Source organism: Paenarthrobacter sp. NPDC057981, from assembly GCF_042886835.1.
Taxonomy (GTDB): domain Bacteria; phylum Actinomycetota; class Actinomycetes; order Actinomycetales; family Micrococcaceae; genus Arthrobacter.
The window spans coordinates 167,846-277,772 of sequence record NZ_JBHVQI010000003.1 but is presented as its reverse complement, the minus strand read 5'-3'; the positions used below and the strand labels follow the sequence as shown (position 1 = coordinate 277,772).

Sequence of the window (109,927 nt, the reverse complement as noted above, 5' to 3'; positions counted from 1 at the left end):
GTGTGGAACATCGCCAAGTGGCCGGTCCTCATCGTGATCGTGGTGGCCATCATTGCCGTCCTCTACTACTTCACTCCCAACGTCAAACAGCCCAAGTTCCGTTGGATGAGCATGGGTTCGCTGATCGCACTCGTCATTTTCGCGCTGGCTTCCCTTGGCTTCGGCTTCTACGTGGCCAACTTCAGCAACTACAACAAGACTTACGGTGCGCTGGCGGGCGTCATCATCATGTTGCTGTGGCTGTGGATCCTGAACATGTCCTTGCTGTTCGGTGCCGAGTTCGACGCCGAGATGGAACGCGGCCGGCAGCTCCAAGGCGGCATTGAAGCTGAGGAAAGCCTTCAGCTGCCTCCCCGGGACACCAAGCGCAGCGAGAAGCAGCAGAAAAAGGAAGAAGAACTGGTCAGCCGCGGCGAGGAACTCCGCGAAACCCACGGCGAAGACTCCAAGAAAGACAAGTAGCAGGAATCATGCACGCGAGCAAGGATACAAAGCTCAAAACGGTCCGGCATGGCGACCGGTTGAGGATCGGCGGGGAAGTCTTCCAAGTCAGCGCAGTTGAACCACAGACGGACACGCACAACATAAGGCTCGAACTGCAAGGGCACGACGGCGGACTGGTCACCTTGATCGGGCTGCCGAAGGCTCGGGTGGAGCTGGCAGCGAAGGCTTGACAGGGTGTGCGGGGTTTGCGTTTTGCCCTTCACGCCGTGAGTCGACCATGTCATGGTGTTCACCATGCAGACGTTGTACGAGGCGGCCGGGGGTACCGGCTTTTTTCTGAGGCTGGCCGCGGCATGGCATGCCAGGGTTGTGGCGGACGAAGTAGTGGGCCACGCGTTCCGCCACGGAGTACATCCTGAACATGTCCAGCGACTGGCCGCCTACTGGTGCGAGGCCTTGGGTGGTCCCCGGCTCTATTCCGGGGTGTACGGAGATGAGTCGTCCGTAGTGAGGATGCACGGCGGGAACGGGCCCCACTCGGAGATGGATCGCCGGGCCATCGAGTGTTTTGATCAAGCACTCGCGGACGTCGGACTTGTGGATGCCCGTCTCCGTAGCGTCCTGCACGACTACTTTGCCTGGACTACCACCAACACCATGGCCCGCTACGAACACTCAGCCAAGGATGTTCCGGCCGGACTGCCACTTCCCACGTGGTCCTGGGACGGGCGGGTGATGGGCTGATACTTGCAGCGAAAGCAAAGCCGAGCGTGCGGTCACCACCCTCTATGAAACTCAAAACCCTAGGACACGCCCACAACCCGGCGCGTCCGGTCAGCTCCGAAATCAAAGTAGGTGGTGGCCGCACGCCCTTCGGACGCAAAGCGGGCCCCTGCCGTGACCGTGGCAGGGGCCCGCTGGATTTTGGAGCGGTCCTCCCGCGGAGCTTAGGGCATCGGCGGGAGGACCACGCTTTTACACGAACGGGAGGACGAGCTCCGCGTAGCGCTGCTTCATGGTTTCCAGGACAGAGTCGCCGTCCGCGTCCCAGATGTCCTGGTTGAAGATTTCGACCTCGATGTCGCCCGTGTATCCGGCGTCCCTGACCCAGGTGCCGATGGTGGCGAAGTCGATGACGCCGTCGCCCATCATGCCGCGCGAGAGCAGCGCGTCGGCGGCGATCGGCAGGTTGAAGTCGCATACCTGATAGGAAGCGAGGCGTTTTTCGCGTCCGGCGCGATCAATCTGCGCCTTCAGTTCCGGATCCCACCAGACATGGAAGGTGTCGACGGCGACGCCCACTGCCTTCGCGTCGTACGGCGCGGCGAGATCCAGGGCCTGGCCCAGGGTGGAGATCAACGCCCGGTCAGCTGCATACATCGGGTGCAGCGGCTCAAGGACCAGGCGAACGCCGTTCTCCGAGGCGAACGGGACCAGTTCCTCGAGGCGATCGGCTACACGCTGGCGGGCAGCGACGACGTCCCTCTCTCCGGGAGCGAGGCCGCCGACCACCAGGAACAATTCCTGCGTGTCCAGGGCCACCGCTTCACGGACGGCCTCGAAGTTGTCGGCCAGCGCGGCGGCCTGTCCCTCGGCGTCGGCCGCGGTCAGGAACCCGCCACGGCACAAGGACGAGACACGAAGACCGGCGTCCTTGATCAGCTTGGCGGCCTTGTCCAGGCCGGCTTCGGCCACCCGGTCACGCCACGGTCCAATCGCCGGAATGCCTGCCCGGGCGCAACCATCCACGGCCTCGGCGAGGGTCCACTTCTTGGTGGTGGCGCTGTTCAGGGAAAGCCTGGAGAAGTCGCTCATGCGCCCACCCCGTTGATGCGCAGGTAATCGGACATGCGGAACGCGGCCAAGGAAGGGTCCCTCAACAGGCCGGCTTGGTCTGCGAGTTCAAAGGTCTTTGCCAGGTGCAGGACTGAACGGCCCGAATGCAGGCCGCCCACCATCTGGAAGCCGGACTGTTTGCCGTTGAGCCAGGACAGGAAGGCGATGCCCGTCTTGTAGTAGAAGGTCGGGGCACTGAAGATGTGCTTGCCCAGCTCGCGGGTGGAGTCCAGGATGGCACGCGCCTCGGCGGGGTTGCCGGCGTCGTACTTTTGCAGGGCGACCGAAGCGGCAGGGTAGATGGCCGCGAAGATGCCCAGCAGCGCGTCCGAGTGGTGGGTCTCGTCGCCGTCGATCAGTTCCGGGTAGTTGAAGTCGTCGCCGGTGTACAGGCGGACCCCTTCGGGGAGGTTCACGCGAAGGGCGACCTCGTGCGAGGCGTCCAGGAGCGAAACCTTGACGCCGTCAACCTTGTCCGAATGTTCGCGGATCAAGCTGAGGAAGGTCTCGGTGGCGACGGAAACATCGTCCGAGCCCCAGTAGCCAGCCAGTGCGGGGTCGAACATGGTGCCCAGCCAGTGCAGGATGACTGGCTGGTCCACTTCCTGCAGGAGCGTGGAGTAGACGTGCAGATAGTCGTCGGCGCCATTCGCAACTTTGGCCAGTGCGCGGGACGCCATGAGGATGACCTTGGGACCGGCTTCGCTGACGACGGCGATCTGCTCGCGGTACGCATCAATCACCGCTTGGACGCCGGCTGCGCCGTCGGGAAGCGATGCGATGTCCAGCTGGTCCGTGCCCGCGCCGCAGGAAACGAGGTCGCGGACGGACTTGCCCGCCGTCGCCGCGTTGCTCCCGGCCACCACGGAGGCGGCTTCTGCGCCGGTGCGCTTGATGAGCTGCTGGGTCGCTGCCCAGTCAAGGCCCATGCCGCGCTGAGCGGTGTCCATGGCGTCGGCGACACCCAGGCCGTAGGACCAGAGCTCGTGGCGGTAGGCCAGGGTGGCATCCCAGTCGAGCTGCGCCGGGGCGCCGGGGGTGTTGTCCGCAGCGACCTCGGGGATGACGTGGGCCGCTGCGTAGGCGCGGCGGGCCGTCAGGGGAGCGGTCGGCTTGGCCCACGAGGTAGCCGGCTGGAGGCGGTACTCGCGTGTACCGCCGTCGTCTGTAGGAAGAATCAGTGACGTCATTAGAGGGTGATCTCCGGGATGTCGATGGTGCGGCGCGCTGCCGAGGACTGCAGGCCGAGCTCCGCCAGCTGAACGCCGCGGGCTGCGGAGAGCAGGCCGAATCGGTGCTCGCGCCCGGCGACGACGTCGCGCAGGAATTCTTCCCACTGCAGCTTGAAGCCGTTGTCCAGTTCAGCGTTGGCGGGGACTTCCTGCCACTGGCTGCGGAAGGATTCGGTGACGGGCAGGTCCGGGTTCCAGACAGGCTTGGGGGTGTGGGCGCGCTGCTGCGCAACGCACTTGTTCAAACCGGCGACGGCGGAACCGTGCGTGCCGTCGATCTGGAACTCAACCAGTTCATCGCGGTAGACGCGGACGGCCCAGGAGGAGTTGATCTGGCCGACGACCTCGTCACCGCCCGGCGTTTCGAGTTCGAAGATGCCGTAGGAAGCGTCGTCGGCAGTGGCCTTGTATTCTTTGCCGGCTTCGTCCCAACGTGCCGGGATGTGCGTAGCGGTCTTGGCGTTGACGCTCTTGACCTTGCCGATGATGCCTTCAACGACGTAATTCCAGTGGCAGAACATGTCGGTGGTCATTCCGCCGCCGTCTTCCTTGCGGTAGTTCCAGGAGGGTCGCTGTGCGGCCTGTACGTCGCCTTCGAAGACCCAGTAGCCGAACTCGCCGCGGATGGAGAGGATGCGGCCGAAGAAGCCCTCGTCCACCAGTCTGCGAAGCTTGACCAGGCCGGGGAGGTAGAGCTTGTCGTGGACGACGCCTGCGGTCACGCCGGCTTCCTTGCCGATCTGTGCAAGCTCGATGGCCTCTTCCAAGGTCTCTGCGGTGGGCTTTTCGGTGAAGATGTGCTTGCCGGCGCGCATGGCCTTCTTCAACGTTGCTGCGCGGAGGCTGGTCATGGAGGCATCGAAAACGATGTCTACGGTGGGGTCGTTGATGACTGCGTCCAGGTCCGTGGTCCATTCGGAGACCTTGTGAAGCTCCGCCAGTTCGCGGATCTTGGCTTCGTTGCGGCCAACCAGGATTGGTTCGACCTGGACCTTGGTGCCGTCCTCCAGCGTGAAGCCGCCGGCGTCGCGAATGGGGAGGATGGACCGCAGCAGATGCTGACGGTAACCCATCCGGCCGGTGATGCCGTTCATGGCGATGCGGATCGTCTTTGTTTCGAAGCCCATGTTTTCTCCAGTGCCTGATGTGCCGGTCGCTGTGCGGAAGCCGGTGCTTGTTTGGTCTTGTCTTGGGAGTGCGCCCATCTTGGAAAGCGCATTCCCGCTGAGATTGATGATGCACTACACCCTGCACTCTTGGCAAGCGCTTTCCCGAATTGGGTAAGGAACTGCCATAATTTCTTTAGCGTCAGCCCCGGCGCTTGAAGAAGAGGAGTCTCCCCTTTGGCCGCCAGCACACTGAGTGAAGTTGCCCGTCTTGCCGGAGTCTCCCTGGCCACGGCCTCCCGGGTCCTGAATGGCTCGTCCCGGAAGCCCGCCGAAGACATTGCGGAGCGCGTACGGGAGGCCGCCGACAAGCTGGGCTACGTTCCCAACGCCCAAGCCCAGGCCCTCGCGAAATCCAGCTCGGGGCTCATTGGACTGGTGGTCCACGACATCGCCGACCCCTACTTCTCAGCCATTGCGCGCGGCGTCCAGGAGGCTGCCCGCCAGCAGAACCGCATGGTGCTGCTGGCCAGCACCTCCGGAGCTCCCGCAGATGAGAAGGAAGCCGTAGCTGCCTTCGCCGCCCGCCGCGCCGACTCCATCGTGATCGCCGGGTCCCGTTCGGCACGGGAAGAAGACCAGCAGGGCAACGCGGAACTGGCTGCTGAGTTGGATCGATATTGCCGCAACGGGGGACAGGTGGGCGTTGTAGGCCACCCCGTCGTGGGAGCTGCCGCTTCGGAGGGCTACCACGTGGTGAAGGTTCCCAATGAGGAGCTTGCCGCCGAACTCGCCGAGCAACTTTCGGCCCACCATGACGGCGGATTCGTGATCATCGCCGGTCCGGAGGGGCTGCTCACCTCAGACGACCGCGTCCGCGGCTTCCAGCGTGGCTTGTCCGACGCCGGCCGCCCGGCTGCCGAAGTCATCCGCGCCGGGTTCAATCGTGCCGGAGGTTTCGAGGCGGGCCAGGCGCTGGCGAAGCGCATCAAGTCCTCGAAAGAACGGCTCTGCATCTTCGCCGTCAACGATGTCATGGCCATCGGGGTCGCGGCTGCCCTCCGGCCGGAGGGTGTGTGGATTCCCCGCGATGCCACTGTTGCCGGCTTTGATGACATCGAAACCCTCCGTGACTTCCGTCCCGCCCTGTCCACGGTTCACTTGCCCTTGGAAGACATTGGGCGCCTCGCAGCCGGCGATCAGGACACTCCTCCGGTCAGCGGATCTGTGCAGCTGCGCCGTAGCACCGAGCTTTAAGGCCTGCTAGTGCCGGAATCGCCGGAAACCTGCCATTTCACCCCAAGCTTCCATACGAAGCCGCAACGTTGCAGCGAACTGGATGCCGCGTCCTCGCAGCCCTGCCCTAGTCCTCGCCCAGCGTGAGCGCGTGCAGGAAGACGGCGTCGCTGAGCACGTTCTCCGGCAGGTCGTCCTGGACGAACTCCAGCATGATGTCCAGGTCCTTGCCGTTGCCGCGCAGGACATCGGCGACCGTTTGCCAGAGACCGGCCCGGTTCCGCAGTGGAAATCGCTCGCCCGCCGGTCCCCAGGAGAAGCAGTGGACGCCCACGACGTGCGGGAGAACCTCGTGCAGCGAGTCCAGCGCCTGCTGGTCTGAAAGCCCGACGGCGGGCTGCCAGTAGGTGCCGACGTTCGGGTGGTTGACGCGGTTCAGTAGTTGGAGCGTCGTAACGGGGGAGTCTGTGAGGGTGTTGCCGTGATACTCGAAGGCGACGGCGATCCCGCGTCCTGCGGCGAGGTCTGCGATCCGCTGGCTGTCTTTCACCACTGACTCCCACGCGTCCGGGCTGGCCTCCGCGGAGCCCAGCCCGCCGGCCCATACGCGGATCCTCGGCGCTCCCAATGCCGCCGCCAGATCCAGCGGACGGTCGAAATCTCCGAACGTCCCGCAGCGGTAGTACGAACCGAGCGACAAGACCGTCAGTCCGGCGGACTCCGTGGCCACCTTGGCTTGGGCAGCTGACCCGATATCACTGACGTGCACATCCGTACCCCACTCAATTCCTGCCAGGCCTGCCTCAGCCGAAATCCTGACCACATCCTCGATTCCATGGGATCGGAGCGTGACGGAGCAGATTCCAGGGGTCAAGTCAGCAAGCGAAGGGTGTTCGGTCATGCGCCCACAATACCGGGAATGCGCTTACCCGGGGAATGTGTCGCATGCGGGCCGAGTATCCAGCCACTAATTCGACTTGCTCAGCGTCCGGCCCATGATGGCCTGGGTCAATGCATCAATGACCTCCGCATTGGCCAGCGGATTGCGGATCAGGGTGAAGTCGACGTCGCCCACTGGCGGCAGGCCGAACCGCTGGGTGATCACCTTCAAGTCCTCCGGAACGAGTGAGGCGGGCATGACGGCAACCCCAATGCCGGCCCGCACTGCCGCCAGGACACCGCTGATCTGCTTGGTGCTGCAGGTGATCCGCCAGGTGCGTCCGGCGGCTTCCAAGGCGTCAATGGCGAGCTTTCTGCTGAGGCTCGGGGCGGGGTAGGCGATCAGCGGGACAGGAGCGCCGGGTTCCAGGACTGTCTGCTCAACACCCACCCACGCGAAGTTGTCATGCCGGACCACGGTTCCCTCCTTGGCCCCGGCCACCCATTTGACGAACACCAGATCCAGCTGGCCCGCGTTGAGCCGTTTGTAGAGTTGGTCGCTTTGGCTGACTGTGAGTTCAAGGTTGATCTGCGGGTACAACTGCCGGAATTCGCGAAGGATCCGGGGCAGGCCCGTGATGGCGAGGTCGTCGGCTGTGCCGAAACGGAGGCGCCCGCGCATGGCCGATCCCGAAAAGTAGCGTGCAGCCGAATCGTGGGCCGCCAGAATGCTGCGGGCGAAACCGGCCATGGCGTCCCCGTTGTCGGTGAGCCTGACCTCGCGCGTATCGCGGGCAACGAGGACCCGCTTGGCGGCTGCTTCCAACTTCCGGACGTGCTGGCTCACTGTCGGCTGGGCGAGTCCAAGCCGTTCGGCGGCCTTGGTGAAACTCAGCGTTTCCGCAACGGCGAGGAAGGAGCGGAGCTGGACAGGTTCGAACACGGAACTCCTCAAAGCGCAGGTCAGCGCAGGGCACGGGTGCTGCGCAGGGGACGGTAGCCCATTGCATTCCGCAATGCTAGTTATAGGCGCAATACGCTTCCACAATTGCTGCTGGCAACCATAGCGTTAAACGCATCCCACCGAAACTCCCATCCGAGGACTACTTTTGGCACCCCCACCGCCTTCAGCGGCACACGTCAGCCAGCCCGTCATCGATTCCCTGTCCGCTGGTCCCCTGCCGGAGACAAAGCAGCCGGACACCGTCACCCAGCCACTCGCCGTCGTGAGTGAAAAGCTGCCCTGGCGGCACACCTTCATTTCCTTGAAGGTGCCCAACTTCAGGATCTTCGCGATGGGCCACTTCATCGCGGTAATCGCCATCTGGATGCAGCGCATCGCCCAGGACTGGATGGTGCTCCAACTCTCCGGTTCCGTCACCGCCGTCGGAATTACCGTGGCGCTGCAGTTCATGCCGTCACTGTTCCTTGGACCCTGGGGCGGCATGATTGCCGACCGCTTCGCCAAACGGAAGATCCTCATCATCTGCCAGTCGGCGGCAGCGGTGCTGGCGGCCGTCCTTGCGGCGCTGTCCCTCACCCACACCGTGCAGGTCTGGCATGTCTACGTCATCGCGTTGGTTCTGGGCTTCGTCACGGTCCTTGACCAGCCCGCCCGGCAGGTGTTCGTCAACGAACTCGTCGGACCCAAGTACCTGCGCAACGCCATCAGCGTCAACTCCACCACGTTCCAGCTCGGCGGGCTCATCGGCCCCGCCCTCGCCGGCTGGTTGCTGACCGCCGTCGGTGCGGGCTGGGCTTTCGCTGGGAACGCCGTGGCCTGCTGCTCCACCGTGACCATGCTGATGCTGTTGCGTAAGGACCAGCTGCATCTCAGCCAGCCGACGCCCCGGAAGAAGGGCATGCTGCGCGAGGGCCTCAACTACGCGCTCAGCAAGCCCACTATCTACTGGCCGTGGCTGATGGCCGGATTCGTGGCTGTTTTCGCCATGAGCCTGCCGGTCCTGCTGGCCGCTTTCGCGGACCACGTGTACGACGCCGGCGCCGGAGGCTACGGACTGCTGAACGCCATGGTTGCGCTCGGTGCACTGGCAGGCGCCATCGCCTCCACCCGCCGCAGGCAGCTGCGGCTGCGCTCGGTGGTGCTCTCCGCCGGTCTGTACGGACTGATGCTCTGCCTGGCGTCGGTGATGCCGTCCATGGTGTTGTTCAGCGCGACCATGGTCCTCTCCGGTTTCTGGTGCCTGATGTTCCTCACCGCCGCCAACCAGATGGTCCAAACCAGTTCCAACATGAGCATCCGCGGCCGGGTCATGAGCCTTTACCTGGTGGTGCTCATTGGCGGGCAGGCCATCGGCGGCCCGATGATGGGCTGGCTTGCCGAGCCCCTTGGTCCGCACGTGGCCATCCTTGTGGCAGGCGGGGTGCCGGCCATTGCTGCGGCGGTAGTCGCCGTCGTCCTTGCCCGGAAGTCCTCGCTGCACATCAAGGTTGACCTGCGGGACCGGCGCCGGGTCCTTCGGATCGTGCAGGAGCCGCAGACGGCCTGATCACCGCCTTGGTGGGAACACGCCGTCGAGTCTCCAAGCATGGAACCAAAAGAACCCCGGATCCAATGGATCCGGGGTTCGCTGTGAGCGGGCGACGGGAATCGAACCCGCGTATCGAGCTTGGGAAGCTAGCGCTCTACCATTGAGCTACGCCCGCACTGCCGGTGGAAATCCACCGGGCGAGTCCTAGCTTAGCGCAGTTGTGGGACTCCTCCTGACAAGAGCTCCCGGCCGGGCCCAACGTACGCGGCGGGTCCCTACGTGAACAGTTTCATGCCGTTCCAGCCGATGCCCACCTGCCGTTGTGCGCCCCATACGCCACTGCCCAATCCGTAGTCCACCAAGTACCCGTCGACTGTTTGAGCGGTGATGCTGCGCGTTCCCGGGCCCGACAAGCCGAAGCTTGGGACAATGGCTTTCATCGTTCCCCACCCGGATCCGATACTGCTTGGCAGTCCCCTGAAACCGCCGATGCCGTTGCCCGGGTAGCTGAGCAGGACTCCGGAGGTGGTGGTGGCGAGGATGTCGTTGGCGCCGTCCGCGTCCCAATCGGCCATGGTGAGGCCCATGCCGGCCCAACCGGTCCCGATGTCAACCCGGTACGTCAGCGCCCTGCCGGACGTGTTGGGGTAGTAGCGCAGACCGCCGTCAGGGAAGTAGCCCACGACGCCCGGGTATCCCTGGTTGCTGGACCACTTGCCGACTGTGATGGTCATGGCGTCCCAGTCGCCGGTGCCCACGATGATCTGCGTGGAGAATGAGCCGCCGGGCCAGCCTTTGAAGAGGCCAAGGGTCCCGTTGCTCCACTGCGCCAGGAGATCGTAGACTCCGTCCGAATCCCAATCGACCACGAACGCCTGCTTCAACCCTGTCCAGTTGGAACCGATCTGCACCGGCGCCCCGTAGCCGCCGCTGGCCAGTGCCGGGTAGCGGAGCAGCCGTCCGGCTCCGTCCGCGGCGACGAGGTCCGCCCCGGAAGTGATGCTCGAATAGATGGCGGGGTTGCCGGCAAAGTACTGCTCCAGAGTGGCAAAGCCCCGGCGCTTCATGTCGGTTGCCAGGTCGACGCCCACATAGCGCAGGTGCCACGGCTCGTAGCTGTACCCCGTGATGTTCGTGTAGCCGTTGGGGTAGCGGATGATGAAGCCATATTTGTACGCATTCGCCGCCACCCAGATACCCGCGGCGGTGTCGCCAAAGCAAGTGCTGAGCCCGCAGGATCCGTTGGCGTTGCCGACGTCCACCGCCAACCCTGTTTGGTGCTCGCTGTAGCCGGGCCGGGCCGAGATCAGGTCTGCTTGCGCCTGGCCATACAGGCTGACGTAGGAGGCATACACCTGTTGCTGCTGCGCGTAGGAACGGTAGCCGCTCACCACTGCCAGCCCGCCTGTCCCTGCATCGGCGGCGCCTTGGAACAGCCCGTTCAGCCAGGCCGCCGCCTGGGCCCGCAGATATTGGCCCGAACCACGGGCGTTCACCAGGTCACCTGGTGCGTAGGTCACCGGGTTCAGTGGTCGGGACTTGTTCACCAGAACAGACTGGGTGGCGGGATCGCCCACGGGGTCGAGCGCCGGAAGGGGATTGGCCAGCGACGGCACCAGCGCATTCACGACGGCGGCAGGTACTTTGGCGGGGCTGGCTGCGGTGGCTGAGGCGATCTGTGCTGCGGTTGCGGGGCCGGCTGTTGCGGGGGCCGCGGCAGCGAGGGCGCCGACCATCACGGTGGCGAGGAAGGCAGCGCAAGCGGCCAACCGGCGTCGGGCATTCCTTGGTGTTCCTGGTCGATCCTGAACCGGCATGTCGCCCCCCACTCGGTTTTTGTCCAGCGGCAGGACTCTACCCGGGAGGGCGGCGCGTGTCAGCAGTGTGCACCAAAAAAGACATCAGGTAACCATTCGGTCAAGGCTCGGTGGTCGTGTGTCGCGGTCGGCACTGCGCTGACTATTCTGAAGGTGTTAGCTGCAGCGTATGGGGAACCCGGCTACGACATTTGAACCGTAGGCCGAAAGTGGGTTTTCCGTGGCATTCGCAGCCAATGAAGTGGTGATCAGTCGGGACGCCATGACCGTTTACGGTTTCCTCATGGACGGGATGAACAACTCCCTCTGGCGCTCGGACGTCCGCAGCATAGCGCTTCGGTCCGGCATCCGCGGCCAGAAAGGTGCGTCATACCAGCAGACGGTGGCAGGACCCGGTGGTCGTCCCATCGCGGCGGACTTCACCATCACCGAGGCCCGGCCCGGAGCAGAAGTCCGGTACGCCGTCGTCGCCGGACCCGCCCGGCCTACAGGCGGGTACTACCTCAGCACCGAAGGCGCCACCACCCGGCTGCGCTTCGCTCTGGAGTACCACCCCAAAGGGCTGCGGAAGCTCATGAACGGGATGATCCAGAAGGCCTTGGAAGTGGAAGTAGGGCAGCTGGAACGGCTGAAGTCCGCGATCGAGGCCAGCTCCTAGCTGGCGAACCGCAGGCCGCCCCAGCCGGTGCCGATAGTGACGGGGGTGGTGAGGCGTCCCGAACTGAGGTCCCAGTACTCCACCTGCCCGTTGCGGTCCAGGCCGGCCACACCCACGGAGTCAGGCCCCGTGAGGCCGCTCAGCGCCCTCAACCCGATGTAATCCGTCCACGCGCTACCTACCACCGGCCGCGATTCCTGCTTGGGCGTGCCCAAGCCGCTGCCGCGGTACAGCCGCAGTGTCCCGTTCGGCTCGGTTGTCAGCAGGTCCTCGAAGCCATCGGCGTTGTAGTCCACCATGGTCACGCGGACGGAGGTGTTGCCAGTTCCGATCGCTGCCTGGCTGCGAATGTAGCTCAACCCGGTGTTTTTATACAGATACAGGTTGCCGCCCTGGTCCATCGCGACGATCTGCGGCAGCCTGTTGTTGGCGCACCACGTCCCTACGGAAATGTTCAGGGTGCCCCACCCCTGGCCCAACACCACAGGATCCTTGAACCCGCCGCTCTGAAGGCCGGGGTAGACCAGCAACGCACCGTCAAGGCGTTGATACAGAAGGTCGAAGACGCCGTCGCGGTCCCAGTCCGTCACAAAGAGATCCTTGAGGCCCACGAATCCGCCGCCAATCCGTTTGCCCGGACCAAACCTGCCGTTGCCCCACGACGGATACGCCACCACTGAACCGTCTCCTGCGATGGACACGAGATCGCCGGCGCTGCTGATGGAGGCCGCACTCAAGTCGACGGTCGGTGGTTGATGCTTGGAACCGGGCTCGCAGACTGCCACAGGATCAGTGGGCGGAGTCACGGTTCCGCCGGGGCTGGTGGTGGTCCCTGCCGGCAGCGTCGTGTAGCCGAAGAAATTGACCACACCCCAAAGGGTGTAGCGGTTGGGGGTCGTCTGCCAGTTGCCGTCCGTGTAGGTGATGCCAATGCCCATGACATTGAACCGGGGATCCCGCAACAAAGCATCGTGCCCCGGTGAACCCTTCCACCACTCCACAAGTTGCGCGGCGTCGCGGTCCCAGCGGACAGCAATGACTTCGCCTGCGCCGTTGTTCGGGTTCATCGCGCGGGGATCGGTCCAGAAGTTGGGCCGGTGCTGGATCACTTCGCGCGTTGCAATGTTGTTGGACCACTCCTGGGCCAGGCTTGCCACCGTCGCGTGGTACTTCACCGGTGCCAGGCCCAACGATGCCCGGTAACTGTTGATCGCGTTGAACACCGTCAGGATCGCGGCGCTGTTGTTATCCGGAAGGAGCGCCAGGGCCCCGTTCTCGAGCTGAGGATCGTGGTTCGGGGCCTTGCCGGGGAAAGGTGTGGGGGAGTCGGTGGCGGGGGCCGGGGTGGATGGCTCGTTACCCGGGGTGCTTACCGGCGACGGCGTCTGGCTGGGTGACGGTGATTGGCTTGCTTCCGTTGCTGTTGGGGTTGGTTCCGGGTTGGCCTCGGCTGTTCGCGTCGGCTCGGCTGTTTGCGTTGCGGTTTGCGTAGGCGCCGGGCCCGCGGCCTCCGCTGTCGGCGTCGAGCCGGAGGAAACACTACCGGCGCTCTGCTGGGGAGTGGGTTGAGCCTCTGTCGGCTGGGGAGGGGTGGGCGTAGCGGCCGGAGTGGGATCCGACGGATTATCCGGTCCCCACGATGGCCCGATGTTCGGCACAGGCGGAGGCGTCTCAAACACCGGATCTACTGCGACCGGACCGCTTTCGCGCACCGAAGGTGTCTGCGCGGGCGACTCTGTTGTGGGCATAGGACCGTCAGTCCCACCCCTGGCAGGGTCCACCGCAGAAGGTGAGGGAGCCGCCGTCGGGCTTTCTTCCGGAACCGCCAGTCCGGACGGGACGCTGGACGACGGAGTGGCGCTTGCACCAGGTGCCGCCTCGGTCGCCGGCAGGATCTGGCTGGACGCGGCCATGCAAAGTGCCAGTGCGCCAGCCAGCACAATAGCGGCAGGCGCTGCCAGTTTGTTCACAATTACCCCGCGGTTGCTCGTTGCCCCCAGGTACGGGCGCGGCTTTACATGTCCGGGAACTATAGTCCCATGGGGCGGCCCGGACAATGCATGGGGTATTTGGCCTATGGGGTATTTTTGATGACGTGCTGATCTCTGACCGCGACATACGTGCCGAAATCGACTCCCAACGGATTGTTCTTGAGCCGTACGATCCCGCGATGGTGCAGCCGTCTTCCGTGGATGTGCGTATCGACCGGTTCTTCCGGCTCTTCGACAACCACAAATACGCCCACATCGACCCGGCAGAAGAGCAGCCCGAGCTGACCCGCCTGGTGGAAGTGGAAGGCGACGAGCCTTTCATCCTGCACCCCGGAGAGTTTGTGCTCGGCTCCACGTATGAAACCGTGAGCCTGCCCGATGACATCGCCGCCCGACTTGAGGGCAAGTCTTCGTTGGGTCGCTTGGGGCTGCTGACGCACTCGACCGCTGGCTTCATCGATCCCGGTTTCTCCGGACACGTCACGCTTGAGCTCTCCAACGTGGCTACGCTGCCCATCAAGCTGTGGCCGGGCATGAAGATTGGCCAGCTGTGCTTCTTCCGCCTGACCTCCGCTGCTGAGCACCCCTACGGTTCCGGCGAATACGGGAACCGCTACCAGGGCCAGCGCGGGCCCACCGCGAGCCGCAGCCACCTGAACTTCCACCGGACGTCCATCTAGCTTTTTGCGCCGAGGGGTGGCCCCTTTCGGTTTAGACGTAGACCCTCACCGAAGGTTCAAAGGGGAGGCGTTACGCCGGAGCGCGGTCCGGGGTCCGCGGCGGGGCTTTGGGGGTTCTTCGGAGGGCCTTGACCACGGGCTCCACGAAACGGGCCGCCAACGGGCCAAGGATGGCCATGATGAGGACGTAGGCCGTTGCCAGCGCCGCGAGCTCGTGCGGAACAGTTCCGGAAGCGACCGCCAGACCGGCGATGACAATGGAGAACTCACCGCGGGCAATCAGCGCGGCCCCCGCGCGGAACCGACCGGGCTTGGCGATTCCGGCCCGCTTGGCGGCCCAGATTCCGGTAAGCATCTTGGTGGCAGCAGTGAGCAATGCCAACAGAAGGGCCCAGCCAAGGACAGGCGGAATCGACGTGGGGTCGGTGTTGAGTCCGAAAGCCACAAAGAAGATTGCCGCGAACAAGTCCCGCAGGGGTTCCAGGATCCGCGTGGCGGTGTGGGCGGTGGCGCCGGAGATGGCGATGCCCAACATGAACGCTCCCACAGCGGCGGAGACCTGAAGGGCGGAGGCGATTCCTGCCACCAGCAAGGCAAGGCCCAACACGTTGAGCAGGAAGACTTCGGAGTTCTCGCTATGGATGGCTTGCGAGACCCGCTGGCCGTACTTGAGGGCGATCACCAGGACCACTGTGACAACGGCCAGGGCGATGCCTACCGTCTGCAGCCCGCCCAGGAACCCTACGCCGGCAAGGATTGCCGTGAGGATGGGCAAGTAGATAGCCATGGCCAGGTCTTCGAACACCAGGATGGACAGCACTACCGGTGTTTCCCGGTTGCCGATCCGGCCAAGGTCGGTGATGACCTTGGCAGCGATGCCCGATGAGGAGATATAGGTAACGCCGCCCATGACGATCGCGCCGACCAGCCCCCAACCCAGCAGCACGGCCAATCCCGCGCCTGGCAGGAAGTTCAGGACGAAGTCGACAACGCCGGCCTGCCACGAGCGGCGAAGCCCCGTGACCAGCTCGGACGCCGTATATTCCAATCCGAGCATAAGCAGAAGGAGAATGACGCCGATCTCGCCGGAGAGGTGCGCGAACTCGTGCATGCCGTCAAGCTTGACGAAACCGCCGGCACCGAATGCCAACCCACCCACAAGGTAGAGGGGAATGGGCGACATGCCGATTCGGCCCGCTAATCGAGCCAGGAGGCCGAGGCAGAATACGACGGCCCCCAGTTCAACGAGGGCTAATGCGAGCGGATCCATTCCGGTCAGCCGTTGCGGAGGATGTCGGCTGCCGAGTCAAGTCCTTCCTGGGTGCCGACCGCTACGAGCAGATCGCCAGTGTGAAGAACGACGTCGGGTGCCGGCGAGGGGACAACCTCACCTTCGCGCATGATCGCCACGATGGAGACACCACTGCGTGTGCGGATTTGGGCCTTCCCCATGGCCTGGTTCACGAACGGGGAATCAGCGGTGATCGAAAACTGGCGTGTGACGATGCCCGGGACTTCGCGGTGTGCTTCGGCAAGGCGCATGGCAATATGCTGCCCGCCCAGAAGGTTCCCGAGAGTCGATGCCTCGTCTGCTGTCAACGGAATGGAGGCTTGGCACGTATCGGGGTCATCCCACGTTGAGACGAAAAGCTCCGTTTCGCCCTCGCGCAGTTCCACCACCCCAATGCGGCGGCCCGAAGCCGTCACGAAGTCCTTCCGGATGCCAAGGCCCGGAAGTTCGGTCTCATCCACGTTCATAGCTCCACCCTAAACTCTGTTGAACCGGTCCGGTACGTTGTTGACGCCCGACAGGTCCTATGTAGTTAACGCACTGGTACTACGGCTATTTCCACCTTGGCTGGCGGTTTCACGGGAAGGATCACCAGGAGGCCCGCCAGGAGCACCACCATGATCCCCAGGATGCCCCAGCGCTGGGCTTCCCCGGCAGCGACGACGGGAGATGCGATTGCGATGCAGAGCGTGAACAGGGTGGGCGCCAGGAAGCTGACGGCCCGTCCCGTCGTGGCGTAAAGACCGAACAACTCGCCGGACTCACCTGCCGGGGCAAGCCTGGCGAGGTATGCCCGGGAAGAGGACTGTGCGGGTCCGACGAACAAACACAGGAGAAGCCCGAAGACCCAGAAGGTGGAACTGCCAGGCCAGGGGCTCCCGAAGAAGACGTAATCACCGTTGCCCAGGACCAAGATGAAGGTTCCCGCAATGAGCAGGCCGATCAACGACAACACGATGACGGCTTTGGGTCCGATCCTGTCGTCCAGGAAGCCACCGATGATTGCGCCAACAGCGGCGACCACGTTGCCAAAGATGGCGAAGAAGATAACTTCCTTGAGCTCGAAACCGAAGGTCCCTGCGGCGATCACGCCGCCGAAGGTGAAGACTGCGGCGAGGCCATCGCGGAAGATCGCGCTGGAGAGCAGGAAGTAGATGGTGTGCGGGCTGGTCCTGTAGATGGCCCCGATGCGGCGGATCAGCAATTTATAGGACTCGACGAATCCCAAGGCCGCCGTGTCTTTCTTCACGGAGACCTCGGGGACAGCAAACATCACCGGGAGGGCAAAGATGAAGAACCACAGCGCAGAGAAGACGGCGACCAGCCGGATGTTGAGTGAATCCTGGGTAGACGCCCCAAACCAGTCGAACGAAGGCTGGACAAAAAGTTGCAGGACCAGCAGGAGCGCCACGATCCCGCCCAGATAGCCCATTCCCCAGCCGAAGCCGCTGATCTTGCCGATGTTGCGGGGTGTGGAGATCTGGGCCAGCATGGCGTTGTAGTTCACCCCGGCAAACTCGAAAAACACGTTGCCCAGTGCGATCAGGCAGACTCCGAGGAGCAGGAACTCGGGCCGCGGGAAGACGAAGAAGCACAGCCCGGTGAGCAGTGCCGTGGCGGCTGTGTTGACGCCGAGCCATAGTTTCCTCCTGCCGCCGGCATCGGAGCGTTGGCCCGTGACGGGCGCAAGCAGCGCGATGGCCAGGCCCGCGATGGCAAGGGCGGCGCCTAAAGCAGCCGAGGCCGCGTCTTCTCCGCCGAAGGCATTGGAGGTCAGGTACACCGTAAAGACGAACGTCGTCATGACGGCGTTGAAGGCTGCCGATCCCCAATCCCAGGACGCCCACGCGAGGATTTGTCCCTTCTTGGAGGTGACCGGACCGGAGGCAAGCTCGGATGTCGGGTTGGAGGCTTCGGGAACTGCGGCCGCGTTCATAGTGTGAATGCTATCGGGGCGGCATGGACTGCGTGGGGATGACAGACCGCTATGTGGACAACAGCAGTCGTCGGGCGGTTGGGACGGGGAAGTGGCCTAAAAGTGTCCTGGCCCCTTGATAAACTGGATGAACTGAACCCAACGTATGACCGCCTGCTCCAACTTTTGACAATTCTTTTCTGACTTTGCGGAGAAAACAGTGATCACAGTTCTCGCCATTACCTTTGCAGCGGCAACTGTGGCGCCCTTGATCTTCCGCTCGCTGCGAAGGAATGCGTTCTACGTTCTGGCCGCCGTCCCCGCGGCCGCCTTCATTTGGCTGGTCCTGCAGTACAGCTCCGTATATTCCGGCGAGGGCATAAAAGATGTCCTGCCTTGGATTCCCAGTTTGCACCTTGAACTCGCGTTCCGCATGGACCCCCTGGCGTGGGTCATGTCGCTGCTCATCCTGGGAGTGGGTTCGCTGGTGCTGGTCTACTGCGCCCGGTACTTCAAAAACAAGGATTCCGGCCTGGGGGGCTTCGGTGCCCAGCTGCTGGCTTTCGCTGGTGCCATGTTCGGATTGGTCACCTCCGACGACCTCCTGATGCTCTTTATCTTCTGGGAGCTCACCACCATCCTGTCGTACCTCCTGATCGGTTATGCCCGCACCCGTTTGGCGGCACGACGGTCTGCCCTACAGGCACTGATGGTCACCACGGCAGGCGGTCTGGCGATGCTCGTCGGCTTGATCATCCTGGGCCAGGCCGCCGGAACTTACCGCGTCTCCGCCATCCTCGACCAAGCCGGGTCGCTCCTTACTGGACCTATGCAGGGCGCGGTGGACGCCGCCGTCGTGCTGGTCCTGGTGGGTGCCATCACCAAATCGGCGCTCGTCCCCTTCCACTTCTGGCTGCCGGGGGCCATGGCGGCCCCGACACCGGTCAGCGCCTACCTGCACGCGGCTGCGATGGTGAAGGCTGGCATCTACATCGTGGCCCGCCTGGCGCCGGGCTTTGCATCTTCGGAGTTCTGGCTGCCGTTGGTCCTTGGGCTTGGCCTGGCCACCATGATCATCGGTGGCTACCGTGCGCTGCGGCAGACGGACATCAAACTCATCCTCGCTTACGGCACCGTGAGCCAGCTCGGGTTCCTCACAATGGTGGTGGGACTGGGCCGGCCCGACGCCGCCTTGGCCGGTCTGGGGTTGCTGCTGGCGCACGGCCTGTTCAAAGCCACGCTGTTCCTGGTAGTCGGCATCATCGACCACCAATCCGGAACGCGCGATATCCGTAAGCTCTCGGGAGTCTTCCGATCGTCCCGAGCCCTTGGCGTGGTTGCCGCGATCGCCGCCGCGTCGATGGCTGGCGTGCCGCCGCTGGCCGGGTTCGTCGCCAAGGAGTCGGTCTTTGAGGCCTTCGTCCACTACGGAACAGGCAACGAGGGCGCCCTGGGGATCTGGATCCTGGTGGGCCTGGTTATCGGCTCCATCCTCACGTTCGCTTACAGTGCCCGTTTCATGTGGGGAGCGTTCGCCGTCAAGCCGGGCGTGGAGCCCACTCCGTTTAAGCCCATCAAGCCCTCGTTCCTCGCGGCCCCGGCGATCCTCAGCCTTCTCAGCATCGTGTACGGGGTATGGCCCACGCCGGTGGACACCTGGATTCAGCCTTACGCTGCGTTGTTCGCCACCGGACCGGACGCCGTCGACGCCGGACACTTGGCTTTGTGGCACGGCCTGACGCCCGCTTTGGGCCTGACGGCGATAACGTTCGTGCTGGGCGCGGCGATGTTCTACGGCCGCAACGTCGTTGCCCGCCTCCAGGGCCTGGTCCCTGATTGGGTCGACGGCGACCGCGCGTACCAGAACACGATTGGCGCGCTGGATGATGTTGCGGTCTGGGTCACCGGCCGCACCCAGCGGGGTTCGCTGTACTTCTACCTGGCAGTGATCCTTACTGTCGCTTTCGCTGTTCCCCTGGCTGCCATCGTCATTGCCAACAAGCCGTTGCCTGACGGGATCTACTTCGTCGACCCGAACTCGCCGCTGCAGATGGTGCTGGGCGTGGGAATCGTAGTGGGAGCGCTGGCCGCGGTCCGGGCCAACAAACGATTCCTCGCCGTGCTGATGGTGTCCGTCACCGGCTACGGCATCGCCCTCATGTTCGCGCTGCAGGGCGCCCCGGACCTTGCCCTGACCCAGATGCTCGTGGAAACCATTGTGCTGGTGGCCTTTGTCCTTGCCATGCGCAGCCTGCCTGCAGAGTTGCGTGACAGGACCGGCGGCCGGCTCAGGGTCATCCGCGTCATCATCGGCGCAGCGTTTGGCATCACCATGATCTTCGTGGCGATCTACGCGATGGGCGCCCGTGTGGCCACCCCGGTCTCCCTCGACTTCCCGCGCCTTGCCTATGAGGGCGGCGGGGGCTTGAACGTGGTCAACGTGACCCTGGTGGATATCCGCGCTTGGGACACTTTTGGCGAGATTTCCGTGTTGGCTATCGCCGCCACAGGCGTGGCGAGCCTGATCTTCGTCCGAAGCCGTGGCGACCGCATCAAAACGTCCGAAGCCGTGCCGGAAGGCAGCGTGGGGCGCCGCACCGGCGTCGAGCGTGATTCCCGGACGAGCGCCACGCTCGCCGTCGCCCGGAAGTTCACGGCCGTCACCCGTGACGCCTGGCTGGTAGCTGGCCGGACCTTGGCTCCCGAGCGGCGATCGATCATTTTCGAAGTCGTCACCAGGCTCATCTTCCATTCGCTGATCGTCTTCTCCATCTATCTCCTCCTCGCGGGACATAACCTGCCCGGCGGCGGGTTTGCGGGCGGCCTCACAGCCGGGCTTGCCCTGACCATCCGCTACCTGGCCGGTGGACGGTTTGAGTTGAGCGAGGCAGCGACCGTCAGTGCCGGAACACTTCTGGGAACGGGACTTGCGACGGCGGCGGCCTCAGGTGTCGTGCCGCTGTTCCTTGGCGGACAGGTCTTCCAGAGCGCCATCATCGAGTTCTGGCTGCCCGTCTTCGGTGACGTCAAGTTCGTCACGTCCACGATTTTCGATATCGGCGTGTACATCGTGGTGGTGGGACTGGCGCTGGATGTCCTCCGCAGCCTCGGTGCGGAAATCGACGAGCATTTTGAAGGCCAAGGCGCGCCCCTGACGGCGGAAGACGCCGCAGAACAGGCCGAACAGGCCGCGCAAGCGGAGCCGGCCGGACTGGCCGAATCCGCTGCCGAATCTGCCGCCTCCGGGAAAGGTACCGCATGAGCATCAACCTGACCCTGCTGATCGTCATGGGTGTTCTCTACGCCTGCGGCATCTACCTCATCCTCGAGCGCAGCCTCACGCGCGTGCTGCTGGGGCTGATGTTGCTGGCCAACGCCACGAACATCCTCATCTTGAGCACGGGAGGGTATGCCGGGCTGGCTCCCTTCTTCACCAAGGAAACAGACCCCCATTCCTACAGCGACCCCCTTCCGCAGGCTCTGATCCTCACATCAATCGTCATCTCTTTCGCCGTGACAGCGTTCATGCTCGGCATCATTTACCGGACCTGGGTCCTTGCCCGACAGGATGAAATCCAGGACGACCTCGAAGACGTCCGCGTGGCTAAAACCCCGAGCTTCGATGCCGAGGACGATGCGATCGTGCCCTTGGAGACCTCGGAGTTCGCGGTCACCCCGTCCAGTACCTCGGACCGGAACCACCCGGAAGCCACAGAAACCCCCAATACGTCATCGACGCAGGAAGGAGGCAGCGCGTGAATCTCGCAAACCTGTCGCCGCTGGCTGTCCTCCTCCCGATTTTGGGCGCCGCGCTGGCGTTCCTGCTGATCCGGCACCAGACCGCCCAGCGGGTAGTCAGCATCGGCATCCTCAGCAGCACCTTGCTGTTGGAGTGCCTCCTGCTGTTCTCCGTCTGGAGTGGCGGCACCACCTCCGTCACTTTGGGTGGCTGGCTGCCGCCCTGGGGCGTGGTGCTGGTCGTGGACCAGTTCTCCTCGCTCATGCTCGTGGTTTCGTCCGTGGTGAGCCTGGCGGTTTTGATCTACGCCACAGGCCAAGGCATGGCCGACGGCGACCAGGAAGCGCCCGTTTCGATCTTTCACCCCACCTACCTCATCCTGGTGGCGGGCGTGTCCAATGCCTTCCTCACAGGTGACCTCTTCAACCTCTACGTCGGCTTCGAGATCCTGCTGACGGCAAGCTATGTGCTCATGACCCTGGGCGGCACCGGCCCGCGCATCCGTGCCGGCGTCACGTACGTGGTGGTCTCCGTAGTGTCGTCCGTCCTGTTCCTCATTGCCATTGCCATGATTTACGGGGCCACCGGAACCATCACTATGGCGGACCTGGCGGTCAAGCTGGCGGAACTGGACCCGGGCACGCAGAACCTGTTGCACGTGATGCTGCTGGTGGCGTTCGGCATCAAGGCGGCAGTCTTCCCCCTGTCGTTCTGGCTTCCTGACTCATATCCCACGGCTCCGGCCCCGGTCACAGCGGTGTTCGCAGGCTTGCTGACCAAGGTGGGCGTCTACGCGATGGTCCGGACGGAGACTCTCCTGTTCCCCGGAGACACCCTCAACGTCCCCTTGATGGTGGTGGCGCTGCTGACCATGGTGGTGGGCATCCTGGGCGCCTTGGCCCAGAGCGACATCAAACGTCTGCTGTCCTTCACCCTGGTCAGCCATATCGGCTACATGGTGTTCGGGCTGGCCATCAGCTCCGTGTCCGGCCTGGGCGCGGCTGTGTTCTACGTGGCGCACCACATCACCGTGCAGACCAGCCTGTTTTTGGTGACGGGTCTGATCGAACGTCGTGGCGGCAGTTCCTCCATTGACCGGCTGGGTGGCTTGGCCAAGCTCTCGCCTTTGCTGGCCTTGCTGTTCTTCGTCCCGGCCATGAACCTGGCAGGAATTCCGCCGTTCTCCGGCTTCCTTGGCAAGCTCGGCCTCCTGCAGGCGGGCGTGGAGCTCGGCACACCGTTGGCGATCGTGCTCGTAGTGGGCGGTGTGGTCACCAGCCTCCTGACCCTGCTGGCCATCGCAAGGGTTTGGAACAGGGCTTTCTGGCGCAAACCCGAAGATGCCGAGTACCCCGACCCCGTGCTGCTGACCCCCGGAAACGTCGGAGTCCTGCCGCGAACCATGGTGGGTTCCACCGCGGCATTGGTGGTGTTCGGTGTGGCTTTGACCGTCTTCGCCGGCCCACTCTTCCAGATCGCGGACGGTTCAGCTGAAATCATGTTGGACCGCTCGGCCTACATCCATTCGGTGTTGGGCGACGCCGTAGAGGTACCGCCCCTGCCTCAGAACGGTGGTGCGAAATGAGCCGCAAACCGACCTCGTTCCGCACGGAGCTGCCGCTGCTCATCTGGTTGGTCATCGTGTGGGGTGCGCTGTGGCGGGACTTCAGCCCCGGAAACCTGCTCTTCGGCGCATTGATCGCCGTGCTGGTTGCCAAGTTCTTTTACCTCCCGCCCGTGGAGCTCAGCGGCAGGTTCAATATCCTGCGCGCCATCCCGTTCGCCCTGATCTTCCTTGTAAAAGTGGTGGCAGCGAGCTTCGTGGTTCTATACCTGGCTGTTGTCAAAGGGCCCAAGGTCCGTAGCGCCGTCGTCGCTGTTCCCCTGCGGAGCCATTCGGACCTCATGGTGACTGCCACAGGCCACGTCATATCGCTGATCCCCGGATCACTGGTGGTGGAGGTGGACCGTTCGACGTCCACCTTGTACTTGCACGCACTCAACATTTACGGGGAAGCGGACATCGCCAAAATACGCCATGAAACCCAGAACATTGAGGCCGGGCTGATCCGCATTATGGGAACCCGTGAAGAGGTCGAGGCACTGAAATCGGAACCTCGTGCCGGCCTGGAAGGGGCAGTGCTGTGAAGGAACTTGTTTTGGTGGCTACGGCGGTGATCCTCAGCCTCGCAGCTGCAGGTGCAATCATCCGCATCGCGATCGGCCCGTCCCTGCTGGACCGCGTCCTCGCCTCCGACGTCCTTTTGGCTATCGTGGGTGCAGCTCTGGCCGTGGACATGGCAGTGAACCGGCATCTGAACAACCTGATGCTCCTGGTGGCACTTGCGATCATCGGGTTCATCGGCTCGGTAACGGTTGCCCGTTTTGTGGCCGAGAGGAGGGAGCACAGCAATGAATCCTGATGCCTCAGGCGTGGACGTCGTCATCGACGCCGTTACCGTCGTGTTCCTGATTGTCGGTGCGCTGATGTCCCTCGGTGCGGCGATCGGCCTGTTGAGGTTCCCGGACCTGATGAGCCGCATGCACGCAGCCACCAAGCCGCAGGTGCTCGGCCTGTTCCTGATGCTCTCAGCAATCGGCTTGCAGATGCGCACCTGGTGGGTGTGGCCGGTCCTGCTGGTGGCGTGGATCTTCCAGCTCCTCACAGCGCCGGTCTCCGCACATATGGTGGGACGTTCGGCGTACCGGACCAAGCACGGACACCGCGAGAAGCTCACCAAGGATGAACTCGAAGCCGTGGTCCAAAGGGCTGCCGCCGGCCAGGAGCCTCTGGAGCCCTAAGCAATCCGAACCTTAAAGCAACGCGGGGTCACTTATGGCCCATCCCCGAGGGACTTTTGGGCCATAAGTGACCCCGCGTTGCTTGTCCCGGTGGTGCTTAGACGATGTCCTGCGACTTCGCGAAACGGGCAATGGCCCGCTGCGTGCCCCGGCTGGTGAGGACTTGGATCAGCGTGCTCACGAAGGCGGAAACCAACGCAAAGGTCAGGGCCGAGCGAAGGCTCGTTTCCATGTCGTCGTTGCCTGTGGGCGGCTTGTTGCCCGTGGCCTTTTCCCAGCCTTTGTTGACGAGTTTGGTACCGACAAAGCCTGCGCCGAGGCTAATTCCGGCGCCCAACAGCTTGAAAAAGAGGTTCATGCCCCCAGCCTAGCTGTACGGCAGGCTACCTGCGGTTCTCCCGTTCCTTGAGAAACGCAGTCAAGGATCCGACCGGCGCCAGCACCGGGATCACCGGGTGTTCGGCCGACCAAAGGGCGTCCACGGAGTCGAAAGCCGCGATTTCCTTGAGCAAGTAATAGGTGGGCGGCATCAACTTAAGCCCGCCTTCAGCTTCGGCGGCCAAAATTCCGCTGACAGGCATCCACAGTGATTGCCAGGCCTCCGTGGTCTGGTGCCGAGGCTGCGCTTCCGGTGCGGGTTTCGCGATGTAGAAGTAGGTGTCAAAACGCTTGGGCATATCCACTGGAGTGATCCAGTTGGCCCAGGGGCGCAGGGCTGCGGCCTCTATGGCCAGCCCAGCCTCTTCCTGGACCTCGCGGATGGCTGCAGCGAGGACGGTACCCGCGGCCTTCTGCGTCAGGGCTGGATCCGAGGAAATCGAACTCTGTGCCCAGGCGGCAGCGTGGCTGTGGAGCAGCTCCGCCGGGTAATCCCATCCGGCCTGATCCGTTGCATCCACCCGGCCGCCCGGAAACACCACCATCCCCGCAGCGAAGTCCATGGTGCTGACCCGGTGCTGGACGAACGCCTCGAGCCCGGACGGGGTATCGCGGAGCAGGATGACGCTGGCTGCGAGGCGTGGCTCGGACACTGGCGTGGTGTCGGGAAGGCTGGAGCCGGGAAGATCCGTCATGCAGTCATTCTCGCAGGTGCGTTGCGGGGCCTGCTCTGCGTGCCACGGGCGAGGAATGGGGCGCAGAGCGGGCCTCGCAAGGGCAAGGACGGAATATGACCCCGCCTGCCCGCCCACCCGGGCTCCCAAGCACGCCAAGGTGTAAACTGAACCAGCCCATCAGGGCAGATTTGATAACGACAGGGGAGCGCCTCCGTCGAATCCTGCACCACGCAGGAGACGCGAGGGCGCTGAGAGTGCGGACAGCCGCAGACCCTCGAACCTGATCCGGTTAGTACCGGCGCAAGGGAGTCGAGCTTCTCAGAGTGTCCGGATCCGGACGGCGCAAGCCAGGTGGACTCCGGGGAGCACTTTCCCCTCCTGTAACCTCAGGAGGCAGAAAATGACCACGGTAAACGTGAAGAAGACCAGTTACGGCTGGCGAGTTGTAGACATCGTGGTGGCAGCCCTCATCGCCATCGCCGGCGGCGTGATCTTCTGGGCCTGGTCTCAGGGCGCCGCGATCGTATCCATCCCCATGAACGCGGCCTACCCGCCGCTGACCGGCCTGATCGCCGGCGGCTGGATGATCCCCGCCGTCCTGGGCATGCTCATTATCCGCAAGCCCGGCGCAGCCCTGTTCTGCGAGGCTGTGGCCGCCACCGGCGAACTCATCATGGGCTCGCAGTACGGCACCACGGTGCTGATCTCCGGCATCCTGCAGGGTCTCGGCGCGGAGCTCATCTTCGCGGCGTTCCGTTACAAGAAGTTCAACCTGCCCACGTCGCTTCTCGCGGGTGCAGGTGCCGGACTCTTCTGCGGCCTTAACGACTCCTTCCTCCCGTGGGGCTGGAACATCGCCTATGAGGCCATCGACAAGCTGACCTACATCGCGTTCTGCACGCTTTCCGGCGCCATCATCGCCGGCGCACTGTCCTGGATCGCCACCCGCGGTCTGGCGAAGACTGGCGTTCTCAGTTCCTTCGCCTCGCGCAAGGCCGCTTCGGAGCCAGTCTTCAGCTGATGCCCGCCACACAGAGCGGCACGGTCAAGCCTGCCGCCATTTCCGCCGAGGGGTGGGGGTGGCGGCATGCGGGGCGTTCCACGCCAGCCATCCAGGGCCTGGACCTGCGGATTGAACCAGGGGAGCGGGTCCTCCTGCTGGGCCCATCCGGGGCCGGCAAGTCCACGCTCCTGCACGCCCTGGCCGGGGTGCTGGGTGACGAGGAAGACGACTCGGACGAGACCGGCTCGCTGCTGATCGACGGCGCCGCGCCCCGGGAGTCGCGGGGCCGCGCCGGGTTGATGCAGCAGGACCCCGAAACCCAGGTGATCCTCTCGCGCGTGGGCGACGACGTCGCCTTCGGTGCGGAGAACCTGGCTGTGCCCCGGGATGAGATCTGGTCCCGTGTGCACGAAGCGCTCGACGACGTCGGCTTGCGTAGCGCTGCCGGCGGCGGTTTGGCGTTGGACCACCCGACGGCGGCACTTTCCGGAGGCCAGAAGCAGCGGCTTGCGTTGGCGGGCATTCTGGCGATGCGGCCCGGGCTGATCCTGCTCGATGAGCCCACGGCCAACCTTGACCCCGCAGGCGTGCTGGAGGTCCGGGACGCAGTGCGCCGCTGCCTGGACAAGACCGGTGCCACGCTGGTGGTTGTGGAGCACAGGGTTTCCGTGTGGAAGGACCTGGTGGACCGGATCGTGGTCCTGCAGCCCGGTTCTGCCGGTGGGGGAACACTGCTGGACGGGCCGCCGGACCAGGTTCTCTCCGAGGCACGATCCACGCTGATGGCAGCGGGCGTGTGGGTACCCGGTTACGTTCCCGCGACCCGGGCACGGCTGCAGGCGGACGGTCCCAGCGAGCTGCTCCTCGTGGCCCAGAACCTTGCGGTTTCCCGGGAAAAGCCCAAGCGGAAGGGCTTCAGGACCGTCCCGCCCGTTCCCGCGCAGAAAGACATCACCGCCCAGGTCAGAGCCGGCCAGGCATTGACCATTACCGGGCCGAACGGTGCCGGCAAGTCCACCTTCGCACTCACCTTGGCCGGTCTTCTGGCGCCGGTGGATGGCGCGGTGAGTGCCGGCGTCGAGCTTTCAGACGGAGCCGGCATTGACCCGTACAAATGGAAAGCCGATCAGCTGATCTCCCGGATTGGCACTGTCTTCCAGGAACCGGAGCACCAATTCGTCACCGGCAAGGTCCTGGACGAGCTCATGTTCGGTCCAAAACACCTTGGCCACGGCGAAGAGCGCGTCGACGAACTGGTGGAGCGGTTGAGACTGGGCCATTTGGTGGACGCGAATCCCTATACCTTGTCCGGAGGGGAGAAGCGGAGGCTCTCAGTAGCCACAGTGCTGGCGGCCCACCCCAAGGTGCTGGTCTTGGATGAACCCACGTTCGGCCAGGACGCCAATACGTGGGCCGAGCTGGCGTCGTTCCTTTCGGAGCTGCTCGATGCCGGGACGGCAGTCGTGTCGGTGACCCACGACCAGGAGTTCAGCGCGGTCCTGGGCGGGACGGAGCTGCGACTGGGGCCGGCAACGCAGGGCGAAGCAGCGCATCAGGAAGCGGGTGCCGCGTGAAGGACGCATTGAATCTGAGCGGAAACCACGCACTCCTGACCCGGGCGAACCCCCTGGCGAAGTTCGTGGCCGTCTTCTTCATCTCGCTGGTGCTGGCCTTGTCCATCGACTGGGTCTCGGCATCCACTGCGCTGATCGCGGAATTGGCACTTTTCCCGTTGGCCGGCCTGACGCTGCGGCTGTTGTGGCTTCGCGCATGGCCGCTGATCATCGCGGCCGTGATCGGGGGCTGGAGCACCGCCATTGTGGCCGCCGACAGCGGCGCTGTACTGCTCGACGTCGGACTCTGGTCCATCAGCGAAGGTTCCCTTCAGCTGGGGCTGGGTTTCATGTTGCGCGGTTTGGCGATCGCCCTCCCGGCGATCCTGCTGATGTCGTGCACTGATCCGACTGACCTTGCCGACGCCTTGGCTCAAAAAGCGAAACTGCCGCACCGCTTTGTCCTTGGTTCCCTGGCCGCCATGCGGCTGGTGGGCCTCCTGGCGGAGGAATGGCAGACCATTGGAATGGCCCGGCGTGCCCGTGGTGTCGGCTCGCAGGGCAGCCCGCTGCAGAGGCTCAAGGCGACGCTGGGGCAGAGCTTTGGTTTGCTGGTCCAGGCTGTCCGCCGGGCTTCCAGGTTGGCCGTGACCATGGAAGCGCGCGGCTTCGGCGGCGGGCAACGGACCTGGGCGCGCGAGTCCACGTACTCATTCCTGGACGTGTGGGTGCTCCTTGGCGGCGTGGCCATAGCTGCCGGCGCAGTACTCACGGCCGTGGGCGCGGGGACATGGAGTTTTGTTTGGCGCTAGCGTGCTGGCAGCTCCTGGATTTCGTCAAAGTCAGACCGCGTGAGGAAACCGAGCTGGGCTTCCTTTTCCTCCAATTGAATGATGGGGCCCAGCTCGAAACATGTCGCCTCCAGGCGGCGGAGGGCTTTCGCGTTGCGTGAATCCGGCTCCACGATGATCCGGTCCTTGCCGGGGATCGAGAACATGTACCTGATAAGGGAGGTGCCAAGCCTCGGGGTGAAGTGTGGAATGGGCCGGGTGGCCGGTGCCAGCAACAGATGCATCCCGATGTCCGCCTCCCGGGCGGGGTAGGCCTCGCCCACAGGGTCGTGAAGGGGCTCGTACGTCTGGAACAATGCCAGGGGCTCGCCGTCGAGGAGGGCCAGGAAGGCATGGTGCGTGTCCAGTGAATCAAGGAATTCGTAGATTCCGAGTACTTCCTCGCGGGATTTCTCCGTCATTCCCCAGAACCTGGCCCTCGGCTGCGAAACCCACTCGTGGATGAGTCCGATGTCCTCGGCCGGGACCAGCGGAACGATCCGGAGCGAGCCCCAGCCGTCGAGCTCCTCGGTGTAGACGGTGGTGCGGACAGAGAAATCCTGTGTGGTGGTCATGGTTTCCTTATGTTGGTGCGGCCGGTGCCGCTGTCAGTGGGTGTCTTTGGCCAGGGCGGACCAGTCGGTGGCCACAGGGAGCAGCCGGCCGTCAGTCCACAGCGGGAGTTGGTCTGCAAAGCGCCTGTGACCGGGGGTTCCGGCGGCACCAAAAGGCACGACCCATCGGCTGTTGGCCCGATCGCCCAGGTCCCAGACATAACGGGCGACAGGACCCCGGAAGCTTCTGTCTTCCACTCCGGGGAGGCTCTCGGTGCTCAGCACGCAACCGGTATCTCCGCCAAGGCCGGATGTGGGTACCGTTGCCGCAATAGCCTCGGGGAGGACGTGTACTGCCGACAGCTTGTGCCGGTCGCCCCAGGATGCTCGGTCCAGCGAAACGTCTTCCCGTGCCGTGTCCTCCAACGCCGCCACAGCTTCCGTGTTCACGTCGATACCCAGTTCCGGGGCCCGGTCCAGCAGTGTCTCCAGTGCAAAGCCGATGCGCGATGCCACAGACAACCATGGCCCGAACAAGGGGGAGTATCCGCTGGGCGTGTCCAACGGAGCCAGAGCCGCGTGCCCGTGGAAGCGCTGGACCAAAGCACCGCGCCAAGCAGCGAAGAGCGCCGCCTGCTGGCTGTCCGCGTCCATCCGGCCATCCCAGGCCAGAAGCTGCGACCTCACGTCCGTTGCCTTCGGGGAGAGCGCGCCGGGGTGAATTGAGCCAAGAATCCGCCGGAAGACGGGCCAAGGACCCAGCAGTGTGTCAGTGTGGATGGCCTGCATATTGTCAACGGTGAGCGTCCCCGCGGGAGCGGACTCCAGCAAGTGCCGGATGCGCACGGCACGATGGGCGGGCGCGAACTCCATGGCTACAGTATTCCCGCCGCCGGCCGCGCGATCGTTGGCGCTGACCGCGAACCGCTGGATCTCGGTGCGGGGCAACGCTGCGTAGTGCCCGTCCCAGGCGTGGCGCGCCGAAGGTGCCGGCGCGGGCAAGCGGCGGTTTGCCGGGTTGCGCTGCGGAACCAACCCGGCAACGAAATGTCTCACAGCCCCCGACGAATCTGCGGCCACCACACTGTTGACGGGCTCCACCCATGCATCGAAGGCAGCTTCAACGTCGGCGACGCTCCGGCTCCGCAGCAGCGGCAGGAGGGCCTCGAAACCCAACCGCCCTTCAACCCGCGCCGGAAAGCGCAAGCTCAGGGCGCCGCCGTCGGGCGTTTCAGAGACGACTGGACCACGGGCAGTCTCGATGATTTCGACCGTAACGGCGTCGCCGCCGCGTACCCTGATGGTTTCGGAACTGACGACGGCGGTTTGCCAGCCTTCCGGGCCGCGCGCCTCGATGTGTTCGCCGTCGGCGTCCCGGATCCGGCGGAGTTCTTCCACGAAAAGGTCCTGATAATCGGCCATGGCGTTGGTGACGGCCCAGGCAGCGTGGCCGGTATGGGCGAAGTGCGGCAAGCCCGGGACGCCGGGGAACGCGAAGCCCACAACGTCGAATTCCGGACACGCGAGCCGCACCTGCTGGTAAACGCCGGGCAGTTCCATCAGGCGGTGGGGGTCTCCGGCGATCAACGGCTGCCCGCTCGCCGTCGTGGAACCGTGGGCGGCCCAGGCGTTGCTTCCTGACCAGACCGGGGCTTCGATGCTGAACAGGTCCACGGCGTCGTCCCCGAGAGCCCGTGCGACGTGGGCGCGGAACATTTTGTTGGGGAAGGTCGAGAAGAGGATGTGGTGCACCAGGAAGACGCCCAAGGGAGTCCAAGGTAGCCAAGGTTCCGGCGTACAGCTGGCTTCGTCGAACTCCTGGCCGCCGCGGAGCCCGTCGTCGAGGGCCTGGTTGATGCCGGCCACGTACTGGGCACACCAGCGCTGGGTCTGGTGGGGGAGCTTGTCGAAGCAGCGGCGTGCTGTGTCATTGAGCCGGGCCTGCCGGGCAAAGCGGTCCCAGACCACGGCGTCGGGGCCCAGCACTTCCGCGGTGCGGCCTTCCGACCGCCAGCGTTCCAGCTCGATCTGCCACGAACGGTCCGCCCCGGCGTTACGGCCTTGGAGGAAGGCGAGTTGATCCGCCGAGTCAGCCCAGAGATGCGGAATGCCCCAGTTGTCCCGGTAGTTCCCGGGACCACCTGCCGGGGCGGAAGGTGGCGTCATGTTCTCTGGCTGCTTTCGGGCTTAGGTTAGGCTTACTTAAGTTCAAGATAGGTGGCATCGGCCGCGCACACAAATTGTGGCCGTTCGTGGAGGGATGCTTTTTGAAGCGCAATTGGGAAGGCGTCGTCCTCAAGGTTATGGGTGCCAAGGACTTCACCTTGAAGGTGACCGGCCGGGAAGAGATCACGCCGGATTTCCTCCGCGTGCACGTTCGCGACGGCGGACTCTTGAAGGCCAGCGGCCTGCACCCCACCATGTGGATCCGGCTGTGGTTCGACGACTCCGGCAAGGCCCATCAGCGCGCCTACACCCTGGTGGACGCGGATCCGGCCTCCGGCACGTTCAGCATGGATTTCGCGATGCACGCCGGGGTGGCGGCTGATTGGGCACGCACTGCCCAAGCCGGCGACACCATCGACGCCACCGTCCAAGGCAGCTCGTTCAGCTTTCCGCAGCCCGCGCCGCGCCGCATTTGGGTGGTGGGCGACCCTGCATCCATTCCCGCCATCAACTCGCTGCTGGACGCGCGGGGATCGGTCCCCGTCACGGCCTGGCTTGAGTACAAGCACGACGCCGACCCCTCCCTTGAGGTGCGGGCCTCGGATTCCGATGTGGTCACCTGGATTCCGCGCAAACGCGACGGGTCAGCGTTGGTCGAGGAGGTGTGTGGTTCGCTGACGTCCGGTTCCGTGGCCGTGGCGGAAGACTTCTTCTGGATCGCGTGCGAAGCGTCAAGTACCCGGGCAATCGTCAAGCATTTGCGGAAGGGCTTGGGCGTGGACAAGCACCGGATTGATGCGCTGGGCTACTGGCGGGCGTAGGTCCTTTACTCGCGCCAGTTCAGGAAGCCCTTTTTGCCTTCCGGAGGGGTGAGCACCACGTCCCGGCCATACTTCTTCTTCGCGTCGGCTCCGAAGAAGGCATCCGGGACTATGCGGACTGCCTTGGCCACTTTGCCGTCCTTCAGGAACACGAACAGCGCCGGTGATGCGGTGTAGCGGTTCTCCTTGGTGAGGGGTTCGCCGAAGGCCTCCTCGATGTCCTTCGCCGGCGTTCCCGACAGGACAAACCCGGCCTGGTCCCACTCGAAGTCCGTGGCATCGGCCAGCTTCAAGGACGTGCCATTGGTGGCGGAATCGAGCACTTTGCTGTTGAGTGGCTCGTTGGATTCGGGCATAACGGTTCCTCCCAGGGAACAAGCGGCAAGAGTGAAGGCCAGGGCAAAGGTGAGCAGGCAGGCTAGGGCGGCGCGGCCTGCGGTAGTCCGCATCCGCCGTCGGGCTTGTTGTTGGTGCGGGACGCTCACGAGGTTGTCCTCGACTCGTCGTTGAACTCCGGGTCCTTGCCCGGGGCCGGTTCGGCGTTATTCGCGTCGCCGGTTTGGTCCATGGGAACTTCGTTGGACGGGTGCGGCAAGAGGTCCGGCCCCACCACCACGGTATCGCCGTTGTTCACGGCTTTCTCAATCAAGTCGGCAAGCTCCTCAGCGCTGGCGTCCGGGTGGGCGATAGCCACGTTGCGGCCTACTTCATTGTTGTACAAATCCATGGCTTCGCGGGGCGCCGGGTTGCCAGGCAGTTGTTCGTGTGCCGTGGCGTAGTCCTCAGCCCATTCGGCGCCGAACTCCTTGACCATCAGGGCGTTCCAGTACGCGTGCCGGAAGGCGTCATTCTGGTCATCGTTCTGGTCGGCGCTGGGGAAGCGCTCATCTGCAACACTGAACGCGTCGTCGTGGATGCCCTTGAAAGCGTTCATTTCGAATGGGCCCAGGCCGTTGAGCAGTTCTGCTTCCTTCTCGGTGACCACCCTTTGGTCAACGACAAAGCGCAGCGGGTCCCAGTCGCCGGGCCAATTGGTGGTCTTGGCGTCACTGACCTGGTACTGCTCCAGTATTTCCTGGGGCGACGGACGATGGTCATCCGTGGCAGCCACTGTGCCCGCCTTGAAGGTCGGCAAAGTTCCAGGACCTTTTCCGGCGGAGCCGGGTGCGCCATCCGTGGATGCAGCAGATTGCTCCTGTGCATTGGCCAGCACTGACCGGGAGGCCTCGTCCATCTGCCGCGAGGTCCTCTCCAGCAGTGGTCGAAGACTGCCCTGCCATTCGGCGGTGAAACGCTCTGAATCGTTGCCACGCCAATGACCGTTCCGGGTGATGAGAGAGTCAAGTTCCCGGGCCCGGCCGGACAGTGCCAGAGCGCCGCTGGCCAGGGACTTTGAGAGTGCTTTGAGTTGGTCGACGTCGGCGCCGTAGAAAGGCATGTTTCCCCCTGTAGTTTCCAATTCATGGTCAGCCATCCCATGCCTTGGGAACAATGGGGACGGGTGCCCATGTGGAAATCTCCGTCCAGCACTGCGCGCCGCCGTCGGGCTTTATCGCACAAAACGGGTAGGGTGTGACGTTTGCCGCGCAAACCGTGTTTTGGTAGCCAGTTCTAACTCATTTGTGATATTTCTTGGGTATGACTCAACCTACCGCAGAACACGTCGGCCTCCTGCTCCGCAATGCACGTGGAGAAAAGGGCTGGACGCAGGGGCAGTTGGCTACTGAGCTGGGAACCAGCCAAAGCGCAATCGCCCGGATGGAGCAAGGTAAACAGAACCTGAGCCTCCGGATGATCGAACGCCTCGAGGCAATCTTCGGCCGTTCCATCGTCAAAGTGGGCAAACCCCAGATGACCCACCTTCGGGTGGAAGGCGGGCGGACGCTTTCGGGCGAAGTGGATGTCAACAGCAGCAAGAACGCCGGTGTGGCACTGCTGTGCGCGAGCCTCATCAACCGCGGCACCACCACCCTGCGCCGGTTGGCACGGATCGAAGAGGTCAACCGGATTGTTGAAGTCCTGACATCCATCGGCGTGGAGTGCACCTGGCTCAACGGCAGCGATCTGCGCATTCGCCGGCCCGAGGTCCTGGATCTCGAGTCGATGGATGTGGACGCCGCCCGCCGTACCCGCAGCGTCATCATGCTGCTGGGACCGCTCCTGGATGAGACCAGCGAATACCTGCTGCCGTATGCCGGTGGATGCGACCTCGGCACCCGAACCGTTGAACCCCACATGCAGGCGCTGCGCGAGTTCGGCCTGACCGTTGAAGCCAAGTCCGGGTTCTACTCGGTGGCTGCTCCTCCGGCCGACGGACACCACCGCTCCTTCGTGCTGACCGAGCGCGGCGACACGGTCACGGAAAACGCAATCATGGCCGCCGCCCACCGCGAAGGCACCACGGTGATCCGCAACGCCAGCCCGAACTACATGGTCCAGGACCTCTGCTTCTACCTGGAGGGCTTGGGTGTTGATATCCAGGGCGTCGGTACCACCACGCTGAAGATCACCGGCCGACCGGCCATCGACGTGGACATCGAGTACTTCCCGTCCGAGGACCCCATCGAGGCCATGAGCCTGATCACCGCCGGCATCGTGACCAACTCCGAGGTCACCATTCGCCGCGTCCCCATTGAATTCATGGAGATCGAACTGGCCACCCTTGAGCAGATGGGCCAGAAACTGGAGGTCTCCGGTGAATACATGGCCCGCAACGGCCGCACCCGGTTGGTGGATGTGACCACCAAGCCTTCGGAGCTTCATGCCCCGCAGGACAAGATCCACCCGATGCCGTTCCCCGGCCTCAACATCGACAACCTGCCCTTCTTCGCCGTCATCGCCGGCAATGCCGAGGGCCAGACCATGATCCACGACTGGGTCTACGAGAACCGTGCCATTTACCTGACGGAGCTGAACAAGCTCGGCGCCCAGGTACAACTCCTGGACCCGCACAGGATCTATGTCAACGGACCCACCAAGTGGCGTGCCGCCGAGGTCGGATGCCCGCCTGCCTTGCGCCCCGCCGCCTGCCTGCTGCTGGCGATGCTGGCGGCCCGGGGCACATCGGAGTTGCGCAACATTTACGTGATTGAGCGCGGCTATGAGGACTTGGCCGAGCGCCTGAACACCATCGGCGCGAAGGTGGAGTACTTCCAGGACTGATCTTCGGGGATTCTGCTGGATCACCAGTGTGAGACATAGGAGGCAGGCCCGAGTGAAGGGCTTGCCTCCTCATTCCTCCCGCAATGATCCAGCAGAAAACTCAGGGACAGGGCCGAGTGTGTGGCCGTCCCCGCGCCAGGAATCCACGAATCTGCTCCATGACATCGTCCGGGGAACTCCAAATCTGCTCGGGAGCAAAGCTCAGGATGTTGAAACCCCTTGCCTGCGCCGCGTTCAACCTGGCCATGTCCTTCCGCCACGCGTCCCTTGAACTGTGGAATTGATAACCATTGACCTCCACGATCAGCCAGCCATCAATCAGGGTGTCCACCCGGCCCACTCCGGAGATACGGACCTGGCGTCTGAATGAGAGACCCTCTGATTCGAAGAGCAGGCGGGCACTGATCTCCGGAACGGACTCGGATAAGCCATCGGCCATCCTCAGTCGTTTCCTCGCATTCCCAAAGTAGTTGGCCCGCAGCTCGCCCTCCAGGACGTCGCGGGAAACTCCTCGGTTTTTTATCGCGGACTGGGCCACGGCAATAGCGTCGACCTCCGGTAGGCACGTAAGAGCATGAATGACGGTGTCTTCCAGGGATGCAACCGGCACGTGGAGCTCCGGGCCCAGCCTTGGACCGCCGTGCCGGATAAACCCCCGGCCTCTGTTGTGCTTGGTTGCCAAATGAAGTCTTCCCGGTTTGTCCTTGAGCCAGAGGCCATAGCGGACAGCAGCGCTTGCGCACGTCAGAAGTCCGTTGTTCACGAGGGCCACGACAAACTCCGTATCTGCAGATGGCAGAGCCCATATGCCATGCCGCGGTTGATAGGCCCCTTCGAGCTTCCTCAGGTCCGCCGTGGTGTGCCCGTGGGCCCTGAGAAGACCCACCTTGGCCACTCCACCTACTGATGACAGGAATTCGAACGCGTTCATGGGTTCAGTCAGCCACGAGCGGGTGCCTTCCGAGCCCGGAAACTTCCCGTATGTGGACAATTCTGCTGGATCATCGCCGTCGCCCCGCTCCCATGACCCCGCTAATCCGCGGGTCCGCTGAGCTCCCATTGGCGATGATTCAGCAGAATTCATTGCCGCAGCCCGCACCACACGCTCCACCCTGTGTTCTGGAAAGCCACTCGTGACGCAGAATGGAGCATGCGGACTTTCGGGGTGGAGGAAGAACTGCTCATCGTGGATCCCGTCACAGGCGCGCCCTTGGCTCTCGCGGATGCGCTTCTGGCCGGTCATGACGAACCCGCGACGACCACCGGCCTCAGCCCGGAGCTCAAGCTGGAACAAATCGAAACCCAAACACGCCCGTGTCACAGCTACGCCGACATCCTCCAGCAGATCCGCCGCGGCCGGGCCATGGCCAATCAAGCAGCCCGGCAGCACGGCGCAAGGGTTGCCGCGATCGCGACCTCTCCGCTGGCCTCGAACACCCACACCACCCCGGACCCGCGCTACGCCGCCATGCTGGACCACTTCGGCATCATTGCCACCGAGCAACTGACCTGCGGCTTCCACGTGCACACCTCGGTGGAGTCACCCGAAGAAGGCGTGGTGGTGCTGGACCATATTCGGGACAAGCTCGCCGTCCTCACAGCGCTCTCCGCGAATTCCCCCTACTGGCGTGGACTTCCCACGGGTTTCGACAGTTACCGCACCCAGGCATGGAATCGGTGGCCGACGTCCGGCCCGTCGTCACTTTTCGGCTCGCTGACGGCCTATCGCCGCGTGGTGCAGCGCTTGCTGGACACCGGAGTGATCCTGGACGAGGGAATGGTCTACTTCGATGCCAGGATTTCCAGGAACCACCCAACAGTGGAGGTCCGGGTGGCCGACGTCTGCCTCCGGGCCGAGGACGCGGCGCTGATCGCGGTGCTGGTCCGGGCATTGGTGGAGACGGCGTCTCTGGAAATGCTCGACGGCGTTGACCCCACCCCGGTGCCGACCGCACTGCTGCGGATGGCCGGTTGGCGCGCCAGTAATTCAGGGTTGCGCGGAGACCTCCTGGACTTCGGCGATTTCCGACCACAGCCTGCGGCGGACGTGGTGTGGGCTTTGGTGGATTACCTAAGCCCTGTCTTGGATGACCAAGGTGAATTGACGCTCGTCAAGTCCGGTATTGCGGAGATTTTGGAGCGCGGCAACGGAGCACTCGAGCAGCGGGATGCTGCGGCACGATACAGCGGGAGGCACCGCGACGGGGCCACCCCGCCCGGGAGTCCTCCTGACGAAGAATCGCTTGCGGCCGTCGTCGCGCATGCTGCGAAAGTGACTGTTCGTGGCAGCGCGCAGCCCGGGCCCAGGGACCCCTCACCCATGATGACAAGGGTGCGGCGGCCCTAGTCTTCCTTCTGTTCAGCGTCGGCAGGGGCTTCAGCCCAGGTCATCAGATATGCGCCCAAGGCCCCTTCAGTGAGATAGAAGACCAGGGGCGGAATGTCTTTGGCCGTGGCAAGGACCGCTCCGGAAACAGCGGCCACCCCGGCTGCCGTGATGCCCACCCATCGTTTGGCGGGGGACTTCAGGAGGCTGCCTCCCAGTGCCGCCAGACCCGCCACGTGCAGCCAGGAGTAACCGAGGAACGGTGCGTTGGATCCCCGGAATGAAGCGAAACGCTCAAGGTCCGACGCCCGGCGGCTCAGGCTGTAGATGAAAAGCGGTGCCCCTGCGAGCAAGGCCGTAGCAGCCGTGGAGGCCCACGTTTTGGAGGCACCGGGACATTGCGCACCGGCAAAGGCCGCGAAGCCGAGTGGCACCGCGGCCGTTCCCGCAGCGGCCAAATGATGGCCGATGACCCATCCGCGCTCGCTGTTGATCAGCACGTCCAGGCGCTCAGCCGGTTCGCGCATGAGGTACACGCGCGAACCTGGCGAAATGCCGGCCAACCACACCACCGAACCCGCAACGATGACAGCCCCCGCCCGGCGGTATGGATGCCTCATGCCAGCAAGGTTAGACCTGTTTGAGGGCCTTCTCCAGATCCAGGATGAGGTCGTCCACGTCCTCGAGGCCCACAGACAAACGGACCACGCCGTCGGACAATCCGATGGCCGCACGACCCTCCGGACCCATGGCCCGGTGCGTGGTGGTGGCCGGGTGGGTGATGAGGGATTTGGAGTCGCCCAGGTTGTTGGAGATGTCGATGACGCGCAGGCCATCGAGCAGTGCGAACGCGGATTCCTTGGCAGTACGGCCGCCGGACGGCGAGAGCTCGAAGGTCAGCACGGTCCCGCCGGCCTTCATCTGCTTGGTGGCCAGCTCATACTGGGGGTGTGACTTCAGCAGCGGGTACTTGACCCAGCTGATGGCAGGCTGCTGTTCGAGCCATTCGGCGATCTTCAAGGCCGATGCCGAGCTGTGGTTCACGCGCAGCCCGATGGTCTCAAGGCCCTTGGTGAGCACCCAGGCGTTGAACGAGGACAGCGAGGGGCCGGTGTGGCGCATGAGCTGCTTGACCGGGCCGTCGATGAATTCCTTGGTGCCCAGGATGGCGCCACCCATGACGCGTCCCTGGCCATCGATGTGCTTGGTGCCCGAGTAGACAATGACGTCGGCGCCCAGGTCACCGCAGCGCTGCAGCAGGGGAGTGGCAAAGACATTGTCGACGACGACGGTCGCCCCGGCGGCATGCGCCAGTTCGCTGACGGCCGCGATGTCGACGATCTCCTGCATCGGGTTGGACGGGGATTCGAAGAAGACGGCGGTGGTCGGCTCGGAGAGGGCCTCGCGCCACTGCTCCAGGTCCGGTCCGTCGACAAAGACGGTCTCCACGCCCCAGCGCGGCAGGATTTCGTTAAGGATCACGAAGCACGAACCAAAGAGGGAACGGGCGGCAACCACGCGGTCGCCGGCAGCCAGCAGGGCACCCAAGGCGGTGAACACAGCGGACATGCCGGACGCCGTCGCAAAGCATGCCTCGGTTCCTTCAAGCAGACGGAGGCGCTCCTGGAAGGTGGCCACGCTCGGGTTGCCGTAGCGGGAGTAGACGAAGCGTTCGTCCTCGCCGGTGAAGGCGCGCTCCGCAGCGGCAGCGGATTCGTACACGAAGCCGGAGTTGAGGAAAACCGGTTCGGCGGTCTCCTGGAAGTTGGTACGGTCAAGTCCACCGCGGACGGCCTGGGTGTCAGGGCTCCAGCCGGCGGCGTCAGGATTGAATGTCACTTTTAGTCGTTCCCCAAGTTGGTAGGCAGGCCGCGGTTCTTCCAGCCGTTTACAGTACGTTCGCCATAACGGTCCGGCTCACCCTCAAAGCCTTCCAGCACGTTGTAGGCGGTGAATCCGGCCTGCGTGGCGGCGATGGCGGCGGCGATTGAGCGCTGGCCCGAGCGGCAGAGGAACACCAGCTCCACGCCGTCGGCTTCGGGAGCCTGCTGCTGCAGCTCCTCGATGAAACGGGAGTTCGGGATGCCACCGGCGAGGTTCCACTGGATGAACAGGGGATCGTTCTCGGTGGCCTTGGTGTCGGGGATGCCGATGTGGGCCCATTCACCCTCAGTACGGACGTCCACCAGGATGGCGCCTTGTTCAAGTTTGGCCCACGCGTCGTGCGGGGTCAGGTCACCTGCGTAGCTCATGCGTGGCCCTCGAATGCTTCTTCGTAGTTCTCCAACTCGTCCACGGCGCTCGCCACTGCGGCGTCGGAACTGGCGACGGCGGCAGGCAGGATCACGGCCTGGGCGACAATCACGTCGGTGCCGTTGAAGGTGGCTGCTGGATTGCCGTGCAGGACGTAGCCCTCTGCTAGGGCATTGCTGATGCGCTCGCAGAATTCACGGGTGTCGGGACCAGTGATCAGGCGATAAGCGAGTTTTTCTTCAGTGGGTTCAGGCATTCGTGGTGCTCCTCAGTCACGCTTGCAGTTCGAAGTGTCGAATACGCCGAGTAGTCACCTGAGGCACCCCGCCGCGGGAGAGGGTTGCCGACCAGCAAGTCAGGGCTTAACGCTGGTGCTCATTACTCAAGAAAAACGTAACATCCAAGGCGCCGTCGCCGCATTTGGGGACAGCGCCGCCGTCGTCATGTTGCGTAATCGGTCCCTGGGCGGGCCGCTGCAGACAGGCCCCAAATGTGACCTCCCGGGAGCATAATTGACGCAGTACGACCCCCTGTAACTTCGTGTGAAATCAGGTCGCGGTGAGCGGACAGAGCAGTTCTACACTCAAGCCCATGCTTCATTTTGGATGGTTCGTGGGCCACGGATTCGGGGTGCAGGGTTGGGGGACTCCTGGCTACAGCTTGGGCTATGACTGGAAGAAACCCGCCCTCTACCAGGAGGCTGTCCGGGCCTTTGAGCGATCCGGGCTGGACCTGTTCATCATCGAGGATTCCCTGACGGTGCCCGACACCTACGGTGGCACAGCCGAGGTTTCCCTGGCCCATGCCTCCTTTGCTCCAAAGCACGATCCCCTGGCATTGGTGCCCTACTTGCTCTCCGCCACCGAACACCTCGGGATTGTGCCGACCGTCAGCGCTTCCTTTTACCCGCCCTTCACCGCGGCCCGGCTGCTGGCAACGTTGCAGCATTTTTCGGAGGGGCAGCTCGGCTGGAACGTAGTCACGTCCGGCAGCGACCTCGCGGCACAGAACTACGGCCTGGACCAGCAGATCGAACACGACCTCCGGTATGAGAAGGCGGAGGAATTCGTCGACGTCGTCAGGCGGCTGTGGCGGAGTTGGGAACCTGGCGCCGTGCTCGAGGACGTGGAAGCCGGCGTCTTTGCCGACCACGGCAAAGTGCACCCCATCAACCATCAAGGAGAGTTCTTCAAAGTCCGGGGTCCGTTGAACACAGCGCCTTTGCCCGAGGAACCTGTCCTGGTTCAGGCTGGTGCTTCGCCACGAGGCAAGGCGTTCGCCGGCGGCCACGCGGATGTTGCCATTGCCTTGGCCCGCGGGGTTGACGGTATGAAGTCCTACCGCGATTCCATCCGCGCCGAGGCCGCGAAGGCCGGGAGGAACCCCGACGACGTGAAGGTACTTTTTGTGCTGAAGCCCACCGTGGTGGGTTCCACTGCGGAGGCAGAGGAGCTGCGGGCCCAGCGTCGGGAGCTGACCCAGCGCGACATAGACAGCCAGCTAAACTCCATCTCCTACCTCTCAGTGATCGACTTCAAGCAGTTCGACCTGGATCAGCCCCTCCCCGAGCTCAGCACCAACAGCAACCAGGGAACCCTGGAACATTTCGCCAAGGCCGCCCCTCCCGGATCCACATTGCGCGAAATCCTGCAGGCACGCAGTGGTGGTGCGGGAGACTCGATCATCGGCACAGTGGGAGAGATTGCCGACTACCTCGAGGAAACAGGCTCGGCTGTGGGCGGAGACGGGTTTCTGTTCTCCGGCTTCGTGGATCCCGTGACTGTGCATGGCGTTCTGGACAAGCTCACGCCTGAACTGCGGCGCCGCGGCCTGTTGAGGACGAGCTACGGCAACGGCGGTTTCCGGCAGAATCTCTTGGATTTCTAGTGGGGACCTTCAGCATCGGAACCGGCCCGGTTTCCGCGCTCATCGCCGCGAAGGTGGCCGCTGACCCCACGTTTCATGTGGAACTCAACCAAGATGCGTTGAATTTGCTCCGACAATCCCGCGAAGTCGTGGAAAAGACTGCCGCCTCCGGCCAACGGGTTTACGGCCTTAACACTCTGCTCGGATCCGGCCGCGACACCGCTGTGGAGGAGAAGTCGCTCCTGGCGTACCAAGTCCAGGTGGTCCGGTATCACAACAGTGGGGTTGGCCCGTACTTGGACCGGGCTGCCGCCCGGTCGGTGATCCTCGCCCGCCTGATCGGCTTCAGCAGGGGCGGCTCAGGCGTCCGACCAGAGACCGCCGCGTTCTACGCCGAGTTACTCAACCGCGGCGTCTTTCCCGCCATCCCTGGCGAAGGCTCGGTGGGCTCATCCGACCTGACGCAGCTGGCCGCCGTCGCCGCTGTTGCCTTGGGCGAAGGCGAAGCGTTCGACGCCTCCGGCTTGCTGGTTCCTGGCGCCAAAGCGCTCGCCGCCGCAGGCCTTCAACCCCTCCAGCCCGCTGCCGGTGAGGCCCTGGCCCTGGTGAGCGCCAACGCGTTCTCCATTGGTGCCGGTACCCTCGCCTTGGTGCGTCTGCGGCACCTGGCCCGGTTGGCCGACGTCGCGCTTTCACTTTCGCTGGAGATCATCGCAAGGTACGACGGCGGCGGGAACCTCAGTCCCTTTTCGCCGGCCATCCAGGCGGCCAAGGCAGTGGACGGGCAGGGCGACTCGGCGGCCGCTGTCCGCGGCCTGTTGAGTGGGGGATGGTTGGAGGATGTCCGGCCGGAAGTGTCGGTGCAGGACGCATTGTCGTTCCGTGCCGCGCCGCAAACCCACGGTGCGTTCCGGTCTTTGTTGTCGCAACTGCGGTCGGCCCTTGAGGTGGAACTGAATGGCCGGGGAGATAACCCGTTGGTTGATGTGGCGTCCGGTGCGATGGTGTCCGGCGGGAACTTCCAACCGATGCAGCTGGCCTTGTCTTTTGAAGGGCTTCGGCTGGCCTTGGCGCATGTGGGCATTTCCAGCGAACGACGCATCGCCAAGCTGTATCCACCGCAGCGGGCCATCCGGGCCCGACACCTGGCAGCGGCATCCTCCGAGCCGGGATCGGCGTCGGCATTGATCCAGGAGGAGCTGCCCGGGCTCCTCTGGTATTCCGCGGCGGGACTGTTGGCCGAGCTCAAATTCCTGGCAGCCCCGGCGACCCTGGGTGCTCCCACCCTCTCGGCCGACGTCGAGGACCACTCCACGTTGGCGCCACTGGCCCTGCAGCAACTGGAGAAGTCCATTGATGCGGCGGAGAAGCTCCTCGCGATCGAGGCCCTGACGGCGTCGTACCTTTTGCTCGAAGCGGAAGCGGCGCAGCCTTTGGGAAACGGGACAGGGCTGGTGGTTGGCAGGCTGGCCGACGTGCTGGCAGACCGGCCGTCGGCGCCGGAGCTGGTGGAGCGGGCACGGACAATCCTGCGGGAAGCCGTGGACCACCTATTTCCTGAAACTGAGGAGGAGACGTCATGAGTACGGCAACCCGCAAACATGGGCTGCACGCCATGCCGGCGGCTCTGGATGGGCTCGATGCGTCGGTTCTGGACAAGGTTGGCAACACTCCGCTGGTGAAGTTGGAGGCGCTCAGCCGCGGGCTGGGCAGTTCCATTCAGATCAAGCTGGAGTCCGAGAACCCCGGAGGCTCCATCAAGGACCGCACGGCATTGAGCATGGTGCGGGCGGCTGAGCGTTCGGGTGAACTGCAGCCCGGCGCCACGATCGTTGAGAGCACGTCCGGCAATACCGGCATTGGGCTGGCACTGATCGGACACCTCACGGGCCACCCGGTCGTGGTGGTCACGGGCGACACGATTTCCCAAGAGAAACTTGCCGCCCTCCACAACTACGGCGCCCGGGTGATTCTGACGGATTGGAACGCCCCCTCCGAGTCCCCGGAGAACGCCCGAGCCGTGGCGGCCCGGATTACCGAGGAGACCCCCGGCGCATGGCGGCCCATGCAGTTCGACAACCCGGCCAATCCGCTGGCCCATTATGAGACGACCGGGCCGGAAATCTGGGAACAGACCGGTGGCCTGGTGACGCACTTTGTGGCCGGGATCGGTACGGGCGGGACCATCAGCGGAAACGGGCGGTACCTGAAGGAACAGGTTGCGGCTGCACGGCCCGGCGGTCACCTGGAAGTCGTGGGCGCGGACCCGTATGGTTCCGCCTACAGCGGCGGGCACCCCGGGGAGATCCTGGTCGATGGAGTGGGGAACTCGTGGCCGCAGGCAGAGTGGCCCAAGATCTTCGACCGCTCCATCGTCGATCGCTTCCTCCGGATTCCCAACGACGAGGTCTACTCCACCGTCCACCGGCTCCTCGATGAGGAAGGGTTGGCGCTGGGGCCCTCGTCCGGACTCGCCGTGGCGGCGGCGATACGGGTGGCCCGCGCAGCGCCTCACGGCTCGGTTGTGGTGGCAATAGCCCCCGACGCCGGCACAAACTACATGAGCAAGGCCTTCAACCCGGTGTGGCTGGCTGAGAACGGCATCCGCCTCTCCGCCGACGCACCGGACGCCCGGGACTAGCAACGCTCGCTCACGTTCCTGCTGTTTGGGGCGATCGCTCGCTCACTTGGTGGCCCCACTGCAGGGTGGGTTAAGCTCCAACCATGCCCGAACAGGAAACGAAACCCCGGCTCGCCGGTTACCTCGATAAGCAGCAACCCGACCTTTACGCGACACTCAGTCACTATTCACAGCAATTGGTTGACGAGGCTGACCGGCTTGGAATCTCACGCCAGACCCTGGAACTCATCAATTACCTATGCTCACAGATCAACGGCTGCGCGTTTTGCCTGGACCTGCACCATCGGCGGGCGCTGAAGTACGGGGAAACCGAACAGCGGTTGTCCTTGGTTGCCGTCTATAGGGAAGTGCAGCTGTTCGAGCCCGCCGAAGTCGTAGCCATGCAGATTGCCGAGCAGATTACCCGGATGAGCACTTCCCGGCCCAGCCCTGAACTCTTTGCCGAAGCCCGGCAACACTACAGCGACGAGCAGATCAGCGTCATCTGCATGGCCGCGATCGGCATCAACGCCTTCAACCGCCTGTCGATTCTGAGCGAGCACCCGGTCAGGGCTGGCAAGAAGTAGCCGGAGCCGCCTTGCGTGCGTGCCGCTGCGACCCACTATGGCCGTGCATCCTGCCTGACTCGCCGTGGAAGACGGCGTGGCGGACCCTTTGGAAGATGAAAGTGGGTGATGGCGGCACGGGAAGCGTGGCGTCCTGACCTTCTTTCAAGTCCAATCAGCCCTTGATCAACCGCAATAGCTTGGCCAAGGGTTTGATCTGCGTCCAGAGTGGGTCAGGAAGCCACCGAGACCCTCAGCGGTCGGGACGCCGCGTTAGGTAACCTGCGCTGGCGAGGTGTGGCCCGGCGTCGTGCTTTACGCGAGGAAGCGAGGCTGCAGCGTGCCGCCACGACCCACTTTGGCTGGTCGCCGTACCCGACACGCCTCCCCAAACGGCGTGGCGTAGCCCTTGCAACCTCAAAGTAGGTGGTGGCGGCACCGAAACTCAAAACCGATCGGCCCCCGGCCAACCACGACGGGTTGACCGAGGGCCGATCGGTGTCCAAAGCTCAGGAAGCCACGGAGCTAGGCGTCCAGGGCCTTCTTGAGTGAGCGTCGGCGTCCGTACTTGAAATAGAAGAACGCGTAGCAGGCGCCCACAAACGGAACTCCAAACAAAAGGGCTGCTACTTGGTTGGGATCGAAGGCAATGCCGATCAAGGACACAACGCACAGCGCGAACGCGAGGATCGGCACCAGCGGGAAGAGCGGTGCCTTGTACGGCAGCGTGTTGATGTCGCCGCCGTTCCTCACGAATGTCCGCCGGTAGATGAAGTGCGAAGCCACAATGGACATCCACACGCCCACAGTCGCGAAGCCCGCCACAGAGACCAGCACAAGGTAGACCGTAGCAGGCGCCACAACGCTGCTGATGAGGGAGGCCAGCCCACCGAGCATGCTCACGCAGAGGGCAACCAGGGGAATGCCGCGTTTGGTGAGCTTCTTGAAGACCTGCGGAGCATGGCCTTCGTCGGCCAGCGAGAAGAGCATGCGGGCACAGGAGAACAACCCACAGTTGCCGGCAGAGAGCAGGGCCGTGATGATCACGAAGTTCATGATGTCCGCTGCGTAGGGGATGCCAAGCATGGAGAACACGGTCACGAACGGGCTCTCGTCCACGCTGACTTTTTCATACGGGATAGTCGCCGCGATGACCGTGATGGCACCGACGAAGAAGATCATGAGTCGGATCACCGTGGTGCGCATGGCCTTGGGAATGGTTGCGCCGGGGTTGGCGGTTTCGCCCGCCGCCACGCCGATCAGTTCCGAGCCGGAGAAAGCGTAGAAGACGGCCAGGCAGGTGACGAAAACCCCGGTGAAGCCGTTCGGGAAGAGCCCGTCAGGGGTGCTGAAGTTCGATCCGAAGGAGGGATAGTCGCCCGCGGCAAGGGGGTGGAAGCCGGCAAGCGCGGCGCCACCCAGGATGATCAGGCCGACGACGGCGGCGACCTTGATGAGCGCGAACCAGAACTCCGATTCACCGAAGACACGCGATGAGATGGCGTTCAACGTGAAGAGGACCGTGGCGAACACGAAGCACCAGATCCAGACGTCGACGCCGGGGAACCACCGCTGCATCAGGAGGCCTGCTGCCGTGAATTCCGAACCCAGGGCCACGGCCCAGCAGAGCCAGTAAAGCCAGGCGGTGGCAAAGCCCGTGGCCGGTCCAATGGTCCGGGCCGCATAGATGTGAAATGCGCCTGATACGGGGAACGCAACAGCGAGTTCCCCGAGGCAAGCCATGACGAGATAAACCACGACGGCGCCAATAAGGAAGGCGAGTACCGCACCCAAGGGGCCGGCGGTGGCGATGGTGTAGCCGGAACTGACGAAAAGGCCTGAACCGATGACACCGCCCATGGCGATCATGACCAGGTGCCGGGCCTCCATGGACCGGCGGAGTCCTGATGATGAAGCGGCAGTCGCGGACTGCGCTTCGGTTGCCGATGCTTCGGCTTCTGTGGGGGAGCTGAGTCCCATATTCCCTCCGGGAAGTTAGCCAGCAAAGTCTGAAGGAAGTGCCAGCCGGACGTGATCCAACTAACACGAGAACAAGATTCATCACATGACGAATGACCATTTCAAGGAGGATAAGAAATGCGAATCAACGCACAACAAGGTCATGGCCGAGGCCAAGAGTTCCTAATCAATGAGTCATGCGAGCAATTACTCTACTTGTGACCTGCTAGGTTCCAAGCGGAGCAAATGTGCCCAGCGCCTGAGGCGGGACTCTATTCAATACCCGCGAACAGTTCGTTCAGTTCGGCCGTGAGCTGCTTTCGAATAGCGGGCGTGCCCACTTCCTTGCCGTTGATGTGGTTCACGGGTGCGATCAAGCGGATGCTCGAGATGAGCCAGACGGCGTCGGCGTCGAACAGGTCCCGGGGCTCCAGCGGCCCGTAGCCCAATTCCCAGCCCGCCGCCTTGGCCGCAGTGAACAGTGCCCCCTGCGAGGTGCCCGGGAGGATCCCGCTGTCCAGTTGCGGCGTGATGAGGCGACGAACAGTCCTGACGGAACCGTCGCCGTCGTCGACTGTTTCAAGGTGCGCCAGCAGGACAGTGGACGTGGGTCCCTCCAGGACGCGGCCATCGGTGGAGGTGAAGATCGCGTCGTCTGCGCCCTGCTTGTGCGCATAACGCAGCGCGGCCATGTTGACGGCATAAGACAGCGTCTTGGCACCGAGCAAGAGCCACGGCGCGCGCTCGCCGGCTTCGGTATCGAAACCGCGGTCCAAAAGCACGACGTCGATACCCGTCTCCCGCTGTCGGCGACTGCCCGCGGGTGAGGGCGACGCCTGTACCCAGCAGGTGGGGCTCGCCGCACCTTCAACACCTCGGGTGACGAGCAGCTTGACCACCACTTCGTCTTCCTCGGGTGTAGGCGCGGGGTGAACTTCGCGGAATTCCGTAATCGCGGTGTCGATTGCCCTTCGCCACGCGTCCTGTGACGGCAGGGTCAGGTCCAGTGCTGCCGCGGAACCGGCCAGACGGTTGAGGTGCGCCTGGACCTTCCGTGGGCGGCCCTGAACGGCCAGGAGCGATTCGAACACGCCATCACCCCGGGTAGCTCCCAAGTCCGTGGCCATGAGCTGCGGCTGGCTGGAGTCGGCAATACGGCCGTTTTCGAAGGCGGGGTCCAGGAAAACGAGGACCGTTGGAGCTACTGAAGTCATGGTCCCAGCTTAGTGCGGGCTACTGCTGGTGGCTTTGCCGGATAGGCTGTGGTCACTGTTGTTCATGAACCGTGGGGGTTTGTCACGTGCTCTTTCCTTTTCCGTTTGGCCAGGAATGGACCTGGTTGCTGGGTGCGTGGGCCATCGCGGAAGTCGTCATGCGGATCGTCCTGCTGGGAATCATTCCCGGCAACCGTCGTCCCACCACCGCCATGGCTTGGCTTTTGGCTGTGTTCCTCATCCCTTCCGTGGGTTTTGTCCTGTTCCTCCTTTTTGGCAATTTCAAACTCTCCAGGCGCAGGCGGGAGCAGCAGGAAGAGGTCAACCGCCGCGTGCGCGCAGTGACCTCCGATCTCTCCGATCCTGTGAGTATCTACTCCGGCCCGGAGTGGGTGAAATCAGCCAGCGAGCTCAATCATCGGCTGGGCTCCCTGCCCATGGTGGATGGCAACAAGGTGGAACTGATTCCCGGGTACGAGGAATCCATCAAGGCCATGGCCGAGGCCGTCAGGGGCGCCACGAACTACATCAACGCCGAGTTCTACATCATGAGCAGTGACTCCGTGACAGACGAGCTTCTGACCGAGCTGGAGAGAGCCACTGAACGTGGCGTCACCGTAAGGCTCCTCTTCGACCACATCGGAACCTTGCGGGTCAAGGGCTACCGACGCCTGATCCGCAGGCTCAAGGCAGGCAAGATCCAGTGGAAGAGAATGCTCCCGCTGCTGCCCATCCATGGCCAATGGCGGCGTCCGGACCTGAGGAACCACCGCAAGATCATGGTGATCGACGGGCAAGTCGCATTCACGGGCTCACAGAACCTGATCGAACCCTCCTACAACAATCCCAAGCACCGCAAGGTTGGCCGTAAGTGGGTTGAGCTGATGTCCAGGCTTGAAGGACCGATTGTGCCCACCCTCAACGTGGTGTTCGCGACGGACTGGCTCAGTGAAACTGACGAATCCCTGGAGGACCAGTTGCGTCTTCCGGCACTCCCCGCTCCCGGACAGGTGACAGCACAGGTAGTGCCGAGCGGCCCGGGGTTTGCCACCGAAAACAACCTGCGCCTTTTCAACACGCTGATCTATTCGGCGCAGCACAGGATCTCGATTTGCAGCCCGTACTTCGTGCCCGATGATTCACTCCTCTATGCCATCACCACGGCTGCCCAAAGGGGCGTGGATGTGGAACTGTTTGTCTCGGAGAAAGGCGACCAGTTCCTGGTGCACCACGCGCAGCGCTCCTACTACGAGGCCTTGCTGGATGCTGGCGTGCGGATCTACCTGTACCGGGCTCCGTACGTCCTCCACGCCAAGCACTTCACCATTGATGACGAGGTGGCCGTTCTTGGTTCCAGCAACATGGATATGCGCTCCTTCTCCCTGAACATGGAGGTTTCGGTGATGCTGTTGGGCGCCGAAACCGTGAACCTCATGCGGGCCGTGGAGTCAACGTATCGGGAGGTGTCCCGCGAGCTTACGTTGGACGACTGGATGGACAGACCCCCTCTGGCCAAGTATGTGGATAACGTCGCCAGATTGACCGCGACGCTGCAGTAGTTTTTGTACAGCTAACGCGCTTAGGGGGCCTTTATAAGGGCATTAGCTGTACAAAAACTCAGTGGGGGAAGTCGGAGCCAAGGGTTGAGAGCACGCCGAACGCCTTGGTCCGGATCTCCTCGTATTCGTCATCTGCGACGGAATCTGCGGTAATGGCCCCGCCCACGCCCAGGGTCAACGTCCGGCCGCCGTCAGCGTCGGGGTTCACCACCAGTGTGCGGATGACCACGGCGAGGTCTGTGGCGGCGTTCAGGGAAAAGTAACCAATGGCGCCGGAGTAGATGCCTCGCGGCCCTGATTCGAGCTGGTCGAGGATGTCCATGGTGCTGATTTTTGGGGCGCCTGTCATGGACCCTGCGGGAAATGCCGCGGCGACTGCTTCAGCCCGGGGAGCGCCCGGCCGGAGGTGGGCATCGATAGTGCTCACCATCTGGTGGACGGTGGCGTAGCTTTCGATGGCGCAAAGCCTGCTCACCGTTACCGAGCCGGGGATTGCGAAGTGGCTGAGATCGTTACGCAGGAGGTCAACGATCATGATGTTTTCGGCGCGATCCTTCAGCGATGTCTCAAGATCCTGCCGCAACGCGGCGTCCTCGGCCGGGTCAGCAGAACGGCCCCGGGTGCCCTTGATCGGCTCGGCGCGCATGCCGCCGTCGGACAGTATCCGCAGGAACCGCTCAGGCGACGTGCTGGCAATCTCCAGTCCGCCGAACCGGAGGTAACTGGCGAACGGCGCCGGGTTCCGGCGTCGCAAGGCAAGATAGCTGCTCCACGCGTCCAGCTCCCCGGCGGGCGCCTCGAGTGTGGTGGTCAGGCAGATTTCGTAGGAGTTGCCTTCGCTGATCTGTTGTTGCGAGTCGGCGATCTTGCGCTTGTAGTCGGTGGCGGAATCCCGGCTGGCGAACTCGGGAACCGCTGCGCCAAGGGTGCCCGCAGCGCCGGAGCCGCCTAAAGCAGCGGCAGCACCGCCGTCGGAAGCCCTGACGACGGCGGTACGCGCCTCCCGCAGCCAGTCGCCGGCGTCGGGGGCTTCCAAGGCAAGCAGCCAAACCGTGTGTTCGCGATGGTCGAGCACCACGGCCCGGCCGGCGAAGAGGAGCGCGGCGTCAGGGGTGTCCGACTGGACATCGTTCCCGCCGGTTTCGCGCTTGAGTTCGTAGCCCAGGTATCCGAGCCAGCCGAGCGTGAATTGGGCGTCGTATCCGCGGGGCGCGCGCACGGCCCGGCGGCCCCAGACGGAGTCGAGCCAGCGGAAGAAGGGACCAGGTGTGGTCACCGTGGCGGACCCCGCGGTTACTTTGGTGGCTCCGGAGCGGTGCTGTACCGACTGGCCGAAGGTGCCGCCGTCGTCGGCCAGGATGCTGAAGCGGCTGCGGGCGGCGGCCTGGGAGCGGCCGGCCACGGCCGCGGCGTTGGAAGAATCGAGCCACACGGCGTTCGTTGACCGGCCGTAGAGGGTCTCGAAGAGCAGTGCGGCGTCCGGGGTTGCTTCGAGGCGCTCGGACCGCAACTGCAACCCGCGGCGGGCGCTGAGTTCGGGGGAGAGGATGGCCGCCAGCGACGGCAGGTACATCAGGGCCCGCAGCACATCTTCTGGTGCGCTGCCGTCGGCCGGATTCTGGACGTGGATGTCGGCGTCCTCAATCACCGAATCCGCCGAGAGCCACTCTTCCTCTTGCGCGGCCCAGCTGTCCCAGTACGGTTCGTAGGTGCTTCCGTCGCGCGTCAGGGCACGACGACGGCGATCGTCGCCTGGCGCTTCCACCCACACCACCGCGTCCAGCATGGAACGGCCTGCTTCAGCGCCGGCCCCGACGCCCTCGACGATGACGATCTCAGCGGGCAGCGTGACGTTCAGGCCGCCGTCGTAATGCCGTTCCCAATCCCAGCTGACCCATTCGGCGGCTTTGCCCTCGCGAAGTGGCGCCAGGACGGTGGCCACGTAGCGCTCAATGCCGGTGCGCAGCCCATTCCATCCGGGATAGATGTCTTCGAGGTGGAAGAGCGAGACTTTGTGGTGTTGCCGCAACCGGGCCGCCAGTTCCACGGCCAGAGTGGTTTTGCCTGCGCCGGACCTGCCGTCAACAGCGATGATCACGGGTGCGGGGGTCATGTCATAGAGGTTACCTGCTGGTGCTCGTGACCTGCTTCGGTGTCCGCCTTGGCGATCGCTGACTTGACGTGCTTCACGATGCCCGGGATGGCACCTTTTATCAGCGTCCAGGTGTTGTCGAAATCTGTGTGCCCGCCGTACCAAGGGTCTTCGATGCCGAGATCGAGGGTGTTTCGCCCTGCCACCTGCGGGTCGAAGCTCCTGAGCATGCGGACTTTTTCCAGGGATCCGCGGTCCGGGGCCCCTTCCTGGAGCCAACCGAAGTGGTCGACGTCGAGGGCGAGGATCAGGTCACGGCCTGCGAACCATTCGCGCCTCCACTCGCGGGCGATGTGGTCCTCGGAGGCGATGTGCTGGGCGGTCAGGACCCGGGCGGCGCGGGGGTCGATGGGGTGGCCGACCTCGTACCCCGTGGTGCCCGCCGAGTCGATCTCTACGAGTCCGCCGAGCCCTTCCGCGGCGAAGGCTTCGGTCAGCATGAGCGCCGCCATGGGCGAGCGGCAGATGTTTCCAGTGCAGACCGTGATGATGCGGTATGGGCTCGTCGTTGAGTACATTCAGCAAGCATGGTCGATGTCACCCCCTCTTGGCTAGGGGCAACTTCACAAGTGAGTCACTTTTGGTGTCAAAGTTGTCACAGGGTGGGTGCGGGGCGCCTGCGTCAGGCCGTGGCGGGTTCCGCTGCTTCAGCCGCCAGCGCCGTTGCCGCCAGGTGGACAGTACGTACGACGGCGGCCCGTCGCCTCTGGACGCGGCCTGGGTCATTGCCGGCCATCAAACCGTCCAGTGCAGGCAGGACGGGAGCCGAATCGCAGAGGCTCACGATGGTAATGAGGAGATCTCCGGCATCTTCCCTGGAGATTCCGGGCAGGGCTGCGATGGTGCTGTTGACCTTGGAAGCGCAATTGGCCATGCGTTTGGGCAAGCCCACAACTTCGGTGCCGCGCTCCAGGCCCTCCCAGAACAAAAGCCGGGGTGCGGTGGCGTCTTTCTGGTGGTGGTCAAAGAGTCGCCCGGCGTAGTCCGCCATTGCTTCCGGGCCGGTGCCTTCGATGGGTACCTCGTCCATGAGGGAGCTGAGGGCGGTGACGATGACGGCGTCGAACAATGCGTTTTTGTTGCCGAAGTACTGGTAGATCCGCTCCTTGTTGACCCCGGCCTCGGACGCGATCCTGTCAATGCGGGCGCCCGCCAATCCGCGAGTGCAGAACTCGGTGGTGGCGGCCTCAAGCAGCAGGGCCTTGGTTCGTTCTGTGTCCCATGCCATAGGGTCATATTAGCAGTTTCCAACTAAGTAGTTGTAATTGACTGCGTGCAGGGTTATGGTGATCTCACATCAATTACAACTATCTGGTTGGAGAATCTGATGACGACCCCCGTCGCCGCCGAATCAACTGCCCCCGAAGCCCCGGCCGTCGCGCCAAACCCAAGCGCCGCCGTCGTTCGTCCCCAGGGGCCTTCCGTCCACATGCGGGCGCTCATCACGTGGATCGCCATCTTCCCGCTGGTCTCCATCGGAATGCTGTTGCTCGGCCCCATCATGGAACCGTGGCACCCGGTCCTTCGTGCCCTGGTATTGACCGCGTTCGTGGTTCCCACCGCCGTGTATGTGGTTGTGCCCCGCCTCATGGCCGGACACGGTGCGCTGAGCCGCAGGGCGGTCGAGCGTTCAGCCCGCAGCGCAGCCCGCAGTGCAGCCCGCAAGTCCGCTTAACCCAACTAGGGGACAGCACATGCTCCACTGAGCACTCAGTAGAGCAAGAGCTGTCCCCTAGTTGGGTGCACGGGGGGGGTTAGGAGGCGCGGGTGGCTTCGACTTCCCCGAGGGTTGCGTAGGCGGCCTGCGTGCCCTTCTTCGTTGCGGCCAACGCTGCGGCCACCGAAGCGAACGACGCCGCGTCAACGAGCGAATCACCCGCGGCCAAGCGTGCAGCCACGGCACCGGTGAACGCATCGCCGGCACCCGTTGTGTCGACAGCGGAAACCCGCGTCGGAGCGATCCGGGTCAGCTGCTCCCCGCGAGCCAAAGAATCCAGCACCACCGATCCCTGTGAACCAAGGGTCACGAGAACCCGCTGCAGGCCCCGGTCGGCGAACTGGCTGCGGACGGGCTCCCAGGCTTCCGCGTTCGCATCGGCGGAAGGAATGTTCGCCTCGGAACCAAGGAACAGGGCGGCCTCGTGCGCGTTCACCAGCAGCACGTCGCTCAAGCCGGCCAACAACTCCGGCACCTCAGCGTAAGGCGAGAGGTTCAGCAGGACGGTAGCTCCGGCGTCGTGCCCTGCCTGCGCGGCGGCCACCACGGTATCGATACCCACCTCCAGGCAGAGACAGACGACGGCGGCGTCCCGGAAGGCGGCGAAGTCCACGTCGGCCGGGGCCAGCGTGCCGTTGGCGCCGGCGGAGATGATGATGCTGTTCTCACCGTTGGCATCCACCGAGATCACTGCGACGCCGGTCGCGGTATCTGAGCGTCGAACCCGCGAGACGTCCACCCCGGCGTTGGCGGTGGACTCGAGGAGCATGGTCCCGTTGGAGTCCTCGCCCACGGCGCCGATCAGGCTCACCTTGCCGCCCAGCTTGCTGGCCGCGACGGCTTGGTTGGCGCTCTTGCCGCCGGGATTCACGGCGAAGCCGTTGCCATGGACGGTCTCGCCGGGCTGAGGGAGCCGCTCGGTGTAGATGGTCAGGTCCGCATTCAACGAGCCGACGACGACGATTCCGGACGTGCTCACGCGGCCACCTCTTCGTCTTCGTGGACCTCGGCGTCAACCGGCTTGGGGATCAGCAGCGAGGCCGCGAACGCAGCGAACGTAATGGCAAAACCAACGACGACGACGGTCAGGTAGGAGGCCTTTGCGTCACCGAGCGCTGAGGTCGCCACCAGGACGGCAGGCAGGACCAAGAAGCTCAGTCCGGCACCCAGGTTGAAAGCGCCGGCGTTCATGCCGGGGAGGAATCCGGGGTTGCCCTTGGGTGAGAGCACCACGCCGAGTCCGTTCAGCATGATGTTGACGGTACCGGCGTACATGATGCCCAGCAAGGCCGTCCCCACGATCATCATGGGCAGGTTGTTGAGGCCGAAGAGGGCGATGATGGCCAGGGCCATCAGGCTGCCAACGAGGCCGATGCGGAGCACCTTGGTGTAGCCGAGGACCGGGGCGAGCCGGCCGCTGATCGGTCCGAAGACCCAGCCGAGGAGCGCGTATGGGGTGAGGATCATGAGCGACATTTCGGTGGGTCCCACGCCGAAGCCCGGGTCAGCAGCCTGGACGAATGCCGGGACGATGCCGTTGATCACCGCGAAGATGCCGGTCATGGTGAGGGTGGTGGTCAGCAGGGGAGCCCACGTGGAGCGCTGGCGCAGGTGCACGGTTTCCACCATCGGCTGCTTGGCGCGCTTCTCGACGGTCCAGAAGGCAAAGAACGCGACGACGGCGATCACCGTCAGGCCGATGGCCAGGGTCAGCGTCCCGGCGTCGAAGGCGGAGGCGAGCTTGGCACCCTCGTTCAGGGCGGTCAGGAGAGCCCCGACAGCAATAACGATAAAGAACACGCCGAGCCAGTCCATGGTGGTTCCGGCGGCCGGCTTGCTCTCGCTGGCGAGGAACGCGATCAGCGCGGTGGCTACGACGGCCAGGGCGACCATGAGCCAGAAGATGCTGCGGAAGCCGAAGTTTTCTGCGAAGTAGCCGCCAACGAAGGAGTCGACGCCGGCCACCCCGCCATTGACGGCCGTAATGAGGCCCATGAGTGCGCCGTACTTGCGCGGGTTGCTTACAGCGGAGCGGAGCATGATGAGGCAGAGCGGAACGGTCGGGCCGCTGACGCCCTGGATGATGCGGCCAACAAAGAGCCACGTTACGTCCGGAGCCAAGGCGGCGATGACCGAGCCGACGGCCATCAGGATCATCATGCCCACGAGAATTTTCTTGCGGCCGACAATGTCGCTGAGCCGGGGTAGGAACAGGGAGAACAGCGCTGCGGCCGTGAAGAACCAGGTCTGCGAAAGGCCGATGGTGGCCTGGTCCGTCTGGAGTTCGTTGCCCATGGTCACCAGGGCCGGGCTGAGCATGGAGGCATTGAGTTGGAAGGCCACGCAGGCTGCCAGCAGGGCGACCATGAGGGCCGTGACGTTGTTCCGGGTGGATTTGGTTTCAGCGAGGGTGGACATTACTTCGCGCCTTCCGTGACAAGGGCGGCTTCGGCGAGCTGCGTGCCAGAGGAAGCACCGCCGTCGTGCGTTGGCTCGCCGATCCGTTCAATCGCGTCGGTGACCAGATCCCAGAACTTCTTGTGGTCCAGCTCAACGGCGACCGAGGTGTGGCAGTCCTCAGGGGCGGGGGCGCGGAAATCGGCAACCGTCATACCGAGGGTGAGCTTCCCCTGCAGTTCGATATCCACGGGGACCTTGCGGGTGGTCATCACCGTGGGGTCGATGACGTAGGCGACGGCGCAGGGGTCGTGCACAGGCGGGAAGTCGAAGCCCTGGGCGTCCTTGTAGGTTTTCTTGAAGAACTCCATGAGCTCCAGGACGAACTGTGCGGGCTTGGTGCCGATCTTGGCGATGCGCTCCACCACTTCATCCGTGGCCAGCGCCTGGTGCGTGAGGTCCAGGCCGACCATCACCACGGGCCACTTCTCGTTGAACACGATGTGTGCGGCCTCGGGATCGATGATGATGTTGAACTCGGCAACGGCGCTCCAGTTGCCCACGTGGTAGCCGCCGCCCATCAGGACAACTTCCTTGACGCGCTCCACGATGCGCGGCTCCTTGCGGGCAGCCATCGCGATGTTGGTCAGGCCCGCGGTGGGAACCAGGGTGACCGTGCCCGGCTCATGCGCCATGACGGTTTCGATGATGAGGTCGACGGCGTGTCGCGGGTCCAGCTCGATAGCGGACTCGGGCTGCTCCGGGCCATCCATGCCGGAATCGCCGTGGATGCTGGGGGCGGTTTCGATGGTCCGCACCAAGGGGCGGTCGCAACCGGCGGCGAATGGGACGCCCGTGATGCCTGCGATGGTGGCTACGGAAAGCGCGTTGCGCGTGACCTTCTCGAGGGTCTGGTTGCCAACCACAGTGGTCACGGCCAGCAGCTCGATGTCCGGGTTTCCGTGCGCCAGCAGCAATGCCACTGCGTCGTCATGGCCAGGATCGCAATCAAGAATGATCTTTTTGCGGGGGTTGGTTTCCACGTTTCTCTCCACGTCATTGGGGCCTGCCACGAACATGCCCGGGGCAGGGCGATAAGCATTCAGGGTGATTTTGGCATTGCTTCGGCGGCTACGTCAAACGCTTAACGTCGAGAGCGTCAAGCGCTTGATGCCTTCTCGCAGGTCAGGACCGTATAACAACGCTACGATCGATACATGGAATCCCTGGAGCGGCGCAGCGGCCGAGCACATCGCACGCCCCGGGTGACGGCTGCCATGGTGGCCGCGCGGGCAGGTGTCTCCACGGCCACGGTCTCCCTGGTGGCCAACGGCAAGACTCAAGGACGGGTATCGGACGACAACATCTCCCGCGTCCGGTCCGCCATCGCCGAACTGGGCTACGTGGTGGACAGCATTGGGAGTTCCCTTGCCCGCGGCGTCAGCTCCATCGTCATCCTGGTGACGCCCGATGTGTCCAACCCGTTCTTCGCCAACGTGATCGCCGGGGTCAGGGAAGCCCTGGGCGCAGAGTATCAGCTGCTGCTCTCAGTGACCGACGCCGGCGAATCACCCCAGGCTGCCGACGTGCGCAAACTGCTGGCCCTCCGCCCTGCCGGCCTGCTGGTGGGAGCTCCGAGCGCCGAATTCCTTGAAGATCTCTCCGCAGCCGGTCCACTGGTCCTGCTGGACGCCCCGGGGTTGGAAGCCTATGCACCCTCGGTGAACCTCGACGTTGCCCAAGGGGCGCGTGAGCTGGCCCGCCATTTGGCTTCCTCCGGGCACACCCGCGCAGCCTACGTTGACGGCGTCACCGGCACCACCACGTTTCAACTGCGCCGCGACGCTTTCCTTGAGGAAGCAGCAGCCTGCGGCCTGGCGGTCGACGCCGCGCACGTCATCAGTACAGCGATCGACGTCGGTGCTGCCGCTGCCGCGTTCGCCCAAGCCTGGCCCGGGTGGCAGCGCGAGGGGGTGACCGCCGTCGTCTGCGGTACTGACACGCACGCCTACGGCGTGCTGCAGGAAGCGCGCGTGGAGGGGGTGGCGATCCCCAAGGAGCTGGCGGTGGCAGGCTTCGACGATCTTCCCTACTCCGCCACCAGCAACCCCAGCCTCACCAGTGTGCACCTGCCCGCGACGCCTTTGGGGCGCAAGGCGGGGGAGCAGCTTCGAGGACTCATGGAAGGCACACCGTTGGCCGAGCCGCACGTGACATTGGAGAGCTCGCTGGTGGTGCGGGGATCTACGTCGTAGCTATCGCGTCAGCGGGCGAAGTTTCTCTTCGCTGACGGGCAGTGAAACCGTGAAGTAGATCTGCGGAGCGGTCATGTCGCCCCAATCGTCCTTCTTCACCCGAACTGCCGACGGCGTGACTTCGGCGATCCGCACGCGGAGCCAGCCGCCGTCGTCGAGCCGTAGTTCATGGGGGTCTGCCAGGTAGCGCAACCCGAGGTCATCTAGTGTTTCCTCGGCGGTGAACCAATCCACAACGTCCGTGCGTGGGCGTCCGAGCATGTCGATGGCGACGAATCCTTCATCGACGGGCTTCATCCATCCGACGTGCTCGCCGTCGTCCGCGCGGCGGTGCTCGATCCAGTCCGGTTCCATGCCTCCGACCGTAGCACTGGGTGGGCTTTGACGGGTTAGTGGATGACTGCCAGCAGGATGCCGACCAGCACGAACAGGCAACCGAAGATCCGGTTGAGGACCTTTTGGCCCTTTTGGTCATGGGTAAAGCGTTGGAATGAACGTGCCGCCAAGGCGAAGAAGAACCACATGACCATGATGTCGATTGCCAGGACAGTGGCGGTCAGCACGACATATTGCTGCACCAGGGGTTGGTCCGGGCGGATGAACTGAGGCATGAAGGCCAGGAAGAAGACAATTGCCTTTGGGTTCAGCAGGTTGACCCAGACACCCCGCTGGAACATGGAAAGTGCGGGCTCGTTCTTCTTGTCATCGACCTGCTCTTTGTCCAAGTCAGGCTTGTGCAAGAACTGCCGGATGCCCAGGTACACCAGGTACGCGGCACCGGCGTAACGGATGACGTTGAAGATCACCGGTGAGTTGGATACCAGGACGCCCACGCCCAAAGCGACGATCAAAATGTGAATGATCAGGGCCACCTGTTGGCCGAGGATGCCCCAGATGGAGCGTCGGAAGCCGGAGTTGAGCGAGTTGCTCATGGTGAAGATCGCGCCGGCGCCGGGAGTGAAGCTGATGAGGGTGCCGGCGCCTACCAGGGCCAGCCAAAGTGAAAACTGCACCATGTCAGCTTATGCGGGGCTGGCCGGTCGCCGGGACGCGTGCCGCCCCGACCCACTTTCACGCGGCGGGCCACCGAATGCACCCGGACGGTGGCCGCCAGCCGGAACTGGCGGCCACCGCTCCCTGTTACGGGACGTTGTGCCAGAACCAGCGGGCAACATCAACGGCTAGCCGGATGATGTTGACCACCAAGTTCCAGGCGCCCCATGATTCCTTCCATTTGCGTTTGGAAGTCATGCCGGCACCTCCTCCATGGGAACAGGGCGCGGCCACACTACGAGGAGCTTCAGGAACGTTGCACCTATAGCGTGAGGGGCCATAGACTCAAGGGGTGATGTTTGAGGTCTATGGCCCTCCAACCGCACCAAATGAGCGCACCGCGCTGAACAGGGACCCGATTGCCGTCGGGTCCATTGTTCCTTAACGGCACCACAGGACTTCTTCCTGGTCCTCCAACCCTGAGGGAACGCAAGCTTCTTTCCCCTAGGGGGTTTAAAGCTGTGGATCGCTTCCCTGCCACTTTGTTGAGAAAGCTCCGTGCCTGCGCCGGGACGCGTGCCGCCCCGACCCACTTTCACGCGGCGGGCCGCCGAATGCACCCGGAATGGGTTGATTTAGGCGGTAACGGAGCCGAAAGAGGGTCGTGAAGCTACAGCCAACCCGGCAACCAATGAGGCAGACTGATCCCGTGAGCGGAACTCCATGGGTGCTGCACGTTGACCTCGACCAGTTCATTGCGGCGGTCGAAGTACTGAGGCGCCCGGAGCTTGCCGGTAAGCCGATCATCGTGGGCGGCCGAGGGGACCCCACCGAGCGTGCTGTCGTGTCGACGGCGTCCTACGAGGCCCGGGCATTCGGCGTTGGGTCGGGAATGCCACTGCGCATCGCAGCTCGAAAAGTACCGGACGCCATCATCCTGCCCGTCGATCAAGAAGCGTATCTGGCTGCTTCCGAAACCGTGATGACCACCCTCCGCGAGCAGCCAGGAGCCACAGTGCAAGTGCTGGGCTGGGATGAGGCGTTTGTCGGCGTCCACACCGAGGACCCGGAGGCGTACGCGCAGCAGATTCAGGCCGCCGTCCTCGAGAACACCCAGCTCCACTGCAGCGTGGGCATTGGTGACACCCTGGTCCGAGCCAAGAACGCCACCGATTTCGGCAAACCGGCTGGCATCTTCCGCCTGACGAAGGACAACTGGCTGGACGTCATGGGGGAGAAACCCACCATCGGGTTGTGGGGCGTAGGTCCCAAGATCTCCAAGCGACTGGCAACCCACGGAATCACCACGGTGAAGGAACTCGCCGCCGCAGACCCGCAGGACCTGGTTCCCGAGTTCGGCCCGAAAATGGGCCCGTGGTACGCGCAACTCGGCAGAGGCGAGGGCGCCACGGAGGTCGATGACACGCCCTGGGTTGCCCGCGCCCACGGCCGTGAAACCACGTTCCAGCAGGATCTCACCGAACCCGGCCAGATCGAAAACGCCCTCAAGGAGCTGACCGCCCGCGTCCTGGAAGACGTCGCCGCCGAAGGCCGGCCCGTAGTCGGTCTGACCCTCAAGGTCCGCTATAAGCCCTTCTTCACCAAGACCTACGCGAGGAAAATCCCCGAGACTTATGACCGCGACGAAGTTCTGGCTCAGGCGCTGGACCTTTCCGCCAAAATCGAACCCGAGCGGCCGATCCGCCTTCTCGGGTTAAGGGCGGAAATGTCGATGCCCGAGGAAGCCAGGAAGGGCCACACACCCACCCGCAGCGGTTGGTGAACCGGCGTCGCGCGTTGGTAAGGACGCCAAGCGAAAAGCGCCCGACGCCGGCCTGCCGCCTACCAGCGCGGGTGGATCGCTTCGCGGAAGTAGCGGTCGTAGATGTCCCGCACCCCGTCCGCCAATCCTGCGCCGACAACCTGCATGTCTCCGGCCTCGGCGTTGGCCGCGGCTTGCTCGGCCGAGCGGGCTCCCGGAATCACCGAGGTGACGCCGTCCTGGGCCACAACCCAGGCGAGGGCCGCCTGCGGGGTGGTGACGCCGTCGGGAACCAAAGCGCTGAACTCCTGCGCGGCTTTGACACCGGTGGCGAAGTCCACGCCCGAGAAAGTCTCGCCGACGTCGAAAGCTGCACCGTCGCGGTTGTAGTTCCGGTGGTCGTTGGCGGGGAATTCGGTGTCGGTCGTGTACTTGCCGGACAGGAGACCGGAAGCCAACGGGACGCGCGCGATGATGCCCACCCCGGCTTCCTTGGCTGCGGGCAGGACCTCATCGAGCGGCTTCACACGGAAGGCGTTCAGGATGATCTGGACTGAGGCCGTGTTGCCGCGCTTGATGGCTTCAAGGGCCTCGTCCGTCCGTTCCACGCTGACGCCGTAGTTGCGGATGGCTCCCTCGCTGACCAAGGTGTCCAAGGCGTCATAGACCTCGGAGCTGCTGTACACCGCGGTGGGCGGGCAGTGCAGCTGAACGAGGTCCAGGGTGTCCTGCTGCAGGTTGCGCCGGGACCGGTCGGTCCATTCCCGGAAGTTCTTGAGGGTGTAGTTTTCCGGGACCTGGTCCACCCTGCGTCCCATTTTGGTGGCTACCGTGACGTTGAGCTCCGGGCGCTCACTGAGGAACCGCCCGATGAACTGTTCGCTACGCCCGTCGCCGTACACGTCCGCGGTGTCGAAGAACGTGACGCCGTGCTCCACAGAGGCTTCCAGCACGGCAAAGGCGTCCGCCTCCGTGACGGAACCCCAGTCGGCTCCGAGCTGCCACGTTCCCAGCCCGACAGTAGAAACGGGTCGGCCGGTCTTGCCAAGTATGCGCTGTTCCATGGTTCCGACTATAGGGGGTCACGACCCGCCGTCGTCCAGCTTTGTGACCTTCCCCAGCAGGTAGCGACGCTCCTGCAGGCTCTGTGTTTTTTTGGCTGCGGCAAGAAAAGCTGCGCGGGCCTCCGGAAGCAAGCCCGCCATCTCGTACAGGTGCCCGCGTACGGCGTCGAGCCTGTGCGATCGGTCCAGTGCAGCATCCAGCCCGGACAGCAGCTCAAGACCCGCCGCAGGCCCCTTCACCATGGCCAGAGCCACTGCGCGGTTCAAGGTCACCACGGGACTCGGAGCGACAGCCTCCAACACCGTGTACAAGGCAAGTATCTGCGGCCAATCGGTTTCCTCGTTGGACCCGGCTTCTGCGTGGACCGCCGCGATCGCCGCCTGCAATTGGTACGGTCCGGCAGCACTACGACCCAGCACTGACGACAACAGCGCAACGCCCTCGTCGAGTTGCGCGCGGTTCCACAGATTTCGGTCCTGCTCAGCCAGCGGCACCGGGGTCCCATCGTCCAGAGTGCGCGCCGATCGCCGGGAGTCGGAGAGCAGCATCAGCGCCAGCAGTCCGGTCGCCTCCGGTTCGGCGGGGGCAGCGGTCACCAACAGGCGAGCCAGCCGGATGGCCTCCGTAGTAAGTTCTTCGCGCTGCAGCGACGCACCGGAGCTCGCAGCGTAACCTTCGTTGAAGATCAGGTACAGGACGTGAAGTACGACGCCGAGCCTCGCCTTCCGCTCGGAAGCCGGCGGCATGCTGAAGGTTGCGCCGGCCTTCTGGATCCCCTGTTTCGCGCGGCTGATGCGTTGTCCCATGGTCGCTTCGGGGACGAGGAAGGCTGAGGCGATTTCCGCCGTCGTGAGTCCTCCAACTGCCCTCAGCGTCAGGGCCAGTTGCGATGGTGCCGACAACGCGGGGTGGCAGCAAAGGAACATGAGGGTCAGGGTGTCGTCTGTTTCCGGGGCGGCGCTGTACTGGAAGTCCATGGCCGCGACCCGTTCCTCACGCGCACGCCGGGCATTTTCGCTTCGATGGAAATCCACCAAGCGGCGTGATGCGACCGCCATCAGCCATGCTTTCGGGTTGTCCGGCAGGGCAGAGGGCCACTGGAGGGCGGCCTCCAACAGCGCTTCCTGGACGGCGTCCTCGCAGGCATCGAACTGGCCGTGCTTGCGTGCCAGCACGCCGAGGACCTGCGGCGCGAGGGTGCGCAGCAGGTCCTCTAATCGCATGTCGCGAGGGGGTTGGGCCAAGTGCTATACCTCCGGAGGGCCGTCCGCGAGGGCGCGGAGCTCCACGACCTGGGAGTACTTCACAATGCTGGAACAGATTTCCACGGCTCGCTCCTCGCTGGCGACATCGACCACCCAGTAGCCGACGAGGGATTCCTTGGATTCGGCGTAGGGGCCATCGGTGGTGATGACGCCGTCCGGGGTCTGCTTGACGAGCTTCGCCGTGCTGCCGTCGGTCAGGCCGGCGTTGAAGACGAGTTCCCCGGATTCGGTCAGGTCCTTGTCGATCTGGATCATGAATCCGATCATTTCCCGGATCCATTCAGGATCGGCGGTCTCCATCATGCCTTCAGCGGACCCGAACATCATGATCATGTATTTCATGGCTAACTCCTTGTGATGTGGCGCCCTGGATGGGTGCTTCACTCATGGGTCGGAACTGGCGAGGGCATTTCTACATGGTTCCGGAATTTTTCTTGCGGCTTATGCCCGGGCGATGACTTCACCGTTCGGAATGAGGAAGTAGCCGTCCTCAGTGGCGCCCCAGCGGTGCCAGCCGGCGGCGATCCGGGCAAGGTCGGCTTCGTTGGCCAGGCCGTATTCCAAGGCCTGCTCCGCGAATGCGGAGTGCAGCACCCTTTCGCTCCAGACCCGGGATTGCCAGGCACGTTGCTGGGCCGTGGCGTAGAGCCAGTTGCTGCTGGTGGGGGCCACCTGCGTGAACCCTGCCTGCTGCGCCCATGAGACCAAGCGCCGCCCGGCGTCGGGTTCTGCTCCGTTGCGCCGGGCGATCTTCTGGTACAGCTCCATCCAGTCGTCGAGTTCCGGTACTTCCGGGTACCAGCTCATGCCGTGGAAATCGGCGTCGCGCACGGCGACGATGGCGCCGGGTTTGGCTACGCGGCGCATCTCACGCAGGGCCGCGACCGGGTCGGTGAGGTGCTGGAGGACCTGGTGGGCGTGGACGAGGTCGAACGATTCGTCCTCGAAGTCGAGATCGTAGATATTGCCGGTTTGGAACGCCACGTTGTCCACGCCGCGTTCCCTGGCCAGTTCGGTTGCCTGCGCCACGATATCGGCAGAGCGGTCCAGACCGATCACTTGCCCCGGCGCAACCAGCCCCGCGAAATCGCACGTTATGCTCCCAGGCCCGCAACCGACGTCGAGAACCGACGTTCCGGGGGTGAGATGGGGGATCACGAACGCCGCCGAATTCTCGACCGTCCGTGAGGCGTGGGCCCGGACAACCGACTCGTGGTGCCCGTGGGTATAGACATCTTCTGGCTGCTGCGCGTTCATAGGGAAACGCTACAGCCACCCCACCCCAACTGGGGGACAGGAAACGGTCCAATAGGGGCTCATTGGGCCGTTTGCTGTCCCCTAGTTGGGTTCAGCCGCTGTGGCTTGGCGCCGGGCTTCGATGGTCGCCTGCACCATGTCGGCCATGAAGCGGCGTACGAGTTCCAGTTCCTCCGCGCTGTACTCGGCCATGGCCTTGCCCATGCGCATGGCGAGCGGCATGAAGATGGCACTTCCATCCCGGTACGCCTTGGGGGTCATCTGGAGTTGAACCTGACGACGGTCCGTGCCCAGGCGCTCGCGAATTACGTGACCGCTTGCATGGAGGCGGTCAACCAGTGCCGTGGTGGCGGGGGAGCTCAGGCGCAATTCACTGCGAAGCACTCCCGGCGTCACCACGAGTCCGGCGGCCGAATGTCGCATGATCACTGCCAAGGCGTTGAGGTCGGTGCGGTGCATGTCGTTTGCTCCGCCGGCAGCATCCACGTAGTGGTTGGCTTCCAGCGTGAAGTCCTGGAGCAGGCGGACCAGGTCCTGGGCGGCGCCCGACGGCGGGACGGCACCTTCCTCGGCTGCGCCCGACGGCGGGACGGCACCTTCCGGGGCGGGGCCCTGTGCTGCGGCAGGGTTGCCGGTCCGCTGCCCGTTCGTGTCCGACATCTGCCCTCCTTGAGTCATTTCTGCCCTCCGGATATTACTCCCCGGCCCGCCCCTTCAGCGCATTCCTCCCAGGAGGCCTCTTGATTAGTTCCATGATGGAGATACTCTATAGTCTAATGAAACCACTCAGAAGCTTCCCCAAGAAGAAGGACTCATGAATCCGCAGAAAGTACCGTTCTGGCTACGCTGGCTGGTGCCGGTGGTGCTCGTAATTACCTGGCTAGGCATCGCAGGAGTGGGCGGCCCCACGTTCGGGCGCCTGGACGAAGTCTCCTCCAACGACCAGGCATCCTTCCTGCCCGCTGGGGCGGAAGCCACCGAAGCCGGCGACTGGCAGGCCAAGTTCCGTGATTCCAAAGAGATCCCCGCTGTGGTCATCGTTGAAAATGACTCAGCATTCACCCCGGCCCAGCTGGGCGAAGCAGCCAAGCTGAAAGCCGACATCGAGGCACTCAAGCTGGGGAGCGGCGTCGTCGGTCCTATTCCCTCGGAAGATGGCAAAGCCGTCCAGTACATCGTCCCGATCGCTGAATCCGACGAGATCCGCGACGTGGTGAAGGAACTGCGCGACGTCGTGCAACCGGGCGCACCGGACGGCATGAAAGCGTATGTGACAGGCCCGGCGGGACTGACGGCCGACCTCGTCAACGCCTTCGGAGGCATCGACGGAATCCTGCTGCTGGTAGCCCTGGGCGCAGTATTCGTGATCCTGCTTCTGGTGTATCGCTCGGTGGTCCTGCCGCTGGCGGTGCTTTTCACCTCGGTGTTCGCCCTGTGCGCCGCGATCCTGCTGGTTTTCGGCATGGCCAAGATCGGCTGGATCCAGCTGAACGGCCAAAGCCAGGGCATCCTGTCCATCCTTGTGATCGGTGCCGCTACGGACTACGCGCTGTTGTTCGTGGCTCGATTCCGTGAGGCGCTGACCCACACCCGAAACCGCACGCAGGCCGTTCTGACCGCGTGGAAGGCGTCCTTCGAGCCAATTCTTGCCTCCGGCGCCACCGTCATCATTGCCTTGCTCTGCCTTCTCTTCTCCGACCTGAATTCCAACAAGGCGCTGGGTCCCGTGGCCGCTGCCGGGATCCTTTGCGCGCTCTTCGCTGCGCTGACGCTCCTTCCAGCGTTGATGGCTTTGCTGGGACGCGCCGCCTTCTGGCCCTTCCGGCCCAAGCTGCTGCCCGACGACGAACGCGAACCTGACATTGTGACCGGACTTGAGGGACAAAAGGGTCTGTGGCGCGCCACCGGCCGCCTGGTCTCGCGGCGCCCGCGCATCGTCTGGATCGCGTCTGTGCTTTTGCTGCTCGTGGCCGCGACGGGTGTCCTGCAACTGAAAGCCAACGGTGTCCCGCAGACCGACGTGATCCTGTCCAAGTCCGACGCTGTGGACGGCCAGGACGCTCTGGCGCGCCATTTCGACGCCGGCAGCGGCAGCCCCGCCGTCGTGGTCGCCTCCCAAGGGGCCGCGCAGCAGGTCCTGGACAAGGTCAAAGCGGCCGACGGCGTTGGCGACGCCTACCTGCTGGCCGACGGAAGCGTGCCCATAACGGGAGCGCCGGGAACGCCGTCCGAACCCGCGGTCCGCGACGGAAAAGTGCTCATCAACGCCACACTGAACAATGCGGCTGATTCGATCGAGGCCGAAAATGCGGTGAAAGCCCTGCGCGTTGCCGTCAAGGAAGCAGACCCGGGAGCGTTGGTTGGCGGTGTCACTGCCACAGCCTTGGATACCAACACCACCGCGCAACGCGACCTTGTAGTGATCATCCCGATCGTGCTGGTGGTTATCCTCTTCATCCTGATGCTGCTGCTGCGCTCGGTGGTCGCGCCGGTGCTGCTGGTGCTCTCGGTGGTGCTGTCCTACGGCGCCGCGATGGGTGTCTCGGCGTGGGTATTCAACGGGATTTTTGGATTCTCGGGAGCTGACGCCACCGTCCCCCTGTTCGGCTTCGTGTTCCTGGTTGCGCTGGGCGTGGACTACAACATCTTCCTGATGAGCCGCGTCCGTGAAGAATCGCTGAAGCACGGGACCCGTCCGGGCATCCTTCGGGGCTTGGGCGTAACAGGCGGTGTCATTACCTCGGCTGGCGTTGTCCTCGCCGCCACGTTCGCCGCGCTGGGCGTCATCCCCATCATGTTCCTGGTGCAGCTGGCGTTCATTGTGGCGTTCGGCGTGCTCCTGGACACCGTGCTGGTCCGATCCTTGTTGGTCCCGGCGTTGGCGTACGACATCGGCAACAAGATCTGGTGGCCGGGCAAGCTTGGGCGCGGATCTTCGAAAGACCCGGTTGGACCGCGCGGTGAGCGTGAGGAAGAAGCAGCGTCCGTGGGGCGATAGGTCAAGAACGCTCCGTCAGAAAGTGGCGGGCGGGCGGCGCTCAAGCAGCCGGGTGTCGCGCCATTGACCGGCGGTGGGTCCGTTGACCGGTAGGCCAACGGAACCCTCCGCCGGCAATGGCGAACAATGACTTCTCCGCATCTCAGCGGGCGGCAGCCTTGTCCCTGTTCCTCTGTTGGCGCGCCTGCCGTTTCCGCTGCGGCTTCCGAACAGGTTTCCGCTTGCGGCGCTTGGTGCCCTGGCCACTGAAGGGCGGCCGGGGTTCGCCGAGCCGGGGGCCGCTCCAGTACCGACCGCCAAGGAGGATGCCCGCGAGAACGCCATAAGTCCACACAAAAGGTAGGGCCATCTGACCTGTATTCCCTGCAAGGATCATCAACAGCAGGAACTCCGCCGGGATGATCAGTTGAAGGACGTTCCGGGTCAGTGCCGAAGGTGGGAAGCGGTACAGTGCCCATCCGCAGACCAAGGCGCCGGCCAGAACTGCGGCGACTGCCACCGTCGGGGATTGAAACGCGAGATGCGCTAATCCGCTTCCCACGAGGATCGCCACGCTGGCGGCGTTGACCAGCGCCAAACGAATCCCGCCCGTGAAACCACCACCGTCCTTGGCCTTGCGCTCGCGTTCGCGGACTGCCTCCGCTCCCGAACCTTTTCCGGATAATCCGCTGCCGATGGCCCCTGCGGCGAATCCGAGCAGCCAGGAACCTGCGGCGGGAATTCCGAGGTCGTCCTCAACGGAGAGCCAGGAGAAGAAAATGAGCAGTGTTCCGAAGTGCATCACCAAGTAGGCGCGGGTCGAGACGGAGAACACCCGGAACAGCAGGAAGGCGTAAGCGGCCGCCACCACGAAAAGTGGCGACGCCTGAAGCAATGAATTGCGGGCCATCCAGATGAACAGCGCCACCACAGCCGCGATCATCGCCCAGGACAGAATCGGCGCGGACCGTTGGTTCGAATTTTTCACGTGTACCCCCGGGTATAAGACTAGGTGACACCTGACGGGCCCTGTCCCAGCGCTCACTCCATCTTGAAAATCACCGACGGACGGAGCCATCGTCAGCGCATCAATGTATTCTTCGTGGCAGCGGGTGCGGACGACCCCGACCAGATCAATCCAGGAGAATCAATGGAACAGCTGATCATCATCGGGTCCGGCCCTGCGGGCTACACGGCAGCAATTTACGCAGCCCGGGCAGGCCTGAACCCCTTGGTCCTCGCTGGTTCGGTCACGGCCGGCGGGGCCCTCATGAACACCACGGAAGTGGAGAACTTCCCCGGCTTCCCTGAGGGTATACAAGGCCCTGAGCTGATGGACGGGCTGCAGGCCCAGGCGGAGAAGTTCGGCGCCCGGATAGTGTTCGACGACGTCACTGAAGTTTCGCTTGCAGGTCACGTCAAGACTGTGGTCACCGGAGCCGGGGAGACCCACGAGGCCCCGGCGGTCATTCTGGCGACGGGCTCGGCCTATAAGGAACTCGGTTTGGCCGAAGAGAAGAAGCTCAGCGGGCATGGCGTCTCCTGGTGCGCCACCTGCGACGGTTTCTTCTTCCGCGAGCAGGACATCATCGTGGTCGGAGGAGGAGACTCGGCCATGGAGGAAGCGACGTTCCTGACACGGTTCGGTAAGTCCGTGACCGTCGTCGTGCGCAAGGGCGAGCTGCGCGCCTCGCGGATCATGGCCCAGCGCGCCAAGGACAACCCGAAGATCTCGTTCGCCTGGAACTCAGCTGTGACCGCCATCCATGGCGATACCAAGGTCACCGGGGTCACCCTCACCGATACCCGTACCGGGGAAACCCGCGAGCAAGCAGCAACGGGCATCTTCGTGGCCATCGGACACTTGCCGCGGACGGAGCTTGTTGCGGGCCAGGTTGAGCTCGACGCGGAGGGCTACATCAAGGTGGATTCGCCCACCACGTGCACCAACCTGTCCGGTGTGTTCGCCTGCGGTGACGCCGTGGACCACCGCTACCGCCAGGCGATCACGGCGGCGGGGACAGGGTGTTCAGCAGCGCTGGATGCAGAGCGCTACCTAGCGGCTCTGGAAGATGCCCACAGCATCGCCACGGCACTTGTGGAGGAGCCGACGCATTTTTAGCTTGGCCGAATCAGCGAGGCTTGTAGACGTCTGCGCGGTGCTGAATCCGGTGGACGTAAAGCACGTGCTCTTCAAGGTCGAGTGTGAACAGCACACGGTAATCTCCCCGGCGTGCCGTGCGCTAAACAGTGAGCTCATTGGTCAACGGCTTGCTGAGGCGGTGAGGGTTACCGGCGAGTGCTCCGGTGACGAATTCAACAATCGCTGAGGCGGCCTTCTCCGGCAGGCTGTCAAATGTTCAGGGCCGGGCTGGTGGCCTGTACCTTCCAAGGTTCGTTTTCCTCACTGTGTCGCTCACCGGGGCGGCAGCCCGAACTCGCGGCGCAGATCATCGCCGCTCTTTGTGTTGCCTTCTGCGATGTCGCGACGGGCCTGAGCCAAATCTTCATGGATGTTCGGCTGGGACAGCCAATGAATGGTTTCCTGGAGCGACTCCAGGTCATCCGCTGACATGAGGACAGCGGCGGGGCCCGCGTCGCGGGTGATTTGGATGATCTCGTGTGTGGTGTCTGCTTCTTCGACCAAGGCCAAGAGCTTGTCCTTGGCTTCGCTAAGAGGGACTGTCTTCATGCGGGCAATTTAGCCGGATTTCGAGCTTATAACTAGCCTTAGTTGTGGCCTGAGGTGCGTCTCAGGCCTTGACCGTGTTCCGCTCCCGATATGCATCCGCCGCATAGACGCCCAGGACGCGCACTTCGGTGGTGAAGAACTCCAATTCCTCCAGCGCGCGGCGCAGTCGGGCATCCTCCGGGTGGCCTTCGACGTCGGACAGGAACATGGTGGCCGCGAACTCGTCGCCGACCATGTAGCTTTCCAGTCGGGTCATGTTCAGTCCATTGGTAGCGAAGCCGCCCAGCGCCTTGTAGAGGGCGGACGGAACGTTGCGGACGCGGAATACGAAACTGGTGATCGCCGGGCCGGGGAGCTCTTCCTTGGTGGGAAGTTCGCGTTCGCGAGCCAAGACAACAAAGCGAGTGGTGTTGGTGGGGTTGTCCTCGACGCCGGAGGCAAGGACTTCGAGTCCGTACAGCTGGGCAGCCAGCGGCGGAGCGAGCGAGAGCTTGCGGGGGTCGTTCCAGTCCCGGACTTCCCGGGCCGACCCCGCGGTGTCACCGGCAATGACGGGTTTGAGGCCGGCCTCGCGGATGATGCGGCGGCACTGGCCCAGGGCATGAATGTGGCTGTGCACCTCGGTGGCATCCTCAATGGTGCTGCCTGGGATTCCCATCAGGTCAAAGTGGATCGGGAGGAAGTACTCCCCGACGATCTGAAGATTGGACTGGGGCAGCAGGACATGGATGTCGGCCACCCGCCCGGCGATGGAGTTCTCGATGGGGATCATGGCCAGATCGACATCCCCGTTGGAGACCAGTTCAAACGCGTCCTCAAAACTGGCGCACGGCACGCTTTCGAGTTCTGGGAACATTTCCTTGCACGCGAGGTCCGAATTGGCTCCGGGCTCACCTTGGTACGCAATCTTCTGGGCCATGGTGCTCATGGTTTCACGCCGGGTATACGCCAACGCAAAAGCGTCCACCCTATGGCCAACGGGAACCGACGCAGCCACCCGCAGCCCAACTAGGGGACAGATAACGTCGCTATGGAGGCTCAGTGCGACGTTATCTGTCCCCTAGTTGGGCGGGGAAGGGGATCAGCCGTTGATGATCTGCGGCACTCCCAAAGCCTTGAGGCCTTCGGCGCCGAACTCCAGGCCGTAGCCGGACTGCTTGGCACCGCCGAAGGGCACGCGGGGGTCCACGGCGCCGTGTTTATTGATCCAAACCGTTCCGGCCTGGATGCGCGCGGCGACCTCACGCGCGGCGGCGAGGTCGGAGGACCAGACTGAGGCGCCGAGTCCGACGTCGAGCGCGTTCGCCTTGGCGACGGCCTCATCAACGGTGCTGTACTTGATGATGGGCAGCGCCGGGCCGAACTGTTCTTCGGCGACGAGCGGGTTGTCGTTGTCGATGTCCGCAACAAGAGTGGTGGGGTAGAAGTTGCCGGGCTGCTCGGTGTCGGGGTTGCCGCCTACCAGGATGCGGGCGCCGGAGTCGCGGGCGGCGTCCACCAGGCGGGCGACGATGTCGTACTGCTGGCGGTTCTGGAGCGGGCCCAGGACGTTGTTTTCGTCGAGCCCGTTGCCCATCGGCATCGCCGCTGCAACGGCAGTGAGTTCCGAGCAGACGGCTTCGTACTGGGACTCGTGGACGTAGAGGCGCTTGAGGGCGGCGCAGGTCTGGCCGGTGTTGATGAACGCGCCCCAGAACAGGCCTTCGGCGATGGCTTTGGGGTCGGAGTCGGGCAGGACGATGCCGGCGTCGTTGCCACCGAGCTCGAGCGTGAGCCGCTTGACGGTGTCCGCGGAGGAACGGATGATCGCCTTGCCCGTGGCGGTTGAGCCGGTGAACATGACCTTGCCGATCGCCTCGTGCGTGGCAAGCGCTTCACCGACGTCGCGCCCTCCGGACACCACGGTGAGCAGGCCCTCGGGCAGTTCCTGGTTGATGATCGAGATCAGGGCGAGCACGGACAACGGCGTGTACTCGGAGGGCTTGACCACCACGGAGTTGCCCATGCGCAGGGCCGGCGCGATCTGCCAGACGGTGATCATCATGGGCCAGTTCCAGGGACCAATCGCGCCCACGACGCCGATGGGCCGGTAGTGCAGCTCGGCGCGGGTTTCGCCGTCGTCAACTACCACTTCAGGTTCCAGCGGGGTGCCGGCGGTGGCGCGCAGCCAGGCGGCACAGGCCCCGACTTCGAAGCGGGCGTTCGGGCCGTTGAGCGGTTTGCCCTGCTCGCGGGAGAGCAGTTGCGCAAGTTCTTCAGCTGAGCGTTCGACGGCGTCGGCTGCTTTGAGGAGCGCGGCGGACCGGGCGTCGTGGCCCAACGCAGCCCACGCGGGTTGTATGGCGGCGGCGGTAGCGATGGCGGCTTCGAGGTCCTCGACGGTGTGGACCGGGGCCTCACCGACCGCTTCGCCCGCGGCGGGGTCGAGGATGGTGCGGCTGTTCTGGCCGGGGGCTGCGGTGATCGAGGCCAGCAGGGCGTCGTAAGTCTCCATTGGTACTCCGCTCAGGTAGTAAGTCTTGGCGCCGGAAGGGCGCGCGGCGATGTCTCCAGTGTGGTTGGCGTCACGTGGCGTGGTCTTGTCGATGGACGAACAGCCTTTGACGGCAAGCGAACGCTTTAGATGCGCTTGGCTTTCGCTACCTGCCGGTATGCTCCACAATCGATCTTGTGACTCTCGCTTCCCTCGCGGCCTTCGCCGGCCTCTGCCTGGTCCTGTCTGTGACTCCAGGCCCCGACACCTTCCTGGTGCTGCGCATCGCGCTCAACAGACCGTCGGCGGGCATCGCCGCGGCTGCCGGTTCCGCAGGTGCGGCGATTGTGTGGGCGGCGCTGGTCGGTGTGGGCCTGGCCGCGATCCTGGAGCAGTCCGCGGAGCTGTTCCGCTGGATCAAGATCGCCGGCGGGTTGTACTTGCTGTACCTGGGCATTTCATCGTTCATCAAGTCGCGTCGTGCTGCGAAGGCGGGCGCCGGTGGATCCGCTGAAGAGCCTTTGCCCTACAACCGGCTTTCGGCGCTTGGCGCCGGGGCCCTGTCCACGCTCCTCAACCCGAAGGTTGGCCTGTTCTACTTGGCCGTGGTCCCGCAGTTCATCCCGCACGGCGGCGACACGATGGGCACGTCCTTGATCCTCGGCGTGGTGGTGGCTGTGATCGCCTTTGCCTATCTCTCCATGATCGCCGTCGTGGCCTTCAAGGCAATGAGGTGGCTGAAGAAGCCCAAGGTGAGCACCGCCGTCGAACGTACTTCCAGCGGGATCATCGCGGGACTGGGTGTCGGCGTGGTGGCGTCGGGGGCTGCGAGCTAACTCAACGAGAGACGCAAACGTTCCACTCCCTCGGCACCTTCAGGCACCCGGTTGATAAGCCCCGGTTCATTGGCGAGGCGCCCCAACATATTTGCCAGGTGGTCCCGTTCAGCAGGCTTGTAAGTCACGCCGCGAAGGTCGGACGCCCGGACCACCGAGGCCAAAGTGAGGAAATCGTCGATGTGCCGCTGCCTGCGGGGGTCGTTGATGATGGTCAGCGCTGCGGCCTTACCGATGAGGCTGCCCATGAGCGTAGGTCGGATGACGCTGCCGGTCGCTGATCCTGCCTGAACGGCAACGGTCTCCGAACGGTCGAGCGCTTGCTGGCTGGCTGGTGCAGCAATTGTGGTCCCACCCGTAACGCCGCGTCGCTTCCCGGCGCGTTCACCGAGATGGCGGGGGATCAGGACATCAATCACGGCCTCTCCGCGTCTCCATCGATGCTGATAGCCCTCCGGCGATTCCCCTGCTGACTCGAATCCGAGCCGCACGAGGAGGGCGGTGAAGTCGTGGAGCATCGTCGGGAAGGCCCGGATGTCCAGGGCCATATCTGCGTCCTTTGTAGCCCGCACACTCGGAGCTCCTCGCTCCACGGCGTGCAGGAAGACGGCCTGGCCGCCGACCAAGACCCAGCCGTCGGGCATGGAGCCATGGATTTCGAAGACCGCCTGCCATGCTTCCTTTTGTTCGGGAGGCATCGCCGGGAGCTCAATGGGCATGAATGCTCCCAAGGATTTCGCGTGCGGCCTGTTGTTCGCGGACGCCTGGCCACTCTGCAAGGTCTGCCGCCACAGCAAGTGGTGGCAGTTCATCCGGGATTTGATCGGCCGCCCTGAGAATGACATTGGGTCTCTTGCCGGAGGCCGGTTCAACCAGGAACCAGTCTTTGACGACGCTCTTTAGTTGGTCGCGTCGCACGTAGGCCTCCAACTCTGAGTTCGCCAGCAGACCGGACCGGGGGTGTGAAACCCCGGAGGGGTGGACTCGTTTGTCTTCACGAAGCTCGGCTATATCTGCCGGGTCGGAGGAGAACGCAAACTTTTCCGCGCGATTGGCGAGCCATGCAGCGAGGAGTTCCTGGGGATCGGGAGAGTCCTGGAGCCGCCTGATCCGTTCGTTGAGGCGATGCCTTTCGATGGGTGAGAGCTCCAAGTAATCAAGGGGAGGGTGCGGGGCTTCGTCCCACAATGAGGCCATGAGCAGCCACGCGCTTCGCTCGGAAAGCGGGCGGCCCGCTAGCCTACCCGGGCGGTATTGCGCGGCATCGGCTTCCTCAACGATCCAGCGTCCACCGACCCGTTGCCCGCGTATGCGTCCGGAATGGACGAGATGCCGTGCTCGGCTCTCGTTCACATGGAGGCGGCTGGCCAGCTCGGAGATGCTTAGCGTCATTTCATAATGGTAGCGGTATCGCTATGAATATGTAATGTCTCCGGGCGCAGCTTGTGGAAATTACACATTCATGGCGATACCGCTACGAATAAGTAATTGAAGCACGCCTCACGCCGCCAGCAGTGCCAAATAGTTGTCCAGCTGGCCCTCGAGGTCCTGCGAGAAGTGTTCAGCCGGTGACAGTGCCGCCACGATCTGCGCGCCCAGCATCATGTTGATTAAGTGATCGGCGACGGCGGCATCTTCCAGCGGGGTGGCGATCTCGCCGGCCGCCCGGGCTGCTGCGGCATGCGCGGTCATGGTGGTGTGCCACTGGTTCATGGATTCACTGTGGAGGTCGGCCATATCGGCGTCGTTGAGTGCCTTTTGCCAGAAGGGGATCACGATGCGCGCTTCGTTGACGCGTTCCTCGTCCAGCGGAAGGACCTCGGCGCAGAAGGCGCGCAGGGCCGCCAGTCCTGACAACCCTTCCGTCACGAGTGCGATGCGCTGGTTGGTCCGGTTGAATACGTGCCCGAAAGCGGACGTGAGCAGCAGGTCCTTGGTGGGGAAGTAGGGCTTGAGGGCGCCGTTTGCGAAGCCTGCCTCTTCGGCGATTTCCCGCATGGTGGCGCCTTCCATGCCCAGTCTCGCGATGATCCGCCAGGTTGCGTCCACCAATTCGAGGCGTCGTTGATCGTGGTCGACAATCTTTGGCACGGGGTGGGCTCCTGGGAAAAATGTCGGCGAAAGGTCTTGTGACCCATCTTACGTTTTGGTTATTCTCTACAACTATAGAAAATAAATCCTGACCATCACAGGTCCCGGACCAGAGGCAACCATGACGCCCACAGCAACTGACATTTCCACCCAGTACAGACTTGCCACCGCGGAAGAAATCACCGCGGTCCAGGGCATCCTGCAGGCTGCGGGCCACCTCGGCGAGGGGCATCGGATCGCGTATCTGGGCCTCGTGGATCCATCGCGCCGCGCCGAGGAACACGACCGCCGGTTCCGCGTCTTCATCCACGACATCTCCGGCGGTGCCCCCAGGGACATCCTCGTTTCCGCCACCCGCGGGCAGATCCTGTCCGCCGTCGAACTTGATACCAAAGTCTCCGGCGAACTGCCGGTCCTTGAAGAGGAGTTCGAGGTTGTCGAGACGCTGCTGGCCACCGATGAGCGTTGGCTCGCCGCGCTCGCCGCCCGGAACCTCGACGTCGAAAAGGTCCGCGTGGCGCCGCTGTCCGCGGGTGTTTTTGAGTACGAGGAAGAACGTGGCCGGCGCATCCTCCGTGGACTGGCGTTCGTGCAGGACTTCCCTGAGGACAGCGCCTGGGCCCACCCCGTGGACGGGCTGGTTGCCTACGTAGACGTGGTGAACAAGGAAGTCACCCAGGTCATTGACCTTGACATCATGCCTATCCCCGCTGAGCACGGAAACTACACCGACCCCCAGCTGACCGGCCCGCTGCGGGATACCCAGAAGCCCATCAGCATCACCCAGCCCGAGGGCCCCAGCTTCACCGTCACCGGCGGCAACCACGTCGAGTGGGAAAAGTGGAGCGTCGATGTCGGCTTCGACGTCCGCGAAGGAGTCGTCCTCCACAACCTTGCCTTCCAGGACGGGGACCGCAAACGGCAAGTCATCAACCGGGCCTCGATCGCCGAAATGGTGGTCCCGTACGGTGATCCTTCGCCCATCCGGTCCTGGCAGAACTACTTCGACACCGGCGAATACCTGGTAGGCCAGTACGCCAACTCCCTGGAACTCGGCTGCGATTGCCTGGGCGACATTACCTACCTCAGCCCGATCATCAGCGACGCGTTTGGCAACCCCCGCGAAATCCGCAACGGCATCTGCATGCACGAGGAAGACTGGGGCATCCTGTCCAAGCACTCGGATCTGTGGACTGGAATCAACTACACCCGCCGCAACCGCCGCCTGGTGATCTCCTTCTTTACCACCATCGGCAACTACGACTACGGCTTCTACTGGTACCTCTACCTGGACGGCACCATCGAGTTCGAAGCCAAGGCCACCGGCGTCGTCTTCACCTCAGCGTTCCCGGAAGGCGGCTCGGACAACATTTCCCAGCTCGCACCGGGCTTGGGCGCGCCCTTCCATCAGCATCTTTTCAGCGCCCGCCTGGACATGGCGATCGACGGCTTCACCAACCGGGTGGAAGAGGAGGACGTGGTTCGTCAGCCCATGGGGCCGGGCAACGAGCGCGGCAACGCGTTCTCCCGCAAGCGCGTTCTCCTGGCCAAGGAGTCCGAGGGCGTCCGTGAAGCCGACGCCCGCGCCGGAAGGACCTGGATCATCTCCAACCCGGAGTCCCGCAACCGTCTGGGCGAACCGGTCGGCTACAAGCTCCACGCCGAGAATCAGCCCACGCTGTTGGCTGACCCTGGTTCCTCCATCGCGAAGCGCGCGGCCTTCGCCACCAAGGACCTGTGGGTCACGCGCTACGCCGACGAGGAACGCTACCCGACCGGCGACTTCGTGAACCAGCACTCCGGCGGCGCAGGCCTTCCCGCGTATGTAGCCCAGGACCGTGACATCGACGGCCAGGACATCGTCGTATGGCACACCTTCGGCCTGACCCATTTCCCGCGCGTGGAGGACTGGCCGATCATGCCTGTGGACACGGTTGGCTTCAAGCTCCGTCCCGAGGGCTTCTTCGACCGGAGCCCGGTGCTGGACGTGCCCCCGAACACCTCGGGTTCCAGCTGCCACACGGCCACTGAAAGTGGCCAAACCGAAGCCTCCGGGCACTGCCACTAGCCATGGCACTCATCGCAGGACGGGTCCGCACCAACGGACCCGTCCTCCATCCCCGGATCTGCGCAACCCTCACGGCCATCTCCTGCCTTACCCACCTCTGGCTGGCCGCCTCCGGACACCATGAGGCCTGGGTCGGCGTGCTCATGATCGCCCTCGCGGCCGTGTGCGTTCCGTGCACCATCCACATCTGGCGCCACAGCCGGGTCGGCGCCCTCCATCAGGTCACCGGCTCAGCCCTTGCCATGGTTGCCCTGCACGCCGCGCTGCTGCTCGGCGCGGGCGGTGCCGGACACGCCCATGGCGGCAGGTCGCCGTCGGGCGCTGTTGATACAAGCGGAGCCGCGCAACTGCTGCTGGTGATCGGACTGGAAATCACGACGGCGTTGCTCGCCTCGACGCTGGTGGCCCGGCTCAGGCGGCGGGCGGCTGTGCGCTACTGACCCACTTTGCCGCCGGAAGGGCGTGAAGACACCCGAATTCGGTTGCAGAATCCGCCCAAACGGTCGAAAGAAGGTCGGGGAGGTACGCCCGCCCGGAAGTTCGGCAGGATATTGCTCTTGGCAGGCAGTTTCCCTGCTTGTTGGGACTGCTCCGAACAGTGTTCATTGGAAGAGTGAAAAAAGCTGTCAAAGGTTCGGGTTTGGGCCTCTTCCGTGCAACGGGAATCTATGTAGGTGCCATTCTCGGTTCAGGAGTGCTGGTGTTGCCCGCCATCGCCGCCCAAGTGGCCGGACCGGCGTCGATATTGGCATGGGCTTTGCTCCTGGTGTTCTGCACCCCCGTCGCGTTCGGTTTCGCCGAAATGTCCAGGCAGCAGCCCGACGCGGGTGGCATCGCAACGTTCGTCACCAGGGCATTTGGGCAGCGGGCGTCAGTGGTGGCCGGCTACCTCTTCTACTTCGCCATTCCCTTCGGCGCGCCCGCGACCGCGGTGATTGGCGGGGAGTACATCGCCCACGCGACGGGAGGCGGCCGCGAAACAGTGTTGATCGCCGCGGGGCTGATCCTGGCGGCAGGTTTCCTGAGCAACGCGGTGGGCATCAGGGTTTCCAGCAAACTGCAGCTGCTCCTGATGGTCTTGTTGGTGGCGTTACTTGCCTTTGCCGTAGCCGTGGCAGCGCCGTATGCCCGGGCAGGGAACTTCGTGCCCTTCGCCCCGAATGGTTATTGGGCCGTGGGTGGCGCAGCGAGCTTGCTGTTCTTCTGCTTCGCCGGGTGGGAAGCCGTGACGCACTTGGCCGGCGAATTCCGCAACCCCGAGCGAGACCTGAAGCGGGCAACGTGGCTGACGCTGATGGTGGTTGGCGTGATCTACATTGGCCTCGTGGCTGCTTGCGTAGCCGTTCTGGGGCCGGGACTCGCGGGCAGCAGCGTCCCGGTTGCCGAGTTGCTGGCGAAGGGACTTGGGCCCGCGGCAGCACCGGTGACCGCAGTGGCGGCGGCGGTCCTCACGTTCGGTCCGTTGAATACTTTTGTGGCCGGGGCCAGCAAGCTGGGTGCCCGCTTGGCGTCCGACGGCGTGCTGCCACGGGCATTGGCGCGTGGCGCCGGGCCGGGGGAGGTGCCGGCGGTGAGTCTCGGGGTCCTGGGAGTGATGGCGTCGATCTCCTTTGTTCTCGCTGGGACCGGGGTGCTGAGCATGGAGTTCCAGATCGGCGCGGCCTCGGCCTGCTTTACGGCGGTCACGGCCTTTGGATTGGCTGCAGGGCTGGTCCTGCTCCGGCGGCGCACTCCAGCGTGGTACGGGGTGATCGTGGCAGCGGCAGTGATGTTGGTGGTGCTCGTGTTCAGCGGATGGGCGCTGCTGGTCCCGGCCGGGTTGGGGGTGGCGGCGTTGGTGGCAGGGCGGGTTCGGCGAGTTCGCGGGAACCCTGCCACTTCGCAGGGAAGTTTCCAGGCGAACTCGCAGCCTTCCCGCGAACTCGCGGCTAGGAACGGCAGACCCTCGTAAGTTTGTCCGGATTGGAGAGTTGACGCAGCCCACGGATGCTTCCATCCGGGGCCGAGTCCACCTCGATGACGTCGGAGCGGCCGTGATGCCTGAGAACCAGGGCCGCTCCACCGTTGATCTCCACAATCCAGGCCCGGATCGGCTCCTCGGGATCGAAGGCCACAGCTTTGCCGAGGATGCCCGCAAAGAAGCGTGCGATCCTCGAGGCCCCGAACAACGGGTTCATGGCACTCTTGACCTTTCCGCCGCCGTCGGCCCATAGCACTGCGTCCCGGTGCAGCATCGAAACCACAGTGTTGATCTCACCCCGTTCAATGGCTTGGACGAGCCTCTCCAGGACCGCCCGGTCCTTGGCCCGGGGAGCTGGTGCATCGGGGTCGATATCCAGGCGGCGTTCGGCCCGCGAAATCAGCTGGCGCACGGCGGCAGGCGTTTTATCCAGAATGTCCGCGATCTCCGGGGCAGGCATTCCGAAGGCGCGGTGCAGGACCACGGCGGCCCGCGCCTCCGGTGACAGTTGCTCGGCCAGATGCAGCAACGTCAAGGACAGCAGTTCGCGGTTGGCCACTGCCTCCTCAGGCAAGTGGGCGGTATCCACTGGCTCAGGCAGCCAAGGCCCGGTGTACTCCTCCCGCGTGGCCGCGAGCTGGCGGACCCGGTCGATGGAACGGCGCACGCACACGGTGGTCAGCCACGCCGGCCAGGAGTCCACGCGAACGGCGTCGACGTTCCGTTCCTGCCGGACAGCGTCGATCGCGACCTCGGACACCACGTCCTCGGCATGGCCGAAGTCGCCCAGCATCCGGTACGCGATCCCCAGCAGGCGGTTCCGTTCGCTCTGCCACGCCGCCGTGGCCGAGACTGCAAGAGTCATGTTGCCCACGTTACCGTTCAGACCAGCGGATTCTTCTCATCCACCGGCGGCTCCATCTGTGTGCTGATGGCGATCCTGTTCCACACATTGATGGTGGAGATTGCCAGGATCAAGCCGCCCATCTGGCCATCGTCGAAATGGGTTGCGGCGGCGTTCCAGATCTCGTCGGTCACCGTGTCAGGCCCCAATTGCGTCAAGGCATCGGTGAGGGCAAGGACGGCCTGTTCCCGCGCATCGAAGAATACTTTGGAGTGCTGCCAGGCGGCCACGGCATGCAACTTCCGTGACGGGATTCCGCGCTTGCGCCCGTCGGTCGCGTGCATATCCACACAGAAACCGCAGCCGTTGAGGATCGAGGCGCGGAGCTTGATCAGCTCGTACAGATCAGGATCGACAGAGGTCCGGGCATACCCTTCCAAGCCAATGACGGCGGCGTAGCCTAGTTTGTTGCTGCGACCGATGTTGATGCGGGTCATGCTGACTTCCCTTCAGAGTTGGTGCGTTACATCAGTGATGTCGGAGGCGGGACCGGAAGTGTGACAGTGCCTGCCGATTGTTAGAGTCAGTCCGTGCGCGCAGTTGTTTTTGATGAGGTCCGGACCCAGCCCGAAGTCAGGGAAGTCGCCAAGCCCGGCGCCCCCGTCGGGGGTGTGGTGGTGAAGGTGCTGGCAACGGGCATGTGCCGCAGCGACTGGCATGCCTGGGCGGGTCACGACGACATTGCCATGCCCCACGTGCCGGGCCACGAACTCGCCGGCGTCATCGACGCCGTAGGGGAAGGTGTCCGGAACTGGAACGTCGGCGACCGCGTCACTGTGCCCTTCGTTTGCGGCTGCGGCACCTGCGAATGGTGCCTGGCCGGCGACGCGCAGGTCTGCCCGGACCAGCAGCAACCCGGCTTCACCCACTGGGGATCCTTCGCCGAGTACGTTGCCCTGCACGCCGCCGACAGCAACCTGGTTGCCCTCCCGGACAACGTTGAATTTACGACGGCGGCAAGCCTCGGCTGCCGCTTCGCCACGGCCTACCGGGCCTTGGCGGCCCGGGCGCAAGTGAGGGCCGGTGAATGGGTCACTGTTGTGGGGGCGGGTGGCGTCGGGCTCAGCGCAGTGATGATCGCCAAGGCCATGGGCGCCAGGGTCATCGCCGTAGACCGGAACCCGGAGGCGCTGGCTGTGGCTACGCGTTTGGGTGCCGAACACACTGTTGCTGCTGACGGCACGGACATTCCGGCAGCCGTGACCCGCCTGACTGACGGTGGCAGCCACGTGGCGATTGACGCCGTCGGAAGTGAACAAACCTGCGCTGACGCGATCCTCAGCCTGAGGCGGCGGGGCCGGCACGTCCAGATCGGTTTGTTGCCCTCCATCGACGGAAACCCCCAGGTTCCCATGGCCCGGGTGATCGGCTGGGAGCTCGACGTGTTGGGCAGCCACGGCATGGCCGCGGTGGACTATCCGGGAATGATGGCGCTCATTGAGCAGGGTGCGCTCCAGCCGCAGCTGCTGATCGAACGCACCATTGGCTTGGAGGATGCCGCGGTGCTGCTGCCGGGCTTCGACAAGGCCAATCCGGCGGGCATGACCATGGTGGACCCGGCCCTGTAGTTCCCGGGCGAGTCCCGGGTGGGTCCCGGGTGGGGCGGTCGCGTCAGGGAGAGGCGACTCCACCGAGGATGAGGTCAACCACGTCCCCGGCCAGAGCCCGGATGCCCTCCGAGGGCTGTTTTTCCTGCTCGCGGTACCAGACATCCACGGCGTTGAGGCTGCTCAGCAAAACACGGGTGGCCAGTGGTGGATCGACCTTCCGCAGCGACCCGTCAGCGACGCCTTCCTCCACCACGCGACGGAACAGGAGCTCGTAGTCCTTCCGGAGCTGGTTGAGCTTCACCAAGGCCTCGCGTTGACCGACGGTGAGCGACTCCGAAGACTGGTCCCGCACGCCTTGATGCACGACGTGGTGGTAGTCCACGTCCTCCATCAGGTTGATCACGTGGGCGGTCGCCATGCGCTCCAGCCGCTCAAGCCCGGATCCGGATGAATCCGCCAAGGGCTCCACGACTGCCTTGACCTTGTGCATGCCGAGCTCGTACGCGGCCAGGAAGATATCGAACTTTGATCTGAAGTGATAGTAGACCAGGCCCTTGGTGGCCCCCACGGCCAAGGCGATGTCGTCGATCGTCGTCTTCGCGAATCCCCTGCGCGCGAACGCAGCAGCGGCCGCATCCAGGACACGCGCCCTGATGCCGGGGTCGGCGTCGGCAGTACTGGTCACATGTCCTCCATCAGGCGTTGGTCCCAAATCATCATGCCATCCGTTCCCCAAGGCCCTTGACGTTGATGTGAGCAGCGCAACATAATACTGAGTAGTATGTTGGCGAAATAAAGGAGACCTCTGTGGGCATCGACCTCCGCGGGCAAGTAGCGATCATCACCGGAGCTGGGGCCGGACTGGGGCGTGCACACGCTTTGGCTCTGGCGGGGCGGGGCGTCAAGGTCGTCATTAACGACGTCGGCGGGCCGGCAAGCGGCGCTGGGAGCCAGTCCGCTGCCGCAAGCGTCGCGCGGGAGATCCAGGATGCCGGCGGCCAGGCCATGGTGGCGCTGTGCGACGTCTCGGACGAGCAGGCTGTCGCCGGGATGGTGGACCACGTGATTGATACGTGGGGGCGCGTGGATATCCTCATCAACAACGCGGGCATCCTGCGGGACAAGTCCTTCGCAAAGTCGGACCTCCAGGCATTCCGTACAGTAGTGGATGTCCATCTGATGGGATCCGTGAACTGCTCGCATGCGGTCTGGCCACACATGGTCAGGCAGGGGTACGGACGGATACTGATGACGACGTCGGCGTCCGGCATTTATGGCAATTTCGGCCAAGCCAACTACGGTGCGGCCAAATCCGCTGTAGTTGGGCTGATGAACGTCCTGGCGATCGAGGGCGGGAGCAAAGGCATCCGGGTCAACTCCCTCGCGCCCACCGCAGCGACGCAAATGACCGAGGACCTCCTTGAACCCCAGGAGCTCGCATTATTGGCGCCCGAATCTGTGTCTCCTGGTGCAGTTTTCATGGTGTCGCCGGAGGCCCCCACCAAGACAATCCTGGCGGCGGGCGCGGGAGTGTTCGCCGTCGCCCGGATGGAAGAGTCGGCCGGCGTCTACCTTCCGGAAGATAAGCGAACGCCCGAGCAGCTTGCCCTCGAATGGTCGCGGGTCAGTGACATGTCCGGTTCCGTGCTCACGAACAGTGCCTTCGACCAGACGCGCCGGTACATCGCCATCGCGCAGAGTGACGACGTTGCCGAGGCCGCGCTGTGAGGGAGGCAGTTGTCGTTTCGACGGCGAGAACGCCCATCGGTCGCGCGTACAAAGGAACGTTGAGTCCAGCCACCGGCCCCCGGCTGGCCGCCCACGCCATTGCGGCCGCCGTCGAACGCGCCGGCGTGCAGCCCGAAGAGGTCGAAGACGTCGTTCTCGGCTGTGCCATGCAGGAAGGCACGACGGGATTCAACGTTGCCCGGCAATCCGTGCTCCGCGCCGGGCTTCCCGATTCCGTGCCGGCCATGACCATGGACAGACAGTGCGCCTCAGGGCTGATGGCAGTGGCAACAGCGGCCAAGCAGATCGTTGCGGACGGGATGTCGATTGCCGTCGGTGGCGGCGTGGAGTCCATTTCGCTGGTCCAGAACCAGCACCAGAACCGATACCTGGCCCAGGATCCCTGGCTGTTGGAACGCCGCCCTTCGATGTACCTGTCCATGCTCGAGACGGCTGAAATTGTCGCGGAGCGCTACGGCGTCGGCCGGGAGGCCCAAGACGGGTTCGCGCTGCTGTCGCAGCAACGCACCGCCCAAGCGCAGGCCGCAGGACTTTTCGACGACGAGATCGTTCCGTTCAACGTGTCGGGAAACGGACGGGATGCGGACAACGGGACCACCTTGTCGCGGGACGAGGGCAACCGGCCGTCCACCACTCAGGAGGGCTTGGCATCGCTGCGACCGGTCCTTGCCGATGGCCACGCCTCACGCTCGTCGACGGTCACAGCCGGAAACGCCTCCCAGCTTTCCGACGGCGCTTCAGCCCTGGTGCTCATGGAAGCAGCAGCCGCCAACCGCCGGGGGGTGGAACCCCTCGGCATCTACCGCGGCATGGCGGTGGCTGGTTGCGAGCCCGGCGAAATGGGCATCGGGCCGGTCTTCGCGATTCCCAAACTCCTGCGGGAACACGGGCTGCGGGTGGAGGACATCGACCTGTGGGAACTCAACGAAGCGTTTGCCTCACAGGCCCTGTATTGCCGCGACCGGCTGCGGATCGACCCGGATCGGATGAACGTCAATGGAGGGGCAATCTCCATCGGCCACCCCTACGGAATGACCGGCGCCCGGATGGTGGGCCACGCCCTCCTGGAGGGCCGCCGCAGAGGCGCGCGCTACGCCGTCGTCACCATGTGTGTCGGCGGCGGAATGGGAGCCGCCGGTCTGTTCGAAGTCTGCTGACCTCCCACCCTTTCAAGGCACAACCCAAGACCACTCCGAGCGAGGATCAAGGCACCATGACCGAACCATCTCTGCGTACCGACGTCGTTCACGCAAGAGCCACCCGCAAAGCACTGTTGAAGTTGATTCCACTGCTCTGCGTTGTCTACTTCATGTCCTATGTGGACAGGACGAACGTTTCCCTGGCCAAGACCCACCTTGAAGCGGATATAGGACTAAGTGCCGCCGCCTACGGGCTGGGCGCAGGCATCTTCTTCATCAGCTACGCGTTCCTCGAAGTCCCGAGCAACCTGATCATGTACCGTGTGGGGCCGCGGGCGTGGATCACCAGGATCGCACTGACCTGGGGTGCAATTTCCGCCCTCATGATGTTCGTGCAGGGAGAGGCGTCGTTCTACATCCTGCGGTTCATCCTGGGTGCCGCGGAGGCCGGGCTGTTTCCCGCGTTGGCGTACATGGTGACGGTGTGGTTCGCGCAGAACCAGCGTGCCAGCGTCATGGGGTTCATCTACCTGGCACCGACCATCGCCCTCATCATCGGCGGCCCCGCGGGCGGAGCGCTGATGGAACTGGACTCCTTGTTCGGCCTGCACGGTTGGCAGTGGATGTTCATGATCGAGGGCCTGCTCACGATGGTGGTCGGCGTTGTCGTCTGGTTCAAGTTGCCGTCGACACCCCAGCAAGCGGACTGGTTGACCCCTGATGAAGCCGACAGCCTGACGCGGCATGCCGGTACACCGGATGAGCACGAACACCGCATCAGAGGGAACGTGCGCAGGGCCTTCGGCCGTCCTTTCATTGTGATCATCGCCCTTGTCTACTTCCTGAACCAGGTAAGCAGCGTTGGATTGGTGTTCAACATCCCGGCGATCATTGAGTCCATGCACGTGAAAAGCCCATTCATGATCGGACTGATCTCCGGGAGCGTCGGCATCGGTGCGACGATTGGCGTCCTGCTCATCCCGAGGCTGTTCCGACGTTCCAACAAAGAGGCTGCCTGGGTCGGCTTCATGGCCTTGGGCACCCTCGTTACAGCTGTTGCGTACGTCCTTGTCGAGCCTCCGGTGGCCAAGGTGGTTCTCATCGCGCTCGGAGCCGTCTTTATCTTCGGCACGTTGCCGGTGTTCTGGTCCATTGCCATGGCCCGCATGTCAGGCATCGTGGCTGCTGCCGGCCTGGCGTTCATCAATACGATCGGGCTTATCGGCGGATTCGTCGGTCCCTACCTCTTCGGTGTGGCCGAGACAGCCACGGGGGACCCGGCGACCGGCTTCTTCATCATCATTGCCGCATCCGGGATCTCTGTAGCCCTCACCCCGGTCCTGACGCGGGCGCTGAAGCGGGAGGACCGTGACTCAGCGCTGAACTCCGGTCCGGACAACGAACGCGGTGCCTTGTCATCCCGCGGGCTCACGGATTCACGGCAGGAAGGCTGACACGATGCTCGGACTTATGCAGGACCACCCCCTTGCCACACCCATGCTGGTGGACCGCCTCGAAGGAGCATTCGCCAACAAAACGGTGGTCACGGCTGGGTTCGATGACCAACAGTCTGCGAACTACGGCGAAGTGGCGCAGCGGATCAGGAAGCTGGCCGGTGCTCTGGACGCATTGGACGTGCCCGCGTCCGCCCGGGTTGCCACCCTCGGGTGGAACACCCAGCGCCACTTCGAGTTGTACCTCGCGGTGCCCAGTTCCGGCAGGGTGCTCCATACGATCAACCACCGCCTGGCGCCCACCGACATCCAGTACATCATCAACGACGCCGCGGACGACGTCCTTTTCGTGGATCGTTCCTTGCTCGATGTCCTCTGGCCGATCGCGGACAAGCTGCCCACATTGCGGCACATCGTGGTCATGGACGACTGTGACAAGCCGTCGGTGCCCCACGACCCCCGCATCCTGGACTACGAATCGATCCTTGAACAGGCGCACGGCGTAAAGACCTTCGACATCCCGGACGAAAGAACAGCCGCCGCACTCTGCTACACCTCAGGAACAACAGGCCGCCCCAAGGGAGTGCTGTACGACCACCGCTCCATCATCCTGCATGCCATGTCCCTGCTCTTCGCTGACGTCTTTGCCCTCGGCGAGGGAGATGTGGTGATGCCTATCGTGCCCATGTTCCATGCGAATGCGTGGGGCCTTCCCTATGCCGCAACCATGTGCGGGGCATCCCTTGTCCTGCCGGGCCGGGCTACGGCGCCGGAAAAGCTTGCCGGCCTGATGGAACGGGAGCAGGTCACGGTGTCCGCTGCCGTGACCACGGTCTGGAAGAGCCTGTTGCCGCATCTGCAGGGGCGGAACCTGTCCGCACTGCGGCGCCTGGCCAATGGTGGCAGTCCCCTGCCCGTCGAGTTGGCCCGCCAGTATCTTGAGGAACTGAATGTGCCGTTGGTGGGAACCTGGGGGATGACGGAGGCAAGTCCGCTGCTCACCTCGGCACGGACACCTGCCAAAGGGGAGCAGCCCGCCAGGGAAGATAAGGCGCTCAGCCTCATGTGCGCTCCGGGCCATCCCAGTCCCTTGGTCAGGCTCCGCGTCGAGCGGCCGGACGGAACCTTTGCCCCCCACGACGGCAAGGAAACGGGGGAGCTGCAGATATGCGGAGCTACTGTCGCCGCAGGTTACTTCGGCGCGTCGGACGGCTCTGAGGCTTTTACTGCCGATGGCTGGCTGAAGACCGGGGACGTGGGGATGATCGATCCGGATGGCTGCGTCCACGTAGTCGATCGCCTCAAGGACCTGATCAAGTCCGGTGGCGAATGGATCGGCTCCACAGAGTTGGAGAACGCCATCCTCAGCCACCCCCAGGTGTGGGAGGCCGCCGTCGTCGCTGTTCCTGACGAGAAGTGGGGTGAGCGGCCGGTGGCCTACGTTGCTCCCCGGCAGAACGCCGTCCTCACCGCAGAATCCGTGCAGTCGCATCTGGAGGGCAAGGTAGCCAAGTGGTGGATCCCGGAACGGGTGGTCCTTATTGCCGAGATCCCCAAGACATCAACCGGGAAGATCGCCAAGAAGGCGCTGCGGGAGTCGGCCGCTGATACAGGGGCACTGTAGGCGTTCTGCGTCAGTCCTCCGTAGGGCGGTTGCGGTACGCAGCGAGGAAATGCGAGATCCGGCGCACAGCTTCCTCGATGTCTTCGACCGCAGGGAGGATCACGAAACGGAAGTGGTCCGGAGTAGGCCAGTTGAAGGCCGTTCCATGGGAGACCAGGATCTTCTGTTCCTGCAGAAGCTGGAGGACGAATTTCTCGTCCGATGCAATGGGGTAGATCTCCGGATCAAGGCGGGGAAAGAGGTACATCGCTCCGGCAGCCGGTACACAGGACACGCCGGGGATCGCGGTGAGGAGTTTCCACGCGAGATCGCGCTGCTCCCGCAAGCGCCCGCCCGGTGCGATGAGGGCCTCGATGCTCTGGTAACCGCCCAGACAGGTCTGGATGGCATGCTGGGCCGGTACATTGGCGCACAGCCGCAGCGAAGCCAGCAGCTCCAAGGACTCCCGGTAGGCGGCAGTAGCAGCCAAGGGTCCCGTCACGGCAACCCAGCCGGCCCGGTAACCGGGCATCCGGTAGGCCTTGGACAAGCCGCTGAACGTCAACACGCAGACGTCATCCGCGACGGAGGCCGTGTGGATGTGCGCGGCATCAACGTAGCGGATCTTCTCGTAAATCTCGTCGGAGAAGAGCACCAGATCGTGTTTCCGGGCCAGGGCTGCGAACTGCTCCACGATGTGCCGGGGATAAACGGCGCCAGTGGGGTTGTTCGGATTGATGATCACGATTCCACGGGTACGGGGGGTGATTTTGGCTTCGACGTCGGCCATGTCCGGCCACCAGTTTTCGTCCTCGTCACAGAGGTAATGGACAGGCTTGCCGCCGGTAAGGGTCACGGCGGCGGTCCACAAGGGGTAGTCCGGCGCCGGGATGAGGATCTCGTCGCCGTTCTCCATAAAGGCCTGCAGGGTCATGGAAATCAGCTCGCTGACACCGTTGCCGATGAAGATGTCCTCGACGCCGATGTTCATCAGTCCGCGGGTTTGGTAGTACTGCGAGATCGCCGTGCGTGCGGAAAAGATTCCTTTGGAATCGCTGTACCCCTGTGCGCCCCGGATGTGGTGGATCATGTCCACCACCACAGACTCAGGCGCCTCCAGCCCGAACGGTGCCGTGTCTCCAAGGTTCATCTTCAAGATGCGGTGGCCTTCGGCTTCCATGGCCTTGGCTGCTTGGAGGATGGGTCCGCGGAGTTCGTACCGGACGTTCTGTAGTTTGCTGGAGTGCTGCATGGGACGCATGGTTGATCTTTTCATGGCATGGGCACCGGCGGGCAAACCATTCCGGAAAGTGATCCCCTAAACCCAGCGGATAATCACGGGAAGGCTTCGGGTGGTCGCCGAGACTTCCCGTTCCGTGCCGCCCACTGCCACGGCAAAATGCTGAAGGTCGTCAGCAGAGGCCAGGACTTCGAAGTGCCCCGTGGCATCGCTGACCACTGCAACGGCTGATGAATGCGCATGGATATAGGCGTCAGGGATGCCCTTGTTGTGCGCGTCCACCAACCGTCCGCTGATCCTGCGCCCGGCCTTGGCGTTCCCGGCAACCGGCTCACGGAAGGGAGGAGCCGAGGGTTCCTCAAAGGGGAGCGCCACTGGAACACGGACCATGAATCCGAGCCCCTGCTGGATGGCATCGGAGTACTCCTCAAGCCGGAACTCTCCATTGGACACCACTGAGTAGTGCGTGTGGAGCTCAACAGCCAAGAGGAGTTGCTCCATGTTGTCCAGCTGTTCCGGACCATGGCATTCCACCGCCACCCTCAATTCGAGGTCCAGCACTGGTCCGTCCCGACGGGACCTTCCCACCCGGTTAAGCGCAACGGCGCGGACCGTAACTGGAGCGTCAGGTGGCGGGACACCGGCAGTGGGGGACCCGTCGTCGTACCTCACATGTTGGGGAGCGACGGCACTGGAAAGTACCCCCAGAAGGTCGGACAGCGACGAATGCACATGGCCCACGGAAGAACCCCAGCCGGACAAAAATCCACAACTTCAACTGGAACAAGGCTACTCCCGCAATTCCGTGTAGTCACTGGGATCCAAGGGTTAGGATGACCCCACAAAACCCATCCATACCAGGAGCACATCATGGGGACTATCTCCTTGGACCTCTTCATCACACTCGACGGCGTCTACCAGGCGCCAGGTGGCCCGGACGAGGACCGTTCAGGCGGATTCGATTTCGGCGGCTGGCAGGCTGCGTACTCGGATGAGGAAGCGGGTGCGGCGATCGTGGCGGGCATCGACCGCATGGACGCGCTTCTCCTGGGACGCAGGACTTACGACATCTTCGCGGAGTACTGGCCACAGCAAAGCGACCACATTGCCGATAAGTTCAACGCCATGCCCAAGTTCGTGGTGTCACGGACCGTGGCCAACCCGGAATGGGAAGGAACCACCGCTTTGGCGGATGCCGCCGACGTGGCTTCACTCCGGGAACAGTTCAGCGACGTTCACATCATCGGCAGTGGTGAGCTGTCACGCTCGCTCCTGGAAGCCGATCTTGTGGACCGGCTCAACCTGTACCTCTATCCGCTCACGTTCGGAACAGGCAAGCGTTTATTCCCGGATGGGTCGGGCGTTCCGGCAGCCTTCCGGCTGGCCCAGCCGCCTCAGGCATTCCCCAATGGAGCCGTCCTCCTGGCTTATGAACGGAACGGTGCTCCCGTGACGGGCATCGACATCAGCCAGGGCTAGGCCGCGGCCTGGTCCTTGTGCAGGGCAACCTGCCGCCACCAGGCCACGGTGGCTGCGGCTGCCTCCGGCAGGGGAGTGGGTTTGAGTCCCAGGAGTCGCTGGCTCTCGGTGGAATCCATGATGAACGGCCGCTCGAACTGGTACAGCAGCTCGGCCAGTTCGCGCATGTCGGTGGAAAACACCCCGGCCGTCCGCAGCACCCAACCAGGAACGGCGCCCACCTTCGGCGCAGCAACACCGGCGGCTGAAGCGTACGCTGCCGCCATCTCACGCTGGGTGATGGCAGGACCTGTGGGCGCGTGCAGCACAGTGTTCCAAAGCTCCGGCTTCCCAGCGGCCGCGATCATGGCGGCGGCCAGATCGGGGACATAGGTGAACGAATGCGGCTGGCTTGCGCTGCCGATCACCTGCGCCCCTTTACCCGCCAGGATCGGCGTGACCATACGCTCGCCGGCGTGGGCCATCTTCACGAGCGGGCCGTAGAAGTCGCCTGCCACCACGCTCACGGTGTTCGCCGCGTGGGCCTCGCGGGCCTTCAACAGGGCGGTACGGATGCCGCGCTTACCGCCGCTGGCAGCCCGCGGTCCGGCCTCCGTCAACACCTGGTCCGGCTCGCTGTACGAGTACAGGCTTTCAGGAAAGACGACGACGGCGCCCGCGGCCGCCGCTGCATCCATCACCACTTGCTCGGCCCGGGGGAGTTCGGCCGCCCAGGCTGCGGCACGGTACGCCGATCCGTGGATGCAGTGGAAAATGGCCGATGCTCCTGCTACCGCTTCGTTGAGCTGCGCGGGTTCGGAGGCGTCTACCCGCTTCCTTTCCACGAGGGGATGCTCCGGGCCGCTTCCCGAGCGGGTCAGCACCCGCACCCGGTGCCCTTGCTCCGCAAGTTGCTCGGCGATGGTGTATCCAACAGGACCTGCTCCCGTAACGACATACATGGTGGCTTCTTTCGTGGTGGCTTTGACGTGGCCGGAATTGAATGAGAGCACTGCTCTCTCATTCAGAATGGCGACTATGGGGCTGAAAGTCAAGAGCACTGCTCTCGAATGCTGACAGCGCTCTCTCTTGTGGCAAGCTGTTGCCATGTCTCCCGCAAAAGCCTCCAACGCCAAAGCAGCCACTCCGCGCGAACGTGCCCGCGCCCGGACGCTGGTGGACATTGTCAGGATTGGTCGGGAGCACTTGGCTGTCCATGGAGCTGCTGCCCTGTCCTTGCGTGCTGTGGCGAGGGATCTGGGCGTCGTATCTTCCGCCGTCTACCGCTACGTCCAGAACCGCGACGAACTCCTCACCCTTTTGCTGATCAATGGCTACAACGAACTCGGTGACCAGGTGGATGCAGCCGTTGCAGCCGTTCCGGAGACGGACTTCCCCGGGCAATTCAGGGCTCTGGGCCGTGCAGTCCGGCAGTGGGCGATCCGGGAGCCTGCCAGCTACGCCCTCCTCTTCGGCAGTCCCGTGCCCGGCTACCAGGCTCCCGGGGAGCGCACCACCGTCCCTGGAACCCGGGTGATTTTCCGATTGGTGGGCATCTTTGACGCAGCCCAGCGGGCGGGGGCTCTCAACGCGGAGGTGGGTCCCGGCGTCGTGATTCCTCCGGCGCTGGCCGCGGACCTGGACGCCATCCGCTCCGAACTGAACCTTGAGGTCCCGGATTCGTCCCTCGCGCGCGGCGTGCTCGCGTGGACCTCCATTTTTGGCGCGATAAGCTTCGAAGTTTTCGGCCAGTACGGTCCGGACACCTTCAAAGCCCGCGACGAGTTGTTCGAGCACCAGCTGGCAGTGCTGGAGGGTGTGGCCGGGCTCTAAGGCGGGAGCGCTAGAGTATTCGGATGGTTCGGGGATTGGCGGATATCGGTGCGGAGGGCGTCCTGCTGGCAGGTGCGGGACGCGCGATTCTCCTGCAAATCGCCAACCCCCGCGTGGGGCACGGCGTGGCGGAGCACAGCAATTTCGCCGAGCGTCCCATGGACAGGCTCCGCGCCACCATGACCTACGTCTATGCGGTGGTTTACGGCTCCGAGGAACAAGTGAAGGCCGTCCGCCGAGCCGTCAACCGTGCCCACGCGCCGGTTCGCCGGGGAGCCGATGAATCGTCCGCAGGCTACAGCGCGTTCGACGCCGAATCCCAGCTGTGGGTGGTCGCCACCTTGTACGAGACCGCCGTCACCGTTTACGAGCAGGTCCATGGACCGCTCGACGACGACGCCGCCGACCGCATCTATCGCGAGTACGCGCGGATCGGGACTGCCCTGCAGCTGCCGGCCAGCATGTGGCCGGCGGACCGGAGCGCGTTCGTGGAGTATTGGAATGCCCAGGTCGCCGCGCTTCAGCCGGACGCCAAGGCCTTGGGCGTTGCGCGGGACTTGCTCCACCCCTCAGGTGGCCCGCAGCTGCTGCGACTGGCCATGCCATTGGCCCGATTCCTGACGGCCGGCCTGCTGCCTGAGCATGTGCGGGACGCCTACGGCCTTGAGTGGAGCGCCGGGCATGAGCGCCGCTTCAACAGGATCATGAGGACCGTGGGGCGTGTCTACCCGCGGCTGCCGCAGCGCGTGCGGCACTGGCCCCGGGACTACTACTTGAGGCAACTTGCTGTGGACAGGGGGGTGCCCCATGCGTAATTCCACATCGGTGGAGCAGGCGATCGACCAGGCCGCCCACCGCTACTTGGACCGCTCCGGGGGAAAGCTCCGCGCGCGGCTCACCGAGTTTGTGGTCTTCGGCCTGAAGCAGGCGTGGGCTTGCGTGTTTGGTGCCTTGCTGCTGGCTGTGATCATCGGCGTCCGGCTCTGGTATCCCGCTGACGCGGGTTTGGCCAGCAACGATTTCCTGACCATCGCCGCCGTCGTCATCCAGGTCCTGATGATCTGTTTCAAGCTCGAGACGCTGCGGGAACTCCGGGTGATCCTGCTGTTCCACGTGGTGGGAACTGTCATGGAGTTGTTCAAGACGGACGTCGGGTCCTGGGCCTATGATGCTGACGGTGTGCTCCGGATCGGTGCCGTGCCGTTGTTCAGCGGATTCATGTACGCCGCCGTGGGTTCGTACATGGTCCGGGTGTTCAGGCTGTTCGATCTCCGCTTTGACCGCTACCCTCGCCGGTGGATCACTGCCCTTGTTGCCGGTGCGATCTACGTCAACTTCTTCTCGCACCACTACATCCTTGACCTTCGCTGGGTGCTGCTGGCCGCCGTCGTGCTTGTCTACGGACGGTGCGTCATGCACTTCAGGGTGTTCCGGAAGCGCTTCCGCATGCCGATCCTGGTGTCGTTCCTGCTGGTGGCGCTGTTCATCTGGTTCGCGGAGAACATCGGCACGTGGTCGCGTGCGTGGCTGTATCCGAACCAGCTGGCGGGCTGGCAGGCGGTGTCCATCGACAAGCTCCTGGCGTGGTTCCTGCTGATGATTATCTCCGTGGTGCTGGTGGCGTGGGTGTACAAACCGGAGCCCTTGGATCAGTTCACGCTGAGCGAAAAGGACCGCGAAATCCCCGCGAACACAGGGAAGTAGTGGGCCCAACTGGGAAAGTTGAGCGCACTCGACTCAACTTTGGATTGACATCTTTCCGAGGCTGAGTACAGTTGAGTGCAGAACGCTCAACTAGCCGATTGTTGAGCAGGCTCCCGAACCAGCAAGACCGCACCAGCGGACCCTTGCTGGCCGGATGCAATCATCAACATCGGTCATTGAAAGGAAACAAGATATGTCACGTGCAGTAGGTATCGACCTCGGAACCACCAACTCCGTGGTCTCTGTTCTTGAAGGTGGCGAGCCCACCGTCATCGCCAACGCAGAAGGCGGCCGCACCACGCCGTCCGTCGTCGCGTTCTCCAAGTCCGGCGAGGTCCTGGTTGGCGAGATCGCCAAGCGCCAGGCCGTCAACAACATCGATCGCACCATCGCCTCCGTCAAGCGCCACATGGGCACCGACTGGACCGTCGCCATCGATGACAAGAAGTACACGCCGCAGGAAATTTCCGCGCGCATCCTCATGAAGCTTAAGAACGACGCCGAGAGCTACTTGGGCGAAAAGGTCACCGACGCTGTGATCACCGTTCCCGCTTACTTCAACGACGCCGAGCGCCAGTCCACCAAGGAAGCCGGCGAAATCGCAGGCCTCAACGTTCTGCGTATTGTCAACGAGCCCACCGCAGCTGCTCTGGCCTACGGTCTGGACAAGGGCAAGGAAGACGAACTCATCCTGGTCTTCGACCTCGGTGGCGGTACCTTCGACGTGTCCCTCCTGGAAGTTGGCAAGGACGAAGACAACTTCTCCACCATCCAGGTCCGAGCAACCGCCGGTGACAACCGCCTCGGTGGCGACGACTGGGACAACCGCGTCGTCGAGTGGCTCCTGAGCCAGCTCAAGGTCAAGGGCATCGACCTCTCCAAGGACAAGATCGCCCTCCAGCGCCTCCGCGAAGCTGCAGAGCAGGCCAAGAAGGAACTGTCCTCCTCCACCAGCACCAACATCTCCCTCCAGTACCTGTCCGTCACCCCCGACGGCCCGGTCCACCTGGACGAGCAGCTGACCCGTGCCAAGTTCCAGGACCTCACCAAGGACCTCCTGGACCGCACCAAGAAGCCGTTCCACGACGTCATTGCTGAAGCCGGCATCAAGGTTTCCGACATCGACCACATCGTCCTCGTCGGTGGCTCCACCCGTATGCCTGCTGTCTCCGAGCTCGTCAAGGAACTCGCCGGCGGCAAGGAACCCAACAAGGGCGTCAACCCGGACGAAGTTGTGGCCGTTGGTGCCGCACTCCAGGCCGGTGTCCTGAAGGGTGAGCGCAAGGACGTTCTCCTCATCGACGTCACGCCGCTGTCCCTCGGTATCGAAACCAAGGGTGGCGTCATGACGCACCTCATCGAGCGCAACACGGCCATCCCGACCAAGCGTTCGGAGACCTTCACCACCGCTGACGACAACCAGCCGTCCGTGGCCATCCAGGTCTTCCAGGGCGAGCGTGAATTCACGCGCGACAACAAGCCGCTGGGTACGTTCGAACTGACGGGCATCGCTCCGGCCCCTCGTGGTGTTCCGCAGGTTGAGGTCACCTTCGACATCGACGCCAACGGTATCGTCCACGTGTCCGCCAAGGACAAGGGCACCGGCAAGGAACAGTCCATGACCATCACCGGTGGCACGGCACTGTCCAAGGACGACATCGACCGCATGGTCCGCGAAGCCGAAGAGCACGCTGCAGAGGACAAGGCCCGCCGCGAAGCTACGGACACCCGTAACTCTGCTGAGCAGCTCGCCTACTCGGTGGACAAGCTGATCGCCGACAACGACGACAAGCTGCCCGAAGAGGTCAAGACTGAGGTCAAGGCCGACGTCGACGCTCTCAAGTCCGCGCTCGAAGGCACCGACGACGCAGCCGTGAAGACGGCGTTTGAGAAGCTCCAGGCTTCCCAGACCAAGCTTGGCGAAGCCATCTACTCGCAGGCCTCCGCAGCTGACGCTCCGGGTGCCGGTGCAGAAGGTGCTCCCGCGGGTGGCGCAGGTTCTGCCTCGGCCGACGAGGACATCGTTGACGCCGAAATCATCGACGAAGACGAAGCGAAGAAGTAGCCATGCCTCATCACGGCAACGAAGCAGAGCACTCTGACGAGCGCGGCGCCAACGAGGGATCGGGCCAGCAGAAGCCGGTCATCCGGGACAACCGCAAGGTCGACCCGGAGACCGGGGCCGCCCGCCACCCCCAGGGCGAAGCGGGTGCCGAAGGCAACGCTGCTCCCACGGACGGCGACGCCCTCTCCCAGGCTGAGGAAATCCTCAACGGCGTAGAGGTGCCGGCTGAAGAGTCGGTGGCCTCGGGCGCGGCGGCCGAAGCCCAGGCAGCGGAGCTCCGCAACGATCTCCTTCGCCTGCAGGCCGAGTACGTCAACTACCGCAAGCGCGTCGAGCGCGACCGCGCCGTAGCAGGGGAGATGGCCGTCATCGGCGTCCTGAACTCCCTGCTCCCGGTGCTGGACGACGTCGACGCCGCACGCCAGCACGGTGACCTCGAAGACGGCCCCTTCGCCGCCATCGCCACCAAGCTGGAGAATGCGCTGAAGACGTACGGACTGGAACGCATCGCGGACACAGGCGTCGAATTCGACCCCACCATCCACGAGGCACTCATCCAGCAGCCCGGCGAGGACATCCAGGTTGACACTGTCAGCCAGGTGCTGCGCTCCGGATACCGCTCAGGCGAGCGTGTCCTCCGCGCAGCCCAGGTGATTGTGGCTGTACCCGCGTAACAACTCATCGAGATGGCAGTTCGTGACAGTGTTTGAAGAGAACATTGGGACGAACTGCCATCTCGTTACCAACGAAAGGAAACGCTCTTGGCCAGCCAGGACTGGGTTGAAAAGGATTTTTACGCGATCCTTGGTGTTGCCAAGGACGCGTCCGACGCTGACATCAAGAAGGCTTACCGCAAGCTTGCCCGGCAGTACCACCCCGATACCAACGCCGGGGATGCTGCCGCGGAGAAGAAGTTTAAAGACATTTCCGAGGCTTACTCGGTGTTGTCGAGTCCCGAGGACCGGCAGCAGTATGACGCCATCCGGGCCATGGGTGGCGGCGCGCGGTTCGCTCCGGGCGCCGGACGTGGCGGTGCCGGGGCAAACGGCGGGTTTGAGGACCTGTTCGGTGGCTTGTTCGGCGGCGGCGCAGGCGCACGTCAGCCACAGGGCGGAGGTATTCCGCCGGAGTTCGCTGACCTGTTCGGTGGCGGATTCGGTGGTGGCGGCCAGACCGGCTTCCAGCGGGCCCCCCAGAAGGGTTCGGACCGCACGGCCACCACGTCCATCTCGTTCGCCGGCTCCATCAAGGGCACCACGGTGAGCCTTCGTGAGAGCAACGGGAACGTCATCGACGTCAAGATTCCCGCGGGAATCAAGGACGGGCAGAAGGTACGCCAGCGCGGCAAGGGCAACGTTGGCCCGGCCGGAAACGGCGACCTCATCATCACGGTCAACGTGAAACCCCACGATTTCTTCCAGCGCGACGGCGACAACATCCGCATCCACGTGCCCGTCACGTTCGCGGAAGCGGCGCTCGGCGCCACCATTGAGGTTCCAACGCTCGACGGCGACACGGTCAAGTTGCGTGTCCCGGCGGGCACACCCGCTGGCCGCACTTTGCGGGTGAAGGGCCGCGGCGTGAAGACATCGAAGGGGACCGGCGACCTGCTGGTGACCATTGACATCGCCGTTCCTCAAAACCTGAACAAGGAAGCTGAAGAAGCTGTGAAGGCGTTCGCTGCAGCCACCTCCGACGCCAATCCGCGTCACGACCTGGCCGCGAAGGCCCGGTTGTAAGGAGAGGGTCATGGCAATCGACGTCAATCAGCCGATCTTCGTCATCTCCGTAGCTGCGGAGCTTGCCGACATGCATCCGCAGACGTTGCGCCAGTACGACCGGCTGGGCATCGTCTCGCCCAGCCGTGCGCCGGGCAAATCCCGGCGCTATTCGCAAAACGATGTCAACAAGCTGCGTGAGGTCCAGCGCCTCTCACAGTCCGGCGTGTCCCTTGAGGGCATCAAACGCATCCTGGACCTCGAAAACCAGGTAGCCGCGCTGCAATACCGCGTGGCTGAGCTGACCGAGGAACTGTCGCGACGCCGTTCGACGGTGGACGCGCGGATCTTCGCGGCGGGAGCTGCGGGAGACGTGGTGAGCCTCGCCAGGGGCCAGCGTCCGCGCGGAAGATCCCAGGCCGTCGTCGTATGGCGTCCGCGGCCGGGGGAAGAACTGTAGTGACGGGAGCTAGTCCCGGGTCCGGTCCCAACTGACCACCACCCGGGCGGCTCCCGTTTCCGTCCGCTCCACGTTGGTGACGATCTGCGACTCCCTGGCGCCCATCTCCCGGATCCGGCGCCGGTAGTCCTCAACGTGCGCCTGGAGCGACTCTTCCGTCCATTCGCCCGGACGCATCCTCGTTGAGATCTCCACCGGTTCCTCCCTGGGGAGGATCTCACTGGGTTGGGGTTCCGGGGTCCGTACCGGTTCAGGTTCTCCGGGCGGAACCAGCATTCGGAAAGCGAAGACCCCGCCTGCGATGCCGGCGACGAGGCCTGCCGCGATGAGCCAGAGCGTGCGCCCACGTGAACGTTTCTTGGGGAGGCGTACGGTTTTTCCGGGATTGGACGTGCCTGTGGATTTGGACGTGACAGTGGATTTTTGGGCCATGGGAAGACGTAACCTTCCGATCAGTGGTTCGTTGTCCGATTACAGGGTAGAACTCCCATTCAGTCTGCCACCGTATCGCCGTGTCTGTGCGCCACCTTCCACTCGCCGTCCTCGCGGCGGTAGACCTGCGTTGCCCTGAGCGTGTAAGTCCGTGGGCTCCCGTTGAGCGTGGCAGAGGTGTGCTCCAAGCCGGCCGTGTACGCCATGTCCCCGCTCACGTCGCAGGCCTGGAGTTCGAACTCGTAGGATGTGCAGTCCGAAAAACTCGCCCCAAGTGCTTCGAAGAGTTCATTGAGCTCCTGCTGCCCATAGGCATTGCGGAAGGCACCCAGCACGCTGACTGGTTCTTTCCGGGACCACAGCGCCCGGCGTGGCGCCGCATCGCCGTTATGGAGGGCCAACTCTGCCTCGTACAAAGCGGTCCTGACCCACGCCAAAAAGTCATCCCTGTCACTCATACACCCAGTATGCGCGCGGGCTCACGGCTGGTGAAGGAGAGTTGTCGCAGACCCTGAGAAGGGCAGTGGATGGAAGGCCGGATCGGGAAGATAATGAAGGCAAGGTACGGCAAGCAGCGTCCGTGCCGAATTTGGGCAGCATGCCGCCTATGCGGTGCTGCTCGTGTGGTGAGGAAGGTTCCGGTGTCCTTGTCGGATGAAGAGCGCAGGAGCTTGGAAGAGCTGGAGCGGGACCTGGTCGCGACGGATCCGGACCTTGCCCTTGAACTGAAGTCGGGCCGCCTTCGCGGAGCGATGGCCCGGGCCACTGGGGGAATCCTTGCCGTGATTTGCGGCTTTGTGATGGTGATAGCAGGAATCATCACCCAGTTGGTGGTACTGGGTGTGGTCGGATTTCTTTTGGCCAGCGCAGGGGCATATCTGCTTCTGACCGGATCTTCCCTTCGGCGGCGCATTGGCAGGCGCGGCGGGGACGCTTCCGGGTAGTTGTTCAGGCGCCAGCGTCTCAGGGGACCGGCGGCACAGGAGGCTGCACGGACCCATCCCGCCTTTTCGAGGGCTCAGGCTCGCCGGAGGGCATCATCGTCCGCCACGCCAGGACGGCGCCGGCTCCGATAAGGGCTGCCAGCAGGGCGATCACCAAACCCCGCGGACCGCCTGGTTGCTTCCTGGTTTGGCGGGACAAGGTGCGTGTTGCCCGCTTCACGGCCTTGGCGGCGGTGCGCTGGGCCTCTTTGGCAGTCTTCTTGTTGCCGGTGAGAGTCAGCATCACGCCATGAACCACCGAGGGGACATCCGCATGGTTGATTCTGGCCAAGGCCCACCGCACCACGGCATCGGTCTGTGAGCTGGTACCCTCTGCTGCGTGGTTTACCCATTCCCGGGCAAGATCCTGGGTCGCTGCAAAGATGTTCTGCGGTTTGTACATTGTGCACCCCTATCGGAGTAGATGGCCCCGTGAGCCAGCCTACGCCGTGCTCCTTACAGGCAACAGGCCCGCAGGAGGGCCCCCGGAACCTAGTTCCGGATCACGGAGGCCAGCTCCACCGGCTTGTCCAGGCCGGCCCACTGTCCGTTGAGGACAAGCTCGTGGTGAAGTTCCTGTGCCGCGGCTGTGGCAGCTGATGCGTCCACCGCTGCGTCCAGAATCCGGATCACCTTAAGCCGGAGCTCACCGGCGTCGATGATGGTCACGCCGCTCCCCGATACCGGCGCCGAGGCACTCAAGGCGGGCAGGCCGCCGTCGAGCGTTCCACTGCCCTTCACGGTAACGCTGCTGGGGCGGGGTTCGGGCTCGCCGTCGACCAGCAAGGCCGCCTCTTCCTGGCCGGTGAGGATGGCTGTGGCGAGGGCTTTGACGTAGACGGGGTCTGCGCAGGCGTCGTACACCCAGCGCTTGCCCAGGACCGAGTGTTCCATGGTGCCGATCAGCCATTCATTGGCGCCGCCCAGCTCGTGGCCGCGGTAGCTGAGGGGAACCTGGTAGATCCGCTCGCCCGCTGCCACGACGTGCGTCTCAAGGCCGACTTCGCCGGCGGGGTCGTCAAAGCGGTAGGCGCCGATGAGTTCGGGAGTGCCGTCCTGGATGAACCACGGCTGCGTGGGCAGGTAGTCAGCGATGAGTTCGAGCTTGGAGGGGGACAGGGTTGCTTTGTGAATGATCGCCATGTCACCCAGCCTAGGGCAGCCCGCATCCTGTCCCTAAGCAGGCCCGATGCGTGGGCTTGGCCCTGCTCTGTTTACAATCAAAGGGACGTCGACCACTGAGGGAATCATGAAGAAACTCACCACTGTCCTGATTGCTGCCGGGCTTCTTGTCTCGGCTTCCGCCTGTTCCACCCAGCAGCAGCTGAGCACCCAGGAGACTTGCGACCGCGTGAACGTCGCCGCAGCCGGTATTTCACAAAACCCGAGCCAGACCGTTTCGAACCGTGCAGCCAATGCTGTCCGGCCCATCGAAGCTGTGGCGTCCGACGAAATGAAGCCCGTGGTCATCGCTATCCGGGAGTACCTGGATGAAAAAGCCAAAAAGACCCCTGACGAGGCCCGGTTGGGTGAACTGACCACCGGCTTCCAGGAGAGCGTAGCCAAGTTCGGTCAGCTCTGCACCGGCGGACAGTAACCCCAAACATTCCGACGCTCCCCCACCCGCGCTCTTCCGGAATTGCGGGTGGGGGAGCGTTGTCGTGTGCAGTAGGCTCTCCACAATGAGCCACGCTGATGCACAGAAACGCCTTCTCGCCGCCTACGACCTGCAGCTACGTACTGATGCGGAGACGTCGGATGCGCTGACGGTTACGTCGCTTGGGCCGCTGCGTTTGGCGACCTTTTTCGGCGGCCGCGGCTTCATCACCTACCGCGACCTGGGCGGGGCCAACGAGGAAGATATCCGTGGCCTGGTTGCTGACAGCGTTGCGTACTTCAAGGGCCACCCTGAAATCACCAAGGTCGAGTGGAAGACCCGCGGGCACGACGACGCCCCTGGCCTCCACGAAGCGCTCCTTGCCAACGGCTTCGCCGCTGAGGAGCCCGAATCGATCATGATCGGGGAGGCGCAGGCGCTCAGTGCGGACGTGCCGCTTCCCGACGGCGTGACGTTGCGTCGCGTCGTCGACGAGCCGGATGTGCGGGCCATGACGGCGATGCAGGACGAGGTGTTCGGTGATCCTGTGTCGGACGAGATGGCCGATGGGCTGCTGCACAGGTTGACGCTGGACGACGGCATGGAGCTGTGGGTCGCTGAAGCGGAGGGTCGTGTTGTCAGCGCAGGCCGCCTGGATCCCGTGGCCGGAACCGATTTTGCCGGGATTTGGGGAGGGGCAACCCGCCCGGAATGGCGAGGCCGCGGAATTTACCGTGCACTCACTGCGCGCCGCGCCCAGTCGGCGCTCGCGAAGGGCAAAGCCTTCATCCAGAGCGACTCAACCGAATACTCGCGCCCGATTCTGGAGCGCTCCGGTTTGCTCAAGGTCTCGACGACGACGCCGTACCGCTGGGCGCGGAGCTAACCGAGCCCTGCAACGCGGGGTCACTTATGGCCCATGATTCACCCGAAAAGGGGCCATAAGTGACCCCGCGTTGCTTGGGTGGAGCCGTTTGTGTATAGATGTATACAAGTACACCTTCTCTACATGGCGGCAGAATTGACAGACCCACAAGCCCGGAACACCGGCGCCCACCTCGTCTACAGCGAACTCAAGCGGCGAATCCTCAGCCTGGAACTCAAACCTGGTGAGCGCATCTATGAACCCGCCATGGCGAATGAGCTGCAGGTCAGCCGGACCCCGCTGCGGGAAGCCATCCGCCGGTTGATCTCTGAAAGCCTCCTGGAGCAGCAACCCACCGGTGGAGTACTGGTTCCGGTGCTCGACGAAAGAGCCATTTCAGAGTTGTACGACGTCCGTGCTGCCTTGGAGTCCTTGATGGCCCGGGAAGCGTGCGCCAATGCCACCGCGGAAGACCTCGAAGAGCTTCGGGGGATCGTGGCCCGCAACGCCGCGCTGGTGGACTTCGCGGATGAAGCGATGAAATACGGGGTCGCCCTGCACGCCGCCATCGCCAGGATCGCCGGCAACTCCTGGGCCCAACGCTTTCACGGGCAGATCTCCAGCCACGTTGAGCGCTACAGATACTTCACCAACAACGCTCCCGAGCGACGCGACGAAGCACTTGCCAATCATCGGCTGCTCGTGGATGCCATTGCTTCCAAGGATGCGGAAAAAGCCGCCCGGATCGCTTTCGATCACGTCATCGGTGCCCGGGATGAGACTTTGCGGGTCATTTCCCAGCAAGGTCTCGACATCTCATGATCGGCGAGCTCGGGCGCCGCTCGTCTACCGCACTGCTCATCCACTCGGCGCTGATACAGGCCGTGACTTTCCTGGTCCGGCCGGCTGCGACTTACAGGGCTCTGGAGCTTGATGTCCCTGCGTTCGCCCTCGGCGTGCTTGCCGCCAGTTACGCCGTCTTCCCTTTGCTGCTGGCCCTGCCTATCGGAGGCCTCGTGGATCGGTTGGGTGAGCGTCGCCTCATGGCTATCGGGTCCGCCGTCGTTCTTGGCTGTTCCGCGTTCCTGCTCTTCTGGGGAACGTCGGTGGCAGCCTTGGTGGCCGGGACGGCCCTTCTTGGCGCGGGACAGCTGGCCTGTGTGGTGGGGCAGCAGGCGGTGGTGGCGAACAATGCTGCGTCGTCCCGGCTGGACACGGCGTTCGGTTATCTGACCTTCGCGGCGTCGCTGGGGCAGGCTCTTGGCCCGCTGGCCATCTCCGTGGTGGGCGGTGCCTCAGTGCATCCCGACACTCAGGCGATCTTTATCTTGTCCGTTGGCATGAGCCTGGTGCTGTTCCTGACCACGTTCGTCATCTCACGCAGTGTCAGTGGCCGCACAGGCAGAACAAAGGCCAAGAATGCCCCCAAGGGTGGCGCGATCGCGCTTCTGAAGACGCCCGGCGTCGTACGGGCCCTCGCTACGAGCGCCACCGTGCTGGCCGTCGTCGACCTGACCGTCGTCTACCTCCCCGCGCTTGGCGCCGAGCGCGGACTGTCCGCCGCCACGGTGGGTCTCATGCTGACCGTCCGCGCACTGTTTTCCATGGTGTCCCGGATTGGCCTGGGCAGCATGTCCCGCAAGCTCGGCCGGATGCGGCTGCTGGTCCTGAGCTTGGCCATGTCCACGGTCGCCCTTGCGGTGGCGGCGATTCCGATGCCCGGGTGGCTGTTGTTCGTCGTCATGGCATTCCTGGGCCTCGGGTTGGGAATCGGTCAGCCGCTCACGATGTCGTGGCTTTCCGCGCAGGCCCCGGCCGGTCAACGCGGGCGCGCACTGGCGCTGAGGCTGGCAGGAAACCGCGTGGGCCAAGTGGTGCTGCCCAGTGCCATCGGCGTGGTCGCGGTGGGTCTGGGTGCCGCCGGAGTGTTCCTGGCATCGGCGGTTGCCGTGGGCGGGACGATGCTGCTGCTGCGGGGTGTTCGGCTGGACGACTGATCCACCCGTCACGTTCTGCCTCCTCCCCACACTGCTAATTAAGCGGGGAAGTGAGGGGGCAATTCCCAATGGAAGAAAGCACTGGGTTCGTGATGTCGGATCCGGAGAATTTGCCGGTGCGTTACTACAAGGCATGGGAGTACTTCGTGCCGGGTGACGAAGTCGAGGTCAGGCAACCCGGCGCTGCCTTTGGTGCTGGCGTGGTGGTGAATGTCATGCCGGACGGCAGTGGAGTCTGGGTCTACGTCAACGGCGTCGGGCAACGTCTTTTCAGCGTCGAGGAGGATGTGGCGATCACTATTATCAAGGCCGGGGAGCGCCCTGACATCACCGCAGATCCGCCAAGTGGGCAGAACCCCTGACCCACCCCTACTCAGCGAACAGCGCCGCCAAGTCCTCCGCCGTCAACGACCCGCCAGCCAGTGCATCGCCCTCCATCACATCCGCGAAGAGCTGCGACTTCTTGGCCTTCAACGCCATGACCTTCTCCTCGATGGTGTCCTTGGCAACCAACCGGTAGACCATGACGTTCCGAGCCTGCCCGATGCGGTGGGTGCGGTCCACGGCCTGGGCTTCGGAGGCCGGGTTCCACCACGGATCCAGCAGGAACACGTAGTCGGCCTCGGTCAGGTTCAAACCGAAACCACCGGCCTTGAGGGAGATCAGGAACACCGGCGCTGTGCCGTTCTTGAACTCACTAACCACGTCTCCACGGTTCCGGGTACTGCCGTCGAGGTAGCAGTACTCGATCCCCTCCGCGTCCATGCGCTCCCGGACCTTGCCCAGGAAACCGGTGAACTGGCTGAAGATCAACGTCCGGTGTCCCTCGGAGATGATGTCCTCAAGTTGCTCGAACAGCACATCCAGCTTGGACGAGCGCACGGCAGCAAGCGAGGAATCCACCAGGGACGCATCCAGGCTCAGCTGCCGCAGCAGGGTCAGCGACTGGAAGATCGTGAAGCGGTTCTTGTTGACGTCGTCGATCAGCCCCAGGATCTTCTGCCGCTCACGCTGCAGGTGTGTTTGGTAGACCTTTTGGTGCCGCGGGTTGAGCACCACTTCGAGGATCTGCTCCTGCTTGGGCGGCAGATCCTTGATGACCTGTTCTTTGGTGCGGCGCATCATCAGCGGACGGACACGACGCCGGAGCTTGTCCAGCTGCGCCGAGTCACCGTTCTTTTCCACCGGCTTTTGGTAATTCTCGGCGAACCTCTTGGGGCTTGGGAACAGGCCCGGAGCCACGATGGATGTCAGCGCCCAGAACTCCATGAGGTTGTTTTCCAGCGGGGTGCCCGTGATGGCCAGCTTGAACCGGGAAGGCAGTTTCCGCGCGCATTGGTATGCCTTGGATTGGTGGTTTTTCACGAACTGGGCCTCGTCCAGCATCAGCCCGGCCCACTGGAAATAGGCGTAGGCCTCGTAATCGATCCGGAACAAAGCATAGGAGGTAATGACGACGTCGGCCCCCGCCATGGCTTCCGACGGCAGCAGGCCACTCTTGGCGAAGGTCTCCGAAACCGTGCGCACCACCAGGCCGGGAGCGAACCGTTGCGCTTCCAACGCCCAGTTGCTGACAACGCTGGTGGGAGCCACAACGAGGAACGGCGCCCTGTCGTTGCCACTGGACGCGGCCAGCTCCTTGGCCGCGCACATCAATGCGATCGCCTGGACAGTCTTGCCCAGGCCCATGTCGTCGGCCAGCACGCCCCCGAGGCTGTGCTTGTACAGGAAGCTGAGCCAGTTGAAACCCTCCAGCTGATACGGACGCAGCTCAGCGTTAAGGCCGACCGGCAGCGGCAGCCCGGTCACGCCGTCGTCGAGCAATCCGCCAACGGCCTCGCGCCACGCGGCTGCCTGTTCGTCCACAATCCCCAGCTGCGCCAGCTCGTCCCACAGCCCCACCTGAAAGCGGCTGATCTGAAGGGTGCCGTCCTTGTTGTCGGGGTTGTCCTGCAGCGAGCGGGCTTCGTCGATCAGGGCGCGGAGCTGGTGCAGTTCGGGCAGGTCCAAGGAGAAGTGCGCGCCGCTGGGAAGGAGCATGCGGGTTTGGCCGGCGGCGAGCGCGGAGAAGACGGCCGCGAAGGAGACCGGTTCGCCCTCGAGGGTGATCACGATTCCGAGGTCGAACCAGTCGCCGCTTGCGGTTTCCTTGGTGGAGATGGACACTACCGGTGCTTCTTCAGCCTCGCGGTAGTCGGCGATGTCGCCGGAGGTTTCCACGACGACGTCGGGCAGTTCCTTGAGCGCGGGCAGCACCTCTTCGGTGAAGGCCAGGGTGTCCAGGCCGCCCAGTTCCGCAGTAGCGGCCAGGCGCGGGGCGCCCCACCCTCCCGTTGCCGACTCCGCGAGCGCAGGGACGGCGTCCCATGGCCGGCCGAGTGACTCCAGAATGCGGGCTTCTTCGGGGTCGTCCCGGTAGCCGCGGTCGTCCGGGTGCCGCCACAGGGGCTGGGCCGTGACGAGCGTGCCCGAGGTGTAGTGCCATTCCCAGTGCAACCGGACTTTGTGGTCGTTGCCGTAGTTGGCCAGGAGCGAGAGCGTCGGCACGGCCAGCGTGGGCAGCTCGACGGACTTGTCGGCAGCCTGCACGGGCGTGGATTGCCGCAGCTTGGGGTAGAACGAGGTGAGGAAGCGGCCCTCGTCCTCGGCCGGGATCTGGAGCGTCTGCCCATCGGTGACGAATTCGAGCAGCTCGTCGCTGATGGCGCCCTCGATCGGGGCAAGGGTGATCAGGTTCTTCTGCTGCGGCACGCCGGGGAGCGTGTCGCCGGAATGGGTAAAGAAGATGCCGTTGGCCGGCTTTCCCAGGAAACCCACGGTTCCGGGATCCACGGCTTCCCCGCCGACGGTGACGGACGGCGCGAGCTCAAGGCCGCCGTCGTGCGTTGCGCTTTCGGTACCGTTCGCGTCCAGGCGCGCCAAACTCAGTCCGACGACGGCGGGCTGGGCCTCGACGCGGACGGGCTCGCTCCCAGCGGAGTGGACGAGCGGGAGGCCGGCCTTTTTCGCCTCATCGAGGAGGCTCCACAGGTTCTTGGCGGCGAAGTCGTTCAGGCTCAGCCACATCGCGCCCGAGGGCTGTTGCCGTCCGTTGCTGGAACCGTGGGCGGCCAGGAAAGTCTGAAGCCATTCGACGTGGACCTCGTTGAATTCGCGCCGGAAACTGACGTAGCTCAGGTTGTTCCAGGACACGTCGCCGCGGATCCACTTGCCCTTGGCGCCCATCATCACCGGGCGTGCCTTCAGTTGTCGGACGCTGCGCATGGGGTCGCGTCGTCCTGTGTAGGAGAAGTGTGCGGCGGGTTCTTCCACTTCGAACTGGAGGGCAAGGGGGATTCCTGCGGCAGTGGGCGTGGTGCCGGGTTTGGCGATCAGCCTGTTGAGGGCTTGTTCCCACGCGGGACGCGCTGCGCCGATCTCCGACGGCCTGGCGGTCTGGATGCCGGGTGCCTGCGACAGGAGCTGGGCGCGGATGGTGGGGTGGTCTTCCGCGGTGAAGAGCAATGCCGCTACATGCTTGCAGTCCTTGCGGACCGGGCAGCTGCAGATACCCACAGTGCAGCTCCAGCCGGCGGGCTTGCGGACCAGTTTGGCCGACGTCGAATACGGTTGCGGGCCGCTGCCACGGACCTTGCCAAGGAGGAGCCCGGTAGCCGGATCGAAGGAAATGCCGCTCACCCGGCTGCCCATGGCATACGCCAGTCCGGCCGCCAGGGAGCGGTCGTTGATGGCTGGAGTCTGAATGGCCAGTTCCCAGGATTCGTCTGTGGGGGACGGCATGCGTCGGGCTACTTTCGGCAGGAGGTTATCTGCTCAATCTTAGTCAGCCCCCAGCGGCCCCCAAACTTCGCCCACCGTTCACCTCCACCTCGATTGCGGCGCCATTGCCACGCGTACGTTGTAGGTGTCCGGAGCACCATCAGCTTTCAGCAGTGAGGATTTCCCATGACTACCAACGAATACCCCGTCGTCCTGAACAAGACCGCTTTCGCAGCAGGCAACGGGGAAGTAGTGGATTCCAACGTCACGGTCGTGAACCATATGTACGCCGAACTCCTCAACAGCGACGAGATCGCCCCCGCAGCCCTCAACAGCTACTTTGTGGACTTCTACCTGACCCAGGCACTCTCGGGTGGGTTCGCGCAGTACGTGTTCACTGCTCCTGAGCGTGAAGAGGTTGATGCCTATGTCCGCGCGGGCCTCGAAGCCATGGGCGCAACCCGGCACCTGGAGCTCTTCGACCGCACTGCTTCGGCGTTTGATGCGTTGACGGAGGACGAAGCTGAGGCCTATCTGGACGGCGAGCTGGATGAGGCGGAGACGCCCGTTTCGGCCGTTGTGGCGCTGGACGAGTTGGACGCTGAGTTCGAAGCCCTGCTCGAAGAGGAGGACATCATCGACCTCAACGCCGCGTACCTCGGCGACCAGTCCGAGCTGCTTGTCCTCACCGACGAAGAGATCGAAGCACACATCGCCGCGCGCGTAGCCCTCATCCCGGATCTGGCCGAGCGACAGGCCGAAGCTGAGGAGGAAGCACTCGCCAACGCTCCCGAGTTCGAGGTCATCATCCGCGAACTGTGCGATGTGGCCGGCTTTGCGCTGAAGAAGATCACCATGGGCGATCCGAACTACGAGCACGACGGCGTGAAGACCCTCGCCTGGCACTTCTCCACCGACCACGGGGATTACCTCATGATCGAGGACGACGAGGAGGCCTTCATGATCCACCCAGAGACCAAGGAAATCATCGCGGCTGTGGAGTTCGAGGAGTCCGACGAGTTCGTGGGGGCGTAGGCCGTTCGCCGCGGCTGAGCGGCAGACATCCTCCGCGTGCTGCTCCTTCGTCGCTTTGACGCACGCTTCCGGATGCCTGCCGTCCAGCCGTTGGCCGCGAACAGGCCGTGCCGACGAGATCACGTCGTACGGGTTCGGGGATTGTTTGCCGTACTAGACTCGTCCAGTGCGTGCGTATTGGGAACTCGCTAAATCAGCCTTCCGCCGCCATTCCACGTACCGCACTGCCGCCGTCGCCGGTGCTTTCACCAACTCCGTTTTCGGCCTCATCCGCGCCTCCCTGCTGCTGAGCGCAATTACGACGGCGGGTGGCGCCATCGGCGGATACTCGGCAACGGAGGCGGCTACTTATGTGTGGCTGGGCCAGGCGCTCCTTGCGCCTTTGGGACTCTTTGGCTCAGCTGAGCTGGCCAACCGCGTGAAGTCCGGGGACATCGCCGTCGACCTTTCCCGATCGGTCAACCTGACCGCTTCCTACTGGGCACAGGACCTGGGTCGCGCCGCTTTCGATGTCCTGCCGCGCGGATTGCCCCCGCTCATCATCGGGAGCGTGGTGACCGGGTTGGCGATGCCCGGCACGCCTGGACCGTACCTTTTGGGTTTTGTGTCCATCCTGGCTGCGGTGTCCCTGAACTTCCTGGGCTTCTTCGCCATCAACCTCCTGTCGTTCTGGGTCCTTGAAATCCGCGGTTTCTGGATGCTGTACATGGTGGTGATGAATCTGCTGTCCGGCTTCCTGGTACCGGTGACGTGGTTCCCTGCATGGCTGCTGGACTTCGCGAGGGCTACACCGTTCC

At 63.9% G+C, this 109,927-nt stretch carries 108 protein-coding genes, 1 tRNA gene and 2 riboswitches (2 of these 111 cut by a window edge); of the genes, 54 read left to right on the top strand and 55 right to left on the bottom strand.

The annotated features are described in order from the left end of the window. The 3 genes from ACFVSI_RS06045 to ACFVSI_RS06035 form a co-directional block, all read left to right on the top strand. Positions 1–462, top strand: partial view of a YihY/virulence factor BrkB family protein gene (locus ACFVSI_RS06045; RefSeq protein ID WP_387820760.1) — the 3' end only. Its footprint begins 618 nt before the window's first position; 462 of the gene's 1,080 nt are visible here — the last part of the coding sequence; the start codon falls outside the window, past its left edge; its stop codon occupies positions 460–462. A gap of 8 nt (positions 463–470) precedes the next feature. Next, positions 471–674: a hypothetical protein gene (locus tag ACFVSI_RS06040; RefSeq protein WP_387820758.1), complete on the top strand. Its 204-nt coding sequence runs from the start codon at positions 471–473 to the stop codon at positions 672–674. A 64-nt stretch (positions 675–738) separates the two neighbouring features. Next, the gene (locus ACFVSI_RS06035; protein ID WP_387820756.1) at positions 739–1,188 is read left to right on the top strand and encodes a group II truncated hemoglobin; all 450 of its coding nucleotides are present in this window, start codon (positions 739–741) and stop codon (positions 1,186–1,188) included. Between the two features lie 231 nt (positions 1,189–1,419). On the opposite strand, the gene ACFVSI_RS06030 is transcribed toward ACFVSI_RS06035, so the two are convergent. Genes ACFVSI_RS06030 through ACFVSI_RS06020 form a run of 3 tightly spaced genes read right to left on the bottom strand, consistent with a single transcriptional unit; the run spans position 1,420 to position 4,639 of the window. Then, positions 1,420–2,259 (bottom strand): sugar phosphate isomerase/epimerase family protein, encoded by an 840-nt coding sequence (locus tag ACFVSI_RS06030; protein WP_387820753.1) that lies wholly within the window; start codon positions 2,257–2,259, stop codon positions 1,420–1,422. Beyond that, on the bottom strand, positions 2,256–3,470 hold the full coding sequence (locus ACFVSI_RS06025; RefSeq protein WP_387820751.1) for a dihydrodipicolinate synthase family protein: 1,215 nt from the start codon (positions 3,468–3,470) through the stop codon (positions 2,256–2,258). Before ACFVSI_RS06025 ends, ACFVSI_RS06030 begins: the two co-directional genes overlap by 4 nt. Next, positions 3,470–4,639, bottom strand: coding sequence for a Gfo/Idh/MocA family protein (locus ACFVSI_RS06020; protein WP_387820748.1), 1,170 nt, complete (start codon positions 4,637–4,639; stop codon positions 3,470–3,472). Before ACFVSI_RS06020 ends, ACFVSI_RS06025 begins: the two co-directional genes overlap by 1 nt. A 216-nt stretch (positions 4,640–4,855) precedes the next feature. On the opposite strand from ACFVSI_RS06020, the gene ACFVSI_RS06015 reads away from it, so the two are divergent. After that, positions 4,856–5,875, top strand: coding sequence for a LacI family DNA-binding transcriptional regulator (locus tag ACFVSI_RS06015; protein ID WP_387820745.1), 1,020 nt, complete (start codon positions 4,856–4,858; stop codon positions 5,873–5,875). Positions 5,876–5,981: 106 nt separating this feature from the next. Here ACFVSI_RS06015 and ACFVSI_RS06010 read toward each other — a convergent pair whose 3' ends face one another. Then, positions 5,982–6,755, bottom strand: coding sequence for a sugar phosphate isomerase/epimerase family protein (locus tag ACFVSI_RS06010; RefSeq protein ID WP_387820742.1), 774 nt, complete (start codon positions 6,753–6,755; stop codon positions 5,982–5,984). A 66-nt stretch (positions 6,756–6,821) separates the two neighbouring features. Next, complete coding sequence (locus ACFVSI_RS06005; protein ID WP_144660919.1) at positions 6,822–7,676, bottom strand: LysR substrate-binding domain-containing protein; 855 nt, start codon at positions 7,674–7,676, stop codon at positions 6,822–6,824. A gap of 166 nt (positions 7,677–7,842) precedes the next feature. On the opposite strand from ACFVSI_RS06005, the gene ACFVSI_RS06000 reads away from it, so the two are divergent. Then, complete coding sequence (locus tag ACFVSI_RS06000) at positions 7,843–9,243, top strand: MFS transporter (protein ID WP_387820739.1); 1,401 nt, start codon at positions 7,843–7,845, stop codon at positions 9,241–9,243. 86 nt (positions 9,244–9,329) lie between these two features. Here ACFVSI_RS06000 and ACFVSI_RS05995 read toward each other — a convergent pair. Beyond that, positions 9,330–9,400, bottom strand: a tRNA-Gly gene (locus ACFVSI_RS05995). 100 nt (positions 9,401–9,500) lie between these two features. Continuing rightward, positions 9,501–11,042, bottom strand: coding sequence for a D-alanyl-D-alanine carboxypeptidase family protein (locus ACFVSI_RS05990; RefSeq protein ID WP_387820736.1), 1,542 nt, complete (start codon positions 11,040–11,042; stop codon positions 9,501–9,503). 220 nt (positions 11,043–11,262) lie between these two features. Between ACFVSI_RS05990 and ACFVSI_RS05985 the strand changes: the two genes are divergently transcribed. Next, on the top strand, positions 11,263–11,700 hold the full coding sequence (locus ACFVSI_RS05985; RefSeq protein WP_387820733.1) for a hypothetical protein: 438 nt from the start codon (positions 11,263–11,265) through the stop codon (positions 11,698–11,700). Here ACFVSI_RS05985 and ACFVSI_RS05980 read toward each other — a convergent pair. After that, positions 11,697–13,670, bottom strand: coding sequence for a CAP domain-containing protein (locus tag ACFVSI_RS05980; protein ID WP_387820730.1), 1,974 nt, complete (start codon positions 13,668–13,670; stop codon positions 11,697–11,699). The genes ACFVSI_RS05985 and ACFVSI_RS05980 overlap by 4 nt on opposite strands. Before the next feature lie 125 nt (positions 13,671–13,795). Between ACFVSI_RS05980 and dcd the strand changes: the two genes are divergently transcribed. Then, positions 13,796–14,371, top strand: a complete 576-nt coding sequence (dcd, locus tag ACFVSI_RS05975) for a dCTP deaminase (RefSeq protein ID WP_021474048.1) — start codon at positions 13,796–13,798, stop codon at positions 14,369–14,371. Between the two features lie 70 nt (positions 14,372–14,441). On the opposite strand, the gene ACFVSI_RS05970 is transcribed toward dcd, so the two are convergent. From ACFVSI_RS05970 to ACFVSI_RS05960, 3 genes are all read right to left on the bottom strand, one after another. After that, positions 14,442–15,641 (bottom strand): cation:proton antiporter, encoded by a 1,200-nt coding sequence (locus ACFVSI_RS05970; RefSeq protein ID WP_387820727.1) that lies wholly within the window; start codon positions 15,639–15,641, stop codon positions 14,442–14,444. A gap of 5 nt (positions 15,642–15,646) precedes the next feature. After that, entirely contained in the window at positions 15,647–16,129 is a 483-nt protein-coding gene (locus ACFVSI_RS05965) for a cation:proton antiporter regulatory subunit (RefSeq protein ID WP_018778177.1), read from the bottom strand. A gap of 65 nt (positions 16,130–16,194) precedes the next feature. Continuing rightward, positions 16,195–17,598, bottom strand: coding sequence for an MFS transporter (locus tag ACFVSI_RS05960; protein ID WP_387820723.1), 1,404 nt, complete (start codon positions 17,596–17,598; stop codon positions 16,195–16,197). Between the two features lie 199 nt (positions 17,599–17,797). On the opposite strand from ACFVSI_RS05960, the gene ACFVSI_RS05955 reads away from it, so the two are divergent. The 6 genes from ACFVSI_RS05955 to mnhG are packed head-to-tail and all read left to right on the top strand — an operon-like array spanning position 17,798 to position 24,118. After that, positions 17,798–20,839, top strand: a complete 3,042-nt coding sequence (locus ACFVSI_RS05955) for a Na+/H+ antiporter subunit A (protein WP_387820721.1) — start codon at positions 17,798–17,800, stop codon at positions 20,837–20,839. Beyond that, positions 20,836–21,336, top strand: a complete 501-nt coding sequence (locus ACFVSI_RS05950; RefSeq protein ID WP_387820719.1) for a Na(+)/H(+) antiporter subunit C — start codon at positions 20,836–20,838, stop codon at positions 21,334–21,336. Before ACFVSI_RS05955 ends, ACFVSI_RS05950 begins: the two co-directional genes overlap by 4 nt. Continuing rightward, positions 21,333–22,901, top strand: a complete 1,569-nt coding sequence (locus ACFVSI_RS05945; RefSeq protein WP_387820716.1) for a Na+/H+ antiporter subunit D — start codon at positions 21,333–21,335, stop codon at positions 22,899–22,901. Before ACFVSI_RS05950 ends, ACFVSI_RS05945 begins: the two co-directional genes overlap by 4 nt. Next, a complete protein-coding gene (locus ACFVSI_RS05940) occupies positions 22,898–23,464 on the top strand; it encodes a Na+/H+ antiporter subunit E (protein WP_387820713.1) in 567 nt (188 codons plus the stop codon). Before ACFVSI_RS05945 ends, ACFVSI_RS05940 begins: the two co-directional genes overlap by 4 nt. Beyond that, the gene (locus tag ACFVSI_RS05935; protein WP_387820710.1) at positions 23,461–23,739 is read left to right on the top strand and encodes a monovalent cation/H+ antiporter complex subunit F; all 279 of its coding nucleotides are present in this window, start codon (positions 23,461–23,463) and stop codon (positions 23,737–23,739) included. The genes ACFVSI_RS05940 and ACFVSI_RS05935 overlap by 4 nt, the downstream gene beginning before the upstream one ends. Then, the gene (gene mnhG, locus ACFVSI_RS05930; RefSeq protein WP_377548041.1) at positions 23,729–24,118 is read left to right on the top strand and encodes a monovalent cation/H(+) antiporter subunit G; all 390 of its coding nucleotides are present in this window, start codon (positions 23,729–23,731) and stop codon (positions 24,116–24,118) included. The genes ACFVSI_RS05935 and mnhG overlap by 11 nt, the downstream gene beginning before the upstream one ends. Before the next feature lie 97 nt (positions 24,119–24,215). Here mnhG and ACFVSI_RS05925 read toward each other — a convergent pair whose 3' ends face one another. Both ACFVSI_RS05925 and ACFVSI_RS05920 read right to left on the bottom strand, forming a co-directional pair. After that, on the bottom strand, positions 24,216–24,476 hold the full coding sequence (locus ACFVSI_RS05925) for a DUF4235 domain-containing protein (protein ID WP_387820706.1): 261 nt from the start codon (positions 24,474–24,476) through the stop codon (positions 24,216–24,218). Between the two features lie 25 nt (positions 24,477–24,501). After that, on the bottom strand, positions 24,502–25,191 hold the full coding sequence (locus ACFVSI_RS05920) for an NUDIX domain-containing protein (protein WP_387820703.1): 690 nt from the start codon (positions 25,189–25,191) through the stop codon (positions 24,502–24,504). A 171-nt stretch (positions 25,192–25,362) separates the two neighbouring features. Beyond that, positions 25,363–25,498, top strand: a riboswitch (TPP riboswitch). A 75-nt stretch (positions 25,499–25,573) separates the two neighbouring features. Here ACFVSI_RS05920 and ACFVSI_RS05915 point away from each other — a divergent pair. Genes ACFVSI_RS05915 through ACFVSI_RS05905 form a run of 3 tightly spaced genes read left to right on the top strand, consistent with a single transcriptional unit; the run spans position 25,574 to position 28,541 of the window. Continuing rightward, complete coding sequence (locus tag ACFVSI_RS05915) at positions 25,574–26,194, top strand: ECF transporter S component (RefSeq protein ID WP_387820700.1); 621 nt, start codon at positions 25,574–25,576, stop codon at positions 26,192–26,194. Next, complete coding sequence (locus tag ACFVSI_RS05910) at positions 26,194–27,750, top strand: ABC transporter ATP-binding protein (RefSeq protein WP_387820697.1); 1,557 nt, start codon at positions 26,194–26,196, stop codon at positions 27,748–27,750. The genes ACFVSI_RS05915 and ACFVSI_RS05910 overlap by 1 nt, the downstream gene beginning before the upstream one ends. Continuing rightward, positions 27,747–28,541 carry an energy-coupling factor transporter transmembrane component T family protein gene (locus tag ACFVSI_RS05905; RefSeq protein ID WP_387820694.1) on the top strand — a complete coding sequence of 265 codons (795 nt, stop codon included), beginning with the start codon at positions 27,747–27,749 and terminating at the stop codon, positions 28,539–28,541. The genes ACFVSI_RS05910 and ACFVSI_RS05905 overlap by 4 nt, the downstream gene beginning before the upstream one ends. Here the strand turns inward: ACFVSI_RS05905 and ACFVSI_RS05900 are convergent. After that, positions 28,538–29,134, bottom strand: a complete 597-nt coding sequence (locus ACFVSI_RS05900; RefSeq protein ID WP_387820691.1) for a GNAT family N-acetyltransferase — start codon at positions 29,132–29,134, stop codon at positions 28,538–28,540. The two genes, ACFVSI_RS05905 and ACFVSI_RS05900, sit on opposite strands and share 4 nt — an antisense overlap. A gap of 33 nt (positions 29,135–29,167) precedes the next feature. After that, complete coding sequence (locus tag ACFVSI_RS05895) at positions 29,168–31,279, bottom strand: penicillin acylase family protein (protein ID WP_387820688.1); 2,112 nt, start codon at positions 31,277–31,279, stop codon at positions 29,168–29,170. A 101-nt stretch (positions 31,280–31,380) separates the two neighbouring features. Between ACFVSI_RS05895 and ACFVSI_RS05890 the strand changes: the two genes are divergently transcribed. After that, complete coding sequence (locus tag ACFVSI_RS05890; protein ID WP_387820685.1) at positions 31,381–32,100, top strand: siderophore-interacting protein; 720 nt, start codon at positions 31,381–31,383, stop codon at positions 32,098–32,100. Between the two features lie 5 nt (positions 32,101–32,105). On the opposite strand, the gene ACFVSI_RS05885 is transcribed toward ACFVSI_RS05890, so the two are convergent. Together ACFVSI_RS05885 and ACFVSI_RS05880 are read right to left on the bottom strand one after the other, a co-directional pair. Further along, a complete protein-coding gene (locus ACFVSI_RS05885; RefSeq protein ID WP_387820682.1) occupies positions 32,106–32,456 on the bottom strand; it encodes a hypothetical protein in 351 nt (116 codons plus the stop codon). A gap of 125 nt (positions 32,457–32,581) precedes the next feature. After that, on the bottom strand, positions 32,582–33,538 hold the full coding sequence (locus tag ACFVSI_RS05880) for a DUF6973 domain-containing protein (RefSeq protein ID WP_387820679.1): 957 nt from the start codon (positions 33,536–33,538) through the stop codon (positions 32,582–32,584). Positions 33,539–33,738: 200 nt separating this feature from the next. Between ACFVSI_RS05880 and ACFVSI_RS05875 the strand changes: the two genes are divergently transcribed. After that, entirely contained in the window at positions 33,739–35,262 is a 1,524-nt protein-coding gene (locus ACFVSI_RS05875; protein ID WP_144660991.1) for a UDP-N-acetylglucosamine 1-carboxyvinyltransferase, read from the top strand. Positions 35,263–35,362: 100 nt separating this feature from the next. On the opposite strand, the gene ACFVSI_RS05870 is transcribed toward ACFVSI_RS05875, so the two are convergent. After that, positions 35,363–36,193, bottom strand: coding sequence for a DUF559 domain-containing protein (locus ACFVSI_RS05870; protein ID WP_387820676.1), 831 nt, complete (start codon positions 36,191–36,193; stop codon positions 35,363–35,365). Positions 36,194–36,412: 219 nt separating this feature from the next. Between ACFVSI_RS05870 and ACFVSI_RS05865 the strand changes: the two genes are divergently transcribed. Then, the gene (locus tag ACFVSI_RS05865) at positions 36,413–37,609 is read left to right on the top strand and encodes a glutamate--cysteine ligase (protein ID WP_387820673.1); all 1,197 of its coding nucleotides are present in this window, start codon (positions 36,413–36,415) and stop codon (positions 37,607–37,609) included. On the opposite strand, the gene ACFVSI_RS05860 is transcribed toward ACFVSI_RS05865, so the two are convergent. Genes ACFVSI_RS05860 through ACFVSI_RS05845 form a run of 4 tightly spaced genes read right to left on the bottom strand, consistent with a single transcriptional unit; the run spans position 37,606 to position 40,097 of the window. Then, complete coding sequence (locus tag ACFVSI_RS05860; protein ID WP_387820671.1) at positions 37,606–38,208, bottom strand: hypothetical protein; 603 nt, start codon at positions 38,206–38,208, stop codon at positions 37,606–37,608. The two genes, ACFVSI_RS05865 and ACFVSI_RS05860, sit on opposite strands and share 4 nt — an antisense overlap. 10 nt (positions 38,209–38,218) lie before the next feature. Continuing rightward, complete coding sequence (locus ACFVSI_RS05855) at positions 38,219–39,427, bottom strand: O-succinylhomoserine sulfhydrylase (protein WP_387820668.1); 1,209 nt, start codon at positions 39,425–39,427, stop codon at positions 38,219–38,221. A gap of 2 nt (positions 39,428–39,429) precedes the next feature. Next, positions 39,430–39,840, bottom strand: a complete 411-nt coding sequence (locus tag ACFVSI_RS05850) for a rhodanese-like domain-containing protein (protein ID WP_262276231.1) — start codon at positions 39,838–39,840, stop codon at positions 39,430–39,432. Continuing rightward, a complete protein-coding gene (locus tag ACFVSI_RS05845) occupies positions 39,837–40,097 on the bottom strand; it encodes a DUF1737 domain-containing protein (protein ID WP_387820666.1) in 261 nt (86 codons plus the stop codon). Before ACFVSI_RS05845 ends, ACFVSI_RS05850 begins: the two co-directional genes overlap by 4 nt. 13 nt (positions 40,098–40,110) lie before the next feature. Then, a riboswitch (SAM riboswitch) is annotated at positions 40,111–40,224 on the bottom strand. 175 nt (positions 40,225–40,399) lie between these two features. On the opposite strand from ACFVSI_RS05845, the gene ACFVSI_RS05840 reads away from it, so the two are divergent. The 4 genes from ACFVSI_RS05840 (at position 40,400) to ACFVSI_RS05825 (ending at position 44,914) form a co-directional block, all read left to right on the top strand. Then, the gene (locus ACFVSI_RS05840) at positions 40,400–41,728 is read left to right on the top strand and encodes an NtaA/DmoA family FMN-dependent monooxygenase (protein WP_387820663.1); all 1,329 of its coding nucleotides are present in this window, start codon (positions 40,400–40,402) and stop codon (positions 41,726–41,728) included. Further along, entirely contained in the window at positions 41,728–43,290 is a 1,563-nt protein-coding gene (locus ACFVSI_RS05835) for an aromatic amino acid ammonia-lyase (RefSeq protein WP_387820660.1), read from the top strand. Before ACFVSI_RS05840 ends, ACFVSI_RS05835 begins: the two co-directional genes overlap by 1 nt. Continuing rightward, positions 43,287–44,348 carry a PLP-dependent cysteine synthase family protein gene (locus ACFVSI_RS05830; RefSeq protein ID WP_387820657.1) on the top strand — a complete coding sequence of 354 codons (1,062 nt, stop codon included), beginning with the start codon at positions 43,287–43,289 and terminating at the stop codon, positions 44,346–44,348. The genes ACFVSI_RS05835 and ACFVSI_RS05830 overlap by 4 nt, the downstream gene beginning before the upstream one ends. Before the next feature lie 83 nt (positions 44,349–44,431). Beyond that, positions 44,432–44,914: a carboxymuconolactone decarboxylase family protein gene (locus tag ACFVSI_RS05825; RefSeq protein ID WP_387820654.1), complete on the top strand. Its 483-nt coding sequence runs from the start codon at positions 44,432–44,434 to the stop codon at positions 44,912–44,914. Positions 44,915–45,418: 504 nt separating this feature from the next. Here the strand turns inward: ACFVSI_RS05825 and ACFVSI_RS05820 are convergent. Beyond that, positions 45,419–46,873, bottom strand: a complete 1,455-nt coding sequence (locus ACFVSI_RS05820; RefSeq protein ID WP_387820652.1) for an amino acid permease — start codon at positions 46,871–46,873, stop codon at positions 45,419–45,421. Positions 46,874–47,124: 251 nt separating this feature from the next. Then, positions 47,125–48,066 carry an aminodeoxychorismate lyase gene (locus ACFVSI_RS05815; RefSeq protein WP_387820650.1) on the bottom strand — a complete coding sequence of 314 codons (942 nt, stop codon included), beginning with the start codon at positions 48,064–48,066 and terminating at the stop codon, positions 47,125–47,127. Positions 48,067–48,152: 86 nt separating this feature from the next. Here ACFVSI_RS05815 and cls point away from each other — a divergent pair, with 86 nt between their 5' ends. Further along, positions 48,153–49,625 carry a cardiolipin synthase gene (gene cls, locus ACFVSI_RS05810; RefSeq protein ID WP_387820647.1) on the top strand — a complete coding sequence of 491 codons (1,473 nt, stop codon included), beginning with the start codon at positions 48,153–48,155 and terminating at the stop codon, positions 49,623–49,625. Positions 49,626–49,683: 58 nt separating this feature from the next. Here the strand turns inward: cls and pabB are convergent, their stop codons facing one another. From pabB to ACFVSI_RS05795, 3 genes are all read right to left on the bottom strand, one after another. Further along, a complete protein-coding gene (gene pabB, locus ACFVSI_RS05805; RefSeq protein ID WP_387820644.1) occupies positions 49,684–51,738 on the bottom strand; it encodes an aminodeoxychorismate synthase component I in 2,055 nt (684 codons plus the stop codon). Next, entirely contained in the window at positions 51,735–52,295 is a 561-nt protein-coding gene (locus ACFVSI_RS05800; protein ID WP_387820641.1) for a low molecular weight protein-tyrosine-phosphatase, read from the bottom strand. Before ACFVSI_RS05800 ends, pabB begins: the two co-directional genes overlap by 4 nt. 104 nt (positions 52,296–52,399) lie before the next feature. Continuing rightward, the gene (locus ACFVSI_RS05795; protein ID WP_387820639.1) at positions 52,400–53,005 is read right to left on the bottom strand and encodes a TetR/AcrR family transcriptional regulator; all 606 of its coding nucleotides are present in this window, start codon (positions 53,003–53,005) and stop codon (positions 52,400–52,402) included. 99 nt (positions 53,006–53,104) lie between these two features. On the opposite strand from ACFVSI_RS05795, the gene ACFVSI_RS05790 reads away from it, so the two are divergent. Continuing rightward, the gene (locus ACFVSI_RS05790) at positions 53,105–53,452 is read left to right on the top strand and encodes a hypothetical protein (protein WP_387820636.1); all 348 of its coding nucleotides are present in this window, start codon (positions 53,105–53,107) and stop codon (positions 53,450–53,452) included. A gap of 79 nt (positions 53,453–53,531) precedes the next feature. Here the strand turns inward: ACFVSI_RS05790 and ACFVSI_RS05785 are convergent, their stop codons facing one another. Genes ACFVSI_RS05785 through ACFVSI_RS05775 form a run of 3 tightly spaced genes read right to left on the bottom strand, consistent with a single transcriptional unit; the run spans position 53,532 to position 56,970 of the window. Beyond that, positions 53,532–54,473, bottom strand: coding sequence for a ribokinase (locus tag ACFVSI_RS05785; protein ID WP_387820633.1), 942 nt, complete (start codon positions 54,471–54,473; stop codon positions 53,532–53,534). Then, positions 54,470–55,912 (bottom strand): MFS transporter, encoded by a 1,443-nt coding sequence (locus ACFVSI_RS05780; RefSeq protein WP_387820630.1) that lies wholly within the window; start codon positions 55,910–55,912, stop codon positions 54,470–54,472. The genes ACFVSI_RS05785 and ACFVSI_RS05780 overlap by 4 nt, the downstream gene beginning before the upstream one ends. Continuing rightward, complete coding sequence (locus tag ACFVSI_RS05775) at positions 55,912–56,970, bottom strand: nucleoside hydrolase (RefSeq protein ID WP_387820627.1); 1,059 nt, start codon at positions 56,968–56,970, stop codon at positions 55,912–55,914. Before ACFVSI_RS05775 ends, ACFVSI_RS05780 begins: the two co-directional genes overlap by 1 nt. Positions 56,971–57,108: 138 nt before the next feature. Here ACFVSI_RS05775 and ACFVSI_RS05770 point away from each other — a divergent pair, with 138 nt between their 5' ends. Continuing rightward, positions 57,109–58,146: a LacI family DNA-binding transcriptional regulator gene (locus ACFVSI_RS05770; RefSeq protein ID WP_387820625.1), complete on the top strand. Its 1,038-nt coding sequence runs from the start codon at positions 57,109–57,111 to the stop codon at positions 58,144–58,146. On the opposite strand, the gene ACFVSI_RS05765 is transcribed toward ACFVSI_RS05770, so the two are convergent. Together ACFVSI_RS05765 and ACFVSI_RS05760 are read right to left on the bottom strand one after the other, a co-directional pair. Beyond that, positions 58,147–58,500 (bottom strand): hypothetical protein, encoded by a 354-nt coding sequence (locus ACFVSI_RS05765; protein WP_387820623.1) that lies wholly within the window; start codon positions 58,498–58,500, stop codon positions 58,147–58,149. A gap of 35 nt (positions 58,501–58,535) precedes the next feature. Further along, positions 58,536–59,162: a LysE family transporter gene (locus ACFVSI_RS05760; protein WP_387820620.1), complete on the bottom strand. Its 627-nt coding sequence runs from the start codon at positions 59,160–59,162 to the stop codon at positions 58,536–58,538. Positions 59,163–59,830: 668 nt separating this feature from the next. Between ACFVSI_RS05760 and ACFVSI_RS05755 the strand changes: the two genes are divergently transcribed. Beyond that, positions 59,831–60,922, top strand: coding sequence for a DNA polymerase IV (locus ACFVSI_RS05755; protein ID WP_387820618.1), 1,092 nt, complete (start codon positions 59,831–59,833; stop codon positions 60,920–60,922). Between the two features lie 59 nt (positions 60,923–60,981). On the opposite strand, the gene ACFVSI_RS05750 is transcribed toward ACFVSI_RS05755, so the two are convergent. From ACFVSI_RS05750 to ACFVSI_RS05730, 5 genes are all read right to left on the bottom strand, one after another. Then, on the bottom strand, positions 60,982–61,965 hold the full coding sequence (locus tag ACFVSI_RS05750; RefSeq protein ID WP_387820616.1) for an aldo/keto reductase: 984 nt from the start codon (positions 61,963–61,965) through the stop codon (positions 60,982–60,984). An 18-nt stretch (positions 61,966–61,983) separates the two neighbouring features. Then, entirely contained in the window at positions 61,984–63,189 is a 1,206-nt protein-coding gene (locus tag ACFVSI_RS05745) for an RNA polymerase sigma factor (RefSeq protein WP_387820614.1), read from the bottom strand. 24 nt (positions 63,190–63,213) lie between these two features. Beyond that, a complete protein-coding gene (locus ACFVSI_RS05740; RefSeq protein ID WP_144661061.1) occupies positions 63,214–63,573 on the bottom strand; it encodes a YciI family protein in 360 nt (119 codons plus the stop codon). A gap of 99 nt (positions 63,574–63,672) precedes the next feature. After that, positions 63,673–64,488: a methyltransferase domain-containing protein gene (locus ACFVSI_RS05735; RefSeq protein WP_387820612.1), complete on the bottom strand. Its 816-nt coding sequence runs from the start codon at positions 64,486–64,488 to the stop codon at positions 63,673–63,675. A gap of 81 nt (positions 64,489–64,569) precedes the next feature. Continuing rightward, on the bottom strand, positions 64,570–65,148 hold the full coding sequence (locus tag ACFVSI_RS05730; protein WP_387820609.1) for a MarR family winged helix-turn-helix transcriptional regulator: 579 nt from the start codon (positions 65,146–65,148) through the stop codon (positions 64,570–64,572). A gap of 154 nt (positions 65,149–65,302) precedes the next feature. Between ACFVSI_RS05730 and ACFVSI_RS05725 the strand changes: the two genes are divergently transcribed. Beyond that, positions 65,303–67,486 (top strand): MMPL family transporter, encoded by a 2,184-nt coding sequence (locus ACFVSI_RS05725; RefSeq protein ID WP_387820606.1) that lies wholly within the window; start codon positions 65,303–65,305, stop codon positions 67,484–67,486. A gap of 142 nt (positions 67,487–67,628) precedes the next feature. Here ACFVSI_RS05725 and ACFVSI_RS05720 read toward each other — a convergent pair whose 3' ends face one another. Further along, the gene (locus ACFVSI_RS05720) at positions 67,629–68,453 is read right to left on the bottom strand and encodes a hypothetical protein (protein ID WP_387820603.1); all 825 of its coding nucleotides are present in this window, start codon (positions 68,451–68,453) and stop codon (positions 67,629–67,631) included. A gap of 162 nt (positions 68,454–68,615) precedes the next feature. Here ACFVSI_RS05720 and trxB point away from each other — a divergent pair, with 162 nt between their 5' ends. Then, the gene (trxB, locus tag ACFVSI_RS05715; protein ID WP_387820600.1) at positions 68,616–69,587 is read left to right on the top strand and encodes a thioredoxin-disulfide reductase; all 972 of its coding nucleotides are present in this window, start codon (positions 68,616–68,618) and stop codon (positions 69,585–69,587) included. Between the two features lie 294 nt (positions 69,588–69,881). Here the strand turns inward: trxB and ACFVSI_RS05710 are convergent, their stop codons facing one another. From ACFVSI_RS05710 to ACFVSI_RS05700, 3 genes are all read right to left on the bottom strand, one after another. Then, positions 69,882–70,157 (bottom strand): type II toxin-antitoxin system Phd/YefM family antitoxin, encoded by a 276-nt coding sequence (locus ACFVSI_RS05710; protein WP_387820597.1) that lies wholly within the window; start codon positions 70,155–70,157, stop codon positions 69,882–69,884. 61 nt (positions 70,158–70,218) lie between these two features. Beyond that, entirely contained in the window at positions 70,219–71,076 is an 858-nt protein-coding gene (locus ACFVSI_RS05705) for a prephenate dehydratase (RefSeq protein ID WP_387820595.1), read from the bottom strand. 162 nt (positions 71,077–71,238) lie between these two features. Beyond that, positions 71,239–72,651, bottom strand: coding sequence for an aldehyde dehydrogenase family protein (locus tag ACFVSI_RS05700; RefSeq protein WP_387820592.1), 1,413 nt, complete (start codon positions 72,649–72,651; stop codon positions 71,239–71,241). A 176-nt stretch (positions 72,652–72,827) separates the two neighbouring features. Here ACFVSI_RS05700 and ACFVSI_RS05695 point away from each other — a divergent pair, with 176 nt between their 5' ends. Further along, positions 72,828–73,466 (top strand): LysE family translocator, encoded by a 639-nt coding sequence (locus ACFVSI_RS05695; RefSeq protein ID WP_387820590.1) that lies wholly within the window; start codon positions 72,828–72,830, stop codon positions 73,464–73,466. Here the strand turns inward: ACFVSI_RS05695 and ACFVSI_RS05690 are convergent. The 3 genes from ACFVSI_RS05690 to ACFVSI_RS05680 form a co-directional block, all read right to left on the bottom strand. Further along, positions 73,463–74,185: a hypothetical protein gene (locus ACFVSI_RS05690; protein ID WP_387820587.1), complete on the bottom strand. Its 723-nt coding sequence runs from the start codon at positions 74,183–74,185 to the stop codon at positions 73,463–73,465. The genes ACFVSI_RS05695 and ACFVSI_RS05690 overlap by 4 nt on opposite strands. After that, positions 74,175–74,858 carry a helix-turn-helix domain-containing protein gene (locus ACFVSI_RS05685; RefSeq protein ID WP_387820584.1) on the bottom strand — a complete coding sequence of 228 codons (684 nt, stop codon included), beginning with the start codon at positions 74,856–74,858 and terminating at the stop codon, positions 74,175–74,177. Before ACFVSI_RS05685 ends, ACFVSI_RS05690 begins: the two co-directional genes overlap by 11 nt. Before the next feature lie 108 nt (positions 74,859–74,966). Continuing rightward, complete coding sequence (locus ACFVSI_RS05680; protein WP_387820582.1) at positions 74,967–75,557, bottom strand: TetR/AcrR family transcriptional regulator; 591 nt, start codon at positions 75,555–75,557, stop codon at positions 74,967–74,969. Between the two features lie 121 nt (positions 75,558–75,678). Between ACFVSI_RS05680 and ACFVSI_RS05675 the strand changes: the two genes are divergently transcribed. The 3 genes from ACFVSI_RS05675 (at position 75,679) to ACFVSI_RS05665 (ending at position 79,576) form a co-directional block, all read left to right on the top strand. After that, positions 75,679–77,625: a primary-amine oxidase gene (locus ACFVSI_RS05675; RefSeq protein ID WP_387820580.1), complete on the top strand. Its 1,947-nt coding sequence runs from the start codon at positions 75,679–75,681 to the stop codon at positions 77,623–77,625. Between the two features lie 2 nt (positions 77,626–77,627). After that, complete coding sequence (locus ACFVSI_RS05670) at positions 77,628–78,065, top strand: hypothetical protein (RefSeq protein WP_387820577.1); 438 nt, start codon at positions 77,628–77,630, stop codon at positions 78,063–78,065. Between the two features lie 173 nt (positions 78,066–78,238). Further along, positions 78,239–79,576 carry an APC family permease gene (locus ACFVSI_RS05665; RefSeq protein ID WP_387820574.1) on the top strand — a complete coding sequence of 446 codons (1,338 nt, stop codon included), beginning with the start codon at positions 78,239–78,241 and terminating at the stop codon, positions 79,574–79,576. Here the strand turns inward: ACFVSI_RS05665 and ACFVSI_RS05660 are convergent. After that, positions 79,554–80,450, bottom strand: a complete 897-nt coding sequence (locus ACFVSI_RS05660) for a sigma-70 family RNA polymerase sigma factor (RefSeq protein ID WP_387820571.1) — start codon at positions 80,448–80,450, stop codon at positions 79,554–79,556. The two genes, ACFVSI_RS05665 and ACFVSI_RS05660, sit on opposite strands and share 23 nt — an antisense overlap. Positions 80,451–80,467: 17 nt before the next feature. After that, entirely contained in the window at positions 80,468–80,926 is a 459-nt protein-coding gene (locus tag ACFVSI_RS05655) for a carboxymuconolactone decarboxylase family protein (RefSeq protein ID WP_144661100.1), read from the bottom strand. Positions 80,927–81,019: 93 nt separating this feature from the next. Between ACFVSI_RS05655 and ACFVSI_RS05650 the strand changes: the two genes are divergently transcribed. Continuing rightward, entirely contained in the window at positions 81,020–82,057 is a 1,038-nt protein-coding gene (locus ACFVSI_RS05650; RefSeq protein WP_387820567.1) for a zinc-dependent alcohol dehydrogenase family protein, read from the top strand. A 43-nt stretch (positions 82,058–82,100) separates the two neighbouring features. On the opposite strand, the gene ACFVSI_RS05645 is transcribed toward ACFVSI_RS05650, so the two are convergent. Beyond that, a complete protein-coding gene (locus ACFVSI_RS05645) occupies positions 82,101–82,724 on the bottom strand; it encodes a TetR/AcrR family transcriptional regulator (protein WP_387820565.1) in 624 nt (207 codons plus the stop codon). A 122-nt stretch (positions 82,725–82,846) separates the two neighbouring features. Here ACFVSI_RS05645 and ACFVSI_RS05640 point away from each other — a divergent pair, with 122 nt between their 5' ends. Genes ACFVSI_RS05640 through ACFVSI_RS05625 form a run of 4 tightly spaced genes read left to right on the top strand, consistent with a single transcriptional unit; the run spans position 82,847 to position 88,005 of the window. After that, positions 82,847–83,767, top strand: a complete 921-nt coding sequence (locus ACFVSI_RS05640) for an SDR family NAD(P)-dependent oxidoreductase (protein ID WP_387820562.1) — start codon at positions 82,847–82,849, stop codon at positions 83,765–83,767. Beyond that, the gene (locus ACFVSI_RS05635; RefSeq protein ID WP_387820560.1) at positions 83,764–84,945 is read left to right on the top strand and encodes an acetyl-CoA C-acyltransferase; all 1,182 of its coding nucleotides are present in this window, start codon (positions 83,764–83,766) and stop codon (positions 84,943–84,945) included. The genes ACFVSI_RS05640 and ACFVSI_RS05635 overlap by 4 nt, the downstream gene beginning before the upstream one ends. 56 nt (positions 84,946–85,001) lie before the next feature. Continuing rightward, complete coding sequence (locus ACFVSI_RS05630; RefSeq protein ID WP_387820557.1) at positions 85,002–86,381, top strand: MFS transporter; 1,380 nt, start codon at positions 85,002–85,004, stop codon at positions 86,379–86,381. Between the two features lie 4 nt (positions 86,382–86,385). After that, on the top strand, positions 86,386–88,005 hold the full coding sequence (locus ACFVSI_RS05625) for a long-chain fatty acid--CoA ligase (RefSeq protein ID WP_387820554.1): 1,620 nt from the start codon (positions 86,386–86,388) through the stop codon (positions 88,003–88,005). Positions 88,006–88,015: 10 nt separating this feature from the next. Here the strand turns inward: ACFVSI_RS05625 and ACFVSI_RS05620 are convergent, their stop codons facing one another. Further along, positions 88,016–89,245 carry a pyridoxal phosphate-dependent aminotransferase gene (locus ACFVSI_RS05620; protein WP_387820551.1) on the bottom strand — a complete coding sequence of 410 codons (1,230 nt, stop codon included), beginning with the start codon at positions 89,243–89,245 and terminating at the stop codon, positions 88,016–88,018. A 57-nt stretch (positions 89,246–89,302) separates the two neighbouring features. Next, on the bottom strand, positions 89,303–89,965 hold the full coding sequence (locus ACFVSI_RS05615; protein WP_387820548.1) for a hypothetical protein: 663 nt from the start codon (positions 89,963–89,965) through the stop codon (positions 89,303–89,305). A 129-nt stretch (positions 89,966–90,094) separates the two neighbouring features. On the opposite strand from ACFVSI_RS05615, the gene ACFVSI_RS05610 reads away from it, so the two are divergent. Further along, positions 90,095–90,703 (top strand): dihydrofolate reductase family protein, encoded by a 609-nt coding sequence (locus tag ACFVSI_RS05610; RefSeq protein ID WP_387820545.1) that lies wholly within the window; start codon positions 90,095–90,097, stop codon positions 90,701–90,703. On the opposite strand, the gene ACFVSI_RS05605 is transcribed toward ACFVSI_RS05610, so the two are convergent. Next, positions 90,700–91,644: an NAD-dependent epimerase/dehydratase family protein gene (locus tag ACFVSI_RS05605; RefSeq protein WP_387820897.1), complete on the bottom strand. Its 945-nt coding sequence runs from the start codon at positions 91,642–91,644 to the stop codon at positions 90,700–90,702. The genes ACFVSI_RS05610 and ACFVSI_RS05605 overlap by 4 nt on opposite strands. 145 nt (positions 91,645–91,789) lie before the next feature. On the opposite strand from ACFVSI_RS05605, the gene ACFVSI_RS05600 reads away from it, so the two are divergent. The 7 genes from ACFVSI_RS05600 (at position 91,790) to ACFVSI_RS05570 (ending at position 98,462) form a co-directional block, all read left to right on the top strand. Beyond that, positions 91,790–92,515 carry a TetR/AcrR family transcriptional regulator gene (locus ACFVSI_RS05600; RefSeq protein ID WP_387820542.1) on the top strand — a complete coding sequence of 242 codons (726 nt, stop codon included), beginning with the start codon at positions 91,790–91,792 and terminating at the stop codon, positions 92,513–92,515. Between the two features lie 23 nt (positions 92,516–92,538). After that, a complete protein-coding gene (locus ACFVSI_RS05595; RefSeq protein WP_387820539.1) occupies positions 92,539–93,330 on the top strand; it encodes an oxygenase MpaB family protein in 792 nt (263 codons plus the stop codon). Continuing rightward, positions 93,323–94,219 (top strand): DUF817 domain-containing protein, encoded by an 897-nt coding sequence (locus tag ACFVSI_RS05590; RefSeq protein WP_387820536.1) that lies wholly within the window; start codon positions 93,323–93,325, stop codon positions 94,217–94,219. Before ACFVSI_RS05595 ends, ACFVSI_RS05590 begins: the two co-directional genes overlap by 8 nt. Positions 94,220–94,412: 193 nt before the next feature. Next, positions 94,413–96,284, top strand: coding sequence for a molecular chaperone DnaK (dnaK, locus tag ACFVSI_RS05585; RefSeq protein ID WP_387820534.1), 1,872 nt, complete (start codon positions 94,413–94,415; stop codon positions 96,282–96,284). A 2-nt stretch (positions 96,285–96,286) separates the two neighbouring features. Further along, a complete protein-coding gene (locus tag ACFVSI_RS05580) occupies positions 96,287–96,958 on the top strand; it encodes a nucleotide exchange factor GrpE (RefSeq protein ID WP_387820531.1) in 672 nt (223 codons plus the stop codon). A gap of 87 nt (positions 96,959–97,045) precedes the next feature. Continuing rightward, positions 97,046–98,023 carry a DnaJ C-terminal domain-containing protein gene (locus ACFVSI_RS05575; RefSeq protein WP_387820529.1) on the top strand — a complete coding sequence of 326 codons (978 nt, stop codon included), beginning with the start codon at positions 97,046–97,048 and terminating at the stop codon, positions 98,021–98,023. A gap of 10 nt (positions 98,024–98,033) precedes the next feature. After that, positions 98,034–98,462, top strand: coding sequence for a heat shock protein transcriptional repressor HspR (locus ACFVSI_RS05570; RefSeq protein WP_387820526.1), 429 nt, complete (start codon positions 98,034–98,036; stop codon positions 98,460–98,462). Between the two features lie 9 nt (positions 98,463–98,471). On the opposite strand, the gene ACFVSI_RS05565 is transcribed toward ACFVSI_RS05570, so the two are convergent. Together ACFVSI_RS05565 and ACFVSI_RS05560 are read right to left on the bottom strand one after the other, a co-directional pair. Next, positions 98,472–98,894 carry a hypothetical protein gene (locus ACFVSI_RS05565; protein WP_387820523.1) on the bottom strand — a complete coding sequence of 141 codons (423 nt, stop codon included), beginning with the start codon at positions 98,892–98,894 and terminating at the stop codon, positions 98,472–98,474. Between the two features lie 59 nt (positions 98,895–98,953). Beyond that, the gene (locus ACFVSI_RS05560) at positions 98,954–99,352 is read right to left on the bottom strand and encodes a nuclear transport factor 2 family protein (protein WP_387820520.1); all 399 of its coding nucleotides are present in this window, start codon (positions 99,350–99,352) and stop codon (positions 98,954–98,956) included. Positions 99,353–99,535: 183 nt separating this feature from the next. Here ACFVSI_RS05560 and ACFVSI_RS05555 point away from each other — a divergent pair, with 183 nt between their 5' ends. Continuing rightward, on the top strand, positions 99,536–99,838 hold the full coding sequence (locus ACFVSI_RS05555) for a DUF3040 domain-containing protein (protein ID WP_387820517.1): 303 nt from the start codon (positions 99,536–99,538) through the stop codon (positions 99,836–99,838). 19 nt (positions 99,839–99,857) lie between these two features. On the opposite strand, the gene ACFVSI_RS05550 is transcribed toward ACFVSI_RS05555, so the two are convergent. Together ACFVSI_RS05550 and ACFVSI_RS05545 are read right to left on the bottom strand one after the other, a co-directional pair. Beyond that, positions 99,858–100,280 (bottom strand): hypothetical protein, encoded by a 423-nt coding sequence (locus ACFVSI_RS05550; RefSeq protein ID WP_387820514.1) that lies wholly within the window; start codon positions 100,278–100,280, stop codon positions 99,858–99,860. Positions 100,281–100,369: 89 nt separating this feature from the next. After that, positions 100,370–101,020, bottom strand: coding sequence for a hypothetical protein (locus ACFVSI_RS05545; protein ID WP_387820511.1), 651 nt, complete (start codon positions 101,018–101,020; stop codon positions 100,370–100,372). 106 nt (positions 101,021–101,126) lie between these two features. On the opposite strand from ACFVSI_RS05545, the gene ACFVSI_RS05540 reads away from it, so the two are divergent. From ACFVSI_RS05540 to ACFVSI_RS05520, 5 genes are all read left to right on the top strand, one after another. Further along, positions 101,127–101,474: a hypothetical protein gene (locus ACFVSI_RS05540; RefSeq protein ID WP_387820508.1), complete on the top strand. Its 348-nt coding sequence runs from the start codon at positions 101,127–101,129 to the stop codon at positions 101,472–101,474. Between the two features lie 85 nt (positions 101,475–101,559). Further along, the gene (locus ACFVSI_RS05535) at positions 101,560–102,360 is read left to right on the top strand and encodes a GNAT family N-acetyltransferase (protein ID WP_387820505.1); all 801 of its coding nucleotides are present in this window, start codon (positions 101,560–101,562) and stop codon (positions 102,358–102,360) included. Positions 102,361–102,495: 135 nt separating this feature from the next. Further along, entirely contained in the window at positions 102,496–103,161 is a 666-nt protein-coding gene (locus ACFVSI_RS05530; RefSeq protein ID WP_387820895.1) for a GntR family transcriptional regulator, read from the top strand. Further along, positions 103,158–104,336, top strand: a complete 1,179-nt coding sequence (locus ACFVSI_RS05525; RefSeq protein WP_387820501.1) for an MFS transporter — start codon at positions 103,158–103,160, stop codon at positions 104,334–104,336. The genes ACFVSI_RS05530 and ACFVSI_RS05525 overlap by 4 nt, the downstream gene beginning before the upstream one ends. 68 nt (positions 104,337–104,404) lie before the next feature. Beyond that, entirely contained in the window at positions 104,405–104,698 is a 294-nt protein-coding gene (locus ACFVSI_RS05520; protein WP_387820498.1) for a hypothetical protein, read from the top strand. Between the two features lie 7 nt (positions 104,699–104,705). On the opposite strand, the gene ACFVSI_RS05515 is transcribed toward ACFVSI_RS05520, so the two are convergent. After that, complete coding sequence (locus tag ACFVSI_RS05515; RefSeq protein ID WP_387820495.1) at positions 104,706–108,116, bottom strand: SNF2-related protein; 3,411 nt, start codon at positions 108,114–108,116, stop codon at positions 104,706–104,708. Positions 108,117–108,281: 165 nt separating this feature from the next. Here ACFVSI_RS05515 and ACFVSI_RS05510 point away from each other — a divergent pair, with 165 nt between their 5' ends. Together ACFVSI_RS05510 and ACFVSI_RS05505 are read left to right on the top strand one after the other, a co-directional pair. After that, entirely contained in the window at positions 108,282–109,130 is an 849-nt protein-coding gene (locus ACFVSI_RS05510) for a hypothetical protein (RefSeq protein WP_387820493.1), read from the top strand. Between the two features lie 166 nt (positions 109,131–109,296). After that, positions 109,297–109,927, top strand: the 5' portion of a protein-coding gene (locus tag ACFVSI_RS05505) for an ABC transporter permease (RefSeq protein WP_387820491.1). It continues 164 nt past the right edge of the window; the window shows 631 of its 795 coding nt (coding positions 1–631); it begins with the start codon at positions 109,297–109,299; its stop codon lies beyond the right edge, outside the window.

What these genes read in the sequence shown, in the direction of transcription:
- ACFVSI_RS05790 (WP_387820636.1), top strand. Translation starts at nt 53,105, where the DNA reads ATGACGACCCCCGTCGCCGCCGAATCAACTGCCCCCGAAGCCCCGGCC.
- mnhG (WP_377548041.1), top strand. Translation starts at nt 23,729, where the DNA reads ATGAATCCTGATGCCTCAGGCGTGGACGTCGTCATCGACGCCGTTACC.
- ACFVSI_RS05655 (WP_144661100.1), bottom strand. Translation starts at nt 80,926, where the DNA reads ATGACCCGCATCAACATCGGTCGCAGCAACAAACTAGGCTACGCCGCC.
- ACFVSI_RS05825 (WP_387820654.1), top strand. Translation starts at nt 44,432, where the DNA reads ATGCCCGAACAGGAAACGAAACCCCGGCTCGCCGGTTACCTCGATAAG.
- ACFVSI_RS05570 (WP_387820526.1), top strand. Translation starts at nt 98,034, where the DNA reads ATGGCAATCGACGTCAATCAGCCGATCTTCGTCATCTCCGTAGCTGCG.
- pabB (WP_387820644.1), bottom strand. Translation starts at nt 51,738, where the DNA reads ATGACCCCCGCACCCGTGATCATCGCTGTTGACGGCAGGTCCGGCGCA.
- ACFVSI_RS05535 (WP_387820505.1), top strand. Translation starts at nt 101,560, where the DNA reads ATGAGCCACGCTGATGCACAGAAACGCCTTCTCGCCGCCTACGACCTG.
- ACFVSI_RS05710 (WP_387820597.1), bottom strand. Translation starts at nt 70,157, where the DNA reads ATGAAGACAGTCCCTCTTAGCGAAGCCAAGGACAAGCTCTTGGCCTTG.
- ACFVSI_RS05610 (WP_387820545.1), top strand. Translation starts at nt 90,095, where the DNA reads ATGGGGACTATCTCCTTGGACCTCTTCATCACACTCGACGGCGTCTAC.
- ACFVSI_RS05510 (WP_387820493.1), top strand. Translation starts at nt 108,282, where the DNA reads ATGACTACCAACGAATACCCCGTCGTCCTGAACAAGACCGCTTTCGCA.
- ACFVSI_RS05860 (WP_387820671.1), bottom strand. Translation starts at nt 38,208, where the DNA reads ATGAGGCATCCATACCGCCGGGCGGGGGCTGTCATCGTTGCGGGTTCG.
- ACFVSI_RS05735 (WP_387820612.1), bottom strand. Translation starts at nt 64,488, where the DNA reads ATGAACGCGCAGCAGCCAGAAGATGTCTATACCCACGGGCACCACGAG.
- ACFVSI_RS05910 (WP_387820697.1), top strand. Translation starts at nt 26,194, where the DNA reads ATGCCCGCCACACAGAGCGGCACGGTCAAGCCTGCCGCCATTTCCGCC.
- ACFVSI_RS05705 (WP_387820595.1), bottom strand. Translation starts at nt 71,076, where the DNA reads ATGGCCCAGAAGATTGCGTACCAAGGTGAGCCCGGAGCCAATTCGGAC.
- ACFVSI_RS05990 (WP_387820736.1), bottom strand. Translation starts at nt 11,042, where the DNA reads ATGCCGGTTCAGGATCGACCAGGAACACCAAGGAATGCCCGACGCCGG.
- ACFVSI_RS05525 (WP_387820501.1), top strand. Translation starts at nt 103,158, where the DNA reads ATGATCGGCGAGCTCGGGCGCCGCTCGTCTACCGCACTGCTCATCCAC.
- ACFVSI_RS05595 (WP_387820539.1), top strand. Translation starts at nt 92,539, where the DNA reads ATGGTTCGGGGATTGGCGGATATCGGTGCGGAGGGCGTCCTGCTGGCA.
- ACFVSI_RS05700 (WP_387820592.1), bottom strand. Translation starts at nt 72,651, where the DNA reads ATGGAGACTTACGACGCCCTGCTGGCCTCGATCACCGCAGCCCCCGGC.
- ACFVSI_RS05745 (WP_387820614.1), bottom strand. Translation starts at nt 63,189, where the DNA reads ATGCGATTAGAGGACCTGCTGCGCACCCTCGCGCCGCAGGTCCTCGGC.
- ACFVSI_RS05690 (WP_387820587.1), bottom strand. Translation starts at nt 74,185, where the DNA reads ATGCCCATTGAGCTCCCGGCGATGCCTCCCGAACAAAAGGAAGCATGG.
- ACFVSI_RS05515 (WP_387820495.1), bottom strand. Translation starts at nt 108,116, where the DNA reads ATGCCGTCCCCCACAGACGAATCCTGGGAACTGGCCATTCAGACTCCA.
- ACFVSI_RS05895 (WP_387820688.1), bottom strand. Translation starts at nt 31,279, where the DNA reads ATGACGCCACCTTCCGCCCCGGCAGGTGGTCCCGGGAACTACCGGGAC.
- ACFVSI_RS05590 (WP_387820536.1), top strand. Translation starts at nt 93,323, where the DNA reads ATGCGTAATTCCACATCGGTGGAGCAGGCGATCGACCAGGCCGCCCAC.
- ACFVSI_RS05545 (WP_387820511.1), bottom strand. Translation starts at nt 101,020, where the DNA reads ATGGCGATCATTCACAAAGCAACCCTGTCCCCCTCCAAGCTCGAACTC.
- ACFVSI_RS05845 (WP_387820666.1), bottom strand. Translation starts at nt 40,097, where the DNA reads ATGCCTGAACCCACTGAAGAAAAACTCGCTTATCGCCTGATCACTGGT.
- ACFVSI_RS05875 (WP_144660991.1), top strand. Translation starts at nt 33,739, where the DNA reads ATGACTCAACCTACCGCAGAACACGTCGGCCTCCTGCTCCGCAATGCA.
- ACFVSI_RS05925 (WP_387820706.1), bottom strand. Translation starts at nt 24,476, where the DNA reads ATGAACCTCTTTTTCAAGCTGTTGGGCGCCGGAATTAGCCTCGGCGCA.
- ACFVSI_RS05900 (WP_387820691.1), bottom strand. Translation starts at nt 29,134, where the DNA reads ATGACCACCACACAGGATTTCTCTGTCCGCACCACCGTCTACACCGAG.
- dnaK (WP_387820534.1), top strand. Translation starts at nt 94,413, where the DNA reads ATGTCACGTGCAGTAGGTATCGACCTCGGAACCACCAACTCCGTGGTC.
- ACFVSI_RS05820 (WP_387820652.1), bottom strand. Translation starts at nt 46,873, where the DNA reads ATGGGACTCAGCTCCCCCACAGAAGCCGAAGCATCGGCAACCGAAGCG.
- ACFVSI_RS05580 (WP_387820531.1), top strand. Translation starts at nt 96,287, where the DNA reads ATGCCTCATCACGGCAACGAAGCAGAGCACTCTGACGAGCGCGGCGCC.
- ACFVSI_RS05605 (WP_387820897.1), bottom strand. Translation starts at nt 91,644, where the DNA reads ATGTATGTCGTTACGGGAGCAGGTCCTGTTGGATACACCATCGCCGAG.
- ACFVSI_RS05740 (WP_144661061.1), bottom strand. Translation starts at nt 63,573, where the DNA reads ATGAAATACATGATCATGATGTTCGGGTCCGCTGAAGGCATGATGGAG.
- ACFVSI_RS05830 (WP_387820657.1), top strand. Translation starts at nt 43,287, where the DNA reads ATGAGTACGGCAACCCGCAAACATGGGCTGCACGCCATGCCGGCGGCT.
- ACFVSI_RS05950 (WP_387820719.1), top strand. Translation starts at nt 20,836, where the DNA reads ATGAGCATCAACCTGACCCTGCTGATCGTCATGGGTGTTCTCTACGCC.
- ACFVSI_RS05755 (WP_387820618.1), top strand. Translation starts at nt 59,831, where the DNA reads ATGAGGCAGACTGATCCCGTGAGCGGAACTCCATGGGTGCTGCACGTT.
- ACFVSI_RS05630 (WP_387820557.1), top strand. Translation starts at nt 85,002, where the DNA reads ATGACCGAACCATCTCTGCGTACCGACGTCGTTCACGCAAGAGCCACC.
- ACFVSI_RS05780 (WP_387820630.1), bottom strand. Translation starts at nt 55,912, where the DNA reads ATGTCCACCCTCGCTGAAACCAAATCCACCCGGAACAACGTCACGGCC.
- ACFVSI_RS05865 (WP_387820673.1), top strand. Translation starts at nt 36,413, where the DNA reads ATGCGGACTTTCGGGGTGGAGGAAGAACTGCTCATCGTGGATCCCGTC.
- ACFVSI_RS05800 (WP_387820641.1), bottom strand. Translation starts at nt 52,295, where the DNA reads ATGTACTCAACGACGAGCCCATACCGCATCATCACGGTCTGCACTGGA.
- ACFVSI_RS05815 (WP_387820650.1), bottom strand. Translation starts at nt 48,066, where the DNA reads ATGACTTCAGTAGCTCCAACGGTCCTCGTTTTCCTGGACCCCGCCTTC.
- ACFVSI_RS05915 (WP_387820700.1), top strand. Translation starts at nt 25,574, where the DNA reads ATGACCACGGTAAACGTGAAGAAGACCAGTTACGGCTGGCGAGTTGTA.
- ACFVSI_RS05550 (WP_387820514.1), bottom strand. Translation starts at nt 100,280, where the DNA reads ATGTACAAACCGCAGAACATCTTTGCAGCGACCCAGGATCTTGCCCGG.
- ACFVSI_RS05870 (WP_387820676.1), bottom strand. Translation starts at nt 36,193, where the DNA reads ATGAACGCGTTCGAATTCCTGTCATCAGTAGGTGGAGTGGCCAAGGTG.
- ACFVSI_RS05795 (WP_387820639.1), bottom strand. Translation starts at nt 53,005, where the DNA reads ATGGCATGGGACACAGAACGAACCAAGGCCCTGCTGCTTGAGGCCGCC.
- ACFVSI_RS05940 (WP_387820713.1), top strand. Translation starts at nt 22,898, where the DNA reads ATGAGCCGCAAACCGACCTCGTTCCGCACGGAGCTGCCGCTGCTCATC.
- ACFVSI_RS05520 (WP_387820498.1), top strand. Translation starts at nt 104,405, where the DNA reads ATGGAAGAAAGCACTGGGTTCGTGATGTCGGATCCGGAGAATTTGCCG.
- ACFVSI_RS06010 (WP_387820742.1), bottom strand. Translation starts at nt 6,755, where the DNA reads ATGACCGAACACCCTTCGCTTGCTGACTTGACCCCTGGAATCTGCTCC.
- ACFVSI_RS05565 (WP_387820523.1), bottom strand. Translation starts at nt 98,894, where the DNA reads ATGGCCCAAAAATCCACTGTCACGTCCAAATCCACAGGCACGTCCAAT.
- ACFVSI_RS05685 (WP_387820584.1), bottom strand. Translation starts at nt 74,858, where the DNA reads ATGACGCTAAGCATCTCCGAGCTGGCCAGCCGCCTCCATGTGAACGAG.
- ACFVSI_RS05725 (WP_387820606.1), top strand. Translation starts at nt 65,303, where the DNA reads ATGAATCCGCAGAAAGTACCGTTCTGGCTACGCTGGCTGGTGCCGGTG.
- ACFVSI_RS05970 (WP_387820727.1), bottom strand. Translation starts at nt 15,641, where the DNA reads ATGGATCCGCTCGCATTAGCCCTCGTTGAACTGGGGGCCGTCGTATTC.
- ACFVSI_RS05560 (WP_387820520.1), bottom strand. Translation starts at nt 99,352, where the DNA reads ATGAGTGACAGGGATGACTTTTTGGCGTGGGTCAGGACCGCTTTGTAC.
- ACFVSI_RS05760 (WP_387820620.1), bottom strand. Translation starts at nt 59,162, where the DNA reads ATGGTGCAGTTTTCACTTTGGCTGGCCCTGGTAGGCGCCGGCACCCTC.
- ACFVSI_RS05775 (WP_387820627.1), bottom strand. Translation starts at nt 56,970, where the DNA reads ATGTTCGTGGCAGGCCCCAATGACGTGGAGAGAAACGTGGAAACCAAC.
- ACFVSI_RS05850 (WP_262276231.1), bottom strand. Translation starts at nt 39,840, where the DNA reads ATGAGCTACGCAGGTGACCTGACCCCGCACGACGCGTGGGCCAAACTT.
- ACFVSI_RS06020 (WP_387820748.1), bottom strand. Translation starts at nt 4,639, where the DNA reads ATGGGCTTCGAAACAAAGACGATCCGCATCGCCATGAACGGCATCACC.
- ACFVSI_RS05675 (WP_387820580.1), top strand. Translation starts at nt 75,679, where the DNA reads ATGACGCCCACAGCAACTGACATTTCCACCCAGTACAGACTTGCCACC.
- ACFVSI_RS05660 (WP_387820571.1), bottom strand. Translation starts at nt 80,450, where the DNA reads ATGACTCTTGCAGTCTCGGCCACGGCGGCGTGGCAGAGCGAACGGAAC.
- ACFVSI_RS05540 (WP_387820508.1), top strand. Translation starts at nt 101,127, where the DNA reads ATGAAGAAACTCACCACTGTCCTGATTGCTGCCGGGCTTCTTGTCTCG.
- ACFVSI_RS05620 (WP_387820551.1), bottom strand. Translation starts at nt 89,245, where the DNA reads ATGCGTCCCATGCAGCACTCCAGCAAACTACAGAACGTCCGGTACGAA.
- trxB (WP_387820600.1), top strand. Translation starts at nt 68,616, where the DNA reads ATGGAACAGCTGATCATCATCGGGTCCGGCCCTGCGGGCTACACGGCA.
- ACFVSI_RS05730 (WP_387820609.1), bottom strand. Translation starts at nt 65,148, where the DNA reads ATGTCGGACACGAACGGGCAGCGGACCGGCAACCCTGCCGCAGCACAG.
- ACFVSI_RS05960 (WP_387820723.1), bottom strand. Translation starts at nt 17,598, where the DNA reads ATGAACGCGGCCGCAGTTCCCGAAGCCTCCAACCCGACATCCGAGCTT.
- ACFVSI_RS05765 (WP_387820623.1), bottom strand. Translation starts at nt 58,500, where the DNA reads ATGGAACCGGACTGGATCGAGCACCGCCGCGCGGACGACGGCGAGCAC.
- ACFVSI_RS05880 (WP_387820679.1), bottom strand. Translation starts at nt 33,538, where the DNA reads ATGCCTTTCTACGGCGCCGACGTCGACCAACTCAAAGCACTCTCAAAG.
- ACFVSI_RS06040 (WP_387820758.1), top strand. Translation starts at nt 471, where the DNA reads ATGCACGCGAGCAAGGATACAAAGCTCAAAACGGTCCGGCATGGCGAC.
- ACFVSI_RS06025 (WP_387820751.1), bottom strand. Translation starts at nt 3,470, where the DNA reads ATGACGTCACTGATTCTTCCTACAGACGACGGCGGTACACGCGAGTAC.
- ACFVSI_RS05600 (WP_387820542.1), top strand. Translation starts at nt 91,790, where the DNA reads ATGTCTCCCGCAAAAGCCTCCAACGCCAAAGCAGCCACTCCGCGCGAA.
- ACFVSI_RS05770 (WP_387820625.1), top strand. Translation starts at nt 57,109, where the DNA reads ATGGAATCCCTGGAGCGGCGCAGCGGCCGAGCACATCGCACGCCCCGG.
- ACFVSI_RS06030 (WP_387820753.1), bottom strand. Translation starts at nt 2,259, where the DNA reads ATGAGCGACTTCTCCAGGCTTTCCCTGAACAGCGCCACCACCAAGAAG.
- ACFVSI_RS05625 (WP_387820554.1), top strand. Translation starts at nt 86,386, where the DNA reads ATGCTCGGACTTATGCAGGACCACCCCCTTGCCACACCCATGCTGGTG.
- ACFVSI_RS05920 (WP_387820703.1), bottom strand. Translation starts at nt 25,191, where the DNA reads ATGACGGATCTTCCCGGCTCCAGCCTTCCCGACACCACGCCAGTGTCC.
- ACFVSI_RS05885 (WP_387820682.1), bottom strand. Translation starts at nt 32,456, where the DNA reads ATGCCCGAATCCAACGAGCCACTCAACAGCAAAGTGCTCGATTCCGCC.
- ACFVSI_RS05965 (WP_018778177.1), bottom strand. Translation starts at nt 16,129, where the DNA reads ATGAACGTGGATGAGACCGAACTTCCGGGCCTTGGCATCCGGAAGGAC.
- ACFVSI_RS06035 (WP_387820756.1), top strand. Translation starts at nt 739, where the DNA reads ATGCAGACGTTGTACGAGGCGGCCGGGGGTACCGGCTTTTTTCTGAGG.
- ACFVSI_RS05750 (WP_387820616.1), bottom strand. Translation starts at nt 61,965, where the DNA reads ATGGAACAGCGCATACTTGGCAAGACCGGCCGACCCGTTTCTACTGTC.
- ACFVSI_RS05670 (WP_387820577.1), top strand. Translation starts at nt 77,628, where the DNA reads ATGGCACTCATCGCAGGACGGGTCCGCACCAACGGACCCGTCCTCCAT.